The organism is Halobacillus sp. Cin3 (assembly GCF_947311855.1).
In the GTDB taxonomy this organism is placed as follows: domain Bacteria; phylum Bacillota; class Bacilli; order Bacillales; family Halobacillaceae; genus Halobacillus; species Halobacillus kuroshimensis.
In genome coordinates this window covers 173,014-288,356 of the sequence record NZ_CAMZMV010000004.1, presented here as the reverse complement: position 1 = coordinate 288,356, position 115,343 = coordinate 173,014, and the positions used below count along the sequence as shown (strand labels likewise).

At 46.3% G+C, this 115,343-nt stretch carries 125 protein-coding genes, 1 pseudogene and 4 riboswitches (1 of these 130 running past the window's edge); of the genes and pseudogenes, 32 read left to right on the top strand and 94 right to left on the bottom strand.

Annotated features, from left to right (window positions below; all coding sequences use genetic code 11):
- Positions 1-40: 40 nt before the first annotated feature.
- On the top strand, positions 41-1,216 hold the full coding sequence (locus QMA39_RS14550; protein ID WP_206933971.1) for a DUF4317 domain-containing protein: 1,176 nt from the start codon (positions 41-43) through the stop codon (positions 1,214-1,216).
- A gap of 38 nt (positions 1,217-1,254) precedes the next feature.
- Here QMA39_RS14550 and galE read toward each other — a convergent pair whose 3' ends face one another.
- Both galE and QMA39_RS14540 read right to left on the bottom strand, forming a co-directional pair.
- Positions 1,255-2,304 (bottom strand): UDP-glucose 4-epimerase GalE, encoded by a 1,050-nt coding sequence (galE, locus tag QMA39_RS14545; RefSeq protein ID WP_206933970.1) that lies wholly within the window; start codon positions 2,302-2,304, stop codon positions 1,255-1,257.
- Positions 2,305-2,480: 176 nt separating this feature from the next.
- Positions 2,481-3,323 carry an endo alpha-1,4 polygalactosaminidase gene (locus tag QMA39_RS14540; protein ID WP_206933968.1) on the bottom strand — a complete coding sequence of 281 codons (843 nt, stop codon included), beginning with the start codon at positions 3,321-3,323 and terminating at the stop codon, positions 2,481-2,483.
- A gap of 35 nt (positions 3,324-3,358) precedes the next feature.
- A riboswitch (cyclic di-GMP riboswitch) is annotated at positions 3,359-3,445 on the bottom strand.
- Between the two features lie 69 nt (positions 3,446-3,514).
- Between QMA39_RS14540 and QMA39_RS14535 the strand changes: the two genes are divergently transcribed.
- Genes QMA39_RS14535 through pelG form a run of 5 tightly spaced genes read left to right on the top strand, consistent with a single transcriptional unit; the run spans position 3,515 to position 10,372 of the window.
- Entirely contained in the window at positions 3,515-4,750 is a 1,236-nt protein-coding gene (locus QMA39_RS14535) for a hypothetical protein (protein ID WP_281659167.1), read from the top strand.
- Positions 4,743-5,669, top strand: a complete 927-nt coding sequence (locus QMA39_RS14530; RefSeq protein ID WP_281659166.1) for a hypothetical protein — start codon at positions 4,743-4,745, stop codon at positions 5,667-5,669. The genes QMA39_RS14535 and QMA39_RS14530 overlap by 8 nt, the downstream gene beginning before the upstream one ends.
- Positions 5,666-7,504: a DUF2194 domain-containing protein gene (locus QMA39_RS14525; protein ID WP_281659165.1), complete on the top strand. Its 1,839-nt coding sequence runs from the start codon at positions 5,666-5,668 to the stop codon at positions 7,502-7,504. The genes QMA39_RS14530 and QMA39_RS14525 overlap by 4 nt, the downstream gene beginning before the upstream one ends.
- Positions 7,501-8,919 carry a GT4 family glycosyltransferase PelF gene (gene pelF, locus QMA39_RS14520; RefSeq protein WP_281659164.1) on the top strand — a complete coding sequence of 473 codons (1,419 nt, stop codon included), beginning with the start codon at positions 7,501-7,503 and terminating at the stop codon, positions 8,917-8,919. The genes QMA39_RS14525 and pelF overlap by 4 nt, the downstream gene beginning before the upstream one ends.
- On the top strand, positions 8,900-10,372 hold the full coding sequence (gene pelG / locus QMA39_RS14515; RefSeq protein ID WP_027955763.1) for an exopolysaccharide Pel transporter PelG: 1,473 nt from the start codon (positions 8,900-8,902) through the stop codon (positions 10,370-10,372). The genes pelF and pelG overlap by 20 nt, the downstream gene beginning before the upstream one ends.
- A gap of 106 nt (positions 10,373-10,478) precedes the next feature.
- On the opposite strand, the gene QMA39_RS14510 is transcribed toward pelG, so the two are convergent.
- Entirely contained in the window at positions 10,479-11,243 is a 765-nt protein-coding gene (locus tag QMA39_RS14510) for a PAS domain S-box protein (RefSeq protein ID WP_051254715.1), read from the bottom strand.
- Between the two features lie 409 nt (positions 11,244-11,652).
- Between QMA39_RS14510 and katG the strand changes: the two genes are divergently transcribed.
- Complete coding sequence (gene katG / locus QMA39_RS14505) at positions 11,653-13,899, top strand: catalase/peroxidase HPI (RefSeq protein WP_281659163.1); 2,247 nt, start codon at positions 11,653-11,655, stop codon at positions 13,897-13,899.
- 188 nt (positions 13,900-14,087) lie between these two features.
- Positions 14,088-14,726: a hypothetical protein gene (locus tag QMA39_RS14500; RefSeq protein ID WP_281659162.1), complete on the top strand. Its 639-nt coding sequence runs from the start codon at positions 14,088-14,090 to the stop codon at positions 14,724-14,726.
- 233 nt (positions 14,727-14,959) lie between these two features.
- Here the strand turns inward: QMA39_RS14500 and QMA39_RS14495 are convergent, their stop codons facing one another.
- Entirely contained in the window at positions 14,960-15,178 is a 219-nt protein-coding gene (locus QMA39_RS14495; RefSeq protein WP_281659161.1) for a hypothetical protein, read from the bottom strand.
- A 188-nt stretch (positions 15,179-15,366) separates the two neighbouring features.
- Between QMA39_RS14495 and QMA39_RS14490 the strand changes: the two genes are divergently transcribed.
- Complete coding sequence (locus QMA39_RS14490) at positions 15,367-16,101, top strand: UDP-galactose-lipid carrier transferase (RefSeq protein ID WP_206933951.1); 735 nt, start codon at positions 15,367-15,369, stop codon at positions 16,099-16,101.
- A gap of 52 nt (positions 16,102-16,153) precedes the next feature.
- Here the strand turns inward: QMA39_RS14490 and QMA39_RS14485 are convergent, their stop codons facing one another.
- The 4 genes from QMA39_RS14485 to QMA39_RS14470 are packed head-to-tail and all read right to left on the bottom strand — an operon-like array spanning position 16,154 to position 18,783.
- Complete coding sequence (locus tag QMA39_RS14485; protein ID WP_281659160.1) at positions 16,154-16,711, bottom strand: class I SAM-dependent methyltransferase; 558 nt, start codon at positions 16,709-16,711, stop codon at positions 16,154-16,156.
- On the bottom strand, positions 16,708-17,652 hold the full coding sequence (locus tag QMA39_RS14480; protein ID WP_281659159.1) for an NAD(P)/FAD-dependent oxidoreductase: 945 nt from the start codon (positions 17,650-17,652) through the stop codon (positions 16,708-16,710). Before QMA39_RS14480 ends, QMA39_RS14485 begins: the two co-directional genes overlap by 4 nt.
- A complete protein-coding gene (locus tag QMA39_RS14475) occupies positions 17,636-18,247 on the bottom strand; it encodes a class I SAM-dependent methyltransferase (protein ID WP_281659158.1) in 612 nt (203 codons plus the stop codon). The genes QMA39_RS14480 and QMA39_RS14475 overlap by 17 nt, the downstream gene beginning before the upstream one ends.
- Complete coding sequence (locus tag QMA39_RS14470) at positions 18,244-18,783, bottom strand: TetR/AcrR family transcriptional regulator (RefSeq protein WP_281659157.1); 540 nt, start codon at positions 18,781-18,783, stop codon at positions 18,244-18,246. Before QMA39_RS14470 ends, QMA39_RS14475 begins: the two co-directional genes overlap by 4 nt.
- Before the next feature lie 307 nt (positions 18,784-19,090).
- On the opposite strand from QMA39_RS14470, the gene QMA39_RS14465 reads away from it, so the two are divergent.
- From QMA39_RS14465 to QMA39_RS14435, 7 genes are all read left to right on the top strand, one after another.
- Positions 19,091-20,122 (top strand): putative 2-aminoethylphosphonate ABC transporter substrate-binding protein, encoded by a 1,032-nt coding sequence (locus QMA39_RS14465; protein ID WP_281659250.1) that lies wholly within the window; start codon positions 19,091-19,093, stop codon positions 20,120-20,122.
- Positions 20,123-20,211: 89 nt separating this feature from the next.
- On the top strand, positions 20,212-21,252 hold the full coding sequence (locus QMA39_RS14460; RefSeq protein ID WP_348646623.1) for an ATP-binding cassette domain-containing protein: 1,041 nt from the start codon (positions 20,212-20,214) through the stop codon (positions 21,250-21,252).
- Positions 21,253-21,262: 10 nt separating this feature from the next.
- On the top strand, positions 21,263-23,029 hold the full coding sequence (locus QMA39_RS14455) for a putative 2-aminoethylphosphonate ABC transporter permease subunit (protein WP_281659156.1): 1,767 nt from the start codon (positions 21,263-21,265) through the stop codon (positions 23,027-23,029).
- Position 23,030: 1 nt separating this feature from the next.
- Positions 23,031-23,840, top strand: a complete 810-nt coding sequence (gene phnX, locus QMA39_RS14450) for a phosphonoacetaldehyde hydrolase (RefSeq protein WP_281659155.1) — start codon at positions 23,031-23,033, stop codon at positions 23,838-23,840.
- Positions 23,833-25,206, top strand: a complete 1,374-nt coding sequence (locus tag QMA39_RS14445) for an aspartate aminotransferase family protein (RefSeq protein WP_281659154.1) — start codon at positions 23,833-23,835, stop codon at positions 25,204-25,206. The genes phnX and QMA39_RS14445 overlap by 8 nt, the downstream gene beginning before the upstream one ends.
- A complete protein-coding gene (locus tag QMA39_RS14440) occupies positions 25,193-26,311 on the top strand; it encodes a 2-aminoethylphosphonate--pyruvate transaminase (protein ID WP_281659153.1) in 1,119 nt (372 codons plus the stop codon). The genes QMA39_RS14445 and QMA39_RS14440 overlap by 14 nt, the downstream gene beginning before the upstream one ends.
- 76 nt (positions 26,312-26,387) lie before the next feature.
- Positions 26,388-27,167 (top strand): DeoR/GlpR family DNA-binding transcription regulator, encoded by a 780-nt coding sequence (locus tag QMA39_RS14435; protein ID WP_281659152.1) that lies wholly within the window; start codon positions 26,388-26,390, stop codon positions 27,165-27,167.
- Between the two features lie 62 nt (positions 27,168-27,229).
- Here QMA39_RS14435 and QMA39_RS14430 read toward each other — a convergent pair whose 3' ends face one another.
- Entirely contained in the window at positions 27,230-27,937 is a 708-nt protein-coding gene (locus QMA39_RS14430; protein ID WP_281659151.1) for a uracil-DNA glycosylase, read from the bottom strand.
- A gap of 203 nt (positions 27,938-28,140) precedes the next feature.
- Between QMA39_RS14430 and QMA39_RS14425 the strand changes: the two genes are divergently transcribed.
- From QMA39_RS14425 to QMA39_RS14405, 5 genes are all read left to right on the top strand, one after another.
- On the top strand, positions 28,141-28,440 hold the full coding sequence (locus QMA39_RS14425; protein ID WP_281659150.1) for a hypothetical protein: 300 nt from the start codon (positions 28,141-28,143) through the stop codon (positions 28,438-28,440).
- A 225-nt stretch (positions 28,441-28,665) separates the two neighbouring features.
- On the top strand, positions 28,666-29,520 hold the full coding sequence (locus tag QMA39_RS14420) for a hypothetical protein (protein WP_206933926.1): 855 nt from the start codon (positions 28,666-28,668) through the stop codon (positions 29,518-29,520).
- 66 nt (positions 29,521-29,586) lie between these two features.
- Positions 29,587-30,708: a toxic anion resistance protein gene (locus tag QMA39_RS14415; RefSeq protein WP_206933924.1), complete on the top strand. Its 1,122-nt coding sequence runs from the start codon at positions 29,587-29,589 to the stop codon at positions 30,706-30,708.
- Positions 30,709-30,924: 216 nt separating this feature from the next.
- On the top strand, positions 30,925-31,269 hold the full coding sequence (locus QMA39_RS14410) for a PadR family transcriptional regulator (RefSeq protein WP_027955754.1): 345 nt from the start codon (positions 30,925-30,927) through the stop codon (positions 31,267-31,269).
- Positions 31,256-32,290 (top strand): hypothetical protein, encoded by a 1,035-nt coding sequence (locus tag QMA39_RS14405; protein ID WP_281659149.1) that lies wholly within the window; start codon positions 31,256-31,258, stop codon positions 32,288-32,290. The genes QMA39_RS14410 and QMA39_RS14405 overlap by 14 nt, the downstream gene beginning before the upstream one ends.
- Before the next feature lie 130 nt (positions 32,291-32,420).
- Here the strand turns inward: QMA39_RS14405 and QMA39_RS14400 are convergent, their stop codons facing one another.
- Positions 32,421-33,647 (bottom strand): DUF819 family protein, encoded by a 1,227-nt coding sequence (locus QMA39_RS14400; RefSeq protein WP_281659148.1) that lies wholly within the window; start codon positions 33,645-33,647, stop codon positions 32,421-32,423.
- 443 nt (positions 33,648-34,090) lie between these two features.
- Between QMA39_RS14400 and QMA39_RS14395 the strand changes: the two genes are divergently transcribed.
- The gene (locus QMA39_RS14395) at positions 34,091-35,674 is read left to right on the top strand and encodes a BCCT family transporter (RefSeq protein ID WP_281659147.1); all 1,584 of its coding nucleotides are present in this window, start codon (positions 34,091-34,093) and stop codon (positions 35,672-35,674) included.
- A gap of 182 nt (positions 35,675-35,856) precedes the next feature.
- Positions 35,857-36,534, top strand: coding sequence for a hypothetical protein (locus tag QMA39_RS14390; protein ID WP_281659146.1), 678 nt, complete (start codon positions 35,857-35,859; stop codon positions 36,532-36,534).
- A gap of 118 nt (positions 36,535-36,652) precedes the next feature.
- Here QMA39_RS14390 and QMA39_RS14385 read toward each other — a convergent pair whose 3' ends face one another.
- The 7 genes from QMA39_RS14385 to QMA39_RS14355 all read right to left on the bottom strand — a co-directional run bounded on the left by QMA39_RS14385 (position 36,653) and on the right by QMA39_RS14355 (position 40,196).
- On the bottom strand, positions 36,653-36,874 hold the full coding sequence (locus QMA39_RS14385; protein ID WP_281659145.1) for a hypothetical protein: 222 nt from the start codon (positions 36,872-36,874) through the stop codon (positions 36,653-36,655).
- Positions 36,875-36,940: 66 nt separating this feature from the next.
- Complete coding sequence (locus tag QMA39_RS14380; protein ID WP_281659144.1) at positions 36,941-37,384, bottom strand: hypothetical protein; 444 nt, start codon at positions 37,382-37,384, stop codon at positions 36,941-36,943.
- A gap of 176 nt (positions 37,385-37,560) precedes the next feature.
- Positions 37,561-37,848 carry a YkvS family protein gene (locus tag QMA39_RS14375; RefSeq protein ID WP_035532250.1) on the bottom strand — a complete coding sequence of 96 codons (288 nt, stop codon included), beginning with the start codon at positions 37,846-37,848 and terminating at the stop codon, positions 37,561-37,563.
- A gap of 501 nt (positions 37,849-38,349) precedes the next feature.
- Positions 38,350-38,655 carry an STAS-like domain-containing protein gene (locus tag QMA39_RS14370; RefSeq protein WP_281659143.1) on the bottom strand — a complete coding sequence of 102 codons (306 nt, stop codon included), beginning with the start codon at positions 38,653-38,655 and terminating at the stop codon, positions 38,350-38,352.
- Positions 38,643-39,533: an ATP-binding protein gene (locus tag QMA39_RS14365; RefSeq protein WP_281659248.1), complete on the bottom strand. Its 891-nt coding sequence runs from the start codon at positions 39,531-39,533 to the stop codon at positions 38,643-38,645. Before QMA39_RS14365 ends, QMA39_RS14370 begins: the two co-directional genes overlap by 13 nt.
- A gap of 104 nt (positions 39,534-39,637) precedes the next feature.
- Positions 39,638-39,979 carry a YolD-like family protein gene (locus QMA39_RS14360; protein WP_281659142.1) on the bottom strand — a complete coding sequence of 114 codons (342 nt, stop codon included), beginning with the start codon at positions 39,977-39,979 and terminating at the stop codon, positions 39,638-39,640.
- Positions 39,972-40,196: a hypothetical protein gene (locus tag QMA39_RS14355; protein ID WP_281659141.1), complete on the bottom strand. Its 225-nt coding sequence runs from the start codon at positions 40,194-40,196 to the stop codon at positions 39,972-39,974. The genes QMA39_RS14360 and QMA39_RS14355 overlap by 8 nt, the downstream gene beginning before the upstream one ends.
- Positions 40,197-40,341: 145 nt before the next feature.
- Here QMA39_RS14355 and QMA39_RS14350 point away from each other — a divergent pair, with 145 nt between their 5' ends.
- The gene (locus QMA39_RS14350; protein ID WP_281659140.1) at positions 40,342-40,566 is read left to right on the top strand and encodes a hypothetical protein; all 225 of its coding nucleotides are present in this window, start codon (positions 40,342-40,344) and stop codon (positions 40,564-40,566) included.
- Between the two features lie 46 nt (positions 40,567-40,612).
- On the opposite strand, the gene QMA39_RS14345 is transcribed toward QMA39_RS14350, so the two are convergent.
- The 21 genes from QMA39_RS14345 to QMA39_RS14245 all read right to left on the bottom strand — a co-directional run bounded on the left by QMA39_RS14345 (position 40,613) and on the right by QMA39_RS14245 (position 56,516).
- Positions 40,613-41,608, bottom strand: a complete 996-nt coding sequence (locus QMA39_RS14345) for an N-acetylmuramoyl-L-alanine amidase (protein WP_281659139.1) — start codon at positions 41,606-41,608, stop codon at positions 40,613-40,615.
- A gap of 2 nt (positions 41,609-41,610) precedes the next feature.
- Positions 41,611-41,883, bottom strand: coding sequence for a holin (locus QMA39_RS14340; protein ID WP_281659247.1), 273 nt, complete (start codon positions 41,881-41,883; stop codon positions 41,611-41,613).
- Between the two features lie 16 nt (positions 41,884-41,899).
- Positions 41,900-42,118 carry a hemolysin XhlA family protein gene (locus tag QMA39_RS14335; protein ID WP_281659138.1) on the bottom strand — a complete coding sequence of 73 codons (219 nt, stop codon included), beginning with the start codon at positions 42,116-42,118 and terminating at the stop codon, positions 41,900-41,902.
- A gap of 69 nt (positions 42,119-42,187) precedes the next feature.
- Positions 42,188-42,616 carry a hypothetical protein gene (locus QMA39_RS14330; protein WP_281659137.1) on the bottom strand — a complete coding sequence of 143 codons (429 nt, stop codon included), beginning with the start codon at positions 42,614-42,616 and terminating at the stop codon, positions 42,188-42,190.
- 144 nt (positions 42,617-42,760) lie between these two features.
- Positions 42,761-43,489, bottom strand: a complete 729-nt coding sequence (locus QMA39_RS14325) for a hypothetical protein (protein ID WP_281659136.1) — start codon at positions 43,487-43,489, stop codon at positions 42,761-42,763.
- Positions 43,490-43,643: 154 nt separating this feature from the next.
- Complete coding sequence (locus QMA39_RS14320; RefSeq protein ID WP_281659135.1) at positions 43,644-43,883, bottom strand: hypothetical protein; 240 nt, start codon at positions 43,881-43,883, stop codon at positions 43,644-43,646.
- Positions 43,880-44,920 (bottom strand): hypothetical protein, encoded by a 1,041-nt coding sequence (locus QMA39_RS14315; protein WP_281659134.1) that lies wholly within the window; start codon positions 44,918-44,920, stop codon positions 43,880-43,882. Before QMA39_RS14315 ends, QMA39_RS14320 begins: the two co-directional genes overlap by 4 nt.
- A gap of 4 nt (positions 44,921-44,924) precedes the next feature.
- Positions 44,925-46,484 (bottom strand): sialidase family protein, encoded by a 1,560-nt coding sequence (locus tag QMA39_RS14310; RefSeq protein ID WP_281659133.1) that lies wholly within the window; start codon positions 46,482-46,484, stop codon positions 44,925-44,927.
- Complete coding sequence (locus tag QMA39_RS14305) at positions 46,484-46,762, bottom strand: hypothetical protein (RefSeq protein ID WP_281659132.1); 279 nt, start codon at positions 46,760-46,762, stop codon at positions 46,484-46,486. Before QMA39_RS14305 ends, QMA39_RS14310 begins: the two co-directional genes overlap by 1 nt.
- 1 nt (position 46,763) lies before the next feature.
- The gene (locus tag QMA39_RS14300) at positions 46,764-48,779 is read right to left on the bottom strand and encodes a hypothetical protein (RefSeq protein ID WP_281659131.1); all 2,016 of its coding nucleotides are present in this window, start codon (positions 48,777-48,779) and stop codon (positions 46,764-46,766) included.
- Between the two features lie 4 nt (positions 48,780-48,783).
- Entirely contained in the window at positions 48,784-51,714 is a 2,931-nt protein-coding gene (locus QMA39_RS14295) for a tail length tape measure protein (RefSeq protein WP_281659130.1), read from the bottom strand.
- A gap of 6 nt (positions 51,715-51,720) precedes the next feature.
- Positions 51,721-52,371 carry a Gp15 family bacteriophage protein gene (locus QMA39_RS14290; RefSeq protein ID WP_281659129.1) on the bottom strand — a complete coding sequence of 217 codons (651 nt, stop codon included), beginning with the start codon at positions 52,369-52,371 and terminating at the stop codon, positions 51,721-51,723.
- Positions 52,368-52,784, bottom strand: coding sequence for a hypothetical protein (locus QMA39_RS14285; RefSeq protein ID WP_281659128.1), 417 nt, complete (start codon positions 52,782-52,784; stop codon positions 52,368-52,370). The genes QMA39_RS14290 and QMA39_RS14285 overlap by 4 nt, the downstream gene beginning before the upstream one ends.
- Before the next feature lie 65 nt (positions 52,785-52,849).
- Positions 52,850-53,296 (bottom strand): capsid protein, encoded by a 447-nt coding sequence (locus QMA39_RS14280; protein WP_281659127.1) that lies wholly within the window; start codon positions 53,294-53,296, stop codon positions 52,850-52,852.
- 2 nt (positions 53,297-53,298) lie between these two features.
- Complete coding sequence (locus tag QMA39_RS14275) at positions 53,299-53,682, bottom strand: minor capsid protein (RefSeq protein ID WP_281659126.1); 384 nt, start codon at positions 53,680-53,682, stop codon at positions 53,299-53,301.
- A gap of 8 nt (positions 53,683-53,690) precedes the next feature.
- The gene (locus QMA39_RS14270; RefSeq protein ID WP_281659125.1) at positions 53,691-54,047 is read right to left on the bottom strand and encodes a minor capsid protein; all 357 of its coding nucleotides are present in this window, start codon (positions 54,045-54,047) and stop codon (positions 53,691-53,693) included.
- Positions 54,047-54,415 (bottom strand): putative minor capsid protein, encoded by a 369-nt coding sequence (locus tag QMA39_RS14265; protein WP_281659124.1) that lies wholly within the window; start codon positions 54,413-54,415, stop codon positions 54,047-54,049. The genes QMA39_RS14270 and QMA39_RS14265 overlap by 1 nt, the downstream gene beginning before the upstream one ends.
- Positions 54,412-54,807, bottom strand: coding sequence for a hypothetical protein (locus QMA39_RS14260; RefSeq protein WP_281659123.1), 396 nt, complete (start codon positions 54,805-54,807; stop codon positions 54,412-54,414). The genes QMA39_RS14265 and QMA39_RS14260 overlap by 4 nt, the downstream gene beginning before the upstream one ends.
- Before the next feature lie 14 nt (positions 54,808-54,821).
- Positions 54,822-54,962, bottom strand: coding sequence for a hypothetical protein (locus QMA39_RS14255; protein WP_281659122.1), 141 nt, complete (start codon positions 54,960-54,962; stop codon positions 54,822-54,824).
- Positions 54,963-54,975: 13 nt separating this feature from the next.
- Positions 54,976-55,863: a hypothetical protein gene (locus QMA39_RS14250; protein WP_281659121.1), complete on the bottom strand. Its 888-nt coding sequence runs from the start codon at positions 55,861-55,863 to the stop codon at positions 54,976-54,978.
- A gap of 14 nt (positions 55,864-55,877) precedes the next feature.
- Complete coding sequence (locus tag QMA39_RS14245) at positions 55,878-56,516, bottom strand: hypothetical protein (protein WP_281659120.1); 639 nt, start codon at positions 56,514-56,516, stop codon at positions 55,878-55,880.
- Positions 56,517-56,649: 133 nt separating this feature from the next.
- Here QMA39_RS14245 and QMA39_RS14240 point away from each other — a divergent pair, with 133 nt between their 5' ends.
- A complete protein-coding gene (locus QMA39_RS14240; protein WP_281659119.1) occupies positions 56,650-56,964 on the top strand; it encodes a hypothetical protein in 315 nt (104 codons plus the stop codon).
- Between the two features lie 26 nt (positions 56,965-56,990).
- Here the strand turns inward: QMA39_RS14240 and QMA39_RS14235 are convergent, their stop codons facing one another.
- The 25 genes and pseudogenes from QMA39_RS14235 to QMA39_RS14115 all read right to left on the bottom strand — a co-directional run bounded on the left by QMA39_RS14235 (position 56,991) and on the right by QMA39_RS14115 (position 72,882).
- Positions 56,991-58,085, bottom strand: a complete 1,095-nt coding sequence (locus QMA39_RS14235) for a phage minor capsid protein (protein ID WP_281659118.1) — start codon at positions 58,083-58,085, stop codon at positions 56,991-56,993.
- Positions 58,082-59,599 (bottom strand): phage portal protein, encoded by a 1,518-nt coding sequence (locus QMA39_RS14230; RefSeq protein ID WP_281659117.1) that lies wholly within the window; start codon positions 59,597-59,599, stop codon positions 58,082-58,084. The genes QMA39_RS14235 and QMA39_RS14230 overlap by 4 nt, the downstream gene beginning before the upstream one ends.
- A 12-nt stretch (positions 59,600-59,611) precedes the next feature.
- Entirely contained in the window at positions 59,612-60,880 is a 1,269-nt protein-coding gene (locus tag QMA39_RS14225) for a PBSX family phage terminase large subunit (protein ID WP_281659116.1), read from the bottom strand.
- A complete protein-coding gene (gene terS, locus QMA39_RS14220) occupies positions 60,873-61,613 on the bottom strand; it encodes a phage terminase small subunit (protein ID WP_281659115.1) in 741 nt (246 codons plus the stop codon). Before terS ends, QMA39_RS14225 begins: the two co-directional genes overlap by 8 nt.
- Positions 61,614-61,686: 73 nt before the next feature.
- On the bottom strand, positions 61,687-62,277 hold the full coding sequence (locus QMA39_RS14215) for a DUF4145 domain-containing protein (RefSeq protein ID WP_281659114.1): 591 nt from the start codon (positions 62,275-62,277) through the stop codon (positions 61,687-61,689).
- A gap of 156 nt (positions 62,278-62,433) precedes the next feature.
- A complete protein-coding gene (locus QMA39_RS14210; RefSeq protein WP_281659113.1) occupies positions 62,434-62,922 on the bottom strand; it encodes a sigma factor-like helix-turn-helix DNA-binding protein in 489 nt (162 codons plus the stop codon).
- Positions 62,923-63,198: 276 nt separating this feature from the next.
- A complete protein-coding gene (locus tag QMA39_RS14205; protein ID WP_281659112.1) occupies positions 63,199-64,065 on the bottom strand; it encodes a hypothetical protein in 867 nt (288 codons plus the stop codon).
- Between the two features lie 68 nt (positions 64,066-64,133).
- Entirely contained in the window at positions 64,134-64,322 is a 189-nt protein-coding gene (locus QMA39_RS14200; RefSeq protein ID WP_348646621.1) for a DUF3954 domain-containing protein, read from the bottom strand.
- A 76-nt stretch (positions 64,323-64,398) separates the two neighbouring features.
- The gene (locus tag QMA39_RS14195) at positions 64,399-64,521 is read right to left on the bottom strand and encodes a hypothetical protein (RefSeq protein ID WP_281659111.1); all 123 of its coding nucleotides are present in this window, start codon (positions 64,519-64,521) and stop codon (positions 64,399-64,401) included.
- The gene (locus tag QMA39_RS14190) at positions 64,518-64,646 is read right to left on the bottom strand and encodes a hypothetical protein (protein WP_281659110.1); all 129 of its coding nucleotides are present in this window, start codon (positions 64,644-64,646) and stop codon (positions 64,518-64,520) included. Before QMA39_RS14190 ends, QMA39_RS14195 begins: the two co-directional genes overlap by 4 nt.
- 73 nt (positions 64,647-64,719) lie before the next feature.
- Positions 64,720-65,135, bottom strand: a pseudogene (locus tag QMA39_RS14185) (RusA family crossover junction endodeoxyribonuclease).
- Positions 65,132-65,260 carry a DUF6011 domain-containing protein gene (locus QMA39_RS14180; RefSeq protein WP_281659109.1) on the bottom strand — a complete coding sequence of 43 codons (129 nt, stop codon included), beginning with the start codon at positions 65,258-65,260 and terminating at the stop codon, positions 65,132-65,134. Before QMA39_RS14180 ends, QMA39_RS14185 begins: the two are co-directional and overlap by 4 nt.
- 134 nt (positions 65,261-65,394) lie before the next feature.
- Positions 65,395-65,928: a dUTP diphosphatase gene (locus QMA39_RS14175; protein WP_281659108.1), complete on the bottom strand. Its 534-nt coding sequence runs from the start codon at positions 65,926-65,928 to the stop codon at positions 65,395-65,397.
- Positions 65,925-66,110, bottom strand: coding sequence for a Fur-regulated basic protein FbpA (locus tag QMA39_RS14170; RefSeq protein ID WP_281659107.1), 186 nt, complete (start codon positions 66,108-66,110; stop codon positions 65,925-65,927). The genes QMA39_RS14175 and QMA39_RS14170 overlap by 4 nt, the downstream gene beginning before the upstream one ends.
- An 11-nt stretch (positions 66,111-66,121) precedes the next feature.
- Complete coding sequence (locus QMA39_RS14165; RefSeq protein WP_281659106.1) at positions 66,122-66,289, bottom strand: hypothetical protein; 168 nt, start codon at positions 66,287-66,289, stop codon at positions 66,122-66,124.
- A gap of 180 nt (positions 66,290-66,469) precedes the next feature.
- On the bottom strand, positions 66,470-67,279 hold the full coding sequence (locus tag QMA39_RS14160) for an ATP-binding protein (protein ID WP_281659105.1): 810 nt from the start codon (positions 67,277-67,279) through the stop codon (positions 66,470-66,472).
- A gap of 10 nt (positions 67,280-67,289) precedes the next feature.
- Positions 67,290-68,063, bottom strand: coding sequence for a DnaD domain protein (locus QMA39_RS14155; RefSeq protein ID WP_281659104.1), 774 nt, complete (start codon positions 68,061-68,063; stop codon positions 67,290-67,292).
- Between the two features lie 189 nt (positions 68,064-68,252).
- Positions 68,253-69,140 carry a recombination protein RecT gene (gene recT / locus QMA39_RS14150; protein ID WP_281659103.1) on the bottom strand — a complete coding sequence of 296 codons (888 nt, stop codon included), beginning with the start codon at positions 69,138-69,140 and terminating at the stop codon, positions 68,253-68,255.
- Positions 69,140-70,090, bottom strand: a complete 951-nt coding sequence (locus tag QMA39_RS14145; protein WP_281659102.1) for a lambda-exonuclease family protein — start codon at positions 70,088-70,090, stop codon at positions 69,140-69,142. The genes recT and QMA39_RS14145 overlap by 1 nt, the downstream gene beginning before the upstream one ends.
- Before the next feature lie 80 nt (positions 70,091-70,170).
- Positions 70,171-70,383, bottom strand: a complete 213-nt coding sequence (locus QMA39_RS14140; protein WP_281659101.1) for a hypothetical protein — start codon at positions 70,381-70,383, stop codon at positions 70,171-70,173.
- Positions 70,384-70,704: 321 nt separating this feature from the next.
- Positions 70,705-70,977, bottom strand: a complete 273-nt coding sequence (locus tag QMA39_RS14135; protein ID WP_281659100.1) for a hypothetical protein — start codon at positions 70,975-70,977, stop codon at positions 70,705-70,707.
- Entirely contained in the window at positions 70,974-71,495 is a 522-nt protein-coding gene (locus tag QMA39_RS14130) for a helix-turn-helix domain-containing protein (protein WP_281659099.1), read from the bottom strand. Before QMA39_RS14130 ends, QMA39_RS14135 begins: the two co-directional genes overlap by 4 nt.
- A 68-nt stretch (positions 71,496-71,563) precedes the next feature.
- Positions 71,564-71,869, bottom strand: coding sequence for a hypothetical protein (locus QMA39_RS14125; RefSeq protein WP_281659098.1), 306 nt, complete (start codon positions 71,867-71,869; stop codon positions 71,564-71,566).
- Positions 71,870-72,643: a BRO family protein gene (locus QMA39_RS14120; protein WP_281659097.1), complete on the bottom strand. Its 774-nt coding sequence runs from the start codon at positions 72,641-72,643 to the stop codon at positions 71,870-71,872. It lies immediately after the preceding gene.
- Entirely contained in the window at positions 72,643-72,882 is a 240-nt protein-coding gene (locus QMA39_RS14115; RefSeq protein WP_281659096.1) for a helix-turn-helix transcriptional regulator, read from the bottom strand. The genes QMA39_RS14120 and QMA39_RS14115 overlap by 1 nt, the downstream gene beginning before the upstream one ends.
- Before the next feature lie 158 nt (positions 72,883-73,040).
- Here QMA39_RS14115 and QMA39_RS14110 point away from each other — a divergent pair, with 158 nt between their 5' ends.
- The 4 genes from QMA39_RS14110 to QMA39_RS14095 all read left to right on the top strand — a co-directional run bounded on the left by QMA39_RS14110 (position 73,041) and on the right by QMA39_RS14095 (position 76,194).
- A complete protein-coding gene (locus QMA39_RS14110; RefSeq protein ID WP_281659095.1) occupies positions 73,041-73,388 on the top strand; it encodes a helix-turn-helix transcriptional regulator in 348 nt (115 codons plus the stop codon).
- Positions 73,389-73,449: 61 nt separating this feature from the next.
- Positions 73,450-74,436: a hypothetical protein gene (locus QMA39_RS19705; protein WP_348646619.1), complete on the top strand. Its 987-nt coding sequence runs from the start codon at positions 73,450-73,452 to the stop codon at positions 74,434-74,436.
- A gap of 64 nt (positions 74,437-74,500) precedes the next feature.
- The gene (locus QMA39_RS14100; RefSeq protein WP_281659094.1) at positions 74,501-75,031 is read left to right on the top strand and encodes an ImmA/IrrE family metallo-endopeptidase; all 531 of its coding nucleotides are present in this window, start codon (positions 74,501-74,503) and stop codon (positions 75,029-75,031) included.
- A 14-nt stretch (positions 75,032-75,045) separates the two neighbouring features.
- Positions 75,046-76,194: a tyrosine-type recombinase/integrase gene (locus tag QMA39_RS14095; protein ID WP_281659093.1), complete on the top strand. Its 1,149-nt coding sequence runs from the start codon at positions 75,046-75,048 to the stop codon at positions 76,192-76,194.
- A 44-nt stretch (positions 76,195-76,238) separates the two neighbouring features.
- On the opposite strand, the gene rlmD is transcribed toward QMA39_RS14095, so the two are convergent.
- The 15 genes from rlmD to QMA39_RS14020 form a co-directional block, all read right to left on the bottom strand.
- Positions 76,239-77,618, bottom strand: coding sequence for a 23S rRNA (uracil(1939)-C(5))-methyltransferase RlmD (gene rlmD / locus QMA39_RS14090; RefSeq protein ID WP_281659092.1), 1,380 nt, complete (start codon positions 77,616-77,618; stop codon positions 76,239-76,241).
- Between the two features lie 423 nt (positions 77,619-78,041).
- Positions 78,042-78,947: a diacylglycerol kinase gene (locus QMA39_RS14085; protein ID WP_206933908.1), complete on the bottom strand. Its 906-nt coding sequence runs from the start codon at positions 78,945-78,947 to the stop codon at positions 78,042-78,044.
- 162 nt (positions 78,948-79,109) lie between these two features.
- Positions 79,110-80,540 carry an Asp-tRNA(Asn)/Glu-tRNA(Gln) amidotransferase subunit GatB gene (gene gatB, locus QMA39_RS14080; RefSeq protein WP_281659091.1) on the bottom strand — a complete coding sequence of 477 codons (1,431 nt, stop codon included), beginning with the start codon at positions 80,538-80,540 and terminating at the stop codon, positions 79,110-79,112.
- A complete protein-coding gene (gene gatA / locus QMA39_RS14075; RefSeq protein WP_027955739.1) occupies positions 80,537-82,009 on the bottom strand; it encodes an Asp-tRNA(Asn)/Glu-tRNA(Gln) amidotransferase subunit GatA in 1,473 nt (490 codons plus the stop codon). Before gatA ends, gatB begins: the two co-directional genes overlap by 4 nt.
- Positions 82,010-82,021: 12 nt before the next feature.
- Positions 82,022-82,312 (bottom strand): Asp-tRNA(Asn)/Glu-tRNA(Gln) amidotransferase subunit GatC, encoded by a 291-nt coding sequence (gene gatC, locus QMA39_RS14070; protein WP_160839217.1) that lies wholly within the window; start codon positions 82,310-82,312, stop codon positions 82,022-82,024.
- 252 nt (positions 82,313-82,564) lie between these two features.
- On the bottom strand, positions 82,565-84,076 hold the full coding sequence (gene putP / locus QMA39_RS14065) for a sodium/proline symporter PutP (RefSeq protein ID WP_027955737.1): 1,512 nt from the start codon (positions 84,074-84,076) through the stop codon (positions 82,565-82,567).
- 496 nt (positions 84,077-84,572) lie between these two features.
- Positions 84,573-86,123, bottom strand: a complete 1,551-nt coding sequence (gene pruA / locus QMA39_RS14060; RefSeq protein WP_206933906.1) for an L-glutamate gamma-semialdehyde dehydrogenase — start codon at positions 86,121-86,123, stop codon at positions 84,573-84,575.
- A 609-nt stretch (positions 86,124-86,732) separates the two neighbouring features.
- Entirely contained in the window at positions 86,733-87,881 is a 1,149-nt protein-coding gene (locus tag QMA39_RS14055) for a CamS family sex pheromone protein (RefSeq protein WP_027955735.1), read from the bottom strand.
- 12 nt (positions 87,882-87,893) lie between these two features.
- On the bottom strand, positions 87,894-89,897 hold the full coding sequence (gene ligA, locus QMA39_RS14050) for an NAD-dependent DNA ligase LigA (RefSeq protein WP_281659090.1): 2,004 nt from the start codon (positions 89,895-89,897) through the stop codon (positions 87,894-87,896).
- Between the two features lie 14 nt (positions 89,898-89,911).
- Complete coding sequence (gene pcrA / locus QMA39_RS14045; protein ID WP_281659089.1) at positions 89,912-92,146, bottom strand: DNA helicase PcrA; 2,235 nt, start codon at positions 92,144-92,146, stop codon at positions 89,912-89,914.
- Complete coding sequence (locus QMA39_RS14040; protein ID WP_206933898.1) at positions 92,143-92,853, bottom strand: heptaprenylglyceryl phosphate synthase; 711 nt, start codon at positions 92,851-92,853, stop codon at positions 92,143-92,145. Before QMA39_RS14040 ends, pcrA begins: the two co-directional genes overlap by 4 nt.
- Before the next feature lie 166 nt (positions 92,854-93,019).
- Positions 93,020-93,610, bottom strand: coding sequence for a YitT family protein (locus tag QMA39_RS14035; RefSeq protein WP_206934329.1), 591 nt, complete (start codon positions 93,608-93,610; stop codon positions 93,020-93,022).
- Positions 93,611-93,955: 345 nt separating this feature from the next.
- On the bottom strand, positions 93,956-94,258 hold the full coding sequence (locus QMA39_RS14030; protein WP_027955730.1) for a YerC/YecD family TrpR-related protein: 303 nt from the start codon (positions 94,256-94,258) through the stop codon (positions 93,956-93,958).
- A 12-nt stretch (positions 94,259-94,270) separates the two neighbouring features.
- Positions 94,271-95,251: a DUF3048 domain-containing protein gene (locus tag QMA39_RS14025; RefSeq protein WP_281659088.1), complete on the bottom strand. Its 981-nt coding sequence runs from the start codon at positions 95,249-95,251 to the stop codon at positions 94,271-94,273.
- A gap of 34 nt (positions 95,252-95,285) precedes the next feature.
- A complete protein-coding gene (locus tag QMA39_RS14020; RefSeq protein ID WP_206933894.1) occupies positions 95,286-97,031 on the bottom strand; it encodes an adenine deaminase C-terminal domain-containing protein in 1,746 nt (581 codons plus the stop codon).
- A 74-nt stretch (positions 97,032-97,105) separates the two neighbouring features.
- Between QMA39_RS14020 and QMA39_RS14015 the strand changes: the two genes are divergently transcribed.
- Both QMA39_RS14015 and QMA39_RS14010 read left to right on the top strand, forming a co-directional pair.
- Entirely contained in the window at positions 97,106-97,360 is a 255-nt protein-coding gene (locus QMA39_RS14015; RefSeq protein ID WP_281659087.1) for a DUF2892 domain-containing protein, read from the top strand.
- Between the two features lie 148 nt (positions 97,361-97,508).
- Positions 97,509-97,619 (top strand): EYxxD motif small membrane protein, encoded by a 111-nt coding sequence (locus QMA39_RS14010; protein WP_169516209.1) that lies wholly within the window; start codon positions 97,509-97,511, stop codon positions 97,617-97,619.
- On the opposite strand, the gene purD is transcribed toward QMA39_RS14010, so the two are convergent.
- From purD to QMA39_RS13940, 14 genes are all read right to left on the bottom strand, one after another.
- Entirely contained in the window at positions 97,578-98,861 is a 1,284-nt protein-coding gene (gene purD / locus QMA39_RS14005) for a phosphoribosylamine--glycine ligase (RefSeq protein ID WP_281659086.1), read from the bottom strand. The genes QMA39_RS14010 and purD overlap by 42 nt on opposite strands.
- Positions 98,862-98,882: 21 nt before the next feature.
- Complete coding sequence (gene purH / locus QMA39_RS14000; RefSeq protein WP_281659085.1) at positions 98,883-100,415, bottom strand: bifunctional phosphoribosylaminoimidazolecarboxamide formyltransferase/IMP cyclohydrolase; 1,533 nt, start codon at positions 100,413-100,415, stop codon at positions 98,883-98,885.
- Positions 100,412-100,990 carry a phosphoribosylglycinamide formyltransferase gene (purN, locus tag QMA39_RS13995; protein ID WP_281659084.1) on the bottom strand — a complete coding sequence of 193 codons (579 nt, stop codon included), beginning with the start codon at positions 100,988-100,990 and terminating at the stop codon, positions 100,412-100,414. The genes purH and purN overlap by 4 nt, the downstream gene beginning before the upstream one ends.
- The gene (gene purM / locus QMA39_RS13990) at positions 100,987-101,991 is read right to left on the bottom strand and encodes a phosphoribosylformylglycinamidine cyclo-ligase (protein WP_281659083.1); all 1,005 of its coding nucleotides are present in this window, start codon (positions 101,989-101,991) and stop codon (positions 100,987-100,989) included. Before purM ends, purN begins: the two co-directional genes overlap by 4 nt.
- A gap of 12 nt (positions 101,992-102,003) precedes the next feature.
- A complete protein-coding gene (gene purF, locus QMA39_RS13985; protein ID WP_027955722.1) occupies positions 102,004-103,416 on the bottom strand; it encodes an amidophosphoribosyltransferase in 1,413 nt (470 codons plus the stop codon).
- A complete protein-coding gene (gene purL / locus QMA39_RS13980; RefSeq protein ID WP_281659082.1) occupies positions 103,392-105,617 on the bottom strand; it encodes a phosphoribosylformylglycinamidine synthase subunit PurL in 2,226 nt (741 codons plus the stop codon). Before purL ends, purF begins: the two co-directional genes overlap by 25 nt.
- A complete protein-coding gene (gene purQ, locus QMA39_RS13975) occupies positions 105,601-106,284 on the bottom strand; it encodes a phosphoribosylformylglycinamidine synthase subunit PurQ (protein WP_027955720.1) in 684 nt (227 codons plus the stop codon). The genes purL and purQ overlap by 17 nt, the downstream gene beginning before the upstream one ends.
- A 1-nt stretch (position 106,285) precedes the next feature.
- A complete protein-coding gene (gene purS / locus QMA39_RS13970; RefSeq protein WP_027955719.1) occupies positions 106,286-106,531 on the bottom strand; it encodes a phosphoribosylformylglycinamidine synthase subunit PurS in 246 nt (81 codons plus the stop codon).
- Positions 106,519-107,238 (bottom strand): phosphoribosylaminoimidazolesuccinocarboxamide synthase, encoded by a 720-nt coding sequence (purC, locus tag QMA39_RS13965; RefSeq protein ID WP_027955718.1) that lies wholly within the window; start codon positions 107,236-107,238, stop codon positions 106,519-106,521. The genes purS and purC overlap by 13 nt, the downstream gene beginning before the upstream one ends.
- Positions 107,239-107,302: 64 nt before the next feature.
- Positions 107,303-108,595, bottom strand: coding sequence for an adenylosuccinate lyase (gene purB / locus QMA39_RS13960; protein WP_281659081.1), 1,293 nt, complete (start codon positions 108,593-108,595; stop codon positions 107,303-107,305).
- Between the two features lie 10 nt (positions 108,596-108,605).
- Positions 108,606-109,733: a 5-(carboxyamino)imidazole ribonucleotide synthase gene (gene purK, locus QMA39_RS13955; RefSeq protein ID WP_281659080.1), complete on the bottom strand. Its 1,128-nt coding sequence runs from the start codon at positions 109,731-109,733 to the stop codon at positions 108,606-108,608.
- The gene (gene purE, locus QMA39_RS13950; RefSeq protein ID WP_027955715.1) at positions 109,723-110,214 is read right to left on the bottom strand and encodes a 5-(carboxyamino)imidazole ribonucleotide mutase; all 492 of its coding nucleotides are present in this window, start codon (positions 110,212-110,214) and stop codon (positions 109,723-109,725) included. Before purE ends, purK begins: the two co-directional genes overlap by 11 nt.
- A 107-nt stretch (positions 110,215-110,321) precedes the next feature.
- Positions 110,322-110,422: riboswitch (purine riboswitch) on the bottom strand.
- A gap of 81 nt (positions 110,423-110,503) precedes the next feature.
- Positions 110,504-110,713: an NETI motif-containing protein gene (locus QMA39_RS13945; RefSeq protein ID WP_027955714.1), complete on the bottom strand. Its 210-nt coding sequence runs from the start codon at positions 110,711-110,713 to the stop codon at positions 110,504-110,506.
- Positions 110,673-111,251, bottom strand: a complete 579-nt coding sequence (locus QMA39_RS13940; RefSeq protein ID WP_027955713.1) for a DUF2179 domain-containing protein — start codon at positions 111,249-111,251, stop codon at positions 110,673-110,675. Before QMA39_RS13940 ends, QMA39_RS13945 begins: the two co-directional genes overlap by 41 nt.
- A 140-nt stretch (positions 111,252-111,391) precedes the next feature.
- On the opposite strand from QMA39_RS13940, the gene QMA39_RS13935 reads away from it, so the two are divergent.
- Positions 111,392-111,817 carry an Hsp20/alpha crystallin family protein gene (locus tag QMA39_RS13935; RefSeq protein WP_027955712.1) on the top strand — a complete coding sequence of 142 codons (426 nt, stop codon included), beginning with the start codon at positions 111,392-111,394 and terminating at the stop codon, positions 111,815-111,817.
- An 87-nt stretch (positions 111,818-111,904) separates the two neighbouring features.
- On the opposite strand, the gene QMA39_RS13930 is transcribed toward QMA39_RS13935, so the two are convergent.
- Complete coding sequence (locus QMA39_RS13930) at positions 111,905-113,239, bottom strand: NCS2 family permease (RefSeq protein WP_027955711.1); 1,335 nt, start codon at positions 113,237-113,239, stop codon at positions 111,905-111,907.
- Positions 113,240-113,394: 155 nt separating this feature from the next.
- Positions 113,395-113,497: riboswitch (purine riboswitch) on the bottom strand.
- 79 nt (positions 113,498-113,576) lie between these two features.
- Complete coding sequence (gene guaA / locus QMA39_RS13925; protein ID WP_027955710.1) at positions 113,577-115,115, bottom strand: glutamine-hydrolyzing GMP synthase; 1,539 nt, start codon at positions 115,113-115,115, stop codon at positions 113,577-113,579.
- Positions 115,116-115,243: 128 nt separating this feature from the next.
- Positions 115,244-115,343: riboswitch (purine riboswitch) on the bottom strand (it continues 2 nt past the right edge of the window).

Here is a 115,343-nt window from a genome sequence, read left to right as displayed (position 1 = left end):
ATGATAAAATGAAAGAATCATAGAGGTAGGAGTGGGATCGATGGATAAAAAAGACATAGCCGGGATCCGGAAACAATTGAAGGTCGACAATGACCTTATGAAGATATCGAATATTTTCAACGTCTATATTATGAAAGAATCAACGGATATCTATCACCATCAGAGCCAGCCGTTCGAGATGCTGGACCGAGATCAGCAGGAGCTCTTTATGACCAACTTCAAAAAAGTGCTCACAGGACAACTCGATGAAAAGCTGTTCGAACTGAAATTCAAACAAGAGGCAGAGGATTCCAGCCAATTCATTCTGCACCGCGGGCTCTTGAGCCGTAACGTAGAAGACTGGAAACAGGAAATGCTCGCCATGACGGAAAAAATGATCAAAGACCACCCGTACGAAAAAGATGTTGTCATCACTTTCATCCGGGCCGAATACTTAAAACCGACAAGACGGCGCAGTGAAGAATCAGAGGAAAGTGACCGGGATGCCGTGTACTCCAACCCGTTTATTCTCTGCAGCGTCAATCAGACAGAAGAGCCGAAAAAAGAAATCCAGTTCGACTATGTTGAAAAGGAATTCAAATACAACATCCAGGTCGACCCGGTCATAGACTTGAAACACCCGCTCACAGGATTCATGTTCCCGAGCATTACGGAAGGAACCTCCGACGTCAACCATGTGCTTTACGCCGCGGGCAAAGCCAACGAACCGGACTACTGGTTTATCGAAGATGTTTTGAATGGTGAAGAGATCATGACCGCGAAGGAAGACAAAGCCGTATTTGAGGAAGTCATCCGCGGTGTCGTCGGGGATCAACTGAGTCCATCCACCCTCGCCAATGTGTATGGGGAAATCAACAAAGTGGTCGAGGAAAATGAGGATGATACCCCGCCAAAGCTTGATTACCGTGACGTGGAACGGGTATTGAACCAGAGCGGCGAGCAGGTCGAAGGCGAAAAAGTCAAACATGCCTTCCAAATGATTACCGACAATGAAGGATACGAGCTGAAAGCGAGCAGTATCGTCCCCAAATATAAAACGAAATCCATCAAGATCAACACGAAAGTGGCCAACATCTCCATCAGTCCCCAGGACCTGGAGTTCGTCAGACAGGTCAACTACAAAGGGAAACGGTGCATCATGATTGAAATTGAAGAAGATGCAGAAATTGACGGATTTAAAATGCTGCCGGAGGCCTTCGGAAACGAACCTTCCTAAAAAAAAGGGAGTGGACGATGATGTCCACTCCCTTTTTTTCACCTTTGTCCGATAAGCTCCTGCTTGGAAGCATTTTTCTCTCCTGTATAGCCTTCCGGATTCTGCTTCCGCCAGTTCCAGGAGTCCACACACATATCATCGATCGTTTTCTCTGCCTGCCACCCCAGCTTCAAATGAGCTTTGGCCGGGTCTGCGAAGCACTCCGCAATATCTCCGGGACGACGGTCCTGAATTTCATAAGGGACTTTCCGGCCGGAAGCTTTTTCAAAAGCCTGGACAAGCTGGAGGACACTGTATCCTTCGCCTGTTCCAAGGTTGTATGTCTCGATCCCGGTTTCCCCGGCCGTCTTTTCCAGTGCATGGACGTGGCCTCTCGCCAGGTCCACGACGTGGATATAGTCCCGGACTCCTGTACCGTCCACAGTCGGATAGTCATCCCCAAACACCTTCAAATCAGGGAAGTGGCCCACAGCCACCTTTGTAATATAAGGCATCAGGTTGTTCGGAATACCAGCCGGATCCTCCCCGATTCTTCCACTGGAGTGGGAACCGATTGGATTGAAATAACGCAGCACGGATATGCTCCATGCTTCATCAGAGACATATACATCCTGAAGGATCTCCTCAAGCATCAGCTTTGTCCGCCCATAAGGATTGGCAGCTCCGACAGACGCGCTTTCCGTAAGAGGAAGAGAGTCCGGTGTACCATAAACAGTCGCCGAGGAAGAAAAGATCAGCTGTTTGACGCCGAATTCCTTCATCACTTCACACAGCATCAGTGTCCCGGTAATGTTGTTATGGTAGTACGTGAGTGGCATAGAGACGGATTCACCGACCGCCTTCAGTCCTGCCAGATGAATGACCGCTGTAATGCCGTAGTCCTCAAAGACCTTTCGTATCAGGTCCTGATCCAGCAGATCCCCTTCAACGAACGTCAGCGTCTTCCCTGTAAGCTCCTGTACACGGAGCAGTGATTCCGGGTGGCTGTTGTATAAGTTATCAATGACGACAACCTCATGGTTCCGCTCCAATAATTCAAGACAGATATGGCTTCCTATGTATCCGGCCCCGCCTGTAACTAAGATCATTGCCTCTCCTCCTCTATCATTATCTTACTTGGAATGTACAGGAAATTTAAGGATATGTCTACTGTAAAAGGAAAGGAGCCCATCTTTAGGCTCCCTTCTAAAAGTCCTTGTTCTGTTCGTTTTTCGACATTTTTACGCCATTCAGCCCATTTTTCAAGAAAATTTTTGTATAATTATTACCAAGCATTATAATGGCTGGATTCATGATAATGGATGAACCCGTGACTTTCTGCCAGCGCCTGACTTTTGGACTTCTGAGAGAAGGAGACGGTTAATATTTCCAGACCTGTTTCCCGGCGAAGCTGCTTCAAATCCTGCATCCGGTCCAGGGCCCATTGGTCTTTCGCTACCGAGGAGTGATTGTAATTCTCCCACATAATGCCGTCTACATAAGGATACGTCGTTGTCGACAACGTGCCGAACCCCCAGTTTTGAATAAGGGACAAAGAAGGGTGTTGGAGCCGGATCTCCTGCAGAAAGACGGCCATACCAGCGCGCTGCTCATCCAGCACATCAGATCCGCAGTGTTCGTTATCGATATTCCCGACAGTATCTAAAAAGACACCGTCCAAGCCTTTATCAGCCACCTGTTTCTCAATCTCAGCAAGAAGCACCTGCTGGTAATGCTCAGAGGTGATATCGGTCAGGTAAGAATCCCATTCCGGATAATAGACACGCTCCCCATCACGGTGGAAAAAGTCGGACTCCTCCAGCTGACTGATCAGCGCAGTATTCCAGTTATCGGCTTCCATCGTGTTGATGTACCCATACACCAGTGTCCCGGACTGCTGAATCGTTTCAATCTGGCTTTTAGTATAGAACACCGGTTCAATCATGACAGCATCATACGCCTGCATCTTATTCAAGATCGCTTCGGTCGGAGAATCATAATAAATTTTATAGGACTGCACATTGGAAAGTGGATGAGAAGATTGTGCAGAAGTAGATAGAGGGGAAAGTACAAGACCAGCGGCTAAAACAGCAAGAAAACCCCATTTCATCTTTGTGAAAACACCCATGATACGCCTCCTGATTTTCCAGAGAGCGGCTGTGGCATTGCAGACTGGCTATCGGCTCCTGGAGGGACCTGAGACCCATGTCTTTGCGCCCTTACCTTTCGATAAGTCTGCCTTTCTCTATTCAATTTTATCCACATTATACCACACGTTTAACATGTTAAAGCACTTTAAATCCATATGGAGGTGATTGGATGTTCTACCAACAATCCAGTTTTATCAGGAAGTTTATTGAACTGATTCTCGTATTTTCAGTATTGGGGTTCCTTGATCAGTCGTTGGAATGGGACATGCTGGAATGGACGCTGAACCCTGTGTTCTTTGCTGTCCTTTTGTTTTCCCTCAGATACGGTCTGAATTTTGCTCTTTTGAGCTTTTTTGCTGCATTAATCTATCATGTGTATGACATTTATCAGCGGGATGGGGACTTATTTCTCTTATTCTATGATCCCGCCAATTATTTATCGCTCCTCTTCCTGCTGCTGGCCGGCGTCATTACAGGGCTGTACAGCACGTCCTTCCGGGAAAGGTATGAAAGTCAGCAGTATGTGCTGAAGGAAACGAAAGATGAAAATGAGGAACTGAAAACATCTTTAACCGCTCTGGAACGGTCTCAACGGGTCATGCAGGCAAAGGTCCTTGATTCCGAGTACACCCTTTCCCGGATTTATGAAGTCGGAAAGACGCTTGATCAGCCTTCTCCAGAACTTGTCCGAAACGAAGCGGTTACAATCATCGGAGACCTGTTTGAAGCGGAAGACTTAGCTGTATATCATGTCGACTCTTCTAAGAAATCGCTGCGCCTCCGCGTTCGAAAAGGAAATACCGAACGACTTCCGCAAACGATTTTCATCGATGATGCGGCCTCGATTTTCTCACGCGGACTGAAAAACAAAACGATTTGTTTAAAGACAGTTGATGATGAAGCCGATGCTCCGGTGCTGATCGGACCGATCGTCTACAATCAGGACGTACGGGAAGTTCTTGTCATTGATCAGCTCGATTTTGCCAAACTGACGAAATATGAAGTTCAAATCCTCTCTCTCGTGCTCGACTGGATGGCCAACCGGATTGAAAGAGCCGGGGAATATCTTCGTAAAGAAGAAGAGCAGAAGATGTATCCAGGCACAAGTATTTATGATAAGGAAGCTTTTGACGAACTCGTTCAGCTTCAGGAAAAACGAGCGGAGAAATACGGTGTGCCTTATAGTGTTGTTTCCATCGATGTCAGCCCTTACAGAGAAATGTCGGCCGTGGAAGCAGAAATCATCCTGCGTGCCTACTTGAGAGAATTGGACATCATGGGGTACGACCAGACGGAGCAGCATTTCCACTTCCTGCTTCCAGGTACGAGCTCCGAAAATGCATCCATCGTCGAAGAGCGTATTTACAAAGCACTTGATACAAAAGGCGGGATTCACATTGGTTAATTTCCAGGAACCCTACTGGCTGATCTTTTTCTATGTTATTCACGGCCTCACCGTTCTGATCGTTTCTCTTCTGCTTCGAAAAAGAATGCATAAAAACAAAAAAGGAACCATCACATGGCTCGCCATTACCAGCCTGTTTCTCCCAATTATCGGAGAACTTCTCGGACTGGCCGCCTGGCTGGCTGCGAAAGCTTTTGGTACCAATCACATGATTGATGATTACGATGATTATGTCACATTCACGCCGTTGAATCTTGAATACCTGCGTTATGAAGCATCGTCAAGCATGGATTTATTGCCAATCAGTGATGCCCTGTTAAGGAACGATGGCGCCAACCAGAAAGAATTGATTGTCAGTCTGATCAATTCCGATATTTCCAATAAAGGCCGGCACTTGAACCTCGGCCTGACCAACAACAATTCAGAAACCGTCCATTATGCAGCAACAACCATGAACGTGCTGTCCAGCCGGTTTGAAAAAGAACTGGAACATGCCAGAAAAGAACTGGCCCCGGAAGCACCGATGTCTTTCGAGCGTTTATGCAGCGTGTACGAACGTTATCTGGGAAGCGGCATTCTCGATGAGAACGGACAGGCGCGGCTCGAGAAACAGTATGAACAGCTGCTTGAAGAAATGGTTCCAAAACTTGAAAAAGAACCATGGATGTACCGCAGCCTCGGCGATAATTACATACGCCGTGGCAAAGAGGAAAAAGCGGTGGAGGCTTTCCATGAGATGGTCAGCCGTTTCCCTGCCCATCCAGGAGGCTACTTGAAATTGATTGAATTTTACTATGCAGGACGCGACTGGACAAACATCAAGCCTGTGCTCTACGACCTTTTCCAACATGTGAAGGAAGAGGACATCCCAGAAAGCCAACGCTTTATTATCCAACAGATGGGAGGAAAAGCGCTGTGAAAAAACAAATCACCATTTATGCATCGATTCTTTTCCTGCTTTTCACTGCTGCCATTATCATTTTGCAATTTATGCGGCTCGATCTGTTTCAACAATGGTTTCCTGCCGAAACAGCACAAGGAACGCCAGTGGAAACGATGAGCACGGAGAAGAATTCCACAGAAGGAGAAGAACTTCAGGTTTATGTACATAAAAATGATACCCCTCTGTCCAAGGACGCAGTGGAAAACCTGGAATACGCGATGGACTACGCTAAGGTTTCCTATCAGGAGATAACAAAAAAGGAAATGGAAGAGCTGACGCCTTCCCCTTATAACGTCCTCGTTCTCGGAGGCGAGCACTCAAAAGAATGGCCTTATGAAGAAATCCGCTCCTTCGTGGAAAAAGGGGGCCGCCTGTATATTGCTTCGCGCTTCATCAATGCTGATTGGAATGAGCTTCTAGGCTTGGAAGATGTAGAGGATTTCCTCGACGATATATACGGGTTGACGTTTGAGAAGGAAGTTTTCCCTGGATATATGGATTTAGGTGAAGATTCCCAGCTGTTTTCCCACAGCATCGCTGATGTTGAACTCGCCGAATCCGCCGAAGTTTACATTTCAGCAGAAGATCACCCGATTTTATGGGCGAACAGCTACGGAGAAGGAAAGGTAATGTTCTGGAACACATCTTCTGTTACAGAAAAAAGTTCAAGAGGGTTAATGCTGCAGGCCTTATCCTTCCTACCTCCAACCTTTGTTTCCTCACAGGCGGGTATTAAGGTCATGCATATCGATGACTTCCCATCTCCCGTTCCCAGTGGAACGACAGATGTAATCCAGCGGGATTACGATTTGACTGTGGAGGACTTTTATTCGGAAGTCTGGTGGGAGGATATGAAGCGGATCGGAGAAGAAGAAGATGTGATTTATACCGGATACTTGATTGGAACCTACCAGGACACGATGGATATGACAGCAGAAGACCTGATTGAAACCAGACGCTTCCCGATGCTTTATTTCGGACGCAAGGTATTGAAGGAGGACGGTGAGATTGGACTGCATGGATATAATCACCAGTCTCTTGTAACAGCAGATGAACCGATCGATCCTGAATACGGCTATCGACCTTGGAAGAATCAAGGCGAGATGGAAGAGTCTTTAAACCGGGTGGACGAACTGTTCGACTACTATTTCAAGGAAAAGGACGTCTACTCCTACGTTCCTCCTTCCAATGTATTAAATAAAACCGGGGTACGTGCTCTCCACGAAGTATTCCCGGAGCTTGAGGCTGTATCCGGCTTATATACGGGTGACAAGGAGACGGGAGCCTTCTTACAGGAATATGAACCGAACAGTGAGTTTCCGTCCATCTACCATTTCCCAAGGATTTCAAGCGGGTATGGGGAGACAGATGAAGAGCGTTTCGTCCAGATTGATGCGATTGCGAACTTCGGGGTATTCGCCCACTTCATCCACCCGGATGATGTCCTCGATCCATACAGGGCCGGAGACAGTGGATGGCCGGAAATGAGGCAGTCCTATGAAGATATGCTCCACTATATTCACGATCACTACACCCACCTGAAGGGAATGCGGCAGACGGACGCCACAAAGAAAATGAAACAGTACCAGGCTTCTGTTATTGATGTAACCTATCAAGACGACCAGGTTGTTGTTCAGGGGGAAAACCTCCTCTCTCCTTCCACAATTCTTGTCAGGGTGAACAGTGGAAGTTTGGAGACTGGATCCTTTGACTATGGTGTTGTCGAATCCCTCGGTGAATCAGGCACACTTTATCAAGTGACACTGAACCAGCCGTATGCTGAAATTAAGAAAAAGGATGAAGCCTTGTGAGAATAGGAATGGTCGTTGAAGGGAGCTACCCCTACGTAAGCGGCGGTGTGGCAAGCTGGGTACAGATGCTTGCTGCACAGATGCCTCAGCATGAGTTCGTCATTATCGCCATTACCCCTGAGGAAATGACTGCTGCCGATTACCGTTATGAGCTTCCTTCCAATATCACGGAAGTCATCAACCTTCCATTGAATCTAAAACCAGCCGCAAAAAAACGGCGCGTCAAGCTGACCGAAGAAGAACAGCACAAACTCACGGATTGGATGATGTTCCGTCGTCTCCCCCCGGATGTGCTTGATATTTTCAAGAATAAAATCGGTTCGACCGAAGCACTCTTTTCAAGCGAACTTTTTTGGAATATGGTTCAGGAAAGCTACCGTGTTGAAAACCAATCCGGGTCCTTCATTGATTACTTCTGGATGTGGCGTGGCATGTTCACGCCTGTGCTGGAGCTGCTGCAGGCGGATTTTCCTGACCTTGACCTGATCCATTCTGCCTCTACCGGCTATGCCGGACTGATTGCGGCCGCCATCAAACAGCGCCAAGGGATTCCATTCCTTCTCACAGAACACGGGATCTATTCCCGTGAGCGCGAGGAAGAAATTCTGCAGGCCGGATGGATTCCGGAATACTATAAAAAACGCTGGGTCCAATTTTTCCATCATTTATCGAAGCAGGCCTATTCAGAAGCGGATGATGTGATTACGCTGTTCGACCGCAACAGCCGGCTTCAACATGAACTGGGAGCTGATGAAGACAAGCTGTCTGTCATTCCGAACGGCATTCACTATGACCGGCTTTCAGGAATTGGAAAGCTGCCTAAAGCAGAAGTTCTGAAAATCGGAGCCATCGTCCGGGTTGTTCCAATCAAGGATATTAAAACGATGATCAATGCGGCCAAGATTCTTGATGATCAAGGTGTTCCATTTGAACTGACGATTATGGGACCTCTTGATGAAGAGGAAGAGTATGCGGAGGAATGCCGGCAGATGATTGAACAGCTGAGTCTCGATCACTGCGTTACCCTCGCTGGTAAAGTTAATATTATAGACTACCTTCCTCACTTTGATGTCTGCCTTTTGACAAGTATTTCAGAAGGACAGCCGCTGGCGGTGCTTGAAGGCATGGCAGCAGGGATTCCCTATGTGGTTACAGACGTCGGGTCCTGCTCAGAGCTGATGTACGGACGCGAAGATGATCCTTACGGTCCGGCAGGCTTTGTCGTTCCTCCCGTGAACCCGAAAGCCATCGCCGAGCACTGCCAATGGTATTATGAGCACCCCAAGGAAGCTGAAAAGTTCGGAAAAAATGGACAGAAACGGGCAGAAACGTATTATCAAGTGCACCAATTCATCGATCAGTATAAAGAGTTGTATGCAGAAAGGGGGATCGCTTATGGCCGGAATCGGGTTTAAGCTGCAGAAATTATTTCAGGAGGACTACTTCTCCTCCCGGATCAAAGCCTATGCTTTCGCAGGGCTGGTCACCTCCGGTCCATGGCTTGTCGTCATTGCCACCATCGCTGTGATCCAGTGGATGACCTCCTTCTTCTCTCTGCTCGACCTGCAGGAGAGGGAATTGTTCAACCTTTCTGTTGCGTACTGCTTCATCTTTTCCCAGGTCCTTTTCGGTGTGCAGCAGTTGGTTGTCACGCGGTACACCGCCGATCTTTTTTATGAAAAACGGACAGAGGCCATTTTTCCGACGTTTATCGGGATGACGAAGGTGACGGTTGGACTAGCCTTTATCGGGTGGTTGATTTTCTTCTGGATTTCACCGCTTCCTTACTACTTTAAATGGCTGATGCTGATTCTATTTGTGACCGTCAACCTCATCTGGGTGCTGTTTTTATTCCTGAGCGCAGCGAAGTTCTACCAGGCCGTGGCCTACAGCTTCCTGGCCGGAGGCGGAGCCGCTCTCCTTCTCGTCTTCCTGTTTGGAAAAAACGTTTCCTGGTTTCCGGTGTTCGAACACTCCAACAGCTTTTTTCTGCTAGCCGGATTTACGTCAGGCATGCTCGTGACGTTGTTCGGGTTATTCATGTCGATGCTCATGACGTTTCCAAACAGGTCAAAGGAAAACCAGTTCAGCTACCTGGATTATTTCGACCGTTTTCCTTCCTTGTTCTGGACGGGATTCTTGTACAATATCGGCATCTGGGTCTGCAACTGGGTGATCTGGTTCGGTGAAGGGAACGGCTTCCTGCTTGACTCCTTTTTGTACCATCGGATTTATGATACGGCGATATTCTGGTCGTATTTAACGATCATCCCTACGCTGATCATTTTCGTCGTTTCCGTTGAAACGCGTTTTTATGAGCGGTACCGTGTCTTTTACGGTTATATCAATGAAGGAGGCACCCTTTCCCAGATCAAGACTGCAAAAACAGCGATGCAGCGCGTACTGAAGCAGGAAATGGAGCGTTTGATCCGCAGTCAGGGGCTTTTCTCTTTATTGATTCTCCTGACGATCGGAAGCATCGCCTCCTTCTTATCCCTGGAACCTGAAATTGCATCGATTTTCCGCTTTACGACCATCGGTGCGTTTGCCAATGCGATGGTTCTTGTGATCACACTGATCCTCCTCTATTTTGAAGACCGGCGGGGAGCCATGTGGACATCCATCATCTTTTTCCTATTGAATCTCGGGTTGTCGGTATTGTTCCTCCCATTCGGCTATGACGGCTATGGGCTGAGTTTCTCGATTGGGTCCACGCTGGCCTTTGTATTCGCATTAGCCCGCTTGATTCTTTTCATTGAGAAGGTCGACTACCATGCTTTCTGTCAGCCGCAGGCACTCACCTATACGCAAAAGCGCAAACCATTTACAAAGCTGGGGGCATGGATGAACAAACGCACCCTCTTCTAGCAGAAAAGGTCCGTCCCCATCATGGGAACGGACCTTTTCATTCTCTATAATGGAACCCGCTTCGTGTTTTGTCAGATATTCAAAGCTACGCACCCTCCTAGATTATTTAGAAGGCTATTTTTTTGAGGGCCGTACTGACCGATGCCATTGTCGGAATCATCCCCCTCCCGTCCTGATTGAGAAACTTCAATGTATTTCTCACCATATCCGGCCGGATTCCTGTACAAATAGGGGAAATACCTAGAAGCTTAAGAACGCCTGTGAGCTCATAGAGTAGTTTTCCGACATGTTCATCAACATCATACAATCCGGAAACGTCGATGATCAGGTAGTTGAGGCGGTGGCGGGGGATTTCTGCGCAAAGCTGCTGCATCATATGCTCGGTCCTTGTTTGATTCATCGTGCCGATCAGGGGAAGAACAGCGATTCCTTCCTTCAGCGGGACGATAGGGGTCATGACTTTGATCAGTTCACGCTCCGCTTCTTTCTGTGTGGTCATATCACGAAGGATGGATTGAATCGCCTTGGTTTCTTCATATTGAATCGGATGACAGAAAAGCTCCACCTCCACAACCGTACCATCAGCCCGGTATACGGTTGTTTCCACCAATTCCCCGATCCTTCCCTTCTCTTCCCCTTCCTTAATCCGTTCCCGGATAAAAGACCGAAAGTCTTCTGTAAATACATCCAGGACATTTCCCCCGATAATCTGGTCTTTGGCCACTCCAAAAAACTCGGAAGCTGCTTCATTGATGTGAAGAATTTCATGACCGCAGTGGATGACCGTCGGTTCCATGGAATATTCGGTAATCTCCCTGTGCAGGGTTTCTTTTTCTTCATTAAATAAGGCGCGTCCTGTCGATTCTCTCATCCCGCTCCCTCCCCGTTGAATGGCCCTTTTCAAAGCTGCTTTTCACTATAGTAGCACACATGAACAGAGATATTTGTCACATTATGCCGAAGGGCAAAGAAATATCAATGAGAATGAAAACGCTGTACTTGAAAATGTTTTAACATATTTTTAACCACTTAAAATATACTATATTTTCTGATAGTTTGTTACAATGAAACTAACAGCTATCTAAAACCCCCATTAAACCGCAGAAATCGGCGCTTTTTTCTATCCTGGTCTCCACACATGCCAATCACACACGAACATTTGTTCATAAATATTTCAAAATATTTACGGGTTAACTCTTTCAATCTATGTTCTTTTTTATTATAATTATAATCTGAGATGGGTTATAAAATAACATAAATTCTGAAGGGAGAATTGTTATATGCATAAAGATGATCTTCACGGAAGCCAGGGCGGTCAGTGCCCGTTCACTGGTCAAACGACTGGCAGCACGGAGGAAGAAACAGCCATTACAACACAAAAAGTAGGGACGACCAATAAAGACTGGTGGCCGAATATGCTGAACTTGAGTATTCTTCACCAGCACGACAGAAAAACAACGCCGATGGGCGATGACTTTGATTACGAGGAAGAGTTCAGCAAGATTGACTATGACCAATTGAAGCAGGACCTTCATGACCTGATGACGGACAGCCAGGACTGGTGGCCGGCGGACTACGGTCATTACGGCCCCCTTTTCATCCGTATGTCCTGGCACGCAGCCGGAACATACCGGACTGGAGACGGACGCGGAGGTGGAGCCACAGGAAACCAGCGTTTCGCTCCACTGAACAGCTGGCCGGATAATGCCAACATTGATAAAGCCCGCCGCCTCCTCTGGCCGATCAAACAGAAGTACGGCAATAAACTATCCTGGGCCGACCTGCTCGTTATGACAGGTAACGTTGCTCTTGAATCCATGGGTCTGAAAACGTTCGGCTTCGGCGCCGGCCGTGAAGACATCTATCACCCGGAAGAGGATGTCTACTGGGGTACAGAAAAAGAATGGCTCGCCGACAACCGTTATTCCGGCGACCGCGACCTTGAAAATCCACTGGCTGCTGTTCAAATGGGCTTGATTTACGTCAACCCTGAAGGACCGAACGGCAACCCGGATCCACTTGGAAGTGCCCGTGATATCCGCGATACATTCGGACGTATGGGGATGAACGATGAAGAAACTGTAGCGCTGATTGCCGGTGGACACACCTTCGGTAAAGCACACGGTGCAGGAGATGCAGAGGCCCACGTCGGTCCGGATCCAGAAGCAGCACCGATGGAAAACCAAGGACTCGGCTGGCAGAGTACGCACGGCAGCGGAAAAGGCCGCGACACTATCACAAGTGGTGTGGAAGGGGCATGGACAGCGAACCCGACAACATGGGACAACGGCTTCTTCGATCTTCTATTCGGCTACGAGTGGGAACTTTCCAAGAGCCCGGCCGGTGCCAACCAATGGGCTCCTGTCAACCAGAAGGAAGAACATATGGCCCCTGATGCCGAAGATGCATCCATGAAAGTACCAACCTTCATGACGACAGCGGATATGGCCCTTCGCATGGATCCGGATTATGAGAAGATTTCCCGCCGTTATCATGAAAATCCGGACGAATTCGCAGATGCATTCGCCCGCGCATGGTTCAAGCTTCTTCACCGTGATATGGGACCAAAAGCAAGATATCTGGGACCAGAAGTTCCTGAAGAAGATTTGATCTGGCAGGATCCTGTACCAGAAGGGAACTCTGATCTATCTGATGCAGATATAGAAGACATCAAGTCCCACATTCTTGATTCAGAACTGACAATCAGTGAGCTTGTCAAAACGGCCTGGGCTTCTGCGAGTACATTCCGCGGCTCAGACAACCGAGGTGGGGCTAACGGAGCACGTATCCGTCTGGAACCACAGAAAAACTGGGAAGTCAATGAACCTCAGCAGCTGGCCAAAGCTCTTGACGTGTACGAGCGCATCCAGAATGAGCTCGATTATGAAGTCAGCCTGGCTGACTTGATCGTCCTTGGTGGATCTGCTGCTATCGAACAGGCAGCAAAGGATGCCGGTGTTCATATCACTGTACCATTCGCACCTGGACGCGGAGATGCCACAGAAGAACAAACCGACGCTGAAAGCTTTGATGTATTAGAGCCGATGGCTGACGGTTTCCGTAACTACGAGAAGAAAAAATACACACTCAGCCCAGAAGAACTGCTTGTCGACAAAGCACAGCTTCTCGGATTGACGGCTCCTGAAATGACCGTTCTTATCGGCGGTATGCGTGTTCTTGGAGCGAACTATGAGGATACGGATCTTGGTGTATTCACGAACCGTGTCGGCTCGTTGACCAACGACTTCTTCGTCAACCTGCTTGATATGGGCATCGAGTGGAAGCCGGTCGATTACAACCGCTACGAAGGCCGTGACCGCCAGAGTGGCGAGCTTGTCCGCACTGCTTCCCGCGTAGACCTTGTCTTCGGTTCAAACTCTGTGCTTCGTTCCATTGCAGAGGTGTATGCAACAGAGGACAACAAAGAGAAATTCGTGCATGATTTTGTATCCGCATGGGTGAAAATCATGAACGCCGATCGTTTTGACCTGAAAAAGAACAAAAACCTGGCTTATAACCAGGCGTAACTATTAATCATCAACGACCCCGACCCTAAAAACCCTGGAAGCGGCACTGCTGCTTCCAGGGTTTTTTATATTCATCCTAAGACAAAGATGCAGTCCGCAGTAAGATTGGTTATACTTACCAGACGGGCAGGGCAAAAACCAGACTAGTAGAATAGTCGTTCTGCCACCTATGTTAAAAGGAGAGAGATATGGATCCATTCAGAAAGAAAGTCGTAAGATACAGCATGATCGTCGGGATATGCGTGATCCTCCAAATGGTGGTCATCGGTGCGCTGCTCTATTTTTTCCTGCAGACTTCTTCAAAAGCGGAACGATATGAAAACTACATCCAGGAAACCGCTGCTGAACATTTACAACCTTTGGATACAGCTGTTTCTCACGTGGACCAGACCTTGGATGATGTGAGAGATGCCGGCACCATGACTTCTGACCAAAATAAGGAATTGATTGAACAGTTCCATCAGATTACGATGGAGGCTCAAAAGAACGAGAAAGCTTTGGAAATGATGCTTGGTGACAACGGGGATGTTCCGACCCTGGAACAGACCGCTCGTCAGGCTAAAAAATACTGCAATCACTTTAATACGCAGATGGAAAACGAAAACGGGGAAATCGATTATTCGGTAACGAAAGAGGCTGAGGATTTCGCGAATCACATCGCTGATGTTGCTGACATGGAAATGAATGAGAGAGACGCCTTCTATTTCTGGGAAGACAAAGTTCAATCCTATGAAGAAGCCACGTATGAATTTCGTGATGACTACCACTTCCTGGACGGCACTGGTTTCTTCGAGGAAAGCAATGAGGTGTGCGGAGAACAAATTTAACTCTTCATGAATAATAGAAAAAGATACAGTGAAAAATCATCGTGCCCTTCCCTGTTCCTCTACCATTAGAGTCTAGGACCAAAAGAAGCCCCGGCACATGTTGTACCGGGGCAAATCTAAACAACTTAGGTGACCCAACCATGTAAGAATCATCCTTGATTCTATACATATCGATTGATTTTTTAAGACTTTCCCGAAGGACAATTCTACCAGGCATTCGTTTCCTTATCCCTTTAAGTCCCGTTTTTATTCCAGCCCAGAAAGGAGAAAGCAGCAGCTATGGAAGCGGCCAATGTTTCCTTGTTCCGCTGGACCATCCAGCTTTGTAAAGAAACCTTCCCTGTCATCCTTCTGCGGCCGGCTGGATCACAGACCCGGTGTCCTCCCTTTTTAAACGGAAGAACATTCTCTCCATGGCTGTGATTGTCGTTCGCTCGGAAACGAACCCGCAATGGTTGAGCCACCTAAGTCGTTTATGTTTGTTACTCATCTTCTTTACACCTTTATTATAACACCCTATGTGGGTGGGAACGGTGGAAGTTGTGTCTATTTTGTAAACGTTCACAAAAGGGTTCAGACGGATTTTTGATGAATAGGTAAGGAAGAATAATCCATCTATTACTCCAAAGGAGAGGAAATCATGCTGGAATCTGTAGACTTATCCTTGAGCATAGACAAACAGCAGTACAAAAAAGAACTGAAGGAGACACAACTTCAGTTACTTCAGCTTCAGCGCCCCATCTACGATCAGCAGTTAGGGGTGATCATCGTTTTTGAAGGCTGGGACGCTTCCGGTAAAGGAGGGGTCATCAAGCGGATTACGAGTGGACTCGATCCCCGAGGCTTCGAGGTCCATGCCATCGGCGCACCTTCTACTAATGAAAAACGTCACCATTACCTTAAAAGGTTCTGGAATAAGCTCCCTCCCTATGGGAAAATAGCCATCTTTGACCGGTCGTGGTATGGACGGGTGCTTGTGGAGAGGGTCGAAAATTTCGCATCGGGACAGGAATGGAACCGGGCCTACGGTGAGATTACTCAATTTGAACAGCTTCTTTCCCAAGACCGCTATGTGTTGATTAAGATATGGATGCACATATCAAAAGAAGAACAGCTCAGACGATTTCAAGAACGACAATCCGACCCATTGAAAAAATGGAAAATCACAGACGAAGACTGGCGAAACCGGTCCAAATGGAACATGTATGAAGAAGCGGTGGAAGATATGTTCCACTATACTTCTCCTCCTGAATGTAAGTGGCACATTGTCGAAGGCGAAAATAAGCATTTTGCCCGGGTGAAGACCAATCGGATCATTATCCAGGCCATTGAGAAAAGGCTGCAGCACGTCCCTTCACACCAAATTCATAAGTGAGGCTGGTAAGAAAACAACCCCTGACACAAATGTCAGGGATTGTTTTTTGAGGTCATTCCCCTTTTTTCTTCACGATGTACATATGATAAGAGGCATGAAAGGCAGGGTACTCTGTATAATCATCACAAAGGATTTCCCAGTCGAAATCCATCTCATTCAGCACGCGCTTCAGATGACCCTCCCTCTCCTCTCCCTGAATCATGAAAGTGGCAAGGATGCCGCCGCCCCGCAGCTCGGATGCGACACGTTGAATCAGCTTTGTTTCTTTTTCCCGGTCCCTTTTATAAAAATGCAGGATGGAATCAAGCAGGACAATGTCGTGGTCCCGGGATACCGGGTACGCATACAGATTTCCTGCCACCCCTTCGACGGCCAGCTGCTCATCACGGGCGGAATGGTTCATCTGCTCAAGGCCGACCGTTGATATGTCCACCCCTGTCACTGTATAGCCTAACCTTCCTAAACAAAGGGCGTCCCTCCCCTGCCCGCATCCTAAATCCAGCACGTGTCCTTTCGGTTCATAGGACTTAAAGAACTTGATGAGTCCCGGATAAGGGTCACCGAAATATTGCGGTTCTTCATAATAATGGTCGTAGGTGGGTTTGGTCATCCTTGTCCTCCTGGTTTAGTAATGTGATTTGTGAGCTGCCAATCCTCCAAAGCCATTTCATGATTCATTACTGCTGCCAATTCATATCCTTCGCTCGCTGCTTTAAGGAGACCTGAAAAAGCATTTTTAGCATCACCGATGACATACAAGCCCTTCACAGACGTCTCCCCTCCTTCTTTTGTTTCCACCCCTCCCATCGTTGTGTATGGGATTTTGAAATCTTCCGGTAGAGGAAACGCCTGCGATTCTCCTGTATCCATAATAAACCCGCCTGAACGGTTGTAAGCGGCACCAGAATGCGTCACCACCTGTTGGAGCTGTCCTCCTTCTGAAATGAGTTCAGCAATGGGCTCTTCCACAACGGCTACCCCATGCTCTCGTAAATCCGTCCGATCAGCTGCTGGCAGATCCACGGCACCATTTGTAAAAACAATGAGATCACGGCTCCAGTTATAGATCAACTTGACGTACTGGATGAGCCAAGGTTCACTGCCGAAGATCGCCAAAGGCTCATCTCTCCACTCCCAGCCATCACAATACGGGCACGGAAAAACAGAAGAGCCATACACGTCCTGTAAGCCTTTGATCTCCGGCAGCTCCTCCTTCATACCCGCTGCCACGACCACTCTCCCACTGACGAAGGAATCTCCTGTTTCCGTCTGCACATGAAATCTACTGCCTTCCTTGTGAAGGGATGTTACTTTGGTCTCCATATAGCTGACTGTCGGGTACGCTGTAATTTCACTCAGCCCGACTGCCTTGAATTCTTCAGGCTTCACACCGTCTCGTGACAGATATCCGTGTGAGGCATGCGTCACACGGTTTCTTGCATCGTTCGCATCCAGCACGAGCACCTTCCGTTTAGACCGTCCCATTATAAGAGCCGTGCTCAATCCAGCTGGACCTCCTCCTACGATAATCACCTCAAAGTATTCGCTCATCATCTCTCCCCTTTCTTCCTATTAAACCAACTGTCCGGGCTTGATACATTCCTTGAGCCACACCAATCGGGACCTCCCGTATGTCGTCCACCTGCTCTACGATGTCCAGGGACGTGTGGACTTTCCATTCTTCTGCAATCTCATCAGAAGGAGGAAATTCCTGCAATCTCCCTCCTGGCGGCAGCTCGTCCTCTGTTTTCACCAGACCAAGGTACACCATCACACCATCCTCCGCGAGCTGCTTTTCCAAACGGGCAAACAAATTCTCCCGGTCCTTTTTGGAAAAATGCACGAAAGAAAGAAGGATTAAATCAAAAGGAGCATTGCCCGTATACGTCCGTGCATCTGCCACTTCCGACTGGATTGCATATTCTTTCGCTTTTGCATAATCGGTTATGAATTCCACGGCAGAAGGCGCTGCATCGACACTCGTCACGTCCCACCCCTGCTGAGCCAGCCAGAAGCTGTTCCCGCCTTCTCCTGCTCCAAGATCGAGGGCACGCCCCGCCGGAACAGCGGCAAGCCATTTTACAACCTGCTCGTCCGGTTCAATCCAACGAACTTTGTTGTGTTGATATTCCTGTTCAAAGCTCACGACAACACCCCTCTCTCGAATGTCTTCCACGTAAGTTCCGGAATGTCTTTCGGAGCGACAGATCCGTTATGCATCGTTTCCCAGGCCGTTAACAGCACTCCATCATACACGTGGAACACCCAGGCATTGGGAATAGAATCTTCGATGACCCCTTCCTCTCTCAACCTTTCAATCAACTGATGCAGCACCTTATTCACTTTCGAAAACTGGCACGTTTCCGGATCGTGTTCTTCATGATGACTCTGCTCGCGGAATAAGAGATGGAACCCCTGCTCTCCTGCATTGGTTTTCAGAATATATTCCATCTGTTTACGCGGATGCTCATATTTTTCCAATCCTTCTTGAAAAATGGAGAGCGTGCGCTGAATCAATACTTCATGGATGGAAGAAAATAACCGCTCCCTGCTTTTGAAATAACGGTGAATCGTCATACGGCTCACGCCGGCCTGCTCAGCTATCACCTCCATCGAGGCACCTTCATCCCTGGAAAGGACATCGATGGCTACATTTACAATAGTGGTTTGTGTTTTATTCAACTCTCTCACCTCATAACGTTACAACTATGTAACATATTGTACGCATAAGTAACGAAAAACGTCAATCATAGTCCTCCTCAGACGTCATGCTTCCACCTTTGAGACTTTCAGATCGAAAAACAACAACAAACAACACAAAAACACAAAAAAGCACAGTTTTTAACACATGATTAATATTGGATTTACAAACAAGTTTTATAGTGAAGATGCCGAAGACATAGGAGGGGTTAATCGGGAACATGACAGGGATAGGAAGATGTCGGTCAATCTCATAGATTTTGGTAACTAAAGGAGGAATTAAACAATGATGAAAAAATGGATGTTGATTTCCGCCACACTACTGTTGATTTTTGTGGCAGCCTGTTCAGATGGAAATGCCGAGCAGAAAGAAGAAATTACGGTGTATACCGCCCTTGAAGACGACATGATTGAAACATACTTAACCTCTTTCCATGATCAGTACCCGGACATTGACGTCAATATTGTACGGGACTCCACGGGTGTCATCACGTCCAAGCTTCTGGCTGAGAAAGATGCTCCCGTCGCTGATGTTGTTTGGGGAACAGCCGCTACGAGCCTTCTCGTCGCCGATCAACAAGGTATGCTGGAAGGATACGCTCCTGAAGGTATCGACCGGGTAGCCGCCCCTTACAAAGACTCCAAAGAAGAGCCGCACTGGGTCGGAATCAACGCATGGATGACTGGATTCGCTGTCAATACCGTAGAAATGGAAGACATGGGCCTGGATATTCCTCAAAGCTATGAAGACCTGCTGGACCCTCAATACAAAGACTTGATTGTAATGCCGAATCCTGCTTCTTCGGGCACAGGCTTTTTGACGGTATCCGCCTTCATGCAGCAGATGGGTGAAGAAGAAGCGTGGGATTACATGGACAAGCTTCACGAAAATATCGGCATGTACACGCACTCTGGTTCAAAACCAGCGAAACTGGCCGGTCAGGGCGAATATCCGATTGGGATTTCCTTCGGTTACCGCGGCATCACCCAGGCGGAAAAAGGAGAGCCGATCAAGACGATCTTCCCGGAAGAAGGTTCTGGTTGGGATTTAGAAGCGAACGCATTGGTGAAGAAAGAAGAAATCAAACCGGCAGCGAAGACCTTCCTCGACTGGGCGATTTCGGATGAAGCGATGAAAGAATACAGCGAGAACTTTGCGATTACGTCTGTACCGACTGACAAGCCGGTGCCGGAAGGGTTCCCGGAAAACCCTGAAGAACAGCTGATTGAGAACGACTTCAACTGGGCAGCGGAAAACCACGGCACCATCCTTGATCAATGGACAAAAAAATATGACGGAAAGAGCGCCCCTGAAGAGTAAGGTACAAGCGAGCCGGCAAACTTTTTGTACCAAAAGGGGCGGGTCTCTCCGCCTTATGTTTTTCATTACACCAAAAAGGAGCGAGTCCAATGATGAAGCATCTCGCTGTCGAACAGATCACCAAGACATTCCAAGACTTTACCGCTTTGAAAGATATATCGTTCTCGATTGAAAAAGGGGAATTCATCTGCCTGCTTGGACCGAGTGGGTGCGGCAAGACGACCCTGCTGCGGATTCTGGCCGGACTTGAAAGGCCGAACAAAGGAAGCGTCTTAATGAACGGAAGAGATATGACCCACCTCCCTCCGGCCGAGCGGAATTTCGGCATCGTTTTTCAGTCGTATGCCCTGTTCCCGAACTTAACAGCGGCACAGAACGTCGCCTATGGATTAAACCCGAAGCAGTTTTCCAAAAGGGAACGAAAAGAGAAGGCTTTGAACAACCTTACGCTCGTCAACTTGGAAAACATGGCGGACCGCTACCCGGCCCAGTTGTCAGGAGGGCAGCAGCAGCGTGTCGCCTTAGCCCGTGCACTGGCAATGAATCCCGAATTCCTCCTGCTGGATGAGCCGCTGTCTGCCCTGGATGCCCAGGTCCGGATCCAGTTAAGAAATGAAATCAAGCGCCTGCAGAAGCAAGTGGGCATCACGACCGTTATGGTCACACACGATCAGGAAGAAGCCCTGTCGATGGCCGATCGGATGATTGTCATGAACAACGCCAAAGTCGAGCAGGCCGGGACACCTCAGGACATTTATGACCGCCCGTCCTCTCCATTCGTGGCTGATTTCATCGGAACGATCAATTTCGTCGGAGATCAACTGATTCCAAACGGGGCGAAAGAAGATATCGCCGTCCGGCCGGAGCATGTGACCGTTCATCCTCTCCCTGCCGACTCGACGCTTCCGACCCGTGTGGAAAGCTTGGAGTATAGAGGCAGCTCTTACCGCGTCGTGCTGAAGCAGACGACAAGAGATCATGTCCTCTATTCGGATATCGACACGGATACATTCAAAAAACAACCAATCACTGTCGGTGAAGTCGTCTATGCCGAACTGCAGGAAGACAAGGTCATCTTTTTCCACGGTCGTCCGGAGCCGATAACAACCAAGCAGCCGGTGCTCACTTAGGAGGTTCATCATGATTTCAGCTCTACAATCGATCTTCACCCGCCAGCCCGTGGTGAGACAATCATTAAATAAAGACGCGCACATCCAGCGGATTCTCCTGCTTCTGATGCTCATTGGATTGGGAACGGCCATCATTCTCCCTGTGATCGAATTGCTGAAGCGTGCCATGCAGAACACACAGGGCGAGTATATCGGATTCGAGAATTTCATCACCTACTTCTCGTCTCCCAGCTTATTTCAATCCGCTATCCATACACTGTCTGTGGCATCGGTAACGATGATCCTCTCTGTCAGTGCCGCCTTTCTCTTCGCCTATGCGGTCGAGCGCACAGAGATGAAGGGGAAAACGTTCTTTACGTACATCGCACTGCTGCCCTTATTCGCCCCCACGATGATGTACGGAATCGCTCTCGTTTATCTCCTCGGAAACAACGGGGTGTTTACGACCGGATTTTTCGGACTGTTTGAGCAGTGGTTCGGATGGCAGGCGTCCGATTTCGATATTTATGGATTCAAAGGCATCGTGCTTTCCGAGGTGATTTTCACGTTCCCACAGGCGTTCCTGATCCTGAAGGTTTCCTTATCAACAGCCGATCAACGGTTATATGAAGCCGCCGATACGATGGGCGCGGGTACATGGAAAAAGTTGTTCACGGTCACTCTCCCAAGCATCAAATACGGCCTTGTGAGCGCCTTTTTCGTCAGCTTCACTCTCAGCTTCACGGATTTCGGGGCACCGAAAGTGATCGGTGGTCAGTACAATGTCCTCGCCACCGATGTCTACAAGCAGGTCATCGGTCAGCAGAACTTTTCGATGGGCGCAACGGTCGGCATTATCTTAACCATTCCGGCAGTCATCGCGTTTATCGTCGATCAGCGGATTCAGCGCAGGCAGTCGGGGATCAGCTCCAAAGCGACGCCTTACCAAACGCCGGTCAACGCTCTCCGGGACCGTTTGTTTACGACGTACTGCACAATCATCACAATCGGCATTCTTATTTTGTTCCTTGCGATCACAGCCGCCGCTTTTGTGAAGGTATGGCCGTATGATTTCTCGCTCACCTTCCGTCACTTCGGATTTGGATCGGTCGCGGGAGATGGCCTGCAGCCCTTTTACAACAGCTTGATCGTCTCAGCGGTGACAGCAGTCATCGGAACAGCGGTCATCTTTATCGGTGCCTACCTGATTGAAAAGTCTCGTCACTTGAATTGGGTCCGAAACGTCTCGTACTTCCTGTCGATTCTGCCGATTGCCCTGCCAGGGCTGGTCATCGGACTTGCGTTCATTTTCTTCTTTAACCAGTCCGCCATCAGCCTTCCGTTTACGTCGATGGAAGTCGCCAACCCACTGCAGTGGCTGTACGGAACGATGATCATTCTCGTGCTTGCGAACATCATCCACTTTTATTCGGTCTCATTCATTACAGCGACGACATCGCTGAAAAAACAAGATGCTGAATACGAAGCCATTTCAGAAACGATGAAGGTCCCGTTTTACAAAACATTCACCAGAGTCACCGTCCCCTTATCGTGGCCGGCCATTCTGGAAATGATGATGTACTTGTTCGTCAACTCGATGACGACGATCAGTGCGGTCGTGTTCCTTTATTCGTCCGAATGGAAGCTCGCCTCTATCGCCATCGTTAATATGAATGATGCCGGAGACATCGCACCCGCAGCAGCCATGTCGCTGTTGATCATCGTCACCAACATCCTTGTGCGTGTTATCTATGAAGCACTCGTAACATCCATTAAAAAAAGGAAAGTAGGAATCTAATATGAAAAACATTGAAGCGATCATTTTTGACTGGGCCGGAACAACGGTCGACTACGGGTGCTTTGCCCCTGTTCAGGTATTCATTGAGATTTTCCATAAGCGCGACGTCCAGATTTCGTTTGAGGAAGCACGAAAGCCGATGGGCCTGCTGAAAATCGATCACATCCGTGCCATTACCGAAATGGACCGCGTGCGCACCGCATGGCTGCATACCCATGGTAGTGAGCCGACAGAAGCGGACGTTGAAGCGATGTACAAGGACTTCGAAGACTTGTTGTTCCGCAGTCTTCACCTATTTGCCACTCCTCTTCCACATGTGACGGATGTCATGGAACAGCTGCGAGCGCGCGGCATCAAGATCGGATCCACGACTGGGTACACGGAAGAAATGATCGACATCGTCGCAGGCGAAGCGAAGAAGCAGGGATATGCTCCGGACACGATTGTCTCCTCCACCGAGGTTCCAGCCGGCCGCCCTTATCCATGGATGGTCTATGAAAATGCCAAGCAGCTGAACGTCTTCCCGACCAGCCGGATGATTAAAGTCGGGGATACCGAAACAGATATGCAGGAAGGGCAGAACGCAGGCATGTGGACGATCGGTGTCGTCAAAGGCAGCAGCACCCTCGGTCTCTCCCAACAGGAGGTCGAAGAAATGGATAGCGCACTGCTGGAGACGAAAGTCGAAGCCGCTGAAAAAACGCTGCTTGAAGCCGGCGCTGATTATGTGATGACAGACATGAGTGAGCTGCCTGCCCTGGTGGAAGCTATCGAAAAACAGATGAATGAGGATGTCGAGGCGCATGTCTAAAGTCTTCCGCGGCGAAGGGGATATCAATCAGTCCCCTCTCCGCCAAGCCTGGAACGAACAGCTATCCGACGAAACGACACAGATGTTACATGAAGACGCCTGCTTCTTTCTGCATCAATCCTTATCGACACCTTGTCTGGATATCATTGAACGAGCAGATGGGGCCGCCTTTTACAATGTAGAAGGAAAACGGTACCTGGACTTTCACGGCAATGCCGTACATCACGTCGGCTATCAGCACCCGAGAGTGATTGAAGCGATGAAACAGCAGCTCGATACCCTCAGCTTTTCACCAAGAAGATATACGAACAAGCCCGCCATCGATCTTGCCAGGCGGCTGGCTGAACTGGCACCAGATCCGCTGAACAAATCGCTGTTTGCTCCAGGAGCCACCTCCGCCATCGGAATGGCGCTGAAGCTTGCACGGATCACGACCGGGAAACATAAAACCGTTTCGATGTGGGAGTCGTTCCACGGAGCTTCGATGGATGCCTTATCTGTCGGAGGTGAAGCCCATTTCCGTCGCCAAATAGGTCCGCTCCTTCCCGGTGCGATCCACGTTCCCCCTATTCAGAACTACCGGCCGAACTGGGAGGGGGCGGGCCTTGATGATCGACAGCTCGCCTCTTACATCGAATACTTATTTGAACAGGACGCAGACATCGGCGCGTTCGTGATGGAAACCGTCCGCAATACAGACGTACAGCTCCCTTCACAAGCGTTCATGAAAAAAATCAGAACGCTGTGTACCGAATATGATGTGAAACTTATTTTTGATGAGACCACCATCGGTATGGGACGGACGGGCCGCTGGTTCGCCTTCGAACACTACGATATCGTCCCGGACATGGTCGTTCTCGGAAAAGGACTGGGCGGAGCCGTTTATCCGATGGCCGCCCTGCTCGTCGATGAATCCCTGGATGCTGCGAAAAGCACATCTCTCGGTCATTACACCCATGAAAAAAGCCCGCTCGGTGCCACCGCAGCCATGACGATGATTGATGTCATCCATGAGGAACGACTTTTGGAGCGACTGCCGGTGATGGAAACCAAAATGAAGGCCCGGCTGGAAGCTTGGAAGCAGCGTTTCTCCTTGATCGGAGATGTCCGCCACATCGGTTTCCTTTTTGCCATTGAACTCGTCACTGACCGGACGACAAAAGAAAAAGCCGCCGGCGCTGCCGAAGCCGTCCTGTACCACTGCTTAGATCACGGACTCAGCTTCAAGATTTCCAAACGGAACGTCCTGCAGCTCTGTCCGCCATTGAACATATCTGACGAAGATTTAGACGAAGCGCTGAACGTATTGGAAGCAGCGCTCGTAACCGTACAGCAACGAGAGGAGAATACCTATGCACAATCCTGATCACTATCTACTGCTCACTCCCGGTCCGTTAACCACGACCGCTTCGGTGAGAGAATCCATGCTGAAAGACTGGTGCACATGGGATGATGATTACAAGTCCCTCGTCCAGTCGATCCGCTCCGACCTTTTAACGTTTGCCGGAGTATCGGCAGAAGATTATTCGAGTGTTCTCATGCAGGGAAGCGGCACGTTCAGCGTGGAGTCTGTCATCTCCACCGCAGTCCCTGACGATGGAAAACTGCTCGTCCTCGTCAACGGTGCTTACGGAAAACGAATCGCTGAGATTGCCGAACGTCTCAAGCTGAACGTCCGCACCATCGAATATGCAGAAACCGACAAGCCTGATGTCGAAAAAGCGGATACCGTGCTGGCCGAAGATGCAGCCATCACTCATGTGGCCGTCGTCCACTGCGAAACGACGACGGGGCTGTTGAACCCGATCCACGATATCGCAGCGATTGTAAAACGCCACAATAAGACGTTCATCGTCGATGCTATGAGCAGCTTTGGCGGGATTGACATGTCCATCACGGATATGGACGCTGATTATGTCATCAGCAGTGCCAACAAATGCATCCAGGGTGTCCCCGGCTTCGGCTTTGTAATTGCCAAACTAACGACGCTTCAGTCATGCGAAGGACGTGCCCGCTCCTTGTCGCTTGATTTATACGATCAATGGAAAACGATGGAGGACCAAAATGGCAAATGGCGCTTTACATCTCCGACCCATACGGTACGCGCGTTCAAGCAGGCCTTGGAGGAATTGAAACAGGAAGGCGGCGTTCTGAAAAGGCAGGAACGTTACGTTGAAAATCAGCGCCTGTTAGTCGAAGGTATGCGCACGCTCGGCTTCTCCCCCCTTCTCCCGGATGCGTGGCAGTCGCCGATTATCACTCCGTTTTATTATCCGGAACATGACGCGTTCCAATTTGAACGTTTCTATGAGGAATTGAAGGCGCGCGGCTTTGTCATCTATCCGGGGAAAGTCACTGATTTGAAGACGTTCCGTATCGGGAATATCGGAGACATTCATCCATCAGATATTACAGCACTTCTTGAAGCCGTCAGGGAAAGTTCCTACTGGATCGAGCCTGCAGCTATCTAAGAAAGCACAGAAAGAACAGCCTTTTCATGTATAATGGAAAGCAGAAAAGGCCTTTGTTACGTTAGGAGGAACGGCATTGTCACTCGTCGCAGAAGAACGGAAACAGAAAATCCTGCACATGCTTGAAAACCAGGGCAAAGTCCGTGTCAGTGAACTTGCTGAGCAGCTGGATGTATCAACAGAGACTATCCGGCGCCACCTGGATGATTTAGAACATCAGCAGAAGCTGAAAAAAGTGTACGGCGGTGCCGTGCGGAACGAAACGCACAACGAACTGCCCCACTATGAACGGGAATCCTTGCACATCGATGAAAAGAAAAGCATTGGACAAGCAGCCGCTGACCAGGTGGATGACCACGACACCATCGTCATCGACGAAGGAAGCACCCCGCTGCAGATGATCCCTTATCTAAAAGGAAAGAAAAACTTAACAATCATGACCAGCTCCATCCCTGCCTTGAACCGGCTGATGGAATACACGAAACGCCGCGAACTCGAAGCCCGCGTCATTTTCATCGGCGGCGAAGTGAGCGTCGATCACCTGCGCACATCCGGACCGATCGCTGAGAAGATGATGGAGGATTTCTACGTCAATAAAGCGTTCATCGCTACAGACGGTGTCGACATCAATCACGGCATCACCAGCTTCGACCCGAACAAAGCGCTCTTTACGAGAAAGCTGATTGAGCAGTCCGGGAAATCCTACATTATGGCAGACTCTTCCAAGATTGGAACACGGACGTATGTGAAGATGTCTACTTTAGAGGATGTCTATGCTGTGGTGAGTGATGTGCCCGCGCCTGAGGACTGGGCTGCGAACTTACAGCGGATGGAGACGCAGTGGATCTCTTTATAGAAATGAAAAGGGTTGTTGTACTTGGGTGCCCCCTGTACACCAACCCTTTTCGTTTACCAGCTTCAAACAAGTTTATTTGAAAATAACTTCCTACACCCTTCTTTAAACTCCGGCACACCTCCATAGGAGGGGTGCCGGATAGGAACGTTTTTCATTCCATACTGATTCAGTTTTTCTTTCGCATATTTTCCAATACAAACTACCTTACTATTGGGTGGACAGTAGTCTAACAAGCATTTCAAATACTCTACGCCTGTTCGTATTTCATCCGCACTTGGAGGCCGGTTGGAAAGCAGCCCTTTTTGTTCTTGATAAGGATGGAAGGGAAAGACATTCCAAAAAATCACCTTGTAAGAATCTATGTTATTTTCAAGGAGTGTTTTCCATACAATAGAAGCTGTGGGCTCACTGAAACCTGCCTTTCTCCAAGAATTTCTGAAGCCTGGATAATCTGATTCTGGATGGCTGGTCCGCTGCCCCGCTTTTCCTCTGAAAACACCTTGATGCCCTATGTCAGGATGAGTACCAGTAATGATTCTTTCCGATGTCATTGGAATCCCTGAAAAACGTCCACCCTGATACCCTAATGCTTCTGCTACAAAGATATACTCTGCTGTTGTTTTTCTCTGTTCTAAATACCTGGTGAGATGTTCTGTTCTGATTAATGGCGCATCAGGGTCGATATCGAGGTGTTCCGAGTAATCCTTCCATGGGTTAAACACTCCAGCATCCGTACGGTGTGACTTCATCTCGTCAATGAAATTCAGCATACCCTCACCCTTCCTTCTGCTCTTATGGCCAAATACCCTGACGACCTTGTTAACGATTTCAACAAAATGGAAGGATTTCCTTTTCTTTTATTGAAAATCGAATATGTGAACATAGGCACATCACCTCTGTTCATGGTATGGTGAAGAAAATAAACGCATACAAAACACAGCCCCCTTCCCCACCCACAAAGGAGGAATGCTCCGTGGAACATAACCGCGAAGAAGAAGTGATTCGTAACTATCAAAAAGGCGAAAAAATGATGATCCTGGTTTTTGCCCAGTGGTGCATCAACCATGATCTCGATCCCATCGCCATTTATACAGAAGCCTATCCCTACCAGGAGAAGAATAAAGAGTTGATTGAAGCGTTGGATCTGACTGTTCCAAAGAAGGAATCCGATCTCATTGATTCGGAAACGATTGTGGAGGTCCTTTCCCTTTATGGAAATGACGACCTTGCTTTTGTCGTCTCTGATTACATCCATCGTAAACATCTAAAATAACATTTAAAAAAACGGTACCTTCCCCAGCGGATTCGGGTACCGTTTTTACATTTCAAGGCGGCCACATAGGAAGTTGATATAAATTCATGAAACATTCGCCCATGTTCTTACGTATATTCATAGTAAGAGATTCATAGATCCCCCGGAATATATGGTATTCTTGAAGTAATATATAAACTTAAAGCCACGGAAATTAGGAAAGATGAAAAAAGGGGCTGACAATGCATGGACAACCTCTACTCTTCTACGCTGGAGTATTTGGAAAGAGCATTCATGCCGCATACATCCGAATATCAGCGCTATATCGATTTTCAAACGATGAGAGATATGAAGCAGGTCATCAAAGAGAAACGGCCGGTTTATTTCGATCTGGAGATCAAAGAGCTGGCGGAAATGAACAAAAGATACATTCTGGATGGGTTTTGGAACGGCATATTTTTCACCGCCGTCCTTCCAACCTCCAATACATTCAAAGGGACGATCGAGTATTACGGCAAGCCGCCAAAAATGTTGATCGGCCGGTTTGAAATGGACGAAGAACGCAGACACTTTTCCCCCACGTTTCTAAAGGAAGAGTTCAGCAGGAAAAAAGTGCTCGGAGACACATTACGAGATTTTTCAGGGATTTTGTTTACCTATTTGAATACGTACGTCAACGATATGGACGTATCCATAGAAACTACAACCTTTGAAGATTTTGAAAACCCCATATTTGAGGAGTGGGAATTTCCATTTCTCGAAAAGCATCACGATCTTCAGAAGGAATGGGCTTCTTTAAAGGAGCGGACAGCAAACCAATTCAAACGCCTGGACGAACTAGACGTCGAAGACCAATACGCTCTCGAGACGATGATGGATAAAGACGTTCCTGACTTTATCGCATCGTTCCATCGATTGTCTGATGAGAATAAGGAAAACCGGAAGCATGAACTAGTGGAGACGATGTATGATTTGAGTCGGTTCATCGAAACGCTGGAACGGAAAGAAGAAGAAAGTTACGCGCAGAACTTCGCCAGAAGCAAAGGAATTATCGCTTCCAAGTACAACAAAGAGGATGAAAACTTCCTCTCCAGGAAGTGATCGTTTTGAGCAGCCGGCTGTATTGTTTTTCTTGAGAAGACAGAATCGCATACAGGAGGTAGGACTATGAGCAACCATTCCACCTATAGGGACAAAGAAGCGGAACTGAACCATCAGGACCTGCGGGAAGCCATGACGCTGATAAAAAAAGAAGATCTCGATCGATTGAATGAGGAAGCAGAAACCTATGCCGGAAGATTCGATGCATCCAGGGACGACTCCCTGTCCGATGTGATGAGAGAACTCGGAGACCTCGGAGAAAAAGAACAGCGCGTCGCCGGCGAGACGATGGAAACGTTGAAGCGCCCGGTCAACGACCTTATGACCAAGGGCAATAACGACATTCCCCAGACACTGCAGGAACTGGAAACGATCGTATCGGACCTTGATCCGAAGCGTACGGAAGGAAACGGCGTCCAGCGGTTTTTTTATAAACTAAGTAAAAAGAAACCGATCGACCGCTACATGAAAAAGTACGAAACCGTCGATTCGAAAATTGATACCGTCGTCCGCAGCCTGCTTGCAGGGAAAGACCGTCTTGAAGAAGACAGTGTCGAATTGCAGCTCATCAAAGAAAACGCCCAGAAGCGTATTTATGACCTGGACAAGCAGATCTATCTAGGAAAAAAATTGTTCGAGCTGTTGAAGGAAAAAGAAGCGACGGGTGAGTACGACCTTGCGCTGATCACCGAAGGCAAAGAGAAAATCATTACGCGTACGAGAAACATGACGCAGATGAAGAGTGTGCTGCATCAAAGTGTTTCCTCTGTTGATATCATTAAGAAAAACAATGAAAAGCTGAAGGAATCCATCCGCAATGCGGTAACGCTGACGAAAAATATCATTACCGTCTCCGCCTCCATCCAGCTCGCCTTGAGCAATCAGCGGAAAGTGATCGATACAGTGAACGGCGTGAATAAAGCGACCGAAGAAATGCTGCTCTCAAACTCCAGGAACCTGAAAGAAAATGCGGAAGAGACGACACAGATGATGGAGAATCCAGCCATCAGTATGGAAGCTCTTCAAGAATCCTTCGATAACGTATTTGAAGCACTGAAGACGACCGAGCAGTCGTCGGAGCGGATTATCGCTTCAAGTGAGCAGTTTATTGAAGAGATGGACGCCTTGAATGAAAATGTGCGGAAGAAATTATCACAGACCACCACTCAAAGAGCGCTTCGTGACTGAAGCGCTCTTTTTCTAAGTACGAGTTCATCGCCTTCAAGCAAAACAGGGATCAGCAAGGTCCTGCTCGAAATATCTTGAATTCGTAAGCACCTTTTTCTGAAAGGTGTTTTTTTATGGGATTCTTCGTTATGAAAATACAGTTGCACATCCAATACTGTATGACATATACTATGAGTAGATAGTGTTTGTCGTACAGTATACAGAGGAGTGAAGATTTTGAGTCAACTATTGAACTCACTGCTGACCGAACAACGGAGGGGAAATCTGACGTTAGCGGTTTTGAGCCAGCTGCGTACGCCGCAATATGGATACTCTCTCGTAAAACGATTAGAAGGCTCGGGCATCACCATCGAACAAAGCACGCTTTATCCTCTACTGCGCCGGTTGGAAAAAAAAGACCTCGTTACGAGCAGCTGGGATACGTCAGAATCCCGTCCACGGAAGTATTATGTACTGAGTGATTACGGGGAAGATATTTTTCAAACCTTGAAGGAAGAATGGAAAAAAGCGACGAACGAATTGTTCCAACTACTGGAGGAGGAGAACAATGAAATGGATTGAGGTCTACTTACAAGAAGTTGAGCGCCGGCTTCCAGAAAAGAACCGGGAGGACATCCTGCTTGAGATCCAATCGACCATCCAGGATATGCTTCCAGAAAACCCTTCCGAAAATGACGTTAAAAACGTCCTTCAGGAACTGGGCGACCCTGTAAAGCTCGCCCAAGGATATAGTGAAAAGCCGATGCATCTGATCGGTCCCCGTTATTATGATCTTTATATTTCCCTCATCAAATTGATTCTGCCGATTGCGATTACCGTCTCATTAATCACTCTACTCGCTGAAAATATTATAGGGAATGTTGAGGAAACGAGCTTGATTGCGATGATCCTCTCCATTGTTGGTAAAGGTCTATGGCTGATCCTTTCGGTCGGCATGCAGGTCTTTTTCTGGATCACGGTCATATTCGCCCTGATCGAGCGTGTGGATTTCAGCTCAGAAGACGAAGAACCGACGTCTTCCCGTAAAGAATGGACACCGGAAAAGCTGAAAAAAGTCTCTCACACCACGAAGAAACGTGCGATATCCCAATGGGAAGTTTATGGAGCCATTATTTGGACAGCAGTTTGGTCAACTGTCTACTTCCATGCCGACCAATTGTTAGGGATCTATGAAAACCAGGGAGAAGGAATGAGCTTCATCACCCCGGCTTTGAACCAGGATGTCCTGCTCAGCTATTGGCCAGGGATTGTCCTTGTCATCGGTTTAGAAATTGCATTAGCTCTTTATAAGCTGTTGAAGAAAGAATGGAGCAAAGATGTCGTTTGGTTCAACACGATTCAGGAACTCCTGTCTATAGGCATTTTCGTTTGGATCATTACGGATGAACGGCTCTTTCAATCAACTTTCATCAACTACATCTCTGACCTCTTCCAATGGAATTCCGCTCAAGTCGCGGATGGTCTGGCTTGGAGAATCGCCGCCATTTTTATCATTTTTGCAGTATGGAACATCATTGACGGCTTCATCAAGTACAAAAAAGGCGTGAAGAAGGATAAGTTAAAGCATGAATTCGGTAAATAGGACAAGAAAAAGGTGACCCCGGGAAGCATGGGTCACCTTTTTTGTCTAAACTAAACTATTTATGCTGATCATTACAAAAAGAGAATTCAATCTTTTAGGAGTTTCCTAATTCATCCCCTCTTCACCGAAATTACATCAAATTTTGAAACCAGAACCCAAGGCCCGTGCCTATGTAGTTTCCAATGATGTACCCGAGCGTACCAACAAGAAGAATCGGCACGATCAGTTTATGCCAGCCTTTGGCAATCGCCATGGCTGCAGCTGTTGTCGGACCTCCCATGTTTGCATTACTTGCAAGAAGAGTCTCTTCTAAACTAAATTTAAATAGTTTACCCAAAACCAGAGAGACTATCACATTCATTAGAACGATGATTAAAACAAATACCAATAATAATGGTGATGTTGTGACTACGATAGCGATGGAAGCCGGTACCCCGATGACGACAAAAAATAAATAAATCAAGAACGTCCCAATTTCCTGTGTTCCTTTGATGCTTTCGAATTGTCTGGGGAACAACGAAACAGCCAGCACTGTCAGTGTCGTAAGCACCAGATAACGATCTCCAATGATCCCGCCCAGCACCTGATAAATGATGGTTACATCCTCCCCGCCAGGAAGGACTCCCGCAAAAAAGTCAGCGAGATTAAAGGATACTGTAACAAGGGCGAATGCACTCGCCACGCTGATCGCAATATCTTTTAAGGATATTTCTTTTCCTTTCCAGAAAGAAGCGGCCTGCGTTTCACTCTCATCTCCAGCAACGCCCGATTCCACCTCATCAATATGAGGGGTTCTGAATATGTCACGGAAGAATGAAAATGTTGGGATAGCCATCAAAACAAAGAAGAAGGTGGCCATCATCATATTGTCTGCAACCACGGTAGCCGAAACAAGTTCACTTGGCGTCTCGAATTTTGCTGCCATGGCGGCAAAGTTTACGCCACCACCTGTATAAGACCCTGCCATCATGGCACCGATTTTATCCAAATGGGGAATCACATCTCTTAAAAGCATAAACGAGATGATCGTACCTGCGACTGTACCGATCGAACTTAACAGGAAAATCGTCAGCATCCGTCCGCTTTCCTGCCAAACTTTCTTGATATTCGCCTGAAACAATAGTAACGGTATCGCCAGTGGTACGACATAATTCCATACAGCATCATACACACCCGACTCAAGCGGGATCACATTTAAATTGGCTAATACCATAGCCCCGATCAAGGCTATAATGGCTCCGGAAACTTTCGATGCCCATTTGTACTTTTGCTCCAGATAAATACTGATGGCCGCCCATCCTGTCAGAAACGACCAGAGCGCCCACGTATTGTCTGACGATATGAACGTATGATCCAATTGATTCACCTCTTTGTTTTGGTTTCAAATAAGACTACATCAATCATTTTTCCTTATTTTGGTTAACTATCATTATACATGAAGCGGGAAACAGTATTAAGGCATTCTATTATTCAACTCTTCTATGAGAAGTTGTGGATTTACATAAACGAAGGTGCTTTTCTACTAAAAACTGGAGGAGACATCTGTTTCTTCATAGATTTTATGCTCTCCGTCAACTACATCCACTCAGCTGTTAAAAGCTTTAACATCCTATCAATCCTTGCCTTCCTTCCTTTTTGACGAGTTGTCCGAACATCTCTATAATTAATCCCTATGTGCCATAAACGTCTTATAACCAGAGGAGCATTCGTTTTCTGAACGTCTAAAGAACAAAGCCATTATCCATCAACGTCTTCACAATATATTAACTATCACAGGTTAAAAAACCTAGGGGGAAAATAATGAACGAAAAAACGGACAGGAAAACAAGAATTGACTGGATTACATTCAGCATCAGCGGAGGCTTTCTCGTCTTATTTTTACTGATGTCTCTTTTAAACAAAGACCTTACGGGAGAATGGATCTCAAGCTCATTCGACTTTTCTGTTACATTCTTTGGTGTCTTCTGGCAGCTGCTGCTGCTTGCTACCTTCGTAGTAGGCGTTGCGCTTGCCTTGTCGAAATATGGAAAAGTGAAATTAGGAAAAAAGGATACACCTGAAAACGGATGGTTCCGCTGGGTCTCGATGATTCTTTGTACACTGCTTGCCAGTGGCGGAGTCTTCTGGGCTGCCGGAGAACCGATCTATCACTTTTTAACAACCCCACCACTGTTTGCTGATGAGGGAATGACAAGGGCACAAGCCGTCGTCCCAGGCTTAGCGCAGAGCTTTTTCCACTGGGGCTTTACCGCATGGGCTTGTTTAGGAACTGTCGCTACCATCGTTCTGATGTATGCGCACTACCATAAAGGGTACCCGCTAAAACCACGTGCGATCTTGTATCCGATGATCGGCGAGAAAATTTTCAACAAGAAAAGTGTTGTCGGGGCAGCTGCTGACATCGTCTCTGTCATTGCTGTTGCCGCTGGAACCATTGGACCGATCGGCTTTTTAGGCCTACAAGTCGGTTATGCCCTCAACTATTTATTCAATATCCCGGACACTCTGTTTACGCAGTCCCTCGTCATTATTTTTCTCGTGACGATCGCTGCCGTTTCAGCGGCTTCCGGTGTAGATAAAGGGATTCAACTGCTCAGTCGTCTCAACGTAGGATTTGCTGTTGTTCTGATGATCGGCATGCTTATTCTCGGGCCGACGATGTTCATCATCGATTCATTCGTCGCCGCCGAAGCTTTCCAGATCCAGAACTTCCTGCGGATGAGTCTTTACCGCGGAGATAGCGGCTGGCTCGGTTATTGGACCGTCTTCTTCTGGGGCTGGTTCCTCGGTTTCGGACCGGCAATGGCGATGTTCATCAGCCGTATTTCCAGAGGCCGTACCATTCGCCAGCTGATCCTTGCCGTAGCGATCCTTGCTCCGATCGTAAGTAACTTCTGGTTTGCCGTTGTCGGAGGCTCCGGTCTGTTTTACGAACTGGAATCACCAGGAGCCGTTTCAACCGCTCTCAATGAAACAGGCATGCCTGCCGCTGTTATGGCGATTATGGAGCAAGTACCATTCGGGATGATCATGGCTGCAGGCTTCTTGATTGTAACGATCATTTTCGTCGCAACAACCGCCGACTCCATGTCTTATTCCGTCGCCGTCACACTTACAGGCGATACCCACCCGCCACGTGTCCTGCGCGTGTTCTGGGCCTTGTTGTTTGGAGGCATTGCCGCAGCACTTCTAGGTATTGGGGAAAGCAGTATCCAAACGCTGCAGAACTTCATCGTTGTCACCGCTGTTCCCGTTTCACTGTTGTTGCTGCCACCTGTCTGGCTCGCACCGAAAGTGGCGAAACAGATGGCGAAGGAGCAGGGATTGATTGCTGAACAAAGTGCCCCTGTATCGGTTGAAGAAAAAGAACGTAAAACATCATAAATGCATTCAAAGCCGCTATTCTTATCTATACGATAGAGTAGCGGCTTTTTTGGAAATCCTGCCGAATCGCCGATTCAACTTTATTAATAAATCATTGACTTATATGGAAGAAAATATAAAATTACTAATAAGATGTCCGTATTGCCTGTATGTTGCTTCACTACTTTTTAAGGGGGAAACTTATGAACCGTTCACTCTTCATCCTGTTTGTCAGTGTCTTCTTGATGGCTTTAAGCGCCTGTGGTACAGAAGAAAGTTCAGGATCAGATACCACCGCTGATGATGCTTCAAGTACAGAAGAAACAGAACAAGGTACAGATACTGAAAGCAAAGAGACCGATGCTCCTGAAACCATGACGGCAGAAGAAAACGAGAATAAGGATGCCAAGGTTGGGGATACAGTCACATCTGAAGCCGGTGAACAAACGATGGTCAGCCGCACCGACGATGTCGGAATATTTGAAAGCGGCCCTATTAGCCTTACTATTGAAAAGGTCAATGGAGTCTCCGGCACCTTAAAAGGTGAAGCCGCAGCTCTTATGGATAAGGAAGAAATCGAATACATCCAAGTCGATATGAAAACAAGCAATTCCTCCGAGGATCATATTACCTTTTATGCTTCCCAGGCTGTGATGACTACGAATACGGGAGAACAGTTGGAGCCTGACATGCTTATGAGTGACCATATTGACGGGGAGTATTTAGGGCAAGTGAACAAAGAGGGCACATCATTCTACTTCCTGAAAAATTCAAAAGCTGAAGATGTGGATTCGATTACGCTGTACTACAGCGCAGCCCTGAATGAGAACTTCGAGGATATCGGAGAAGAAATTGAAGTGGACGTAAACCTGAATAAATAATACATTCCATTACGAAAAAGCTCCCTTGATCACCGTTCAAGGGAGCTTTTGTATTTACTATCTTTTTTCGGAACAATCGTTTATACGTTTTTAAAGGACAACGTATCCGATTTAAATATCAGGAGAAGTCTCCCCCGCCTCCCATGGGCGGATTGTCTCTTGGTCCTGTGTGCCTTGTATTCTCTTCATAGACCTTTTCTCTTCCTCTTTTTTGATGCTTATTCAGTTCATCGCCGTAAAATCGATTGGTATTCCTTCCGAATTTGTCCCGGATCATTCCCCATAAAATAGGCAGACCGAGCAAACTCAGAATGATCAGCAGAAACGCGCCTCCACTCATGTCCTTCCACCTACTTTCGCTTTGTTACTTATCTATACGAACAGATGGAGGATCAGGTTTCATCCTCTATTGGATCATCACAGGAAGAGTGTACGAGCCGGTTCCATTTTCCCATTCAGCAAAAACTTCGATAATATATCGGCCTTCTGATTCGGGAAGAGTCACCTGCTCATTTTCAATCGCAAGCTCCTCCTGCCTTCCTTCATCATCCCAGATAAATGCGGAGAGTTCCGGTGTTTTTCCACTGCTGAATGTGATCACTGCTGTCTTGTCATCGCCTGAAGGTGCCGCTTCGACATTTTCAGCAATCTCGTAAGGTGTTCCCGCATCCGCTGTCACTTGGCTGTCCGAGAACAACCCTTCATTGGTCCATTCATACGTGCCTTTCGCCATCTCCGTCACTTCTTTATTCATAGTCATAAAACCGTCCGGCGGTTCTGCGGTTCCGGAGCAGGCTGTAAGCAGCACCCCTGTTAAAATTATCAGCCATAAAGCTGTTATCTTTTTCATTTCTCTCACCCCTGAAGTTTACTCTACCTATAAAGAGTACACCATTTTGCGGAGGTATGGATAGTTCAAAACACATATCATCCATTCGTTCTTATATGAGAAGCTATTCTACGTGTAAAAAAGCACCACACTCTTCGAGTGCGGTGCTTCTTATCCGTATACAGCAGAGGCCGGACTTACTTTTTGCTGCGTTTTTTAATGGTGTAGTTCTTATGAGCAACCACGGTCTTTTCGAAGTCAAAATTGCGCTCGTGGAAATCTTCCATAATGGTCAGGTCACAGACCACGGAGTTTGCCGGATTCGTAGAAGTAACGACAGCTTCAAGCTGCTGGCCGTCCCTTTTGAAGGTAATGATATCCCCTTCGTTTGCTTTATTTTCTTCTTTTATTTTCTCTGCTTCTTCTGCTTCTTTCTTGTTAAAGGCAGCATCTACAAGGCCTTTACTTAGGTTTTCATCAGCCATAAGAAATTCCCCTTCCTATTGAGTGTAGTTTCGGTTTCGCTTATGCCATGATTCAGGCACAGGTTTCCTTTATCCATACCCTTAATCACGGTCTCTCATTCGCTCTGCTGATTTTAACAAACATGTTTTTTCATAATGTCTGATTTTCAGCACCGTTCACACTGTACAATAATTCAGGCCGGGTACGAAAGTCATCAGTTTTAATGAAGACTATATACCTTCTCGATTTGCTTGATCGTTGTTTTATCTTCGAAAGTGTCTTAACGTCTTACTTTTCTTTCTTCTCCAACCATGTTACACACTCCACGTGACTCGTCTGCGGTGCTTATTTTAACAGCATTTCGCTACTTTTAATTGCATTTAAAATCAACCATTGTTAATAGACAAGAACTAGTTTTTACACTCTAGCTTTTATTGCTTATTTTCCGTTTAGTGATCATTTGTGTGACCACGTGATCACTATTCACTTCATTAAAAAAAGCTCTCAATTAAGAGAGCCTTTTATATGTGAATTAACTTTTTTCTTTCTTCGACTTCAAACTTGAAGCGTCTTTTTATCATATCATTAATCTGTTTAGTGGTTTTAGTAAATTTCAAATGACTCTTTATATAAGAAAAATCAAACTCTTCTAACAAGTCAATTAAAGCAGTATTTACAAATGAAGACGTTACCCATTCGATGTCTTCAAATGAAAGAGTGACTTTTTCATCAGATTTTAATTCAGATAACAGTAAGGCGTGTATAACTGCCCCATCTTCATTGGAGTAACAACGTTCTACATGATTCAAGACTTTTAGAAGTCCCATTCGAACTCCTCCTCATCAATATTTTCAAAATTGTTAGTATCGAGAACGATTTCGATAAATGTCCCCGGATACCTATTACTTTGCTGTTTAGAGTTTACCACATAACCGTTAGTTTTATTCCTATGGGCTGTAATTGTACCATAAAAGGACCTAATATGCAGTTCTCCGCCATTATTCACGACTACATTTTGAAGGAGCGTTTGGAGCCCCGCACCTCTATTTTTAGGTGTAGACTTAGATGAGAACCCTTCTTCTAAAGCAGACACAATTGCTTCTTCATCAGTTAAAGAAGGGTAAACTGTTCTTATTGCGTATGGTATTCCTACACCAAAGTCTGAGATAGCAATCATTAACTGATTCTTGTTTGGATAACATTGAGCAAAAATACACCCTATATTTTCTTCAGCGTGATCACGTATATTGTTAAATATCTCACCGAAACTAATTGAGATATTTGCCAAGGACTCTTTGTTGATACCTAACTGGCGAGATAACCATGGGGTGAAATCATTTTCAAGCCACTTATAACTAGAACTGTACGCCACAGACTGTATAGGGATAGTTGTAGACCTAACAGCAGGTGAATCACTCAATGTACTCCCTATATATTTTTTAAAAAGCATTGAATCATCAAGATACTTTAAACAGTGCTTTGGATTGTTAGGGAAATTATCGGGGTTTTCAATAGCAACAGAAACGTCCCGTCTCAATAACCACTCAAAGAGATTACTTAAAATTGTTACACCCGCCGGTTCTATAAAATTCAGCGTTCTAAAATTAAAAGTTATTTCTTTACTTGCAGGCTGCATATCAGAGGTGATCACTTTGTTTATTAAATGGTGCATAGTACTTCTCTTAAAACTTGTTGGCAAGTTCACTTTCAACAATACCTTCACATCCTAACTACATATTAGGATTATTTTAACATGTTATTCATATTTTGAGACAAGTTTCATTATATTCCATTAAATAACCTTCCTCTTCAAGCAATTACTACATTACTTATATCATCAAAATGTATGGTTATATCATCTTTATTTTTCTGATCATACATTTTTATCCTTCGTGTACTTACATCCATCTTTATAACCTTTGCTAATAAGTAAGTAAAGTCAAACCCGTTATGATAACGAACCTCTACAGGTAGCCCGTCCTTTAAAGCTATTTGTAGCTTTAGCCCTATTTCTTCTAACTGTTGATCATCCAGAATAGGTTTTTCGATGCGTTCGTCCTCTTTCCAAACTTGCTTTATCATTTCAACATGTTCAGGTAGCATTAATGAAGTCCATTTAATGGTCCCTCGATCACGATTCCGATTATCCATTGATAACACCTTTCCCTTCCATATAAGGATGTACTGAAAGAAAGTTGGCAAGCTTAAATGACCGAACAGTCTTGCGTGTGTAACAGTAAGCCAGAATTGTTCCCTCTTTAATCGATACTACACGAATAACTCTCTGAGAAATATTCCCTTCGTTAGCTATGTAAATGAGTTCGAGCTTTTGTTTATTATCTAATGCTCTCTTTAGAATGCCATCCACTTCCATCACTCCTTCATACATCATATACGAACATTTGTTCTTATTTTACCATTTATTAAACAAAAGTAAATTTACAATTTTTGTGAAGGTGTTTGGAGTTTTTTGTCGTAAGGTAATAAGTGCAATAAAAATTAGGAGGTATCTTATGAAGAATACACGCGAAGAATTAAAAGCCTGGCATGTAGCATTGGCTTCAGAGAAATTAAATGAAAAAACCCAGCAAATTATGGATGAAATGATGATACATATATCCGGCCAACCTTTTGAGTTGGACAAAACCAAGCAGAAGGTATACGCATATGAGGCTCTGTTATATGAAGTAGGAAAAGAAAAGTTCATTATTGAGGATGAAGACTATACAATTCAATAAATGACAAAGCCCCAGCAATAGCCAGAGCTGTTGTCATACATGATATTTAAATCAATTTAAAATGCTTGTCCAATTTGGCAGATGTTTCTTCCGCTGTATCACCTGAAAGATCCACCACCTTACCATGGCCAACTTTAATTCCGTCAGCTCCACCGCCGACCACGTATATGTTTTCTTCTGCAAATACTTCCTCTTTCTCAGCATTAGAACGAAACTTAATAGCTCCGCCGGAACGGACTACTGCTTTATACGCGTTCAAAGCATCAACTTTATCATTTGCTACAAAGATATGTTTTTCCATTTGTGTTTCCTCCTTGGGTTTTGACTCTATGCGTTCAACAGCCTCCTGCAAAGCCTTTTGAGTAGCCGGCCCATAATAGCCGTCTACCATAAGATTATTGACCTTCTGAAAGTTTTTAACTGCTTTTTCAACAAGTGGACCAAAGCTTCCATCAACCTTTAGTTGGTCCCCCACCTTATTTAGGTCACGCTGCAGTTGTTTAACGGCATCTCCCACATCCCCTTTCATGAGATATCCTTTATCCTGTGCTTGTCCAGTTAACTTACCTGACAAAACAGCTTCATAGTCAAAGCAAGGGCACTGCTTTCGAGAATAGCCAGGGAATTTATTATGCCCACGCGTGCGCTTGTAGGCTGGGAGATCCTTAACCAACGCAGCGTGTAGTTCGCGCAAGGAGTTCTGTTGAGCTTCTGTCGGTTCTTGAGTGCGGAAATCACCTACTAAGCAAATTCCTACAGCTTGCTTATTACTGTTTCCGACATGATAACTAAGGACCCCTAACTGATGATTATATTCGATGGTGCCCTCACGCAAAATCACAAAATGGTATGCGACTTCCGGCCATTCAAGTGTATGAACGTGATACATAGCAAATGCTCTTGAATCACCAGTCTCTGTTAAAGAGTGGTGAATAGCAATGTCCGTCTTATAATTCTCTGAATAAACGTTGTACCAACCATCATGAGGGAGTTTCCCTCTTAGATTAACTACCTGGGGAAGCTGCTCAAAAAAGTAAGTCATAATTAATCCTCCTCAATTTTTGTAGTATGACCTTCACGTTTCTGAACCAATTCAAAAAGACCGGTCGCTGAAAGTCCTGCCCCAGCTCCGGCCCATAAGCGCAACGCAATATTCATTTCAGTGAAAGGATAAGATACAGCGCCTAATGCCACTCCAATCATTAAAGCAATCAGAGGAATGTAATTCTTCGGCAGTGCAGCCAACCTTTTCACAATTTCAAGCACTCCAGCTACAAAAGGACTGATTACCGTGGCAAACATCAATACCTGAGTCATCATTTCATTTTCCATGCTAAAACCCTCCTAAGGAAATATTGGTTTCTGGCGATTTCAAAATAAAAGCTAATATAGCTAAAATTATTGCGCCCAAAATCAGACGGAGAATCCAAGTTGTATTGCTCTTAATGTCTGAGATGTCCTGTTTCATATCTCTGATGTTAGACTCTGCTACTGCCAATCGTGACTTCATATCACCTACATCTTCTTCTAACTTTTTTACTCGTTCTTCCATAATTGCCCCCCTATTTAGACAAAATAAAAAGAGCCTTCCTGAATGGAAGAGCTCAATACTATATATTATTTATTTTTCAAAAAATCCGCTGAAAGTTTGTTGAAGGTAAATGTCCATTAATTCTTCATCCAAACTAACACCATACTTTTCACTTACAAACTCATTACCAATTATTTTTAAAGTGTCATTATCTTCCCTTCCCCTAATTCTTATCGCTACATTTATTTCATCAGGGACACTAATTTTTTCATGCATAAAACGGGGAATGGATAAAATGTAATCGTCACCGAGTTTAATTTTGTAATACTTTATCTCAATTTCAAAACTAAACCAGTCAGAAGCGCTGATTTCATCTTCTAGATTCTTTCTTAAATTATTAAAATAGCTTTCAAGAAAATCCTTAGCATGCATTTTGGCAGCTCTTTTATTCTTTAGTATGTCTGTTTCTGCTGAACTAAGATTTTTTATCTGTTGGATGAAAATTACTTTATAGCCCATTTTCATCGTCCCTTCTATGAAAACTAAATTCACCAAAACTGGTTACCTTCATATTCCATATATAACTAACGACATTGATTAGTGTCAATTAACACCTTCTTTTAAGCTTACGAAGTTACTCTTTTGTTAAGGCGAGCAATAATTTCATTTTGTATAAGGACCTATATTTTCACTAAGGCTTTTGAGGGAACCTTCAAATGTTCTTTCCTGAAATACTTTATTTTCTAAAGAAAGACCAATCATTCTAGATATTGCAGCTACTGCTAGTGGTTCTTTCATATTCTGATTTTCTTTGATATTAGCTTGTCTTTTAAAAAACAGTTTCCGGATACTATCTGAATAGTTTTTCTTAATAAGTACTAACAAGCCTTGGATGTAATTGAAAACCTGCTCCCCAAACTCATAAGTTTCTGTGTAGTCAGGTATATAACCTTTGTGTATAACATTATTTCTGAAACCTACCATTTTTTGCGGGAATATTGGAGGTGAATCATTAAATTCATTTAAGTAAAGGAAATAAAATGCGCCTAGTTGTCTTTCTGACATGTTTTTGACACTCTTCCAAGTTGTATTGAAATTTTCCTTATCAATATTATTGTTATCAAGTATTATTTGAATGAAATATTCATAAAATCTCTCTAAAGATGAAACAAAACTTGAAACAGCTTCACGGGTATAACCATCAATCAATGCTAGTGCACCAAGATCAAATAATACTTCGAACTTTTCATCTTGAAGGACCATGTGAGTATAGTGTCCTTCAGAACATGTAAACTCATAAAGTCCCGAGTCATTAATCTCAATTTTATTAAAGTTGAGGTTTGGTTCATTTAATTCAGAAATACACTTCACGCACGGAGTGGCAAGTTTCATCTATAAGTACCTCCATCAATATCCATTACATTATTTGTAACTGATAACACTTATAATTGTCAAATAATTTTAAGAGTTGTATTTATTCTTAAAAGTTATTTTTTAATTTCTTTTAGTTATACTTTCACGTCTTTTACTCTTTCTTATCTGAACCTTACTTTTGTATCTTCCCTAAAATGACGTAGCTGCCTTTTACTCTGGCCAACAATACTCGGTCTCCTATTGAAGGGGTGTAGTTAGATAATCGCTTGTATTTTTTGAGCCCCGCAGACTGTTCTCCATCAAAATTAACCCTTCCATCTGTGGATGCTACCTTCCCAAGCCTGAATGGTTCCGGCTGCCTCTCTTGATGAATGATATCCTTGATAATATTGATCAAATATTGTGGCTTCACAACTTAACCACCCGCCTCACTTCATGGCTCATGGAACCTCCAGATTCTAAGGGAATCGACCAATCTGTCTCAGAATACTTTTCATCGATACCTAAAGTCTGGTTGCGGACCCGAAGTATATTGCTGTATCCGTGAAAAGGCATAATCGCTGTATCAAACATGACCTTGCCGAATATCTGAGAAGATTCAAGAGCAATTCTTTCTACGTAATTATCTAGAACTTCCTGATCTGCAATATCTTCTTTTTCCTCATATCTGACTATCCGCCGTCCTAAGTTTGGTATGGATCTAGGGTGGTCACGGTTGTTATTCTCATAGGTAGCTGTCAATACTTCATCTTTATCAGGGTTTGACACTGTTACATGAAAAACGTTAGGGAGATCATACACATCGAGCTCTTCCTCCATCCCTTGCATGATGATTGAAAGCTCGTCATCTTTATATTCATAGTCCAAACCTTTTTCAGAAGGAGATACATATCGCTCACTTCTGAAATAGCCATACTCATCCACCCATAGCTGAGTGAAATTCAGTTCAGAAGCTAAATCGTTTAACACCTTAAGTTTTTCCTCTCCCGGCTCATATTCTTTATCTGTAGCCAGCTTCTTCCCATCGTTTTCAATGGTGTACTTAGTGACCCCCGCGCTCTCCAACACTTTAGTCATACAGTCGTAATAGGTGGTGCCAGCCTGAAAGGTAAGTCTTTCAACAAGCTTGTCTTCCTTTACAATAAGCAACTTGTCATATCCTTCTATAACCCTTGAGATGCTGCTCCCTTCCTCTTTCTTTTTAGGGGTAGCAACTAAAAAAACACCCAACGGGTATCCAATCCACCCATTCGATGTTATCTCTGTTTCGCTTTTCTTCACGTCATACGAGTTTGCCATGTTGTTTTGTACGAAGAAAGTCTCTTCTTCATAAAATTCCATCTGTTTAAATTCGTCAGGAACTTTAAACTCAACTCTCGGCCGGATCCTATTTTTAGTCCAATCAATAGGCTGGTTATCCAGTTTGTATAAGTCGCCCCATCCTGTCATTCAATCACTCCGTTCTGAATGAAATCCCGTCGAAGCACACATATCTTTCAATGAAATCATACAGCTGCACTTCTCCATCTGCTTTCACATAAACATCCCCAAACCTTTGACGATACATCATGTCCTGGACAGGCCTGTACCCTTCCGGAATGATGAATAGGACAGTACCATTCGCTGTATTTCCAGGAAGCGCACGCCCAACAATATGAACTTCATCAAACCCGTTTTTATAAAAACGGAGATCCATACCTGAATTTATTGTCCATCCGTTTTGTAGGCTGGCTTTGACCCAAGGAGCCTTACCCCCATTGATCGCCTGCCCTCCCACAGTAATTTTCCCAAATGTACCTGTTCTTGCGTGAACGCTTGGGACACCGATGCTTGCTGTGAAAATATATTTCTTATCAGAAGGGGATAAGGGGTATAGTTTATTGTTTATTCTTATAGCATTCATGTAAGCAACTTGGTAGGCGTTACTTTCTCCGAGGGCAGAATACCATATCTCATAGATGTTCGGATTATCATATGTGGGCCTCATGGATGCCCTGTAGAACCTTTGAGTTTCATTGTCATAGAGTTGGTCTACAAATGGCTCACCTGTCTGCCACGTAAATCCGTCATCTGTTGAGTATCCGTAATGCAACCATCCGGTTGATCCAGAAACCGGGTAAGAAGCAAAAATCATATCTAATCTATCTACATTAGGTGTTACTTGAATATGCCAATAAACACGACCTGGCGGCATACCTCCTGTTGAACATGTCTGTGGTGAGCTCCAGGAAAGCCCATCTGCGCTTGTTCTTCTCCTCAGACTATTACTTTCCTTGCCGCTCACATAAAACATAACAAACTGATTATTAAGTCTGACGACAGAAGGGCTCATTAAGCCTTCAGGGTTACCGCTACCATCGATTAACACCTCTACTGGGTTGCTCCAATGAACTCCGTCAGCAGTTTTTATATGGTAAATTCTTTGTTCCCGCGGACTCGCACTTTTTCGCGTCTCGCGATAATACATAATTAATTCACCATTATGATAAACCAAGCAGGGATCGCTATTGTGATCACCGGAACCGGTAGTCGGAACCGGTATAATTGGATTCACGTTCTGGCCAGGCTCCACCCAAACAGCTCCATCGTGAGAAGCAAGAATTGAAGGGTTTTCTGTCTGATCACTCCGGCCTGTAAGAGGAGTCATCGCCTGCCAATAACGCCATTTTTCACTTCCAAACCCTTCATGGATATATTCGATATCCGGGTGAACGACTTCGCCTGATCCGTCATACGTTGGTGTATCCAGCAGCATAGGATAATGACGGCGCGTGTTGGTAATTCTTTCTATATCATTAACAGTTAACTTGGAGTTATCTGCGAATTTTTCCACATCCACCACTTTAGTATTTAGTGCTTCAACATTCTCCCTTTGTTCTGTTACCGACTGCTCCATTTCCCCATGAGCATTATCGATGTTCTGGAAGTTTTGCGCTAAAGTTACATCAACCTCTAATCCTGAATCTAAACGGCTCGGTTTGTATAAATTTAGTTTCTCTGTGTATTGTGCCATTAGACTTCACTCCACTTCTTATCGCCAATATCTCCCCAACTCATATAAGCTTCCTGCAGGTATGTTTCTTCCCTAAGATGGATTTTTGCAGTCCTTTTGATATCGGAAAAAGCTGAGAATTCGATATTTCCACCTTCGACAGTATCAAGCTCAGCTATAAAATTATCATCATTATCAAGGAGGTCATATCTAAAGCGAACCTCCCTTGAACCGTGAGCCATGTGAAGCATCTGACGAATTTGTTCATGGGAGTAACCATCGCGGGATAAATCAATCATGTTAGACCTCCTCTTTATAATCTACATCATTGAGAGGTAAAGTGATTTTATAATGATTTATATGTTCATCGACAACGCTCACCGAAGGAGCTGTTACAAACTTTTTCCGCCCTCTTTTGTCCCTGAAAAGTAACGTTTCCCTCTGCTTTAGGATACGAATTAAGTATTCATATTCTTGGTGTGTGAGTCGATATTCAGTAGCACTTTCCTCTTCGATGGTTTCTCCGAACTCTGTTACCGGGTAAGTCCTTCCTGAAAAATTCATAGTATTTGCGTTGAAGTCCATTTTGAACCCTTTAGATAAGATCTTTGATAAATGAATACTTTCAGTCGCGATTGTAGCAATACTTAAGATTATGTCGTTAATCTCAACTGATCCAATAACAGGTACACTTTGTATTACCGCGGCGTTGGCCCCTTTAGTTTCAGCATAATATTCATAAACCGTATTCCCGGCAGGTGTGTAGTCCATAAAACCAGTGTTTGGAGGGACTCCCTCGGCCACTCTTATCCAGGCCTCTCCTTTTCTTCTGCGATAAAGGTCATTTCCAATTACTGCAGGTTGGTCAGTAGTAGGTGCTGGGTTATCAATATACACATATATGGCCGCTTGACCTCTTTTCTCCTCAATTTCCAATTCGGGCTGAGCCGGTGGAGTAAAGGATGTCGCTACAGAAATGCTGGCCCATTCCGACCAAAAACCACCTTTGGAACGGACTCGGACTCTAATGGTGTAAGAAGCATCATTTTCTAAAGGTTCACCAATAGTTACCCCTTTGTTTCCAGATACCCTGGCTACACTCCAATAGACATCAGATCCTTCAAGGACTTCCACTTGATATTCATTTTGATTAACACTAGACCACCGAATGGTTGCTACTGGATCGCTGATAATGTCTGTGTTTGTAGGTTCTAATATCTCAGGAGCATCCGTTTGGTCTGTGGCATAAAAGATAGCTGAAGGCGAATATTCACTTCGCAATCCTGCTTGGTCAAACATTCTTACCTGCCATTCAATTTCGCCGGCCGGGAATGTACTTCCTAAAATATAAGTACGAGTCTCCGTTGTTTCTTCTGACAAGTAGTTCCATTCATCCGCGCCTTTCAGGCGCCACCTTATATACCAAAGGCTTTGCTCACTATCGTCATTGTTCCTCCAGTTGAAAAACTTACTTTTAGACCGGTCCACTTTTACGCCACCAACAGGCTCTAATGGTGTAGGTGTTAGTGGCTTTGTATTACGTTTAATGGTAAATACGCTCGAGTAATCCCATCCTCCGTAAGATTGACCGTCGTAAGCCCTACATGCAATTTTTGCAACAGATGTTTCATTGTAATCATCTAAGTTGACTGCCCTGGATAATGAACTTTGCCTCTGAAAGTAATTCCAACTTCCATCGTATAGAGCGAACTGATAGGTCAAAGAGTCACCTTCTGGATCTGATGCCCCTGTAGCTCTCATCGTTATATTACCGTTCAATGTTTCGCTTCCTGTCGGGTAAGTGACATTCGGTTTGCTTGGTGATTCGTTCCAAGTTCCTTCTATTGCAATATATATCTGATTTGAACCACCGCTGCCGTCCGCCTCACCATAAGCTCCACCTGTACCTCCATATAAAACAGGACCGTGATAACCATTGTTTAACGCTCCTGCAAATGTATTATCAGAACCAGAGATACTCCTATTAAACTTAGTAATGTCATAAGACGCCCAGCCAGTCGAAGGGTTGACCGAGCGTCCTGTCCATACATAGAAAGGAATACCATCAGCTGCACGATTACTTGTTGATTTGTGCATACCAAAATCGAAAGTACCTGGATTTCGAACATAAAAATGCAATCGAATCACCGGTTCAACCTTCGATGAGTCGATTGCTTCTTTAATAGCAACAGAGTTGAATCCAATTAATGAGTCGAATCCGTCCCCGCCACCGACTAATATATTTCCACCGCCATAATAGCTGCCATTTGCACGCCATACTCCAGTCCATTGTCCATAAAACTTCTTATAGGCCACTCGCTCACCCCTTTCTCACAGCTTGCTGAAGACCTCCAAAGAAGTCTGTAAGTTTACTAATCTCGTCTAGATTTTTTGCATCAAGCGTAATTGTCCATTGTCGGTTATCGTTAGTCTCATGGTGTACGGTTTTCTGTGTGTTGTTAACTGACCCTGATCCATTTGAAGCGTTGGCTGCCAGTTCCCCAGAGGTGTTCACTTTCACACTACGTCCCATATTTTCAACCGCCTTGTCTAATTCAGAAGTGTTGCCTTCGATTCCAACGGCGACCCCCGCAGGAATCATTTTACCGATTTTATCCCTCATCCAGCGCGATGGTGAATGAGTGTCCATTTCTCCGGTAATTCGAGCTTTAATATTGCCTGCAACTTCACCGATTTTTTTAGTGACTGCACCAATCATTGAACCAATACCGTTTATCAACCCTTTGATGATGTCTTTACCAACTTGGAACAAATCAATGTTTGTTAAGAAAGACTTGGCCGAGTTCCACCCAGAAACAATTTTATCCTTAACAGAAGTCATAGAACTACGTACGGAATTAACAAATCCATTAAACAAACGGTCTATGATTCCACCTATGCGGCTGAGAACCGAGCTGATAAAGGACTTTATAGAATTAAGGATTGTAGTGATCACCGTGCGCCACCCATGGACCGCCACACGTATAACAGTAGTTATGGTTCGGAAAATACGGGAAAAGATGTTCATAATTCCGTTTGTTACACTACTCGTGAAATTACGCACAAAATTTAAGGCTCCAGTATAAACGGCACGTATGCCATTAAGAGAGCTTGTAAATAACCCCTTCAAGAAAGACCACATGGCTTGAAGAATACTCTTAGCAGATGAGGCGAAACCTCTAAGTGGTCCGAGGAATTTTCCAATGAAATATAAATTAATCCATCCCCACAAGACCTGTAGGGCCCCCATAAATATTTGCTTGACCCCTTGCCACAATAAAGAAAAATCACCAGTGAAAAGTCCAGTAAATACCTGAATCACTCCACGGATGATTTTTAAAGCTCCATCTATTATATTTTTTATAGCCTGCCAGGCACTGACCACTATCATTTTCGCCAACTCAAAACCCACACGTAAAACCGGCATAATAACAGAAAGCCCTGCCTGTATGACTGTAGAAATGATCGACCACACATTTTGTAAAGCTTGAATGACTTGGGCACCGTGTTGATCCCAGAATGCTTTCATTTCAGAAAGTTTCTGACTGATATATAAAGCCACCGCATTGTAGGCCTGCATTACATATGGAGTAAAAAATTCAATGACTGCCATAACAGCACTTTGAATGGCCTGCCACCCAGCAATCACAGCGCTACGGAAGGTCTCTGACCTTGTCCATAACAAATAAAATCCAGCAGACAGGCCAACAATAGCTGCTGTGACCAAGAGAACTGTCCCCATCATTGAAGCAAGTCCGGTGACCAATGGACCAATAAGCATCCATGTAGAAGCAAATGCAGCTTTCATCCCTGCAAATAACCCTACACCTATAGCAAGGGGAGCCAATAGCATCGTTACTGCGGGGACGAGGGATAAGAATCCAAAAATCATTTTACTTAGAATTGGATTATTTTCTGCAATCTTACCAAAGAAATTCCCTATGGCCGTCCCTACGTCCACAATTTTGGCTAAAATGATACTCATCATATCAATAAACGGTCCTAAAGCGACCGCCCAGGCTTGACCAAACTCGTACATAGCAATACCTAAAGGCTTCAGACTTTCTTGCATGAGCTGAACTTCTCGGAGAGTGGCTTCTTTTAACTGCTGCAATTCCCTCTCGGCAGCAGTAGATGCTAAATTGTGTTTCTCTCTCCAAAGTTCAACATATTTTTCGAGCTCAGCATCACTCATTTGGTTTAAAGAGGCAATCTGACCGGCCGCTTCCGGGCCGAGCTCCCTCAGATTCTGAATGAAACCGTCGTAGTATCCCTTTTTCGATAACTCATCCAAGTTGGACTGCCAATTGCTCAACGCCGTTACCTGCTCCTGCAAGTTTTTCATAAGCTTGTCAGGACTGGTGGAGTCCAATTGAATGTTTTCAAACAGGCCCCATGTCGTAGCAATTTCATCTGTACGCTCTTTCAGCCTCTGGTGGTATTCATCCAGGGCTTCATTCTGTTTCTCAAGCACTTCAGCGACGTTTGGACCCTTAGCCGCCTTCGCTATAGAAGCGAAAACTAAAGCTGAAGTAATCCCTGCAGCTATAAGCACAGACTGATATCTCATAAGTCCCCTTGTAATCAGCTGCGTCATATCTCTAAGTTCTTTCATGTTCGCTGTCGGCCCCAACATTTGAAGGGCAAGTGCTGCAGGCTGGCCGGCCTTGGCCACTCTCTCCATCCCATCAGTTACATTCAACAATCCTTTGTTGACTTTATACAAAGGATTGTTCATACGATCAAAGTTCTTAGCGATTTTTTCAGACTGAGTAGACTTGGCAAGCATAGAGCCGACATTCTGATAAAATTTCATCCGAAGCATCGTGTTGTCTCTTATCATGCTGTCTGTCACTTTTTTATGTTGCTTTCCCATATCGTATATCTCATCCATGAAATCCGCTGTTGAACCCTTATATTGATCTGCAGACTTCGCCATTTGGTAATAGCCGTACTGGACCTTGATCATTTCGTCGCGCACACCACGCATGGACTCCCGTTGCATTGCATAAGCAGAACGCATTTCAGCACTCATTCTTTGCGCTTCTGCTGAGGTCCCTTTGTAAAATTGTCTTGAGGACCGCCCCATACGATCAAAGGTATAATCCATTTCGTTGTACATGTTCCTGCCAATCCGATCCATATCTGATCCGATATAACCAAGTTCTCTGTTTACCTTCCGGACGTCTCTCTCAATATCCCCTGTTTCAAGCCGCGTATCTATATTGATGCGACCATCTGACCCTGCCATTTAGTTTCACCGCCCTTTCTGGTTTGCAATTGATGCGGCGAAAGCCAAAGCATGTTGATGGGCAGCTTCTGCTTGAGCTTGCATTGCTTTTTCTGATTTCAGAGCGTGCTTACGCTTCATCTTGAGAATGTGATCCCGTTCCTCTTTGTTATGAGAATCAGGCTTCGGTACATCACAAGTACGATAGTGAACAGCAATTCCAAAAGGAGACTTATCACTGAGATTCTTGAATAAAGCCAGGAACCTGCTCCAATGAAGGGACCCCTGCGCTTCATAAAGGTCAATATTGTAATCAAACAAAAAAGACGCATAGATCAACTCTGCGTCTTCATTCCAGTCATATACTGGTGTATTTATGGAGTTCTCATCACTCTCAGCCTCTTTATCTTCTCCTCCGCGTAAGTCTCTGTCTAAGCAGTCTCTGAACAAATCAAGTGCAAGTTGAATAAGCTCCTGATCTCCATAATCAGATAGCTCCTCATCATCGAGCACTAGCAATTCCACCGCCAAAAGAAGCTTGTCAATCGTCCCGAGATATCGGTCTTCCAACATTTCATATACCAACAATATGTTGTCAAAAGACATATCCAAGGTTAATTTCAACCCACCCCATTCGTAATCCCCATCGAATCTATGAGTGAGCGATACCCCCATCATTTTCGCTTCTTAACTGTTTTATTCGCTAAATATTTATCCTTGTGCTTTTGAACCCTTTCCTGTTGCTCTTGATGGAAAAGGTCGGATAAAAATCGAGCAAGGTCCATGAGGTTCACCGTAGAGCGTCCGGCCTTTTCATAAAGTTCTTCAAAAGAACCTTCTCCAAGGTAACCTTCAAGCGTCCGCTTAACGACGCCCTTCTGTGCCGCTTGGATTTGTTTAATATCCTCGCTGGTCAGCTCATCAGTTTGATCAAGCTTTTCCTGCTGCTTTTCATACTCTTGCTTGGCATCCTCGGCCATTTCTGTATAGCGCTGGATAGCCTCATCAGAAAAATCAATTTCATAGTTTTTACCTGCAACTTCAATTTCCTTTTTCGCGCTCTGAAACTCAAACTTATGGACTTGTGCCATTTGTACATTCTCCTTTCATAATAAAAAGGCATCCCATATAGGAATGCCTTTAATCTCTTATATTTTTAGGTGGATGGTGCAGCAGTGACTTCAGGCAACCCCTCAAAGTGAATCTCAAAAGAGATTTCCCCTTTTGAATTCGCATCACCGCCTGGGTCCTTAATGTTTACAATGGTAACTGGGCCTTTGATCAATTGACCATCTGGGAATTCCCATTCAAAATCCGTCTTCCGATCCGGTCCAGTCTTGTTTGTTAATCCAAAGATGAAATCCTGCGCGGCATCCCCGTATTTGCGGTGTCCCTCAAAGGTGATAACTTTCTTAATGCCGGTAACATCCGTGGATCCACCACCGTCACCATCGTAGTAAAATGATTCATCGGTTTCTTCGTTATTGTTTGGGTCGATGGATGTAATCCCTGCAGCAATAGGAGTAAGGGTGCCCGGGTCTGTCCCAGGAGCTGTGTTAATACGAAACTTATGATTATATTGCAGCAAAAAAGCTTCTGGCATGTTTATTCCTCCTCGTATTCAGCACTGAATATGGCCGAATAGATATATTCGTACTTACTTGTAATATCAATGTGATGAGGCTGAGTATAGACCTCACACTTGCTCAAATAGACCCCTGAAAGCTTGGTATCCCTAAGATTATCCAAGCTATTTTTAATGTCATCGATGGTTTGAAGAGCCTTCATTTGATTTTGGCTCTTAGTAGAAAACTGAAACTGAACCGCTTGAGTTTCTCCTTTAAAGTACTTTGTGCCCGGCCTGGATGGAACAAGCTTAATAGCAATAGCCTCTGGCGGTTCTGTAAGCAGACCCACATCTATAGGCGCGTAGAGTGAAACGTTGTTTTGCAGATAGTTGTTAATGCTCTCAATGAAAATTACACTCATACGTCACCTCACAGATTTTTATTTACTTCATCATTAGCCAGTCGCACCCAATCGTCGTAATAAATGGACTTTGCGAACTCAAACCACAAGCCACCGGCCGATGGGTTTTTATCCTTATCGAAGTTGAATTGAGGATTATAATAAAGCCTCCGTGCATAAGGAGTATCCCATGTCAGTTGGCCGCCCCCAATATCAGAGGCCCTAAGGCTTGAATCCCTTAATATCCATTGATCCGCTGGGATAAAGAAGTTACTATCCTTCAAAACTTGGTCATCAAAAACATATTGAGCTTTTTTGGTAGCTCTATTGACCTTTCGAGTGACAGCGCTCGAATTAAAATCGATATTCACGTTTGTATTAAGCATTAAATCAACCTCAGTTCATAATGGTGAGGTTCATCACCAAGAGCATAGAGGGGATCCACCTGCTCGATGAAATGCGTCTGTCCTTGGAATATGACCTTTGACTTCCTGACAAAATTCACATGTTTAGGTGCTGAATGAGTCGTATCATAATAGAGAATCGCCTTTTCCTGTAGCTGCTGGCTTGAAGCACCAATGATGACTTTACTAGAAGGCTCAATCCTTACAAGCTTTATAGTGACCGGCTCTTCAAAACTTCCCTCGGACCCGCTTCCCCAGTTTGTTCCACTGTTCGATGAGTCAGCGGGCTTATATTGATGGTACTCTACAGTATGAATGAGCAATTTACGCGGTATTGGCCTAATTCTCATTCGACATCAACTCCCGCATAGATAAGGCCCGTAGGTACGAGGTATTGAATAACTGCCGGACTTGTACGCTTTGGATTTCGGCCAATTAGCTGGCTATCCCGATTTCCTTCTGAAATGCTGAATTTACCTATGCTCATGGAAGTTGTACTATCCCCGTGGTTCACCTCTTCACCATTCAGGGCCAAGAATTCAGTTTGTGCAGCCGTCGCCTTTTTCACTTGCTCCTGGATAAACTCGGCCATTCGAGTGAATTCATAATTCTTGATGGTATAGTTCGTCATCTGATCAATAATCTCACTCGCCCTTTTGGATAGACGCTTGAATTCTTCTATATCTGGAATAGGAAGACCCATATATTCGTCATCATAGAACGACTTATCAATGTAGGGCATTATAAAAGCACCTCCTATTTCGAAGGTGCTTTCTTAGTATCTTTCTTCGCTTTTAAATCTTCTTCGGTTACTTTTTTATAACCTTGAAGCTCCAACTCTTTCGCTTCTCCATCGTTCTTAGCTTTCAAAATTACATTATCCTTTTTATACAACAATTAAAGCCCCTCCTTATGCTTGAGCCGTAGTGCCGTGAGATACGACAAGGCCATCAGCTTTATTTTTCATAACAAACAGATCGTGATACATACGGTTTTGATACAAGTAACCGTCTCCTTGCGTATGCTGTCCAGGCTGGAACAAGTAAATAGAATTAAGCTTCGCTTTAGCGACAATTGCCCCACGATGAACAATGACCCAGTTCAATGGATATGATCCAGTTGCGCTTGCGAAACCATCTGTGAAGTCAAAGCTTGAGTGGAAACAATCCACATCAAATACCTCAATCAAACGAACTCCATCAAGAACAGTTACACGAGTTTCGATGGTTGTTCCTTGGTTTTCGAGTTGGAATGTTCCTTTGCCCTCTTTGTATTCTTCAATCGCATTCATTACTTCACTGGATACATAAGCGACAAGGTTTGCCGTCCCATATTTACGGACCTTCAAGATATCACGCTTAAGTTTGGTTACCACATCAGAAGCTGTAACCGCCTCCGCTGTCGCTCGGTTGTTATCAATGGCATTCGTAGCCATCTTAGAAAAGCGGTACGCATCAAGTTCAGGTCCTGCATTCTCTGTCAGGAATACACGAGAAACGTTGGCAGCACTCGCGGCTTGATTGGACTCATCCACATCCATTTGATCCACGAAGAATTCAACATCACGGTCAAAGCCTAGTGTGTATGGCTCGTGAGTCGCTGTTACGTTCCCACGATTAAACCCACCGTTTCGACTGTGATTTTTATATCCACTTACAGAAAGACTTGGTACGTGGAACGTTTTAGCACCCATCCACTGGACGTTAGGTGTTTCCAATACATTGGTAAGGATGCTTTGCTTGATGACTTGATCAAGCTCCGTTTGATACTTCTCAGCATAGTTAATAGCGTTCGGCATATTAAGTCACTCTCCTATTTCCCTAATAATGTTTTAGCAAAGGCATCACCGCTGCCCTGCTTTTGATGTTGTCCTGTGGTGAAAGAGGGTTTCTCTTCACCATCATCTGAATTCTTAAAGCTTGGATACTTTTCGACTACTTGCTTGATTGCTTCTTCCATGGAAGTGTCTTCAGTCACTTGTCGCTCAGCTAAAGCGACCACATCTTCAATCGATTCATCCTTGACCCCTGATCTGACAGCAGATAACTGAGCTTTCAGGGAATTATTCTCTTTGGAAAGAGTCCCTTTATCCCTCTCAAGGTTGTTTAAAGCTTCCTCTTTCTTCTCAGCCTCGGTTTTCTGAGAGTCCTGCCACTCTCTGAATTTCTTCATGCCTTCTTTGGCATTGTCGAAGTCTTCAATGCCCAACTGTTTAAGAAGTTTTTCTTGCGCTTTCTTTGCTTCTTTGGCAGAAATCTTGCTCACATCATCTTGCGTAAAGGTATTTTCCACTGCTTGTTGGTCGGTAGCAGTACCCGTTTGTTGGTCTTGTTGCTGGTTTTGCTGTTGTTGGTCTTGTCCTCCAGATGTATCAGCAGTCTGGTCTGCTTGATCTCCGCTTTCATAAGCGAAGAATTGTAGATTTAATGGGAGTAAGTGCTTTTTAATCATGTGTAGCCCTCCATTACTGGTAAAAAGTCCTTCTGTTTTGTTTATTACGCCCACTACAGATAACGGGCAAAATTTTGCATGTCTATTCCTGTCTATTAATCTCCTTTATACTGGAATAAAGGAGGTGAAAAAAATGGAAGAATTAGAAGTAATTATTACATTATCTAATGGTGATAAATTTACTGTTAATAAAAATACAGTTATTTTTCCGATCAAACTAATTGAAGATAACGGCGAGGAATTTTCCTCTCAAGCTAAACCAGTAGTTCTTGAAAAGAACCTAGATATCCACGACGGTTATATCCCAGTATTAACCTCAACCTTTGCAAAGAGTGAATTTTTCTATATAGATGGTGAAGGTTATGAATATACTGTCTATCAATCTAGTTCTATAGTTTCTTTAAAACAAAGAAAGAGAACAGAAAGCAGGATTTCTATCTTGGACTAAAATAAAGAAGCCCTCTCCGGGCTTCTTTAACTTATTTGTTCTCGATCATAACGACGCTTACGTCCAGTCTCATCAATGAATGACCTCAACTTCTTCTGTCTTCCTCTGAGCTTCTTCTTCGCCATCTCTACGCCTTGTTTATCCTTTAACTCTTGCATTGAGATAACGTTTCGCTTGGCTTTGCGAATCTTACGTTCGAGATTACGCTGTCGTTGACTATTCTCATATGCCTTTTCATTTCTTTTCTTGTCGTATGGTTCAAAACGCTTCACCGACTTCCCATGAACATAAGGCATGATGAAGTGGCCACAATTCACACCAAGCAATCCTGCTGCTTCTCCATAACTTGTAGAAGACCAGGCAGGAAAAAGCTTACTTTTTCCACTCCTACTAAAAATACGCCCCTGAAAAGGCGCGCATCGTGGTCTTGCTCCTAAGTGACTAGAGACTTCTACCAAATCGACATTGTAATCATCCATCCGTGCAAATTGCATTTCATTCGATACCGTGTTGCTCATGCTTCGGGTCACCATGTTCACATAAGCTTCTGCTGACATCTTGCTACCGTCTTTCCTAACCAAAGCAGGAACACCGTGCTCTGCCCATTCACTGACGGTCTGACGTAATGCCTGTCTAGGAGTGGAAACGCCTGTCAGGACCTTCGCTGTCGTTTTGTTGATGATGTCCAGGTAAAGTTGTTTGGATTCATCAAGTATCGTTGTATTGATGTTATTGAATAACTGTTTAGAACGTTTCTCGTAAAAAAGTAGCGTATCTAAAATAGCTGAACTCTCTGCAATAGGAACAACAGTCGAAGATGCGGCTACACTAGCAATCTGTGCATTTTGAGCATCAGCAGCTTGATACCCTACGGTCTTCAATAACTGCTTAACTTCCTCCTGGCCTTTACCTGCATACTTGGAAATGATTTTGATATGCTCCTGCTCCAGGCGGCCGAGCTGTTGTAATTTTTCAAACTGCCAAGTATTGATGTCCTCAGGTTCAATACGATCATTCATTACAAGCTTTTTTGCTACGTTCTTAAGAATCTGCATCTCAATATCACTATAGATGTCGACAACAGGTAGGCTCAGTTGCTGTATTTTCTCTCGATGGATCATTGTCCAACACCGAACATATCTACATCTTCGTCTGAATTAGAAGCTCGCTCTTCATTGATTTCTTTGATAAGCTCTTCCGCCTCTTCCTCAGTAATCTTATGGACCTTCATCAAAGCTCGTTTCTTACTATTCAATCCATTGTTTACTAGCTGCACCTGCTTATTGATCTCGGCCGTCTGATCTTCAGCAATTGAATCATCAAAACCGACTGTGATTTCGTTATCTTTCGAAGGTCCTGTGAAGATACCATATAGATCAGCAATTTCAGCTACGACCGCTACAAGCTCCTGAATGCTGCCCTCGATTGTTGTTTCATGACTTTGTTTGGTCCGGAACGTCTTGGAGTTTTCACTCACTACTTCCGTGGCTGTTTTAACGACCTGACCATCAAAACTAAAGGCGCCCGAACTGAAGCCTGTCTGAGCAGCTAATAGATTGAGCAAACTGTTGATTGCGGCCACGTGTTCTTCAACCCTGAGTTCAACCGATATATCTGTGATTTCGCTTGAGTCATCACCGTACTTGAAGGCTTGATAAACCTCATCATCAGCATCAAAGTATTGTTTTCGTTCACCAGTATCAGGGTCAATGACAACTTTTAATGCTGAGGCCGGCACAATAATCCGCTTTTTCCCTAATCGGAATTCACGTTGCAAACTATCAAATGCAGTATCAAGTGATTCAAGCGTATCTAATACATTTGCAAATACTGATATACCCAATGGGCTCGATGTATCAAAGTTGTTAGCGATATTCGGCTTAGAATATACGAATAAATGCCGCCTAGCATTCCGTACGACGACCTCTTCTTCTAAATCAGGGAAGAAGTCCTGCAAAGACACTTTAACGCCCAGGTCGGTGCCTTGTGTGCTCTCATACACTTCATTTTTGATTACATAAACACTCTTGGACTCTGCTTGGCCGCTCTTTTGATTTGGAACATCCCTAACATCCCAGAAGTGCCACTCCAAATGCGTGTAATATTTGTCGCCGCGCTTGAACTCATGAACGAATATACCGCCATGAACCCCTTTGTTATCCCACTGGATTGGTACGAAGCAATCAGCTGTTACGTATGATAGTTTAATTTGTCCATCTACAACGTAAGCTTTAATTACGCGGCCCCCCATTGCAAATTCGTATTCAAGGTACCGCTGGAACTCCTTATAGAAGTTGTTTTCCTTGAAGACGTTCTTAACATTTTCACTAAAAGCTTCGTCGGAAATGCTAATTTCACATTTCTCATTGAAAACAAGACTCGCAAGCTCCTGTGAGAGTACCTTAGGCATATTGAGCGTCGCCCGGCGCCTTTTCTTCTTACCGTTGATCGTGTGCTCCATGACATCATGAATATCACTCAGATAGCCCTTATAAAGAGCCTTCCACTTTTCGATAAATTCATAGAGCTCTTCGTTGACCTCAACGTTAGGTTTCGAGTTTAGGTTCTTTAGCCCTTTAATCAATCCCATCCTGTACATCACCTGCCTCACTTTGGTGATGAGCTTCTTAAACATTGCATCACCTTCTTAAATCACATAGTTACGATAAAAATAATTGCCTCCATACCTGTTTTCATCCATCGCGTGGTTCCATTCATCTAATGGCTTGCTTGTGTTTTCGTCACGCGTGTACATCCCAATTTCTTTGATGAAATGGTAATGATCGTACTCCGGATTATCAATCAGGAAGAATTGCTTGTTGCTCATGAGATTCTGCATGCGTTCAATTCCAACCTCAATACCTTTCACACTGCCTTTGATGTCCTTGGCGTTGTTATCCGCTGGCATCGTGTCGATTCGAACCAAGTGCAGCTCTTCTCTCAAAGATTTACAAGCCGGATCCACAAACACATCGGTGAATCTCATCTCAAATTTTTCAACACAGTAGTCGATAAACTTCTTGATTTCTTTCGCATATGTGCTCATGGCTTTTGTCTGGCCTGTGTCTGCTCCACTGTGATAGTAGTGAGCGACCCGATTCAGCCTGAACTCGCCCTCATATCGGGTGACAATGTAGCAAGCACAGCTGGTAGCATCGGATTGACCACCATCAGCCGTGAAGTACATTTCATAAGGCTCACCAAGAATGGCCGGCTTCACATGCTTGTCCATATCGAACATAGAATAAACGACACCTTCAGGCATGACTCTTTCGCCCTTCCAGTCTCGTTTCAGTAGATACGGATTCTTTTGTAAAGTTTCATAGATTTCTTGCTTACGTTCAATAGAGATAATCGGGTTATCCTGAATGGTCCAATGCTTCCAGCGCGTCTTTTGAACATCAAAGACCTTCTCGATTACGGGATGGTTCGGCGCCGGTGGGTTTAAATCTGCCAGATGGTAGCGCATTTGAGCGGCAAAGGTACGCCGGAAACACTCTTGAATCATGTCCATGTGTAGCAGATTAATTTCACAGAACACGACCGACCCGAGCGACATACCCGTAATGGCTTTCACGCTGTCTACCTTTCCACCGCCTTTATAATAAATCTTCTTAATGCCTTTAGGTGTGTGGACCTCCAAATAATCTCCAAGATCATCATGCTTGGTTTTGCTGAGATTACCGAAAATGTGTTTTAAACCGGTTCCGTCACCATCGATGAAAAGACGGTAAGCTTGCTCTTGATTATAGGCCGTTACCAGGTGGTTTTCATCTGGAGTTTGAGATAAGTAGTACGCATAGCGGAAATGACCGGCTGTGGTCTTTCCAGAACGGGGTGTCCCCTCATTGGCTTCAAGTGTGTAATCAAAAGGAGCCTTGATGATTTCTTTTTGTTTAGGAGAAAACTCAATCATCTTCGTTCACAGTCTTAATAAGCGCATCAAGAAGCGAAGTATCTTTCTTCTCGCCTTTGATAAGTTTCGTGCGCTCTTCAATAAATTCGATTTCTTTCTTGGTCTTACTCATAGACAGCTGCATTTTCTCAGCTTCCATCACTCGTTCATCATCCTTACCAGCCATTTCAGTGAATTGCTTCAACATGCTTAGCAGGGAGCTCATGGCTCGACTCTGAGCATTTAAAAAGTTCGCCTGTTTATCCCAAGCGAACTGAATTTCCCATTCTTCTTTTTCAGTTGAGTAAGCTTCGCCATCAGAGGTTTCTGTTTTCCTAAGCTCTTTAGTCATGTCATCCCGATCAAACACATGCATAATCTGTTGGGACCTCATGATCTGAGCAAACTGCATGCGGATATTCATCCAGAGGATATCTAAGGGGGAGAGGCTTTCAACCTGTTCGGCAATCTCTCTTGTCTCATCTGGTAAGTATTTTGCAAATAACCCATGAGTAACCGCATTGCTATTAGCAGCAGGAGCACCGTGCCCTTTTGCGTTCTGATTGCCAGCCTGACCACCCTTTCGTTTTGTGTGCACACTCTTTTGTTTGGGTGCACCCTTTCCTCGTGACCATTCATGACGTCGCTTCCAGGACTTAATCGTATTGATTGAGACTTCATGTTTCTCAGCGATCTCTTTATACTTCATTCCATTCATGTAATCTTTTTCGGCTAATTTATGTTTGCCTGCCACTTCACATCACCGCCACCTCCGTTAGTATTTGTTTGTTTTGCGAGTATGAAACAAGCACCCCATAATGGAGTGCTTAGCTTTCAATGTATTTATTCATCTTTCCAGGTAACTCATAAATGAACCGTAATAACATCTCAGTAAACTCTAATAATTCTATAGCATCCGTTTTTGTTATACTTGGTATTTCATGCGTCGCTTCATTTCCTTTTTTTCTTATCATATCTACCCAGGCTCTACTATCTGGAGGCATGTATCCCCTTTCTTCCAAATAATTTACATAGGTAATAAACTTTTCACCTTCTTTGGCTCCTTTTGTTACAGATACGTTCATTAGAATTTTTCTGCATATTAATACTGCAGAGGTATAACTATTTATTGAGATACAATTTCTGGCTTCTTCATAAATCGATTTTATCTCGTCCGGTAAATGCTCTACTCCATTACCTACTCTTGGCCCCGGGACTTGCTCTTTTTTATCTGATGTCATAAATGTAGGCTTATTACAGGAAGGACATATATATATATCCCCTCCTAACATTACAGTATCAAGTGTCTTTGTGGAGTACTTTTTTGAGGGGCCTGCATTAGATCCGCAATAACCGCATAAATATGATTCACCTGTAACACTCACCATACTAGAATACCACTCGCCTGGTAATTTCAATTTTATCGCCTCCCATCGAACTAATTCGACAAAAGGAAGTTATTACCTTCTCTACTTTCCAACATATATAGACTAAATATCTTATAGACCTCTCGGTCTTTAAAACATATAAAGCCTCACTATAATCAGTACTCTATATAAAAACCCCTTCACTAATTAAGAACATTGCACGACACTTGCACGACAAGAAATTTTATTTTTCGCGCGTTCGACGTATTTTTGAACACTACTTCGACCAATTTCCAATTCCTCAGAGATCTGCGCGAACGTCAGGAAATAAACCTTATGCAACAGGAAGCATTGCCTCTCTCGTGGAGATAAATCAATAAGTACATCATAAATGGATTGCTTTTCAACTTCGCTTAATTCTCTTTCTTTAGGAGTAATATCAAGTGACGGAAACATGTCCATTTCAGTCATTGCTTTACGCTGATAAATTCCTCTTTTATCGGCACCTCGACGTTTACCAGGTTCGCGACCTTTCGTCATCCATTCTATCGATTCAGACATTCCATTCATCATGCTATTAATTTGCGATTTATCCTGACAATCCATAACAGAATCATTAAGTTCCTTCTTCTTTGCAGAAAGGTCTTTACGACCCATTTCATATTCATAAATAAGATTATCAGCCCAATTCTCCATAAAACCCCTCCTATTTCTTTTAAAAGCCCCTCACGCACCCTCGTTTGCATGTAGGAAGATTCATAACCCATTAAACCTTTTAAATCATTGTAGATATCTTCTCCGTTTTTCTCCTATAATTATTGGGTTTCGGTTTCATGCCGTTGTTCTTGCCCCTGTTTTAATTGATTTCTGAAATGAACGCTCATTTCATTCTCTCCTTTTCCAATGAAAAAAGAGCACCAACTACAGCTGCATGTGCAACGTGAAATCAGTGCTCTCGGTTTTTCCGATAAGCTATTTTTTATTTTTATAATTAGAAATAAGGATCTTTTTAACCCTTTCATTTATCAAAAAATATAATTCATTTATGTCATTCATAAGAGAGTTATATTCTATTTCCACATTTTCAAAATCAGTATTGCTTTTGAAACGCTCCAAAATTTTAATATCTATTTTCTTGTTATCGATAAACATATCTAAGGGATCCCAAGGTTGATTGTCGGGGTAGTTACTACTATCAGTAGTTTTATATAAATATCCCCTTAACGGGATACTTTGTAAATCTCGTGTAACCTCTACTACTTCATCACAATCATTATAATCTTTATCTTCTGCAGTCACCTGACAATAAACAGTAAGTCTAAGTGTTATTAGTTCTTCCTCAATTGTTTTATTAATAACGAAGTAATAGTAGTCTTGATTTTCATACTGAACTAAAACATCTTTTAGAGTATACCCTTTAACGTTATATTCTGGTAATTCGTCAAATAGAACCTCTTTAATAGCTTCTTCAGCCTTGTTATCGGCTTCTTGTTTAAACAAATTAATGTAATAGGACTTCTCTATTATTGAGTCTATTTTCCTTCTTTCTTTTTTTTCAAATGCTTCGAATACATAACTCTCTTTTAAATCCTGTATGAATGTGCGATGGAAGAGTGACCTATTACCTAGGGCAACCAACCTGTTTTTCTTCAACTCCGTAAGCAGAGGGTCAAAGCTGTCTTTGACAATAACTGATCTTTTATTAAAATCCAGTGTTTGTATTGCAATATATACGGCAAGCGCTGAAAAAATCACGGCGAGAATCGCAATAAAATTGTCTAGAATGCCACTAGCAAATGAACTTATACCTTTTTCAAGAATATCGGACCAACTCTTCACTTTTTCCCACCTTTTGTTAATTAATCTAATATTAAAGATAATATAACATAGAAAGGTTATTATTTTATCTACAATTTAAAACTCTCTTCCATCTTCCCGTGACAAGGCTTTCCGCCTTGCCAGTTAATCGTCAAAGCTCCGTATCCTTCTTTAGGAGCTGGAGCCTTGACCACCTGTCCGTCTTTCACCATGTACACCGCATTTTCCATCAAATCTATTTCCGCTGTCGTTTCTATTTTTTTTGGCGGTTCTGCCAATGTATAACCCCCCTTGGATTATGCTATAATATGATTGTCAGATTCATAAATAGCTGGGGCTAACGCTCCGGCTTTTTTATTTTCTTTGACTCTGTGGTTCATACACATAACGTTTGCCTTCAATCACCAGAACTGTCGGAACATCCTTCTTAACCTTCTGGACTGTCGCTTCGACTTGAAGGTGATTGCCCTTCTTCATATCTTCCTCACCTTCCAACCGAGTTTTTGCATTTCCTGTACTGCCTCAGTAGTCAGAGGCTCATACACATAAACGTTATGACCTTCATCAACCTTGAAAAGGTAATACCATTTCAGCTCCTTCATACGCTCACTCTCCTCCAAAGAGATCCAGCAGCACCCATACACTAACGACGAAAAATCAATTGGAGTACTTCCATCAAGCTCCCACCTCGCTGATTTCAATCTCGATTCGCGGTTTTGCGCTATACCATTTACTAATGGTGAATTCGACCACCTGGCATCGTTCCAAATCACTTTGTTTAAAGCATCCTTGATTCCCTTTGCGTAATTATCAACGTCAGGCCTCGTCACTGGACGGTACAATCCTGCCTCAACTTCTGCTGTACGCTTCTTTGAGAAATTCTTGAGCAATGGATTATAAACTTTCACTCGGACATTCAGCGGTCCTTCTAATAGTTCTGAGGGAGCATGTTGAGAAGCAACTAGGCTTACATACTGTTTAAACTCCTTGGATTTCTTAGGATCGTAGAGGACTGTTTTCCCTCTCTTGGTTTTGCCGGCCCTTGGTCTTTCTTGAGCGACCGGCTCCCCTAAAACTGTGAATTGGGTCATTGGTCATCCTCTTCTCTTTCTTTCTGGACCTTCTCCCAGCAAACCGGACCATATCCGCGTTCACCACTCTTTCCATCAATCAGCTTCCTTCCGCACCGACCACATTCAAGCAGCTCATTATCCATGTAAAACCTCCTAAGGTCTGGCGTTATCATTCTTCTCCTGCACATAAGGGGCAAGGCGGTTCTTCTGCGTGGCACCCCTTTCCATTACATGAGGGGCATATGACTAAATGATCGTATAAGACCATGCCTTCACCTCAATATCCAGTAAGCTGACGCTGATGGTTGATTTCGTTTTTCTTGAGATATGAATTTTCAATCTGCTGCAGAGTAAAGCCGAGCATCTCTCCTAAACCAACAAACAGTTCCAAGGCAAGATAATAATTTCCTTTCGTTCTGTGCTTAGAGAAGTTTCCGACCCTATCAAACAGAGCTAAAAACTGTTCTGTTAAACTTTCATCTTTAGCAGTGGTGTCACAAATTAAAGGTGTCCACCCTTTTTCTAGACCAATGCTTAAAATGAAGTGGAGACAATCGACATACTCTTCAAGGAGTGGATTGCTATATTCGTAATCACTTTTAAGAATGTCGCCTCCTGAGAGCTTCCGTATCCTCGGTTCCTGATTCTTACTCCAAAACTTAAACCCTCGCCATTCGTTAGCCAGCTCTCCTAGCTCAACTTGAAGAGCTAGAATCTTCCAAGGTAAGAGGTCTTGCCCTTCCAGACCTTTCTCTTTCACGATATGAGCATCCAATCCACCCTGTATTTCAAACAGCTTTTCTAAGTTCAATTCATTTCCCTCGCTTTCTGACACTTCAAATTGATATTAATCTGTTCCAGCTCCGTGAGCGTCATATCCTCTGTCTTCTTACCGACACGATCTTCGGTATATCCCATGATCCAAAGCTTGTGAATGAGATGATTTCTACGTTCTTCTACACCGCTAGACAACCGGGTTGGTGATAGATTCATAGTTTAGCCTCCTAGAACCATTTATTTTGACCACTCGTAACATCCACTTCCATCACCCGGGCCATTGCTAGTTTGCTCACGAGCTCTTTATAAGTGAGCCCTTCTGTATCTTTAAATCCCATAACACTCAGCTGCTCCACCACATGTTTTGTTTTAAGATCCAGTTCACTAATTTTCATGCAGAAGCACCCCTTTGCTTGGCTAATTCTGCCTTGATCCGCTTAATAGATTTTTCAGTCCGTTGCCGCGCATCCGTTTGACAGTCATCATTCGGACACGGGATGAACGCGGCACCCAACCGCCCTTTCTTACCGAGTTGGTGCACAACGCGTCCTGTTCCGTTACAAACCCTGCACATATTAAAACCCCTTCCGACGGTAATCAGGACCGTCCATTTTAATGACACCCGTTCCATCCATAAGCCTGGAGAAGTTACGTTCATTCAACTTCTGAACAAGTTGGTCGCTTTTTAAATTGGTTGTAAATATAGTGGGTTTCCCTGCTCGATCATCCAGCACTTCGAAAAGCTTGGTGTGCCCCCAGCTGTTTTGGCCTTCTTTCGCGTTGGTGTGCTCGGTTCCCAAGTCATCTAAGACTAACAAGTCCATATCTTGAATGAGTTCTAAGATTTGATTCTCACTGAATTCGCTGTTTTCGTTATAGGTCTGCTTAATCTTGGTGAACAACTTAGGCACGGATAAAAACAAGCAGCGTTTCCCTTTTTCCATGAGCCGTTTCGTCACAGAGACGGCCAAGTGGCTCTTTCCTGTACCATAAGGCCCCACAAGTAAGAGATTTCCTGAGTCCTCTGTGAAGGTCTCCGTATAATCCTCAAGAGCATCTTTTGCGTGGCTTAATGTTTGGGAAGTAGGTTGATAGTTATCAAATGTAGCCTTCTGCAGCGACTTGTTCATTAGGGAGTGCTGATCAAACACTTTGAATGTCTTATGGATTCTCGCTTCTTCTCGTTGTCGAAGAGCTTGTTTTCCAAGGGCGATATCTTCGCATTTGCATCCACTCTCAACGTTTGTCCATTTCCCCTTATGTGGACCAACCGGGATTTTCATCTGACTGCGCTCTACTTGTTGATGGCAGCCATCGCATGTATAGGAGTCGAGCACCCTTTTTTCAGGCTTTAATATCCGACCGTCTTTCACTAACCCCTGCATCATTAGCCTCCTAGAATCCGTAGTTGTATTGTCTCTCCGGTTTTCTTATGGGTGTAACATTAGAGTGACTTGTCTGTTGAGTATTTCTTGGTAATGACCTGGCATCTTCAATTGTCCGAACCCCTTTGGATTCCCAGTCTTTCAAAATCGCTTCACAGTACCCAAAATGGGATTTATTATTCTTAATCGCCAGCTTCATCGAAGCAACCACGAGTTCATCAGACATTTCGGTACACCAATCAGAAATGTTCTCGGCAACAAAAGGTTTCAGAATTCCAAAATTTTGCTCGTAGAATGTGTGCGGGTTATTGTTATCACCTAATTCTTCTCTTACATTCTTTTCATTCTTTACATTCTTGTTTGTGGTTAAGCCTTGGTTAACCCTTGGTTGACCCTTGGTTAAGCCTTGGTTATTCTGTTGGTTATCTTGGTTGTCCTCAGACTGATAATTACTGTATTTATCAATGGTTATGAGCGTATATCTGTTGGTTGATTCCTTGGTTAAAAAATTGAGTTTTTCCAATTTGTCTAATGTAGTCCTCACAACCTGCTCCGAAATATCTTTATCTTTTTTGAACCATTCGTGAGCTATTTTCTTCCTAGAAGTAATGAGTTGTCCTCTTTTCACTTCAACTTCAGTACCGTTGTAAACGTCATACCAAAATCCATCTTTATGATTCGCGTTCAAAATTAGATAAATAGCTATAATCTGTTGTTTAGCATTGAGGGTAGAGAAAGTTCTACTCTCCATAATCTGTCTATGAAGTTTGACCCAACCTTGCACAACCAATCCCTCCCCTCGTTGTTTATTTCTTGCGACAAATAGCTTTCATCTTCTCAATCTTAACCAGCTCCCATCCAGGGCAGGTATTTCGCACGTAACCTTGCACATAACGCTTGAATAGTTGCCCTGGTGAGTCGGTCCCTTCAACCATCCAGACAAAATGGTGTGGGATGGTTATCCTCTGAATCATTACTTAAGATCCATAGCTGCTTGTTCTGCTGAGAGGTCTGCCCTTTTATCTGTCCCTTCCCCCTGATTCTCCCCCTCGTGTTTAGGTTCCTCATCACTTACAGGGATATCGATGTATTCTTGATCGTAGACAGATTCTGCGTTCTCTGTGACGTCCTTTCGGATAGTTTCATCATTTGTTGCTTGATTTTGAATCTCTACACTTATAGGCAAATATTTGAACATTCGACGGATAACAGTTTTCTTCGCCATTTCTTCGTAATCTGTCTGCCAAGGACCGAACTTCCCAGCCTTTGATCGTTCTTTCACCTTGTCTACATCGTTTTGACTGAAGACTTCGAACTGATACCCACCATCTTTAAAGTGAGCAACCGAATAAACGAATGTCATTTCTCCTCTATCGCCTGTAGAAGGCTTGTGAATGAGTTTGGGATGTAACCCTAACTCATACTCAAATTCATCATTCTCATGAACTGTGTGTGCATAAATGCTTTCTATATGACCAGATCTCCGAGCAAGGTCAATCATTCCTTTGTAGCCGATGATGAATTGAACATCTGTTTCTTTCATCTTGCCGTTGTAGAATGGCACCAGATAACAGTGACCAATCAGCCCTGGCTCAAGCCCGAGTTGTGCTGCTTGCATGACCGCTCCCATCAGAGAGGGAATAGAGCATTCAAGTAACTTTGGATTTTGGCGGATAGTGGTCATAGCTATACGCCCTAGGCGATCCGCGTCCATGTGCTTTGGAAGGGCCCGTTCAAACTCTGGACCCATTTTCTTCAGATAAGCTTGGATAGTATTCACTTGGTTATTCGATTGTTGTGGAGCAGTGTTTTTGTTCTTCTTATTAGCTAGTTGGTTCTTTGCCGTACTATTTGTGGCCATTATTTAGCCTCCTTGAATTTCAATGGTCTAGACGAGCTTATTTTTGAATATTCTTCATATAGATCAGGTTTTTCAGCCTTCAATCGTTTGGAATCAACCGTACGGCGTTCTTGATTTTTGAAAGTCACTACATATTGATTGGTGAAACCTTTTTCAAAAGTTGCTAGCTTTTGCTTCAAGCGATTTTCATATTCATTCTTCTTAGTCTTTAAATCTTTTTCTTCCAGCTTAATTTGCTTCAGTGCTTCAAGGAGCTTATCTGATTCGGAATCCATTTCTGTTTCCGTGTCAGGATCCGCATCTGGATACATCGCTTTAATGAAATCAACAGATGCATCTGATCCATCGATCTCCGGTGGGACACGCTTCAAGACATTCTCTTCCCAGAAGTCTTTTTCTAATGCGATGAGGTTTTCAATCAAATCTTCATCACGTTCAATTTTCTTATGAACGAATTTGTTTCCGCCTATTAGAACGGCTATCCACCAAGCATCAGCTCCTGTAACAGCCATATAATGCTGACATTGAAGGAGATAAGCCATAGGGATTTCCTCGTCATCCCATTCATCCTTGAGGTACTCGCTGGCCGTCTTACATTCAAGCCCTTCGTTTTTGCCGACAATAAGGCGGTCAACATTGGCGAGCATCCATTCATGTTCAGGATGTTGAAGAATCGCATTACGTTTTCGCACTTTAAGGCCTGTCCGTTTACTGAATTCCTGAGCGACAGTAGATTCCATGACGTTGCCCCAATAAGCAGCTTCTCCACTAGATGATTCTGACTTCACTTCACCTATTTTCTCCATATATACAACGACCGGGGATTTCCATTTATTGAACCCTGCTATAGAGGCTGCATCAGAACCTCCGATCCCTTTCCTTCTAGATTCCAACCATTCTTGTTCTTCCATTTCTGCTGTACTTTGCAAAACTTGAGCTTTAACTCCCATATTGGACCTCCTCAGGATTTCTGATATAATGTTGTCAAAGAACTTTTCCAAAGAGACTCACGTGCCAGCGTGGTCTTTTTTTATGCCTTTCTTTCTTCAGCACCCAGAACTTCAAGAGCTTCTCTCGTTTCCGCCAGGAGAGTTTCTTTAAGAAAAAACTCCTCATTTAATATATAAATCTGGTCTCCTTCGAACACTTCATTACCCATAGCATCCAAACCAATATGCTCCGGCTCAGTTACCCCTTTTGGAAAACCCGTCCTTTCGACCTGTTTAATCACTGGATGATTCATTATTTCACCTACTTTCTGATGCCAGCGCATCGTTGAAGCCAGGAACGTGGGAAGGACGTTTATTAGGAAAGGAGGATTCGTTCCTGACCTCAACGACAGGCTGACCTGTCGCCCTCCATACCTTGCTAGTCAACTAACATGCATGGTATATTGGATTTACCAATTCAATTCACCTATAGTCATCTGGACGGCCATCCAGGTGGCTATTTTTATGTCTTAACTTCATAAACTCACTCCTAAAGTTCAGCTGCGAATGTGAGATAGCAAATCAGAAAACTTACTATGAACAGAAGCAGAATCGTCACGTCCAAACCTGTAAGCTTATTCATAGGCATGCTTCACAATCGCTACTGTGATGACTTGAGATTCTAAATCAACGGATAACTTTCTTAAGCGATCTATGTTTTGCTTCCGCTCTTGGAGCCACTCCAACTCATTTACAATTGTTATCATTCTTGTAGAAGTCGCCCTTGCACCGTGATAACTCTTAATCGTAAAAGGTTCTTCAAGTTCGTCCGTTAGCCTCCAAAACTCTTTGGTTAAACGGACTGCCCTTCCGATATCCTCCGGTAGATAATTGTCCAAGTTATTCATGACATGACATACCCCCTTGATTGCAGTTTTCTGTAGTGATTCTCCCAAAGCTGATTCCAATTAAGACCGTACTCTTCACAGAGAGTAGCTACATATGCTGTGGAAGCTCCAATGACATCAATCACCTCTTCAGCTGACTTCTCTATGTCCTGAAGTTCGAATGACTGTGTAAAAGAGGGCTGCTTCGTCAATGTGACTTTCTGCATCGCTTCTATAGCTTCTTGAAGTTCTTCGATGGCCTTTTCTCTAACAGAAGACCTGTGAAGGTCAACAGCAGGACCATCCAACTTCGTTACTCCCCACCCGGTATATTCTTTTGCGGCTTCCAAAGCCAACCAAGGATTGTTGTATGTCTTTGTGAAGTGCTGCAGGGTTGATGGTGGAATCTTCCGCTCCCCATTCTCCTGCTTGGTTATATACTCCCTGGACTGGAAAATATCCATGGACAATTGCTGCTGTGTTTTTCCACTTTGCACCCGGGTAGCTTTCATCATCCGAGCCGCTTTACTGTTCTTCATTGCAACCTCTCCTTTGTACCGCTGTAGGTACCATTATTTGGTGGTTATGGTGTTATTCTTAAGTTGAGTTAAACAACAGAAAACACTTTTGCATCTTTACCAGCGTTCTTTTCAACCCATTCTGTGTTTTCATTGATCCACTCAAGGAATGACTTAGAGGGAATCTTAGGATGAGAAAATCCTTTGATTTTCGGTAATATGCTCATTAACTCCGAAGTCTTGTTTTGTCCAATATCTAAAATCTCTTTGACATCATCACGAGAAAGAATTAGTGGAAGTGTTGGCTCGCTGGTTCGTTCCATTTTGGTTGCTAATTTTTCAGCCACTTTTTCAGCAATGATTTCATAGAACTGATTGTCGAATTCAACTTTCAATTAAACAACCTCCTCAAATTTAAAGTCGTTAATATTAATTTTGAATTGAATAGCCATTTCTTTGACTACTTGAATATAAATTTCAACTAGTCGCTTTTCTTCAGCGATGACGTCCAGCTTGTTGATTTTTTGAACGTAGGATTTAGACATTCCTTGAGCAGCTGCCCTTTCTTTTCGATTGGTCAATCGAATATCTAACCGGCAACCAGCTCTCTTTTCCAACCGGTCATAACTGAGTTGGATAACACTCCGGTATGGATCAACGCCTGTCCAATTTTTGGCGATTTTTTTCAAAATGACTTTTACTTTGTCACGCCATGCAATGTTGTCCATCGAAACGATATTAGAAATGGTATTAACTTCACCCTCCAATTGAGTGACACGCTTCTCTTGTTTCACCATTTGGTTTACAGCGCCTTGGAGAATTTCAAGTTGTGTGCTAGGTGGATTCAATTGATACGACCCATTCTTTCTAATAGAAGGAAGAATTTCTGAGGTGATCCATTTCCGGAAACTCTTCGCTTCTGGTTTTCGACTGTCGAGAATCACATCGTAAAGACCATCTTCATTAACGAAGGTTGCTTGTTGGGTTCTCCCTAGCGTGTCTTGGATGGGGTGATTTGAAATCACGTCATCATCTAATCGTCTTCTTACACCTGCAACCTGTCCCAGTTCTAAAATTTCGCAAACATCTCTTAATAGAAACAAAGGTTCTTGATCATGCTCCATGATTCTGAGTTGGTGACCATTGAACATTTCAGATAGTTGCTCCATTAAATGACCTCCCGTGAATTGTTTTTACGCTTAACGCTTAATGAATCTTCAAAAAAAATTCGAACATCTACATCTAATGCTTTAGCTATTTCTTGAAGACTCTCAACGTTCGGTTGCCTTTTACCTTTTGATATACCGTAGTACCAGGCAACAGTTTTTCCGCACCTCTTAGCGATGTGTGTCTTAGTAACACCTTTGCTTTTACGAATATCTTCTATCTTTTCATAAACAGGTTTCATTGTTTCAACTCCTTTAATTAAGCGTTTCGCTTAACTTGTTCCCATTATAAATTAAGCGAAACGCTAAAGTCAACAATATTTATTGAAAAAATACGCTTATCGCTTAAATAGTTAAACGTATCGCATAAAAATGGTATCTTTTAGATGAGGTGATTCGAGTGTCCGTTTTAAGCAATAGGTTAAAAGAAGCTAGGAATAGAGCTGGCTACAAACAAATAGAAGCAGCTAAAAGGATAGGGATCTCGAACGGGACACTCTCCGGATACGAAAGAGAATATAGAGATCCGGATACAGAGACGTTAGAGAAAATGGCGGAAGTGTACGATGTTTCAATTGATTGGTTACTAGGAAGATCGAATAAGCCCGGTCTGTCTGAAGATGAGGAATTCCAAGCTTTTGCTAACAACCCCGAACTACAGAGGTTCTATGAGGAGCTCCCTAAATCTGATGAAGAAGATTTAGAGAAGCTGCGTGCTATGTGGGAAATTATTAAAAAGAAAAAGTGAAAATATGGGATATCAATCCTCATTGATATAGAGATATCTATTAAAAAGGGGAGTATTATAAGTGAAAAGATTTGGACCTATGCTAATTGTTTTTTTAACGTTGTTTTTAGTTGCGTGTAGTAGCACCGAATCTTCTGGTAACCAGGGAGAAGAAAGTAATAAAGAAGACAGTGGATCTACAGAAGTAACAGTGGACTCAGTACTAGAAGCGTTCCAAGAAGCTAACTTAGAAGCAGAAAAACCTACTGAAATGAAAGCTGACGACTTCGGAATGGCTCCTATGAAATCAGACGAAGCAAAAAGATTTCTAATACCCTCACTAGGAGCGGACTCTGGTGGGAGAATTTTCAGCTTCGAAAATAAAGATGACCTTGAAGAAATGAAATCATATTATGATGATTTAGGGAAAGAAAGTGCGATGCTTTATTCTCATACTGCTGCAAGAGAAGATATTCTAATTCAAGTTAATGGTGAGCTTGAAGGTGAGGAATTTAATAAGTATAAAGAAGTTTTAAATGCAGTTGGTTCTGGTAGTATTCCTAAGTTTGAAAAGCAAATAGAAATTACTTTCCAAGAGGCACAAGAAAATGATGCCGTTAAAGATGATTACGGAACTTATGAAATTGTAAACACATCCAAACCAGAACAAAGTGAATTTAAGAGCGGTCCTTTAAAATTCACGGTTAATAAAGTCCTGTTAGCGAGGTTTAAGCCAAATCAAGATAGTAAGTCTTTTTTTGATCAAGAAAACCTTAACTTGGCAATTGCTTTAATTAACTCAGAGAACACCTCTGAAGACACAGTTAGTTTCCATCCATTCTCTGCAAAAGTAACTACTAACACCAAAGGTCAATATGGGGCACAAGATATGCTAAATAAAGGTGAATCTGAGCATATTGGGCAAGTAAAACAAGAATTTATAATCCCGTATAATCTAGAAGATGAGGATTTATCACAGATAGAAGACCTCACTTTTTACTTTGATGGAATTGCAAAAGATGCATCGACGGTTGGAGAAGACGTTGAAGTACCAGTTACATTTGAGTAAGCGTGTATTACACGCTTTTCTTTTTACCACAAAACCGAACATACGTTCCGAAAGGCGGTTTTTTATGAATTACACATCGTTAGAGAGTTATGTACATAAGCTGCTCCACTCCATCCAGATTACGACTCCAGACGAAATAAATATCAACAAGATCGCTCACAATCTGGAAATTGAATTGAATTATTGGAACAACCCAAGCGAAGCTCTGATTGTAGGTAATGAAAAATACATCTTTCTGGATAAGAGAGCCTCACGTAAAGAACAGGTCTTTAAGTTCGGGCATGAACTCTCACATGTCCTAATGGACTGCGGCCAACAGTATGGCATGCCCGAATTATTCAGGGAATACCAGGAATGGAAGGCTGATAATTTCGCCTACCACCTTTGTGTGCCTACCTTCATGTTGGAAAATATGGATATTCCATTCAACATATACAAGGCTACCGATCTTGTTTGCAAAAATTTCAATGTGACTATAGAGGTGGCAGTGAAACGATTAAAGCAATTCGAAACTAAGAAGCAAGAAGATTATTTTCAAAGCATAGCAAAGAAAAATTGTACCGAAAAAGACCGCATTCTTAATTTATGGTACTAACAGGAGGTGTACTTATGGCGTCCTTTAAAAAAGTAAAAGCAAAAAACAAGAAAGGTTATACGTGGAAAGTGACTGTTGAAGCTGGTCGAGATCCGCGTACTGGGAAACGGAAGCAAATCGTCCGAAGAGGGTTCACCACAAAAACTGAAGCTGAAGCTGCAGTCACACAAATTCAACACGAATTGAATAATAAACAGTTCATTAATGATTCAAAACTTACTCTCAGTGAGTACATGGATCAATGGCTGGACCTTTACGGCAAACGGAAATTGAGGGAAACCACATTCGATAGTTATAAGAGAGCTATTGACTATCGATTGCTGCCACAAATGGGGGATGTTCAACTATCCCTCATTACAGCTCCACTCTGCCAAAAGTATATTAATGAATTGCTGGACGAGGGTTTGTCTGAAAGGTATGTAGAATATATATCAGTCATTCTTCATGGTGCATTGAAAAAAGCGGTGGAATGGGAGCTGCTCACAAGGAATCCTATGGAGAAGGTTGATATCCCTAGAGGGAGAAGAAGGAAACACGTTACTTGGTCAACTGATGAGATTGAGCGATTCCTTCATTTTGCTAAGTATGAAAATCTAAATTATTATGCGGTATTTTTAACGTTTATCTACACTGGACTTCGTAGAGGTGAGTTATTGGGGTTGCAGTGGGGAGATATCGATTTGGATGATGAGTGTATTAATGTGAACCGAAACCTCATCTATGATCAGAAAGGATTCCGATTTGGAGAATTAAAAAATGAATCTTCTTACCGGACAATAAAGATTGATGATTATGTAACCAATGAAATACGGCAGCATAAAACAAAACAAAGCGAATTCAAGTTGATCTTAGGTAAAGAATACGATAAAAACTATAATTTGGTCTTCTGTCGAGAAGATGGCCGTCCGATTTACCCTAGAACTTTGACCACTATATTCAATCGACTAATCAAAAAGGCTGACGTAACCAAAATACGGCTTCATGATTTGAGACATACTCATGCCTCCCTCATGCTTGAAGCTGGCAACTCATTAAAAGAGGTCCAGGATCGTCTTGGTCACAGAAGTATAAAAACGACTGGAGATATTTATGCTCATGTAACTGATAACATGAAGAATGAATCTGCTCAAAAGTTTGGAAATTACCTCAGAAAAAACATATGAGTGGTCAAAATGTGACCACTCATGTGTTTCCCTCTTTAAAAACACTATCGCTTAGGCGTTAAATACGTAACGCACTCCACATGACTCGTCTGTGGGAACATATCCACCGGCTGGACTTCCTTCGTCTCATAGCCGCCATCTTCCAGCACCTTAAGATCTCTCGCAAGCGTCGATGGATTACAGGACACATAAACAATACGCTCCGGTTCCATATCAAGCATCGCCTTCAACAGCTCTTCGTCACAGCCTTTACGCGGTGGATCGACAACGATCACATCTGGACGAAGCCCCTGGTTGCGCCACCATGGCATCAGTTTTTCTGCTTCACCAACGAAGAAGTCTGCGTTGTCCATCTTGTTGAGACTCGCATTCTTTTTCGCATCGGTGACGGCTTCCGGTACGATTTCAACGCCATACACCTTTTTAGCTTTCTGGGCGAGGAAAAGAGAGATCGTTCCGATACCGCAGTAAGCGTCAATAACGGTTTCGCCGCCTCTAAGATCCGCATATTCCAACGCTTTATCATACAACGTTTTCGTCTGAGTCGGATTGACCTGATAGAACGATTTTGGCGAGATCATGAATTTGATGTCACCGATTGTATCGTAAATGTACTCATCGCCCCAGAGGACGCTCGTTTCTTTTCCTAAAATGACATTCGTTCTCGCGCTGTTCACGTTATGAACGATGGATTTCACATTTGGAAATGCATCACGGATTTCATTGATCATTTCATCTTTATGAGGCAGTTTTTTCGTTTTCGTTACGATAACGATCATAATGTCATTCGTGTTCTGTCCAGTACGCACCATGATGTGACGCAGCACACCGCGGTGGGTCTGTTCGTCATAGGCATCCAGGCCGTGCTTGGATGCGATACGGCGTACGGTTTCCACCATGCGGTCGTTCACTTCGTCCTGAATCAGACACGTATCCATATCAATGATGTTGTGGCTGCGCTTTTGATAGAAGCCGGTCATCAACTCACCGTCTTCCTTCTGGCCGACCGGGATCTGCACTTTATTGCGGTAGCGCCACGGATCTTCCATCCCCATCGTCGGGTGGACAGGCACATGCTCCATGTGTCCGATTTTCTTCATGTTGTCTTTGACCTGCTTCTGCTTCATATCGAGCTGCATCTGGTAGCTCATATGCTGAAGCTGACAGCCTCCGCACTGATAAAATACATCACACGGCGGCTCCACACGGTGTTCACTTTCCTCCCTCACCTCCAGGAGCTTCCCGAATCCGAAGTTCTTTTTCACTTTCACGACCTTCACATCAGCCGTTTCGCCGGGAAGGCCATACGGTACGAAAAGCGGATAGCCATCAACTTTCCCTACCCCATTGCCTTCATGGGTCAAATCCTCAAACGTCACTTGTATCGTCTCATTCTTCTGTACAGGCGGCTTCACCTTCGCCATCATTCATCCGTCCTTTATCTATATACTCTAACCGTAGTTTATCATATCTTTTAGTGCGGAGTCGCCCCGATAAGCTGCGACAAGCATAAGAACGCCGATTATGAAAAGTGATCTTCCTTTTCACAATCGGTGGACTTATGACCTCGAGCAGCTGGGCGACGCAGCCGGATAACACTAAGTGCGGAGTCGCCCTGATAGCTGCGACAAGCATAAGAACAGCGGAACTGAAAAGCGTTCTTCCTTTTCAGAGCCGATGGACTTATGACCTCGAGCAGCTGGGCAGCGCAGCCGGATAACCCTAAGTGCGAAGTCGCCCTCGCAGGCTGTTTATAGAGACCTGCCGACTTCCACCTCAAGCATTCTCCACACGAGCACTTAAAACAAAAGAAAAGAACGCCACTGTTCCAACAGCAGCGCTCCCCCTTATTCTTCTTCCTTGAACTTATCTTCCGGGACAAAAAACTCCAGATGCCTGTATAAATTGACAAATTCCCCGGGCAATAATCCACCGAATTCCCCGTCAATATTCAGCTGCATCTTTTCATCCGTCTTCACTTTTACACGGCTGGCCGTAGTATGAATGAACTTCGGATGGTTCAGGTGGTTCCCCTGAATCGCGAGTGTGGCCAGACGGGCAAACTCGGCGACGTTCATTTTTTCAATGATCATCAGGTCAAACAGGCCGTCGTCCATACGTGCGGACGGAGCCAGCTTTTCGAGTCCGCCGACCGAGTTCGTGTTACTGACGAGAAACAGCATGATTTCTCCTTCATACCATTTGCCGTCGTATTCGATCTCGACACGGGTCGGGCGGATCGATGGCAGCATCTCGATGCCTTTCAAGTAATAGGCAAGCTGACCGATCATCGTCTTCAGTTTACTTGGCACTTCATAGGAAACTTCGGTGATCTTTCCTCCACCGGATATGTTCATAAAATACTGGTCGTTCACGCGTCCGATATCGAGAGGGTGGCTGTAATCCTCAAGGATGATATCGACGGCTTTATGGATGTTTCTTGGGATGTGCAAGGCACGGGCAAAATCGTTGGTAGTCCCGACTGGAATGACGCCGAGCTTCGGTTTATGGTCCTGTTCGGCAAGTCCGTTGATCACTTCGTTAATGGTTCCGTCGCCTCCTGCGGCTACAACGACGTCGAACTCCTGCTCGACGGCATAACGGGCGGCCTTGACGGCATCACCGGCACACGTTGTGGCATGCGCGGAGGTTTCATAGCCGGACTGTTCGAATCTCTGTAAAATGTCCGGGAGAACCTTGCGAATGAGTTCTCGTCCAGAGGTCGGGTTATATATAATTCGGGCACGTTTCATCATATGACCCCCTTTATCCAAGCTTGTTCCATCATACATCATATCTTTTTTTCCTGTTTTTGCAAACTTTATTTAGTATATGACCGTTCGTCCTAAACCATACGAAAGCACGCACCCGGGAGTGCGTGCTTCGTCCCTCTATAATTCAGTCCAGGCTTCGGCTCAGCGCTTATCCATTTCTGCCAGAATGATTTTGTTTACCATCGGCGGGTTGGCCTGGCCTTTGGTTTCCTTCATGACCTGGCCGACGAGGAACCCGAGGGCGCGGTCTTTACCATTTTTGTAGTCTTCGATGGACTGCGGGTTGTTGTCCATGATTTTCACGATGATTTCCGTCAGCTGGCCTTCATCGGAAATTTGGACAAGTCCTTTATCCTTAACGATTTTCTCTGGATCGCCGCCGTTTTCCACAAGTTCTGTGAAGACTTTCTTGGCGATTTTAGAAGAAATCGTACCGTCTTCGATCAGCTGAATCATTCTAGCCAGAGATTCAGGTGTCAAAGCAAGGTCAGACAATTCTTTATAGTGCTTGTTCATGTAGGCAGATACTTCACCCATCATCCAGTTGGATGCCTGTTTCACATCAGCACCCTGGCCAATCGCTTCTTCGAAGAAATCGGACAGTTCCTTGCTGTTTGTGAGAACCATCGCGTCATAGGCCGGCAGCTCAAGCTCCTCTATGTAACGCTTCTTACGGGCATCCGGAAGCTCAGGGATTTCCGCGCGGATGCGTTCTTTCCACGCCTCATCAATGTAAAGCGGGACAAGATCCGGCTCTGGGAAGTAACGGTAGTCATCAGAACCTTCCTTCACACGCATCAGGATCGTTTCCTTCGTCTGCTCGTCATAACGACGGGTTTCCTGAAGGATTTCGCCGCCTTTCAGCAGTTCCTGCTCCTGACGCTTCTCTTCGAATTCCAAACCTTTTTGAACGAAGGAGAAGGAGTTCAAGTTTTTCAGCTCGGTTTTTGTACCGAATTCTTCCTGACCGATCGGACGGATGGAAAGGTTGGCGTCACAGCGTAGGGAACCTTCTTCCATCTTACAATCAGAAACGCCTGTGTACTGGATGATGTTTTTCAGCGCTTCCAGATAGGCGTACGCTTCTTTCGGAGAACGGATATCCGGCTCGGATACGATCTCAACAAGCGGGGTGCCCTGACGGTTGTAGTCGACAAGGGAGTAGCCGTCGTCACTGTGCGTCAGTTTACCGGCATCTTCTTCCATGTGAAGACGGGTGATACCGATGCGCTTTTTCTTTCCATCGACCTCGATGTCGATGTAGCCGTTCTCTCCGATCGGCTTATCAAACTGGGAAATCTGATAAGCTTTCGGGTTGTCCGGGTAGAAGTAGTTTTTACGGTCGAACTTCGTGTCTTCCGCAATGTCACAGTTCAGGGCCATGGCAGCTTTCATAGCGAAATTTACCGCTTCTTCGTTCAGCACCGGAAGAACGCCCGGGTACCCGAGATCAATCGGGTTGACGTTCGTATTCGGGTCATCTCCGAACATGTTCGGAGACGGACTGAAGATTTTGGATTCGGTTTTCAGTTCTACGTGGACTTCAAGTCCAATGATAGTTTCAAAATTCATGAGCGCGCACCTCCAAGGGACGGGCGTTGGGTATGGTAATCGGTAGCCTGCTCGAAGGCGTGAGCGGCACGGTAGACAGTACCTTCATCAAAGTGTTTCCCGATGATCTGCAGTCCGATCGGCAGTCCTTCACTGGAGAAACCGCAAGGAATGGAGATACCAGGAACACCGGCAAGGTTGACGGGTATCGTCAAAATGTCATTGGCATACATGGTCATTGGATCGTCCACTTTGTCGCCGACTTTGAAGGCTGGTGTCGGCGTTGTCGGTCCAACGATGACATCGTAGTCTTCGAACACTTTTTCGAAATCGTTCTTAATAAGGGTACGTACCTGCTGGGCTTTCTTGTAATACGCATCGTAGTATCCGGAGCTCAGTGCGAATGTTCCAAGCATGATCCGGCGTTTCACTTCGTCACCGAAGCCTTCTGCGCGGGAACGCTTGAACATATCCAGCATAGACTCCGCATCTTCGGCACGCTTGCCGTAACGGACACCGTCAAAGCGGGCCAGGTTGGCAGACGCTTCTGAAGAAGAAAGCAGATAGTACGTGGAAAGCGCATATTTGGAGTGCGGCAGGGAAACTTCTTCCCATGTCGCGCCCATTTTTTCGTATTCTTTCAGGGCTGACTGAACCGCTTCTTTCACCTCAGGAGCGACACCTTCGGCAAGGTATTCCTTCGGTACAGCGATTTTCAAGCCTTTCACATCACCTGTAAGAGACTCTGTGTAGCTTGGCACTTCTACATTGGCAGATGTAGAGTCCATTTTGTCATGGCCGGCAATCGTTTCCAGAAGGAACGCGTTATCTTCGACATTGCGTGTAATCGGCCCGATCTGATCAAGCGAGGATGCAAAAGCGACCAAGCCGAAACGGGACACACGGCCGTATGTCGGCTTCAATCCGACCACACCACAGTAAGCGGCCGGCTGACGGATGGAACCACCGGTATCGGAGCCAAGGGAATAAGGGACTTCGCCTGCAGCAACAGCAGCTGCAGAACCACCACTGGATCCACCTGGGACATAATCCGTGTTCCACGGGTTACGCACAGCAGCGTAGCTGGAGTTTTCGTTGGAAGAACCCATTGCGAATTCGTCCATATTCAATTTACCAATCGTGACGGACTTCGCGTCGTTCAGCTTGTTCACAACGGTTGCGTCATACAATGGATCGTTCAGGTTGGACAAAATCTGGCTTCCTGCTGTCGTGCGAAGCCCTTTCGTTACGATGTTGTCCTTCACGCCGATGGGCAGACCGAACAGCTTCTCCGCTGCTGTTCCACGCTCAGCATCCAGTTCTGCTGCTTTCGTCATGGCAGCTTCTTTATTCAGTGTGATGAAAGCCTGGATCTCTTCATCCACTTCGTCAATGCGCTTGTAGGATTCCTCTACAAGGTCAGTGACGGAGATTTCTTTATTATGTAGCTTCTCCTGAAGCTCTTTTAACGTGTACTCAAATAAAGACATCGTTGAACCTCCTTATTCCAAAATGGATGGGACTTTGAATTGTCCGTCCTGTTTGTCTGGTGCATTTTTCAGTGCATCATCCTGGGTGATCCACTTCTTCGGCTCGTCCTTACGCATGACGTTTTTAAGGTCAAGGACGTGGGTTGTCGGCTCAACGCCTGTTGTATCAAGCTCATTCAGCTGCTCAGCGTAGGTAATAATGTCATCAAGCTGCTTTGTGAATGTTGCTGCTTCTTCATCCGTGATCGCAAGACGCGCAAGATTCGCGACGTGCTTCACTTCATCTTTACTGATTCTGGACATAATGCGACCTCCATTTCGATCTCACATAATATATGATCATACCAAATTTAAGAATCCATTTTCAACGTACGTAACACACCTTTTCTATCTTAACATATCCACCGCCCCCTGTCTTTTTCCGTGCGGATGGAAATTACCTGCCGTTTCTGACAGAAAATTGAACAAGAGGACAGGCGGCTTTTCCTTTGATGGAAGCCTCCTCTAACGTAAAAAATCCCCGGTCCAGCGACCGGGGATTTTACTCAAAGCGGTTTAGCGTTTCGCCGCTTCATTGAATTCTTCAATGATTTCTTTCGGCGGTGTACCCATCAGACTGACGATCACTGTGGCAAGGGTGCTCAACAGGAATCCTGGTACGATTTCATAAAGATCGAAGATACCGCCGCTCAGGAAGTCACCCCAGATGACAACAGTGACGGCACCGACGATAATACCGGCGAGCGCCCCGTTACGGGTGATGCCTTTCCAGAACAAGGACAGGATGATGATCGGACCGAAAGCGGCACCGAATCCAGCCCATGCATAGGATACAAGTCCAAGAACGGTGCTGTCCGGGTTACCGGCAAGAAGCACGGCAATCAGAGCGATACCGGCTACGGCAACACGTCCGACCCATACCAATTCTTTTTCTGTAGCGTTCTTACGGAACAACGCTTTGTAGAAGTCCTCTGCCAGTGCAGAAGAAGATACAAGAAGCTGAGAGTCAATCGTACTCATGATCGCAGACAAGATGGCTGCCAATAGAATACCCGCAATGATCGGGTGGAACAGAATTTGAGAGAACGTAATGAAGATCTTCTCAGAGTCGGCAAGCATCTGGATGCCGCCTTCTGTAATGACTTCCGCATTAAACGTGGACAAGTCCGCTACATCAGCTGTATTGATGTAGGCAAGTCCGAACAAGCCGGTGAAAATGGCACCGTATAGGCCAAGCACCATCCATCCGATACCAATCAGACGGGCTTTCGGTACATCCTTAGGTGAACGAAGCGCCATAAAACGAACAAGAATGTGCGGCTGACCGAAGTAACCAAGTCCCCAGGCCAGTGAGGAAATGATAGCCAGAGCACCGACACCCTGCACCATGTTCAAGTGGGATGGATCAATTTGGGCAACAGCGTCTGTCGCTGCGTTCCATCCACCAAGCTCAGATACAGCCACAATCGGCACAGCGATAAGAGCAAGGAACATCAGAATTCCCTGTACGAAGTCTGTCCAGCTTACAGCCAGGAAGCCTCCAAGGAACGTATAAGAAATAGTTACGATCGCGCCGAGCCATAAAGCCTGTGTATAGCTTAAGGCAAATGAAGCTTCAAACAGCTTCGCACCGGCGACCATACCGGAGGAAGTATAGAAGGTGAAAAATAATAGAATGACAAATGCAGATATAACACGTAGCACGTGGGAGTTGTCACGGAAGCGGTTCTCAAGATAGTCAGGAACTGTAATCGAGTCATTCGCAACCTCTGTAAATACACGAAGACGACGCGCGACAAACTGCCAGTTTAAGTAGGCACCGATTGCAAGACCGACACCGATCCACGCTTCAGACAATCCGGAAGCATAAATCGCACCCGGCAGGCCTAACAGCAGCCAGCCACTCATATCAGAGGCACCGGCGGATAGTGCGGCTACTCCTGGTCCTAAACGACGACCGCCTAAGACATAATCGGATAAATCAGATGTCAGACGATATGCGGCAAATCCGATACCCAGCATACCGATTAAATAAATAATAAACGTTATTAACGTTGCAGTACTCATGGTTTGTTATTCGCTCCTCTCAGTGAATAGGGAAATAAGTGATAGAATGATTAGTATTGGCATTGGGACAAACAACCAGAACCAGGTCGCCCCGGCGATGGATGCTGATGCTGCAGTCGCGAGCTCAAACAAGTGATTCACCTCCTTCAAGGCTTGTCATATACAATGTTATGCATTTGTACCGACTTATGGTTCTTGAGTCACAGAGACTCAGGGAAACCAAACACGGATACAACTATATCATATAACTTTTGACTGAACATTGCAAAAATTTACATATTTTGACCTATTTGAATAAATATCCGCTAATCACGCATAAAAATGCGTATATACGATGTTTTAATGATATTCATTCACAAAATTTCTTCAAAAAAATTTCATCACTTTGGTTAAAATAGGGAATTATCCCCCTTTTCTCTGCCTCTTTAGTATGTACCTCTGCCTTATAAAAAAACCCTTCTCTTATGTTGGATAAAAGAAGGGTGCGCCCTGTGCTTTACAGCATCTCAGACGACGTTTTGCCCTGCATGTGCTGCAGCAGGTAGTCCGGCCCACCCGCTTTGGAGTCGGTTCCGGACATATTGAATCCGCCAAACGGATGATACCCTACAATAGCTGCTGTGCACCCGCGGTTGAAATACAGGTTCCCAACATGGAAGTCTTCCCGTGCTTTTTCAATATGGTCACGGTTGTTCGTAATGACCGCCCCCGTCAGGCCATAGTCTGTATTGTTCGCGAATCGGACAGCTTCATCAAAGTCCTTGGCTTTCGTAAAACCGACGACAGGACCGAAGATTTCTTCCTGCATGATTCGTGCATCTGGAGCAAGATCGGCAAAAACCGTCGGCGCGACAAACCAACCTGTACTGTCATTCCCTTTTCCGCCGCACATTAAACTCCCTTCTTCTTTCCCAATGTCGATGTAGCTTAAAATCTTGTCGTACGCCCCCTGGTCGATGACCGGACCCATATAACGGCTGTTATCAGAAGGGTCCCCGTAGCTGATGCCCTCCTTCGTCTTCTGGACGACACGGTCAAGAAGGTCATCGTAAATAGCCTCATGCGCAACGACACGGGAACAGGCGGAGCATTTCTGACCGGAAAAACCAAAAGCAGAATACGTAATGGCATCCGCAGCCAGTTCAAGGTCGGCATCTTCATCTACGATAATGGTATCCTTTCCGCCCATCTCAATAATCGTCCGCTTCAGCCATTTCTGTCCCTCATGAACCTTCGCTGCCCGTTCGAATAAACGGGTACCGACTTCACGAGATCCCGTGAAGCTGATGAAGCGTGTGCGCGGATGATCCACAAGGTAATCCCCGACTTCCTTCCCGCTTCCTGGAATGTAATTGATAACACCTGCAGGAAGACCGGCTTCCTCAAGCACCTCCATCATTTTATAGGCAATGATAGGAGTGGCACTGGCCGGTTTCAATAGGACGGTGTTACCGGACACCATGGCGGCGACTGTTGTCCCACACATGATGGCAAACAGGAAGTTCCAAGGAGAAATGACGACACCGACGCCGAGTGGTATGTAGTGGAACCGGTTGTTTTCAATCGGACGGGAGTTCACTTCGACTCCTTTATCTATTTCAAGCATTTGACGCCCATAGTACTCCAGGAAATCAATCGCCTCGGCTGTATCTGCATCAGCTTCCTTCCACGGCTTTCCGGCTTCCTTCACGAGATGGGCCGTGAATTCGTGCTTCCGGCGGCGGACAATGGCCGCCGCCCGGAAAAGAATATCTGCGCGGTACGACGCCTTCGTCTTCCGCCACCAGTCAAACGTCTCATCAGCCACCTGGTGGGCTTTCTCAGCCAGGTCCTGATTCGCTTTCGACACTCGGCCGATTACTTCTTTTTTATTGGCGGGATTGACGACTTCGATCTTCTCGTCAGTCATGATCCGCTCCCCGCCGATGATTAACGGATAATCTTTTCCAAGGTCTGCCTCCACCTGCTTCAATGCAGCCTGCATGGCTTTTCGATTTTCTTCTAACGCGAAATCTGTGAATGGTTCATGTTTGTAAGGGACCACCATAAAAAAACGCCTCCTTGAAAATAGATGGATGTACGCTTTGTAATTTTAAGAAAATTACAACAATTAACGTTTCCACAATTATTCTACCGCACCTGTGTGCCTTATTCAAACGGAATAAACCGTTCTAACAGGCTCTCAAGGCTGTGTCACTCAACTGTTACACTCATGCTTCGAATTCCTAAAACATCTTGCTTCATGCTTGCCTTTCCTCTCGATGACATTCCCATTTCTTTCGTTTGTTTATGAGGTACGGTTTCAGCTTGTTGAGAAACTCCATGTTTTTTCTGGCTCTTCAGGACTGCAGACCATTTTCTTTCCGATTCGGAATCTTGGTCATGACCCGTAAAGCACGCTTTCCAGTGACACAGGTGCCATTAGGGTGGACCCCTCCCTTCCCCTTTTTCAAATCACCATTCAGCGAAGCCGCGAGGAGCGTTCGGTGGTGACGCCAGCAGGACACATCGAGGGACGAAGATCCACTTGGTCAGATGGTTTTCCTGCCGAAGTTAGCTGAGCCCGGGCCCGCAGCAAGCATTCAATGAGCGGAACGTGGCCGTCAGCACTTCATAGAAAAAAGCCGCACCCTGAAAATCAGGGTGCGGCTTTCGTTTATTTATAGACATGTACAAAAGGTTCTTCTTCCCCTGCGTTTTTAACGATCAGGCTTTCCGGGTCGTCCATGCTGTGAATGTTCACTTGAACACCATAATGGTCCGGGAACATTTCAACGACAAGACTGTACACATACTGGGTAAACCCGACAACCTCGGACTGCGACTGGAATTCGATCGGAATTTCAATCGTAACCTCCCGCAGATCGTTGTTCACGTAAAAACCGTTGCCGATCATACCGACAAAGTTCGGGAAATAGTCGGATACTTCTTTTCTGAAGTCCGAAAATACCTGAGAATCATCGAAGTGATCGGTTTCCGCTTCATTGGATGGGAAAAGCACATGCTTCTCATCAATGCTGTCCCAGCCACCGATGGACGCGGAGGAACCTTTCACATAAGCCTTGCTCAGGAAGCTGCCCGGTACTTTTGAGCTCGCCTCTTCTTCTTCATACAAAGCAAATACGACAGGAACGTCCTTCAGCTCCTCATCTTCGCGGATACGCTTCAGGATTTCCTCGGCGTACTGCTGCCCTTTTGTCAAAAGCTCCTCGGTCGAATGGTTTTCAGAGTAATTCTTTCCGTCCGGTGTCTGGAAATTGTACACCGTACGCAGGGAGATTCCGATCGTGACCCCTTTCAGTTCCACGACGTTTTCTTCCTTCTTCACTAAGTAATCCTGTTCGACGATATTGGAAATGTATTTCGGACTGTCACGGAACTCTTCTTCTGATGCTTCATCCTCGTCGAGTTCAGGGTTGAGCCCTCCTTCATTTCCTTCGCTTTCACGGGAAAGCCAGCTGATCAGCGTATCGTCCGTCAAATACTGACCCGACTGGAAAAAGTAATCCTCAGGATCATAGTATTCCTTGGAATGCCGGCGCAGACCGCTTTCAAATTCATCGATATCCAGCCGGTTGCCCATCTGGTTCGTCGTGACCCCGCGGGCGGAGGACACCGTCGGACTGCTTTCGGTCAGGATCATCCGGTAATCTTCTTCAGACATCGTATAGTTGGGGACGATCGCCGACTGGTTATTGTTCTCATCGGTCGTTTCCTGTATAACTTCTTCTCTATTATCAAAAACGGGCGTACACGCGCTCACGAAAAGCACCGAACTAAGTAACAGTGCGTGCATCTTCCTCATGCTTTCCACTCCCTAATCGTTTAAAGCTTCTCTAAACTGCTCTTCATCCCAGATTTCAACGCCTAGGTCTGCTGCCTTCGTATATTTCGAACCGGCATCCTCCCCGGCGATGAGAAGGTCGGTTTTGGCACTGACACTCCCCGTCACTTTGCCGCCGAGTCCTTCAACGATTTTCTTCGCTTCAGAACGGCTGAAATGTTCCATCTTTCCGGTCAGGACAATTGTTTTATCCTTGAACGGAGAATTCTCCGGCTGGTCGCTTTTCTTCGCGCCGAGGTACTCCATATTTAAGCCGAGCGACTGGAGTTCGTCCAACAGCTCGATGACCTGCGGCTTGTCAAAATAGCTGGCGATCGAATCCGCCATCTTGCTGCCGATTTCGGGAACCGCCTCCAGCGTTTCCGTATCTGCTTCCTTCAGCGCCTCCATATGCTCAAAGTGCTGGGCGAGCGTACTGGCTGCCTTGGAGCCGACGTAACGGACGCCAAGACCAAAAAGCAGGCGTTCCAGAGAGTTTTCCTTGGAGGCTTCTATCGCATGCAGCAGGTTTTCGACCGACTTTTCCCCCATGCGGTCCAGCTGCAGCAGCTCTTCACGGTCCAGCTTGTACAGGTCGGCAATGTTATGGATCAGGTTTTCCTGGAAAAGCTGGGCGATGACTTTTTCACCGAGCCCTTCGATATCCATGGCATTTCTGGATACGAAGTGGATCAATCCTTCCCGAAGCTGAGCCGGGCAGTTCGGGTTGATGCACCTTAGTGCGACTTCTTCTTCAATCCGGACAAGCTCGCTATCGCATTCCGGGCAGGTTTCCGGCATGTAGTAAGGCTCTTCGTCCCCTGTCCGCTGATCCGTAAGTACACGTACCACTTCAGGGATGATGTCGCCGGCTTTTTTAATGACGACCGTATCTCCGATGCGGATGTCCTTTTCCCGGATCAAATCTTCATTGTGAAGAGAAGCCCGCTGCACGGTCGTTCCCGCGACTTTGACCGGTTCCAGAATGGCGGTCGGGGTCACAGCCCCTGTCCGGCCGACACTTAATTCGATATCCGTAAGCGTAGTGACCGCTTCTTCAGCAGGGAATTTGTAAGCGGTCGCCCAACGTGGACTTTTGGCCGTAAAGCCGAGCGATTCCTGTTGATCCAGACGGTCTACTTTAATGACGATCCCGTCAATTTCATAGTCGAGATCCGGTCGCCGTTCGACCCAGCTGTTCACATAGTCGATGACTTCTTCGATGTTGGTACACTTTTTCCATTCCGGGTTGGTTTTCAGCCCCAGTTCCTTCATCCGCTCCAGCCGTTCACTGTGGGCGTCTGTCGGATCATCCTCCCAGACACCGATGCCGTAAAGAAAGATATCAAGGTTCCGTTTGGCGGCGATTTTCGGGTCCAGCTGACGCAGCGATCCGGCCGCGGCGTTCCGGGGATTGGCAAACGGCTCTTCGCCATTCGCTTCCTTCGCTTCGTTTAAACCGACAAACGAGCGCTTAGGCATATACGCCTCCCCACGCACCTCAAGGGTGACAGGCTCTTTCAAACGGAGCGGGATGTTGCGGATGGTCCGCAGGTTTTTCGTAATGTCTTCGCCTGTCGTTCCGTCTCCCCGTGTCGCTCCCCGGACAAACACCCCATCCTCATATTTCAATGAGACGGCGAGTCCATCGATTTTCAGTTCGCATACATAGCTGACTTCTTCGTCTGTACCGTTCTTGACACGTCGGTCGAAATCACGGAGCTCTTCTTCGTTAAAAGCGTTGCCGAGGCTGAGCATCGGGATCTCATGCTGCACCTTTACAAAAGCATCCAGAGGCTTTCCGCCGACACGCTGGGAAGGGGAATCCGGGGTCTGCAGCTCCGGAAATTCCTCCTCCAGGTTGATCAGCTCCTGCATTTTTTTATCATATTCGTAGTCAGAGACCGACGGATCATCGAGCGTATGATATTGATAGCTGTACTGCTCCAGTTCCTGTCGCAGCGCCTCGATCCTCTGCTGCGCTTCAGTTGCGTTCATACTCATTCACTTCCTTACGCTTTCGTAATCGGAGCATAACGGGCAAGCAGCCGCTTAATGCCTGTCGGTGCCGGGAACGCGATATCAAGCTCAAGCGCATCTCCCTCACCCTGCACTTTGACGACGGTGCCGGTTCCCCATTTTTTGTGTGTCGCTTTATCACCAGGCTGCCAGCCGATCTTCTCGCCGCCGGTCGATTCCTTCTTCTTCGGCTTTTTGGCTGAACGCTTCGGCGGCTCCTGGGTCTGCCTCCCAAACGGGCTTGCTTCACGCTTCTTATTGAAAAACGGCAGCTCTTCCTTCTGTTCACGTCCGTCGACCAGCTCTTCGGGAATTTCATGGATGAAGCGGCTGATCGGGTTCATATTCGTACGTCCATACAACGTACGCATTTTCGCATGGGTCAAAAACAGCTGCTTCTCAGCACGGGTAATCCCTACATAAGCGAGGCGCCGTTCTTCTTCCATCTCTTCCTCATCCATCAATGCACGGCTGTGCGGGAAGACATTCTCCTCCATCCCGATGAGAAAGACGACCGGAAACTCAAGACCCTTCGCGGAGTGAAGCGTCATAAGCGTGACAGTGTCATCACTACTAGGGTCCTCATTCATGGAATCGATATCCGCAATCAGCGCAAGATCCGTCAAGAACGCCACCAATGTTTTATCTTCGGCGTTTTCTTCAAAGTTCTTCGTTACGGATTTGAATTCCTCAATGTTTTCCAGACGGCTCTGAGCTTCAATGCTTTTTTCGTTCATCAGCATCTCTTCATAGCCAGTTTTATCGATCACCTGCTGCACCATATCGGTTGCTGACAGGAACTCCTGCTGCTCACTCCAGTTCTGGACCATTTTGCGGAAGCTCATAATCGCCTTGGCTGCTTTGGCGCTGACCCCGACGAAATCGACCTCCGCCGCTGCTTCATACAGCGAAATATCGTGATCTGCTGCATAGGCCATCATCTTATCCATACTCGTTTTTCCAACCCCGCGCTTCGGTTCGTTGATCACACGCTGGAAGCTCAGATCATCGTTCGGGTTGGCAATGAGACGCAGGTAGGCAAGAAGGTCCTTGATTTCCTTACGATCGTAGAACTTCGTACCGCCGATCATCTGGTACGGGATGCCCGCTTTGACGAAGGTTTCCTCAATCGTACGCGACTGGGCGTTTGTCCGGTACAGGATCGCCGTATCCTGATAGCGGAACTTTCCCTGTCTTACGAGGTCGCCGATTTTATCGGTGACGAAAAGGGCTTCCTCACGCTCTGTGCCGGCCTGATGATAGTGAATCTTTTCGCCGCCTTTATTGTCGGTCCAGAGGCGCTTCGGCTTCCGCCCGGAGTTTTTATCAATCACGTTGTTGGCCGCATCGAGAATCAATTCTGTGGAACGGTAATTCTGCTCCAACAGGATGGTCCGTGCTTTCGGGTAGTCACTTTCAAAGTTGAGGATGTTTTGAATATCCGCTCCGCGCCAGGCATAAATCGACTGGTCGGAATCCCCTACAACACACAGGTTCTGATACCGGCTCGCCAGATGCTTGACGAGCTGGTACTGCGCGTGGTTCGTATCCTGGTACTCATCGACATGGATATATTGGAAGCGGCGCTGATACGTTTCCAGCACTTCCGGGACTTCATCAAACAAACTGAGCGTCTGCATGATCAGGTCGTCGAAATCGAGCGACTGGTTTTTTCGCAGTTTTTTCTGATAGCCTTTATACACTTCCGCCACCTGTTCCTCATGGGTACTGCCGGCCTGCTTGGCATAATCTTCCGCTGTCATGAGTTCGTTTTTCGAATTACTGATCGCTCCCAGCATCGCCCGTGGGTCCCACTTTTTCGGATCCAGGTTCAGTTCCTTCAGCACCTGTTTGATGACAGAAAGCTGGTCACTGGAATCGAGAATCGAGAAGTTGCGGTCATAACCGATCCGGTCGATGTCCCGTCGTAAAATCCGGACACACATCGAGTGGAACGTCGACATCCATATTTTTTCGCCGTCATTCCCGACAAGGGATTCTACACGCTCTTTCATTTCGCGCGCGGCCTTGTTTGTAAACGTAATCGCCAGAATGTTGCGCGGCGCTACATCTTTTTCACTGAGTAAGTAGGCAATCCGATGGGTCAGCACCCTTGTCTTACCACTTCCGGCACCTGCCATAATGAGCAGCGGGCCTTCTGTATGGATTACCGCATTGCGTTGTTCTGTATTCAAACCTTGAATCAAAGCATTCAACGCCTGAGTCATGAACGTCCACCATCCTTCTTCTTTGTTGATTTGACTGCTTCCACCGTTTGAAGCGCCACTTGTATATCTTCATAGATGACATTTCCAATGACGACGACGTCTGCCTTGGCTGCCATTTCTACTGCCTGCTGCACCGTCCGGATACCGCCGCCGTATACGAGCGTCGTTTCCTCCAGCACATCCGCCACTTCTTTTACAAGAGTCGGATCACCATAGGTCCCGCTGTATTCCATATAAAAAACCGGGAGGCGGAAAAGATGCTCGGCCATCCGGGCATATGCCAGCACGTCCGCTTGATCCGGCAGAGAACAGGACGTTTTTTGAAAAACTTTCGCTTCGGGGTTCAGGACACAGTAGCCTTCCGTCAGCATATCCGTCCAGTTGATCATATCGCTGTATTCTTTGACTGCTTGATGCTGCACATCAAGCATCCACTTTTTATCTTCGCTGTTCAGCACCATCGGAATGAAATAAGCGTCAAAATCCGGAGCAACGGCTTCCATATCGGACACTTCCAACACACAGGTGACGTTGTACGCCTCCACCCGTTCCTGGAGATCGGTAACATTTTCAAACGTTACACCATCGGTACCGCCGATCATGACCGCGTCCGTACCGGATGTGCAGATGTCCTTCAAGTCTTTTTCCGAAATCGTTTTATTTGGATCCAGTTTGAACACATGATCCCACTTGCTTATATTGTACATTTCCGGCCTCCAAAACAACAGTTATCCATTAGTCGATTATAACAAAATTTCGGCACCGGGTTGAGGGTTTCCCTCAGAGTGTAAATATTCTGTGAAAGAACGACCGTGAAAATCCGTTTACCAAACCAAAAAAGCGGCCGAGAATGTTCTCGACCGCCTTACTATATTAAGATGCAGGATGTTCAGGGAGGAGACGGGAAGAGGTGAACGTCATCGTAACAAGACCGACACTCAAAATCGTGATGGCGGAAAGAAGCAGAGTTTCCATCGAAAACAGCAGCCCACCAGCCCCGATGATGACCGCATCGATGGCCAGAATAACGAATCCGACGTTTACCTTCATCCAGTCAGCGATCATCTGAGCAAGGAGGTCTGTCCCTCCGGTGCTCGTATGGTGCCGGAGCATCAAACCAATCCCCCCGCCGACAAGGGCTCCTCCAATGATGGAGCTGACAGCAGGATCGAGTGGCAGATGATAGGCACGCAGTCCCTGAAGCACATCAATTGAAAACGAGGAAACCAACAGGCCGTGCAGGCTGTTGTAAAAGTACATGCGGAAATAAAACCAGGCAAGGGTGAAAATCGGGATGCTGAAGCAGATGATCGTCAGCCCCACCTTCATCCCCCATATGTAGTTGGCGATCATACCGATGCCGATGATGCCGCCGTCGAGGACATGGTCGGGAATAAGAAAAAAGTTGATGCCAAGCGAAAGAATCAAGCTTCCGGCTACGATCATGATTCCTTTCTTCACCATCTCTCTCACAGGCCCGTCCCCCCTCACCCTATTCTATGCGGGTCGAGTGTTTTTAGAAGACGAAAAAAAGATGCCTTAACAGATTTCTTCAAATGTCCTATGACTGGCCACGTTCCGCTTATCGGTGGATGCTTGCCGCGGGCACGGCCTCAGCTAAATTGGTCAAGAAGATCGCTTGACCAATTGGATCTTCGGCTCGTGCTGTTCCCGCAGGCGTCACCACCGAACGCTCCACGTGACAGCCACATAATGAACACAAAGAAAGGACCATTTCTATGAAACAAAAATCCGTTCCTCCATGTTGAAAAACCACTAAAAAAGACTGCCGGTATGGCAGTCTTTTCTCTATTCTGTACGCTTTTCGTGGACACGGTCGAGCGCTTTGGTATAGGCGTCGTTTCCGTAGTTCAAGCAGCGCTTCACACGGGAAATCGTCGCTGTGGAAGCTCCGGTTTCCGTTTCAATTTTATGATAGGTGTACCCGTCTCTCAGCATGCGGGCGACCTCCAGACGCTGAGCCAGCGACTGCACCTCGTTCATCGTTGCCAGATCATCAAAAAATTCATAGCACTCTTCAATGTCCTGTAGTGAAAGAATCGCTTCAAAAAGCTGATCCAGCGTTTTTCCGCGCAATTTATCGATTTGCATTCGGATTCCTCCTCAAAATTGAACCGCTCCGGATTCAGGTATAATGTTTATCCATGTATTTCCCGGGACGAACGGCACCTGCTCTTCCCCTTCATAAGGAAGCAGCCGTCCATCTGTATTCCGCCACTCCACTTCTTTCATCGTCCCTTTCTGAAAAAGAAAACCGCGTCCGCCTGAGGTCAAATCAACCTCCCGGCGGCCGGCCTCATCGATGATTTGGTAGCGGGCCTCTATAATCCATACATTATCGGCAGAAATCTGTTCCATCGTCGAACGATCCACAGACGGTTCTCCGTCGTTGAAACGAAGAAACCCCTGATCGGAATACTGCCATCGGACTTGTGTCCTGCTGCCATAGGTGATTTCCACCTCTTCAGCAGGACGACCGTCCGGACTTTCATCTGTAAAATACAAAGCCTCCGGCGGGTCGCCCTCCGTTAACCCTTTTTCAACGACCACACGGTCCAGCCCTTCTGTCCAAAGGTAGGAATTGTGCGGCGCAGAACGGTCACCGGAACGGCGGAACAGCCAGCCATTATTGTCATACACAGCACCATCGACAGCGTCCATGCTGGTGCCGGCAAGCTGCTGATATATGGAATGGGAAGCTCCGTGATAGGCGTAAAGAGCGTCATATCCATAGGCCAGCTCAAAATAATAGGGACGGGCGCTGCGTACCGGCCCGATTGTATCAGGAATATCACTATGGAACAAAGCGAGAAAACGGGTGATCTGTCCTTCGGCAAGGGCTTCATAGACGAGATCTGCCTGACTGAGACCGGACTGCGCCCGTGCTTTCGGATGGTTGTTGACCATCACACCAAGGACACGCCCGGATTTATCCCCTGCACCGGGTTCTCCTGTTAAAGGAAAGACATCACCAGCAGGGACAGGATCAGGAGTTTCTGCTGCTTTTTCTCCAGGAGTCCCTCCCGTTGATTGGCAGGCAGTAAGACCGGCGGTAAGCAGACCGATGAGCAGCAGCTTTTTCATAGATGCACGTCCTTTAGATCATCCCACTTATATTTTAACGCATTATTGAAGGAAAGAGTACCTCTTTCTTTTTCACATCGATGATTCCAAGTGGTGTGATCCGGATAAATGGAAGATGCGTCGAAGACAGGAATAAAAGCGTATAAACAGGATCGGAAAAGGCGAATCCATAAGCTTTTAAATGGTTTTTCAACGATTCTTCTTCTTCCATCAGTGTATTCATCGGCTTGTCGGACATGACTCCTCCAAGCGGAAGAGCCAGCTCAAAGATGACCTCCCCTTTGTCGACGAGTACGATGCCGCCGCCGATTTCTTTCATCCGGGCAAATGCCGTCCTCATATCCGCTTTTGACTTCCCGGTCAGAACAAGATCGCCCGTACTGCTGTATGAACTGACAAGGGCACCGAGTGAGGTTGTGAATCCTTTGATCAACGTGTTGACTTTCCATTCACCTTCACGGTCCATCAGCATGAGAAATCCTTCGGAATGATCCTCCGGCAGACGTTCCACACCTGTATCCGTATCCACCGCATAAGGCTTCATGATGACGTCATTGACCATTTCAAGGCCGACCGGCATGGAAAACTGCAGATCCTGTTCAGTGAGATCCCAGTCCAGGTTCAGCTTATCGATTCCGTTTTTCTTCCATTTCACAGGAGATGGGGTTTCTACAGCCTTTCCATCCTTTTTCACCCATTCGCCTTTCGCAAGAACAGCATGGGGCGTCGGATTATCCGGGCTGGATAAAAAGTTCAAATGAGCGACCCGTCCAGCGTTCAGGCTGCCGACGCGGTTCTCGATCGTAAAATGACGGGCGGAATTGTACGTCGCCATCATATAGGCGTCAATTTCCGGAATACCGGCATCGAGAGCGATCTGAATACATTGATTGATCAGTCCTTCACGATAAAAGCCAGGCGTCGACCCGTCCGTCGTGTACATCATGTGGTCGAACTGCTGATGTCCTTTTTCCATAAGTCCCTGTAGAATATCCGGCAGATCGGGACGGATGGAAGAATAGCGCAGTCCTGTCTGGTAACCGATAGCGAGACGATTCAGCACATCATCAGCCGTCATCGACTCGTGCTCGGAATCCATGCCGAGCAGCCGCATCTTCACCAGTGTTTTCTCTGATGCGCCGGGCAGATGGGCTTCAAGCGGCTTGCGGGCCCGCTTCGTTTCCTGCATCCAGTGGAGGATCTGCTCGTCTCCGTTATACAAAACATCCGGCCAGGCCGTCAGCTCTCCGCCCTGAATGACAGCGTCGTGCTCAATCCACGATTCGATCTGCTCATCAAACGCTTCTCTGTCCTCATCCTTTAATACGGACTGAGGATCAAAGCGCGCCCACCAGTACATGGAAGCAGGCAGGTTCATAAATTCTTCAAGCAGAGAAAACGCTTTCTCTTTGTCCGTTAAAAAAAGCCACATCAAGTTGTCATTAATGAGCGTTGTCGTTCCCGTGGCGGCTGCATATTCTCCAAGGCTCTGGGGATTATATAACTGGAATGGATGGGCATGTGGTTCAATGTAACCCGGGACGATCCAGCTGTCCCTGCCATCAATCACTTCCGTTCCTTCTGTATGGGCAGGAAGCTCCTGTCCCGTATATATGATACGGTCTTCATAAATCCAGATATGACCGGTCATCCACTGTTTCAAATACACGTTCAAGTATGTCGTATGGGTAATCAGTTTCGTCGGCGCCACTTTACCGTCCATGACAGCTGCATGTTCCCGCAGCTGACGGTTGCGCCAGCGAAAGCGTGTTTCGTTCATGGAGCGTACCTCCCTGATTTCATTATGTTCTATCGTAACACAGGATATTCCAATCTGCTAAGGAGGAACCTGTTATGAAACCGAATATCGGCCTGATCAACAGCATGATCCGGATCACAGCAGGCTTCAGCATGCTGACGTACTTGACGATCCGCGGAGCGCGCAAGGAAGGATCTTCCTCCCACCCGCTGCTGATCATGATGGCTTCCCTGAAGATCGCTGAAGGCATCGTACGTTTCTGTCCTCTCACTGCTTTATATGAATCAGCAGCCCTAGAGACAGATGGAAAAGAAGAACCCTGGGCACAGAACCTGCCGGATGACGCTTGAAAAGGTGGGAATGATCGATGATGTTTCTGCCTCTCCTCTATCTTTTCAGCCGTTATAAGAAGAAGAAGGACGAACAGAAAGAGGAACCAGCAGGATAATAAAAAGAGCGGGGACATGCCCCGCTCTTGCTTATAAAGGATGAATGAACGTGTACTTTTTAGAATATGTGACCGATGTCGGATTCGTCATTCTCACGATCATCGGGACGATTGCCGCTTTAGGTGCGGTGTTTCTCCGTTCCCGCAGAAAAAAGAGTTGACCTTCCGATATCCCGGCGGTAGAAAAAGTCATCAAACGTATCGAATACTTGAAGAGAGCGGTAGGCCTTGTCCAGCGCTTCTTCGGTATTTCCGCCGAGACTGCCGGCAAGCAGAACCCGTCCGCCGTTTGATACATATCCTTTTTCATCGAGTGCGGTTCCGGCGTGGACAAAAAACGTGGACTTGTCTGTTTTCAGCTCCGGAAGCAGACGACCTTTATCATAGGACCCCGGATAACCTTTGGAAGCAACCACCACACCAGCACAGAACTGCTTTTTCCAGGTAAGTTCCGGATCCTTTCCGTCAAGAACATCAAGAAGGACCTGGACGAGGTCGTTTTCCAACAGGGGCAGGACCACTTGTGTTTCCGGGTCACCGAATCGGGCATTGAATTCAATGACCTTCGGGCCTTCCTTCGTTTCAATCAATCCGGCATAGAGAATCCCCGTAAAGGATCGATCTTCCTGGACCATCGCATTGGCGGCTGGGCGGACAATCATTTCAAGCGCTGTCTCATAGGATTCTCTGGACAGTGTCGGAACGGGAGCATATGCGCCCATTCCACCGGTATTTGGTCCTTGGTCCCCTTCTAAGGCACGCTTATGATCTCTTGCTGGAACCATAGGGTAAACGTTTCCCCCACGGACGAAGGCCATTAAGGAAAATTCATCTCCATCCAGGAATTCCTCAATAACCACTTCACGGCCTGCTTCCCCGAAGCGGCCGGCCCCGAGCATTTCTTCAACGGCCTGCTCTGCTTCTTTGGCGGATTCTGCTACAACGACCCCTTTGCCGGCGGCCAGACCGTCCGCCTTGACGACGATCGGCGCGCCTTTTTCAGCGATATACGCTTTCGCTTTATCCGCATCGGTGAACGCTTGATAATCCGCTGTCGGGATGTCGTATTTTTTCATAAGCTGCTTGGCAAAATGCTTGCTTCCTTCAATGAGAGCCGCACGACCGCTCGGGGCAAATACAGGAAGGCCGGCCTTTGTGAACGCATCAGCCAGACCGGCGGCAAGTGGATCTTCCGGGCCGATAATCGTCAGACGAATATCCTTTTCCTTCGCAAACGCCACAAGCGCTTCCTGGTTTCCTTCATCAATGGTGATGCACTCGGCCTGTTCGGTCATGCCGGCGTTTCCGGGAGCCGCATATAACCGCTCCACCCGGTCACTTTCCGCAAGCTTCTGGATCAGACTGTGCTCCCGGCCGCCGCGTCCAATTACTAAAACGTTCATCGTCCTTCATCCTTTCTGTATTTAATGCTTAAAGTGACGCATTTTCGTAAAGACCATGGAGATGCCGTGCTTGTTGCAGGCATCGATGGAATCCTGGTCACGCTTCGATCCACCCGGCTGGATGATGGCTGTGACACCGGCAGCTGCTGCCGTTTCCACCGTATCCGGCATCGGGAAAAAGGCGTCGGAGGCAAGAATGCTTCCCTCTGCTTTTTCTCCCGCCTGCTCAAGAGCAATCTTGGCAGCACCTACCCGGTTCATCTGACCGGCCCCGACGCCAAGCGTTCGGTCGCCTTTGGCTACGATGATGGCGTTGGATTTGACGTGCTTCACGACTTTCCAGCCAAGCTTCAAATCTTCCATTTCCTGCTGAGACGGCGCGCGTTCGGTCGCCACCTCCAGATCAATCTGATCCAGCGATCCTTCATCCGTATCCTGGACAAGCAGGCCGCCGTTCACGGTCGTCAGCTTATGGGACGGGCGGTCGGATTTCTTCATATCCACCTGGAGTAAACGCAGATTCTTTTTCTTTGTAAGAATGTCGAGCGCTTCCTGGCTGAAGGATGGAGCGATGATGATTTCAAGGAAAATCTCCTTCAGCTTGGCGGCTGTCTCTCCATCGACTTCCCTGTTCAGCGCGACGATTCCTCCGAAGATGGAAACGGGGTCTCCTTCATATGCTTTCACATAGGCTTCATACAGATTCTCACCAACACCGACGCCGCACGGATTCATGTGCTTCACAGCGACAGCTGCAGGCTCATTGAATTCAAGGACGACTTCAAGCGCCGCATTGGCATCCTGGATATTATTATAGGAAAGCTCCTTGCCGTTCAGCTGTTCCGCTTCTGCAAGGGACGTTCCCTCCACCGCTGCTTTCTTATAAAAAGCAGCACTCTGATGCGGGTTTTCTCCGTAACGGAGGGACTGGACTTTTTCATATGTAACGGTATACGTCTCTGGATAAGCCTCTTCCGTCAAATCAGAGAAGTATCCAGCAATCATGCTGTCATAATTTGCGGTATGACGGAACACCTTGGCTGCCAGGCGGCGGCGTTCTTCATAGGGAAGTTCTCCCTGATTAAGGCCTTCAACGACCGTTTCGTAATCAGATGGATCGACGACCACCGCGACATCTTCAAAGCTTTTCGCCGCTGCCCGCAGCATTGTCGGACCGCCGATATCGACGTTTTCAATCGCTTCTGCTTCGGTCACACCTTCTTTGGCGATTGTTTCTTTGAATGGATACAGGTTTACAGCCACAAGATCAATGGTCTGGATATTCAGTTCATCCAGCTGCTCCATATGCTCTGTGTTGGAACGCTTGGCCAGCAGTCCGCCATGGACGGATGGGTGCAGCGTTTTGACACGGCCATCCATAATTTCCGGGAAGTCGGTCACTTCAGAAATGGACAGCACCGGAATGCCGGCTTCTTCAATAGTCCGCTTCGTTCCGCCTGTGGAGACGAGTTCATAGCCCAGGTCATTCAGGCGGGCGGCGAAATCTGTTAATCCCTGTTTATCGGATACGCTTAAAAGGGCGCGTTTTTTCATTTGTATTCCTCCTTGGGTAGTAAAGACTGGATGACTTCTGGATAAAGGCGGTGCTCTACGGTCTGGATGCGGCGGTGGACGTCTTCCCTGCTGTCATGATCATAGATAGGGACAGGCTCCTGGGCAATGATCGGGCCGGTATCCATTCCGTCGTCGACAAAATGAACCGTCACGCCTGTCACCTTCACCTGTTTGTCGAGCGCCTGTCTGATCGCATCTTTTCCTGGAAAGGCCGGAAGAAGAGACGGATGTATGTTCATAATCCTTCCTTCGTAAGGGGCCAGCAGCGTCGGTCCGATCAGGCGCATATAACCGGCAAGGACAATCCATTCCACCTGCCTTGAGCGCAAATCATGCAGAATCGCTTCTTCGTAGGCGGATTTATCTGGAAACAGTTTCGGCGTGTAGACGACGGTATCGATTTCATGGTTCTGCGCTTTTTCAATCACTGCTGCCCCGACCCGGTCACAGACAAGCAGAGCGACGCGAGCATCAAGCTTTCCTTCTTCAATGGCTTTCACGATGGCATCAAAGTTGGAGCCGGTACCAGAAGCAAAAATCGCCAGCTGCTTCATATCAGCTCCACCCCCCGCCCCTTAGTCACGCGTCCAATGACCTTGGCTTCAGGACAGGCTGCCAACGCCTGTTCCACTTCCTCTTTGCTGATGACCGCTGCCATACCGATGCCCATATTGAAGACCCCGTACATTTCATCTTCCGCGATGGAACCCTGCTCCTGTAAAAAACGGAACACAGGCGGTACGTCCCAGCTCCCCTGCTCCACAGCAGCTCCGAAACCTTCCGGAAGCATGCGGGGAAGATTTTCATAAAAGCCGCCGCCGGTAATGTGAGCCAGTCCTTTCACATCGACCGTTCCACGAAGTTTCTTGACCGAATCAACGTAAATGACGGTCGGAGTCAACAGCACCTCACCAAGCGGCTGTTCCATCCCCGGATACACCTGCTCCAAATCAAGCTCTTTCACGAGTTTTCTTACAAGCGAAAAGCCGTTGGAGTGGATGCCTGAGGAAGGCAGGCCGATGACGACATCCCCTTCCCGGACCGACGCCCCTGTAACCAGCTTGTCCTTATCAGCCATACCGACGACAAAACCGGCCAGGTCGTATTCCTCCGCGTCGTACATGCCCGGCATTTCCGCCGTTTCTCCACCCACAAGGGCAGCACCTGATTGTTCACAGCCGTCCGCAATGCCTTTGACAATCTGTTCGATACGGGCGGGGTCATTTTTGCCACAGGCGATATAATCGAGAAAGAGCAGGGGATCCGCTCCCTGCGCCGCAATATCATTGACACACATCGCTACGACATCCACTCCTATCGTATCATGACGATCGAGTTCGAAGGCGAGTTTGAGCTTTGTCCCCACCCCATCCGTTCCTGTCACAAGCACCGGATGATTGTAGGACATCCCGCTGATATCAAATAACCCGGCGAAGGCTCCAAGCCCGCCGATGACTTCCTTGCGCATCGTCCGGCTGACATGCTTTTTCATCCGCTCCACCGCTTCATAACCGGCTTCGACATCGACGCCGGCCTGTTTATAGGATTGACTCATCTGTATACCTCCCTACGCTTTCTCATATGGATGCATCGTATTCGGATAGATTTCGGTCGGATAATTCCCCGTAAAGCAGGCCATGCACCCACCGTGCCTCAAGGATTCCTCTCCCTGATAGATGCTCTCGTTCAAGCCTTCCGTCGATAAAAAGGCGAGGCTGTCCGCACCGATCTGTTCTTCCATCTCCTGAAGCGAATGGTTTGCGGCGATCAGTTCCCCGCTGTTGGACGTATCGATTCCGTAATAGCACGGGTTCTTGATCGGCGGTGAGGCAATTCTGACGTGGACTTCTGCGGCCCCTGCTTCTTTCAGCATCTTCACAATCCGTCGGCTGGTCGTTCCACGTACAATCGAATCATCGACCATGACAACCTTTTTCCCTTCAACGATCCCCCGGACAGCGGAAAGCTTCATCTTCACGCCCTGCTCTCTCAGCTCCTGGGACGGCTGGATAAACGTCCGGCCGACGTAACGGTTTTTGATGAGCCCGAGCTCATAGGGAATTCCTGAAGCCTCGGCATATCCGATGGCGGCTGAAATACTGGAATCCGGCACCCCTGTTACGACATCAGCATCAACAGGCGCTTCTTCAGCCAGTGTTTTGCCCATCCGTTTGCGGGATGCGTGGACATTCTTTCCATCCACATTGCTGTCAGGCCGGGAAAAATACACATATTCCATCGAGCAGAGCGTCCGCTGGATCGGTGCTGAAAACCGTATTGAATCAATGCCGTCATCAGAAATGACGAGCATTTCACCAGGATCGATTTCCCTTTCATACGTCGCACCGACAATATCGAAGGCGCACGTTTCTGAAGAAACCACCCAGCTCCCCCCTAAATGGCCGAGGCTGAGGGGACGGAGGCCGCGTGGATCGTTAGCGACGAACATCCGGTCTTCGGTCATTAACAAAAAGGCATACGCTCCCTTGATCATGGAAAGGGCTTCTGTAATGGCCTGCTCCAACGGCAGATGACGCGCACGCTTGATCAGGTGGGCGACGACTTCTGTATCCGACGTCGTCTGCAGAATGCTGCCCTGTCCTTCCAGCTGGTTTTTCAATGCCTGGGCATTCACAAGGTTGCCATTGTGGGCAAGGGCAAGTCCGCCGGTCTGCGACCGGAACAGGAGCGGCTGGATATTTTCATAGCCGCCATCTCCAGCTGTCGCATAGCGCACGTGACCGATGGACGCATGCCCCTGCAAATCTTCCAGCTGGTTTTCAGAGAATACTTCATTGATCAGCCCGTGTCCCTTGGCAAGCTTCAACTGCCCGCCATCTGTCGTTACAATGCCCGCGCCTTCCTGTCCGCGGTGCTGGAGAGCGTGGAGACCATAGTATGTCAGCTGGGCAGAATCCGGATGACCCCAGACACCAAAAATCCCACATTCTTCATTTAAGCCTTTGATTTCACCAAGCATGAAAGAGCTCCTTTCCAAGCTGTTTTCAGCACAGATGTCTTTTCCTCCATTACAACGTCTTTCTGCTTCACTGTATACATGCCATCGTCCGTCACTGTACCGATCTGCTGCGCTCCAGGTGCGGCCTGCTCAAACGCGTCTTTGTTTTCCGGATGGATGGTCACAAGGAATCGGGACTGGGTTTCTGCGAAAAGGGCTGTCGTGATATCAGCTTCGATCGTGACATCACAGCCAAGCTCCTGATCGAATAACGTTTCCGCAAGAGCTACAGCCAGTCCACCTTCGGAAAGGTCATGAGCAGATTCGACAAGACCAGAGCGGATCGCTGTCAGCAGCTGGTTCTGACGCAGCGCTTCGACTTCTAAATCCAATTCTGGTGCTTTTCCAAAATGCCGGCCTTCCAACAACCCCTGCAGCTCGCTTCCTCCGAATTCCGGTTTCGTTTCCCCGATCACATAAATGAGGTCGCCGGCGGCTTTCGCGTGGGAGCGTGTGATATGGCTGACATCCTCAATTAAACCGACCATACCGACAATCGGTGTCGGATAGATGGCCTGTCCGCCAAACGATTCATTATAAAGACTGACGTTCCCGCTGATGACTGGAGTGCCGAGCATACGACAGGCTTCACTCATCCCATCGACGCTTTTTTCCATCTGCCAGAAAATTTCCGGGTTTTCCGGAGATCCGTAGTTCAGACCGTCCGTAATTCCAAGCGGACGGCCGCCGGAGCAGACAATATTACGCGCCGCTTCTGCCACGGCAATCTGTCCGCCCACTTCCGGGTCGAGATAAATGTAGCGGGAGTTACAATCCGTCGTCATGGCCAGCGCCTTGTTCGTACCACGAACACGAAGCACCGCGGCATCAGACCCCGGTGAGACGACTGTGTTCGTCTGGACCATGTAGTCGTACTGGTCATACACCCACTCTTTACTCGCAATTGTCGGCTGCTGCAGAAGCTCAAGCAGTGTTTTCGTATAATCCGTCACGACCGGCTTGAAATCTTCCATACGTTGAAACTCTTCATAATACTCCGGTATTTTGGACGGCTGGTGATAGACCAGGGCATCCTCTGCAAGGGAATCCACTGGAACATCCGCAGCCACTTCCCCGTGATGTTCAAGGCGGAAGCGTTTCGTATCGGTCACCTCACCGACCGCAACGGCTTCAAGATCATACTTCCGGAAGACAGCAGCAATTTCCTCTTCCCGGCCCTTCTCAACGACTAAAAGCATCCGTTCCTGCGATTCTGAGAGCATCATCTCATAAGCCGTCATGTTCTTCTCACGCTGCGGAATGTGATCAAGATTAATTGTCATGCCGGTTCCCGCTTTACTCGCCATCTCACTGGCAGAGGAGGTTAGACCAGCGGCGCCCATATCCTGAATGCCGACAAGGGCATCATGATGAATGACCTCCAAACAGGCTTCAATCAGCAGCTTTTCCATAAATGGATCGCCGACCTGGACCGATGGACGCTTCTCTTCAGACTCTTCCGATAATTCTTCAGAAGCGAAGGTCGCTCCGTGGATCCCGTCCCGGCCGGTTTTAGCCCCGACATACATGACCGTATTTCCGATACCGGCTGCAATCCCTTTTTGGATATCCTTATGATCAATCAAACCGACACACATCGCATTGACGAGCGGATTGCCGTTGTAGGCGTCGTCAAACTGGACTTCCCCGCCCACTGTCGGCACACCGACACAGTTGCCGTATCCGGCGATGCCACGTACGACTTCTTCAAACAAATATTTCACCCGTGGACGCTCAAGCGATCCAAACCGGAGAGAGTTCAGTAACGCTACAGGACGGGCGCCCATGGAAAATACATCACGCAGAATACCACCGACCCCTGTGGCTGCTCCCTGATAGGGTTCAACAGCAGACGGGTGGTTGTGGCTTTCGATTTTGAAAACCACGGCCTGGTCATCTCCGATATCGATGATTCCGGCTCCTTCCCCGGGGCCCTGAAGGACATGGGGACCTTCTGTCGGAAATTTCTTCAACAGCGGTTTGGAGTTTTTGTAGCTGCAGTGCTCCGACCACATGACCGAAAACAAACCGGTCTCTGTATAGTTCGGACGGCGGCCGAGAATCTTCACAACCGAGGTGTATTCTTCATCAGTCAGACCCATGTCTGCATATAAGCGGTTCTGTTCAATCGTTTCCGGACTGATCTCAAGCGTTGATGGCATAGTGTTCCCTCCAATAGGTCAAAATCGATTGAAAAAGCCGAAGGCCGTCATCGGTGCCGAGCAGGGCATCGACCGCCCGCTCCGGGTGCGGCATCATACCGAGGACATTGCCTCTTTCATTGACGATACCAGCAATATCACCGGCCGATCCGTTCGGGTTCGTCTGATAAGTGAAAACCACCTGCTTGTTCTCACGGAGGCGCTCAAGCGTTGTCTGGTCACAAAAGTAATTGCCGTCACCATGGGCAATCGGAATCTGGATTTCTTCCTTCTCTTTATACTGCTGCGTAAACGGTGTATCGGCATTTTCTACGATCAGCGTTTCAGTATGACACATGAACTTCAGTTTTTTGTTCGGCAGCATCGCTCCCGGCAGGAGGCCGGATTCCAATAAAATTTGAAACCCGTTGCATACGCCAAGCACCGGTTTCCCGGCTTCTGCGGCAGCACGGATCTGCTCAACGATGGGAGAAGTCGCTGCCATCGCTCCGGAACGCAGGTAATCTCCGTAAGAAAAGCCACCCGGCAGAAGAACGGCATCATAGTCTGCTAGATTCGCTTCCTGATACCAGACAAGATCTGCGTCTGCACCAAGTTCATCTTTGACGGCATGGTACATATCACGGTCACAGTTCGATCCTGGAAAGACGACGACGGCACATTTCACGTCAGCCAGCCTCCTCTATCGTATACGTATAGTTCTCAATGACCGGATTGGCGAGAAGCTGATCACACATCTTGTCGATTTCGGCTTCCAAATCTTCCTTATCATCAACGAGAACCTCCATATATTTACCGACACGGACGTCGTGAACGTTATTGTACTCCAGTGATTTCAAGGAATGCTGAACGGCCTTGCCCTGCGGGTCCAGGACCCCTTCTTTCAACGTAATGTGAATCTTTACTTTGCGCATACGCTCTCCTCCAGTCGTTGTAAAATCCGTTCATACGTATCTGTCAAACTGCCAATTCCTTCACGAAAGACGTCCTTATCCATTTTTGTGCCTGTTTCCAAGTCCCAGAGCCTGCACGTATCCGGGGAAATTTCATCAGAGAGGACGAGACGGCCATCAGAGAGAAAACCGAATTCCAGTTTAAAATCGATCAGCTCAAGACCAGCTTTCTGAAAAATGCTGCTCAGATGCTCATTAATGAGAAGCGCCTGTTCCTTGATCAAGGTGAGGTCCTGTTCACGAATCCCCGTCAAATGATAGGCGTGGACATCATTGATCAGCGGATCATTCAGTTCATCATTTTTATAAAAGAGTTCAAGAATGGGTGGTTGAAAGAGTGTCTGTTCAGAGATACCGAGGCGGCGGGTGATGCTGCCTGCGGCTTTATTGCGGACAACGACTTCGAGCGGAACGATGTCTGTCTTGTAGACGAGCTGCTCGGTTTCGTTTAAAGCTTGAATGAAGTGGGTCTTGATGTGTTGTTGATGTAAGGATTGAAAGACTTTTGAGGTAATCAGGTTGTTCAGACGGCCTTTGCCGGGGAACGACTCCTTTTTCTTTCCATTAAAGGCGGTCGCATCATCTTTATAGGATAAAATCAACTGTTCAGGATCGTCGGTATGGTACACACGCTTCGCTTTTCCTTCATATAAAAGGGAACCTTTCATAAAAGCAGCACCTCACTTGTTTAGGATTGTTAGGGAAGGACCTGCATCCGCAGGTCCTTTATGATTACAAACCAATACGATCGAAAATACGGTCCACCTGTTTGAGATGGTGCTTATAGTCAAAGCAGGCATCCAGCTGCTCTGAGGAAAGCGTCGACGTGATCTTCTCATCCGCTTCGATCAGCTCACGGAACGGAATGCCCTCTTCCCAGGCTTCCATCGCCTTCGGCTGCACAAGATCGTAAGCCTCCTCACGCACCATGCCTTCGTCAATAAGGGTAAGCAGCACACGCTGGGAGAAAATCAACCCGTAGGTTTTCTCCATATTCTCCTGCATACGCTCCGGGAAGACCGTCAAGTTTTTCACGAGCCTGCCAAAACGGTTCAGCATATAGTTCAGGGCAATGGTCGCATCCGGAAGAATGATCCGTTCGGCAGAAGAGTGGGAGATATCCCGTTCATGCCAGAGCGGCACATTTTCAAACGCGGTCATCATTTCTCCACGCAGTACGCGGGCCATCCCTGTCATGTTTTCCGAACCGATCGGGTTCCGTTTGTGGGGCATCGCAGAGGAACCTTTCTGTCCTTTCGCGAAATACTCTTCCACTTCGCGCGTTTCCGTCTTCTGAAGGCCGCGGATTTCTACAGCGATTTTTTCCATAGATGTAGAAATCAAAGCCAGGGTGGACACGTAATGGGCGTGGCGGTCCCGCTGCAGTGTCTGCGTGGAGACAGGAGCAGCAGCCAGTCCAAGCTTTTCACAGACGTACTCTTCGACAAAAGGATCGATGTTGGCATACGTACCGACCGCACCGGAGAGCTTTCCGACTTCGATCTGTTTGATCGCCAGGTCGAGACGCTCAAGGTTACGCTTCATTTCTTCATAATAAAGCGCCATCTTCAAGCCGAATGTCGTCGGCTCTGCATGGACCCCGTGTGTACGGCCCATCATGACGGTGTGTTTATGTTCCTGTGCTTTTTCACCAAGAATATCAATGAAGTTGACCAAGTCACGGCGGATGATTTCGTTCGCCTGCTTCAGTTGATAGGACAATGCGGTGTCGACAACGTCCGTAGAGGTCAGTCCGTAATGGACCCATTTGCGTTCTTCTCCGACCGTTTCGGAAACGGCACGCGTAAAGGCTACAACATCATGTCGCGTTTCCTGTTCGATTTCATGTATGCGGTCGATGGAGAAGGATGCTTTTTCGCGCAGCTTTTCGACATCTCCCTTGGGAATGATGCCAAGCTCACTCCATGCTTCACAAGCCAGCAGTTCAACTTCAAGCCAGGCCTGATAACGATTTTCTTCCGTCCAGATGGCTCCCATTTCCGGGCGTGTATAACGTTCTATCATAGTCTTCCTCCTACCAATAATGGATCTGATTTTGTTCGATGCGTTCATCGATCTCTTCGAGTGTGTCACCGATGAAGGTCAGGTGCCCCATCTTGCGTGTGGTCCGGGCTTCTTTTTTCCCGTAGTCATGAAGGTGGCAGCCTGTATAGTATTCAATCCGGTCATTGAGAATGCCGCGGTGTTTTCCGAGGACATTGATCATCACGGCTGCGCCGAAGGTATGTACCGGCAGCAGCGGCAGTCCACAGATGGCACGGATATGCTGTTCGAATTGCGAGACACTGCACGCTTCAATCGTGTAGTGTCCGGAGTTATGCGGACGCGGCGCCATTTCGTTGATATAGATATCATCGCCGCTGACGAACATTTCCACAGCAAACGTCCCGACAACGCCGATACGTTCGGCCAGGGCCTCAACGGCTGCTTTCGCTTTATCAAGGACAACGTCCGACACCTGTGCCGGAACCCGGGTTTCATGGAGAATCTGCTGTCTATGGATATTTTCTGCAAGAGGGAAATAAACGATACTTCCATCCTGTCCGCGGGTGAAAACCTGGGAGATTTCAAGATCGAAAGGAATCCACTGTTCCACGATATACGTGCCGCCTTCTTTCAGAAAAGAAGAGAGATTCTCAAGATCTGACTCCTGTTCGAGTTTCAGCTGACCTCTGCCGTCATAGCCGCCGCTGATCGTTTTCATAACTGCCGGATATCCAATCTCTTCGACGGCCTGACCGGCTTCTTCCGACGTATGGACGATACGGTATTCCGGTACAGCAAGGCCGGCGTCTACAGCAAAGGCCTTCTCTTTCTCACGATTCTGTGTCACCTCGAGGGCAAGCGTGCCCTGGGGAAGCTTGTCTGCTTCAGCAAAAAAACGGGAAACACCAGCGTCCACATTTTCAAATTCGTAGGTGACCACCTGGCTGATTGTATTCAACCGCTCTGCTGCTTCAAAGTCATCATAGGCAGCTACAATATGATGGTCGGCCACCGGTGCACATGGGCAGTCTTCGGATGGATCAAGCACAGCAATCCGGTACCCCATATGCCTGGCAGCGAGCGCCATCATTTTTCCAAGCTGGCCGCCTCCGAGGATTCCGATCGTCTGACCTGGACGGATGACATTAATATTCATCGAGCTCCCTCCTCATATTTCCGACTTTCTCCTTCATCCGGCTGCGGTACTCCTCCAGCCGTCCAGCTGTTTCTTTATCAAAAGCGCCGAGCATTTGAGCGGCGAGAAGCCCGGCGTTCTTAGCCCCGGCCTTTCCAATCGAGACGGTGGCTACTGGAACGCCGCCGGGCATCTGGACAATGGAAAGAAGTGAATCCATGCCTTGAAGCGATTTGGATTCAACCGGTACCCCGATGACAGGGAGCGTCGTTTTAGAAGCGACCATTCCAGGCAGATGGGCGGCTCCCCCTGCGCCGGCAATAATGACCTTCAGCCCTTTCTGCCGGGCGGTTTCACTGTATTCAAACATATCTTCTGGTGTCCGGTGGGCAGATATGATTTCCTTTTCGTAATCAACGGCCAGTTCATCCAGGACGCTGCAGGCTTCCTGCATCGTATCCCAGTCCGAAATACTTCCCATAATGATCCCAACTTCAGCCATGCGCTCTCCCTCGTTTCTTTGTGAAGTAACATAAAAAAAGCCTGCCCGACCGCTCAATCAATGAGAGGAGTCGAACAGGCATACGTCGGCCAAGGCCGGCCGGGCGCCGCTGACATAACTCCCCTCATAGTCCGGGACTTTACGGTTCCCAGGTAGAGACGTGCGGGCCATATCCCCGCCTTATATGAGGTCGTCTATGCAATTCTGTCTTTATCATATCAAGAATCACTTTTGGCTGTCAACGCCATTGTCGAACAATGACATTTTATAATCAACAAATCGTTCGGTTTTACTGTTTAACCGCTTGAAATACGATCGTTTTTCCTACAGGCTCCATGACTTTTTCCCCGTTTCGGATTTCTTCACGGAAAACCGGCTCTTCCATGCGGCGGACAGGCATATAGCCTTGTTTCTTCATGCGGTCAAGACAATCATCGATCGTTTCATTTTCCTGCACTTCAAAACGCATTTTGCTGTTCCTGCTGTTCTTTTTGGGCATCGCGGATCTTTCCTCTCTTTACAGACTTCACCCAGAAGCCCCCGTGAATCTGCTTTGGTTCATACGCAACAATGAAGGCTTTTGGGTCAATCGTACGGATGGTTTCATATAAACTGAGTTCATACTTTCGCGGAGTCAGAATCTGCATCGCCAGACGGTCTCCCTCCATGCCGTACGCGTACCAGCTCGTCACCCCGTACCCTTTATCACGGAGCTGACGGGTAAATTCGATATCCGGGTTCGAGGAGATGACGTTAACTGTAATATACCCGAGGGCGAGCTTCTCTTCAATCTTCATACCGACAATCACCCCTGTACCGTAACCGACAGCATAGGCAATAACGTTTTCAATCTGGTCCAGGCGGTCAAGCACGATGCCCAGTCCGTAAATGTACGTGACGATTTCAAACATTCCGATAAACGCTGCGAAATACCGCTGTCCTTTTAATGTGAAAATCATACGAAGGGTAAAAAAGGATACATAAACGATGTTCACCGCTAATATGATGGCGATGAGTACAAGTGGGTTTTCAAACAATACAGACAGCCTCCTTTGCCGGGATAAAGTAAAAATCTGTCACCCGGACCGCTTCTCTTGCATACACTATAAACCATGAGAATAAAAGGGCACAACCGCTTTTCACCGCAATTACAGACAAATCTTGGAGGTGCAGGCTGATGGACCAGTTCAAGGATTGGAAAGGAAACTTCGACCGTTTCTTCGGCCAGGAATTCTGGGGCGGATTTGAAGGGATGATGAAGCCTGCCATACCGGCTGTCAACATTTATCAATACGATAATGAGCTGCTTTGTTTCGTCAACATTCCCGGCATGGACCACCCGAAAAATGTCGATGTTCTCGTCGACCACGCCACGTTGACATTGAAAGGAAAAATTGAAATCAATAACCGGGGCGGTCATCAGATCAAAGCAGAAATTGCCGACGGTACATTTGAACGTTCCATCGACCTCCCCTACCCCGTCCGGCATGACAAGATAGAAGCCACCTACAGGCACGGACTGCTGGTCGTCCAGCTTCACCGCTACATCCCTGATTCATCAAGACAGAAACCGATCACCATCCGCCACCTGGAGGATGAATAAAACCGGCGCCTGACAGAAGGCAGCCGGTTTTTTTATACCTTGACGGGGAAGTCATCCAAGAGTGCAGCACTCTTTTCATAGACATCCTTATGCAAGGAAAATGAAATATAAGACGAAAATGACAAAAAGGAAATACATGATCGGATGAATTTCTTTGGATCGTCCTTTTAAGATCATCGTAATCGGATAGAAGATAAAGCCGATGGCAATCCCAGTGGCAATGCTGTACGTCAATGGCATAGCTGCAATCGTAAAGAAAGCAGGGACGGCAATTTCAAACTCATCCCAGTCAATGCTCTTCAAGGTGGACGCCATCAGCACTCCGACAATGATCAAAGCAGGTGCGGTAACTTCAGCAGTTACAACAGCGAGAAGCGGAGAGAAGAACAGGGCAAGCAGGAAAAATCCTGCCGTCACGACAGAAGCAAAGCCTGTTCGTCCACCTGCTCCGACACCCGCGGTGGATTCAATGTAGGACGTCGTCGTCGAAGTCCCGACGACTGCTCCGACGACCGTAGCGGCGGAATCGGAGAACAGCGCACGGTTGGCCCGCGGCAGTTTGTTATCCTTCATAAACCCGGCCTGGGTGGCTACAGCGACAAGTGTACCGGCCGTATCAAAGAAATCGACGAAAAGGAACGTCAGGATGACTACGAGCATCTGGATCGTGAAAATATCCCCAAAGTGTGTCAACGCTGCACCAAACGTCGGTGCCACACTCGGCGCTGGACTGACAATGCCACCAAGACCAGACGGTGGATCAATCAAGCCCGTGAGAATCCCCATCAATGACGTCAGCACCATCCCATAGAAAATGCCGCCCTTCAATCCGACAGCAAGCAGGATGACACTGACAATGATTCCGAAAACAGCGAGAAGCGTCGGTCCGGCGGTCAAATCGCCCAGCTGAACCAGTGTCGCGTCACTGTTCTGTACGATCCCGGCGTTTTGAAAGCCGATAAACGCGATGAACAGCCCGATCCCCGCTCCGACAGCGAGCTTAAGGTTTCCCGGGATGGCATCAATGATCATCGTCCGCAGGCCGGTTACCGTTAACACAATAAAAATAAGTCCAGAAGCAAGTACGCCGGCGAGCGCTGTTTCCCATGGAATACCAAAGCCGAGCACAACCGTATACGCAAAGAATGCGTTCAGTCCCATACCGGGTGCAAGAGCAATCGGATACTTCGCAAACAATCCCATAATCAATGTACCCACCGCGGCTGCTACGGCTGTAGCGGTGAATACGGCTCCCTTATCAATACGAGTGACCCCTTCAGGCAGAGCCTCAATGCCGTCCAGTGCAAGCGTGGACGGGTTGACGAACAAAATGTAGGCCATAGCGAGAAACGTTGTCAGACCCGCCATGAATTCAATCCGATAGCTCGTTCCCATTTCCTTAAACTTAAAAAACTTACTCATTTGTAAATCCTCCCCTTTTTGTCTTCCGTCGCCTTTCTTATCGGGTCTCTTTATTTTTATGTTGACCCGTCTCCCACAAAAAAAGACACCCCTGGATAAAATCCAGGAGTGTCTGTAGATACGAGGATAAACGGACGTCTGCAAATGCGTACAGGCAGGCGCCCATTCACCAGCGTAGTCAGACCAATTTACGGCGGTCTGGTAGAAACTCATGGGCCTTATCCCCAAAATTATACGAAGGTGATGCGTTATTGAATTGTCTTTATCTTACATCGTTCGACAAGAACTGTCAACACTATTTCCGAACAATAATCAACAGAAACCCTTTAATGTTCGATTATTCCCATTCAATCGTTGCAGGCGGCTTACTTGTCACGTCATACACGACGCGGTTGATGTGATCGACTTCATTCACGATACGTGTCGATATTTTCTCCAGCACGTCCCATGGTATGCGGGCCCAGTCTGATGTCATGCCATCAATGGACGTAACAGCACGGATCCCGATCGTATAGTCGTAGGTGCGCTCATCTCCCATGACTCCGACCGATCGGATATCAGGCAGCACAGTGAAATACTGCCAGATGTCACGGTCCAGCCCGGCCTTTTTAATTTCATCACGAAGGACGAAGTCAGATTCACGAACGATTTCCAGTTTTTCCTCTGTCACTTCTCCTAGAACCCGGATAGCAAGACCCGGGCCGGGGAACGGCTGACGCCAGACGATATGTTCAGGTACACCAAGCTCCGTGCCCAGCGCACGTACTTCATCCTTGAACAGCGTATTCAAAGGTTCGATCAACTGGAATTCCATATCCTCCGGAAGACCGCCGACATTATGGTGGGATTTGATCGTCTGAGCGGTTTCTGTTCCACTTTCAATAATGTCGGTATACAGTGTACCCTGGGCAAGGAAGTCAATGTCCTTAAGCTTTTCTGCTTCATCATCAAACACATAAATGAACTCATTGCCGATGATCTTCCGCTTTCTTTCCGGATCGGATACACCGTCAAGTTTGCTCATGAACCGCTCTTTGGCATCAATTTTAATAATGTTCATGTTGAATCCGTCGCCAAGCGTGCGCATGACGTCATCGGCTTCGTTCTTACGCAGCAGTCCGTGGTCGACGAAAATACACGTCAGCTGATCTCCGATCGCCTTATGGATCAACGCAGCTACAACAGAAGAGTCAACACCACCGCTCAACGCGCAGAGTACTTTACGGTCACCTACCTGCTCACGGATTTTTTCCACTTCCATTTCAACGACGTGTTCCATCGTCCAGTCGTCCTTCGCATCGCAGACGTCGAAAACGAAGCTGCGAAGAAGATCATTCCCATATTCTGAATGGCGGACCTCCGGGTGGAATTGGACGCCGTACATTTTTGCATCCTCGTGGCTGATGGCAGCTACAGGACAGGAACGGCTCGTCGCATCCACACGGAAACCTTCAGGAGCTTCGATTACTTTGTCACTGTGACTCATCCATACGGCCTGTTCTTTTGGTGTCTTGCGGAACAAGACCGGGTCCTCTGTAATGTGAATATCGGCTTTGCCGTATTCGCGTTCCTTGGCCCGTTCCACTTTCCCATTAAAATGGTGGGTCATCAACTGCATGCCGTAACAGATGCCGAGCACCGGAATACCCAGTTCAAAAATCTGCTCATCACAGCGGAAGCTGTTTTCTCCATATACGCTGTTCGGCCCACCGGAAAGGATAATGCCGCTCGGATTCAGCTCCTTGATTTTCTCTATGCTCATCTTGTGTGAATGAAGCTCGCTGTACACACCGAATTCGCGGATTCTTCGTGTGATCAACTGGTTGTACTGACTTCCAAAGTCGAGTACGAGAATCATCCCTTGTACGTTTTCCATATACGTTCCACTCCCTGTACCAAGATTGGTCCTGCCTGTTTCTCTCTTCCCGTTCCATAAAAAAATGGACTCCTGCCTCTTGTATACAGCATACAACGAAGGCAGAAATCCATCCATGTCAAGACATGTCATGTGACTCCCACCTTCATAGTCAGGGCATTTACGGTGCCCCGGTAGAGACTTTCGGGCCTTATTCCCGAGGATATACGAAGGAAGAATTCTATCTGA

Bases quoted from the DNA above. Each gene is read 5' to 3' on its own strand.
- QMA39_RS14240 (WP_281659119.1), top strand. From the start codon at position 56,650: ATGGAAGAATTAGAAGTAATTATTACATTATCTAATGGTGATAAATTT.
- QMA39_RS14250 (WP_281659121.1), bottom strand. From the start codon at position 55,863: ATGCCGAACGCTATTAACTATGCTGAGAAGTATCAAACGGAGCTTGAT.
- QMA39_RS14370 (WP_281659143.1), bottom strand. From the start codon at position 38,655: ATGGGACTTCTAAAAGTCTTGAATCATGTAGAACGTTGTTACTCCAAT.
- QMA39_RS14460 (WP_348646623.1), top strand. From the start codon at position 20,212: ATGATGAAGCATCTCGCTGTCGAACAGATCACCAAGACATTCCAAGAC.
- rlmD (WP_281659092.1), bottom strand. From the start codon at position 77,618: ATGGCGAAGGTGAAGCCGCCTGTACAGAAGAATGAGACGATACAAGTG.
- QMA39_RS14360 (WP_281659142.1), bottom strand. From the start codon at position 39,979: ATGGATAATCGGAATCGTGATCGAGGGACCATTAAATGGACTTCATTA.
- QMA39_RS13930 (WP_027955711.1), bottom strand. From the start codon at position 113,239: ATGAGTAAGTTTTTTAAGTTTAAGGAAATGGGAACGAGCTATCGGATT.
- QMA39_RS14230 (WP_281659117.1), bottom strand. From the start codon at position 59,599: ATGTTTAAGAAGCTCATCACCAAAGTGAGGCAGGTGATGTACAGGATG.
- QMA39_RS14115 (WP_281659096.1), bottom strand. From the start codon at position 72,882: ATGAAACCTGTTTATGAAAAGATAGAAGATATTCGTAAAAGCAAAGGT.
- QMA39_RS14130 (WP_281659099.1), bottom strand. From the start codon at position 71,495: ATGAAGAACAGTAAAGCGGCTCGGATGATGAAAGCTACCCGGGTGCAA.
- QMA39_RS14420 (WP_206933926.1), top strand. From the start codon at position 28,666: ATGGACAACCTCTACTCTTCTACGCTGGAGTATTTGGAAAGAGCATTC.
- QMA39_RS14190 (WP_281659110.1), bottom strand. From the start codon at position 64,646: ATGAAGGAGCTGAAATGGTATTACCTTTTCAAGGTTGATGAAGGTCAT.
- gatB (WP_281659091.1), bottom strand. From the start codon at position 80,540: ATGAATTTTGAAACTATCATTGGACTTGAAGTCCACGTAGAACTGAAA.
- QMA39_RS14315 (WP_281659134.1), bottom strand. From the start codon at position 44,920: ATGACAGGATGGGGCGACTTATACAAACTGGATAACCAGCCTATTGAT.
- QMA39_RS14380 (WP_281659144.1), bottom strand. From the start codon at position 37,384: ATGAAAAAGATAACAGCTTTATGGCTGATAATTTTAACAGGGGTGCTG.
- QMA39_RS14140 (WP_281659101.1), bottom strand. From the start codon at position 70,383: ATGAATCATCCAGTGATTAAACAGGTCGAAAGGACGGGTTTTCCAAAA.
- QMA39_RS14165 (WP_281659106.1), bottom strand. From the start codon at position 66,289: ATGAAAATTAGTGAACTGGATCTTAAAACAAAACATGTGGTGGAGCAG.
- purN (WP_281659084.1), bottom strand. From the start codon at position 100,990: ATGAAGCAGCTGGCGATTTTTGCTTCTGGTACCGGCTCCAACTTTGAT.
- QMA39_RS14500 (WP_281659162.1), top strand. From the start codon at position 14,088: ATGGATCCATTCAGAAAGAAAGTCGTAAGATACAGCATGATCGTCGGG.
- QMA39_RS14210 (WP_281659113.1), bottom strand. From the start codon at position 62,922: ATGGAGAATTGGGCTGATAATCTTATTTATGAATATGAAATGGGTCGT.
- purL (WP_281659082.1), bottom strand. From the start codon at position 105,617: ATGCCATCAACGCTTGAGATCAGTCCGGAAACGATTGAACAGAACCGC.
- guaA (WP_027955710.1), bottom strand. From the start codon at position 115,115: ATGGAAAACGTACAAGGGATGATTCTCGTACTCGACTTTGGAAGTCAG.
- QMA39_RS14330 (WP_281659137.1), bottom strand. From the start codon at position 42,616: ATGGGCTATAAAGTAATTTTCATCCAACAGATAAAAAATCTTAGTTCA.
- QMA39_RS14260 (WP_281659123.1), bottom strand. From the start codon at position 54,807: ATGCCCTACATTGATAAGTCGTTCTATGATGACGAATATATGGGTCTT.
- QMA39_RS13945 (WP_027955714.1), bottom strand. From the start codon at position 110,713: ATGCCCAAAAAGAACAGCAGGAACAGCAAAATGCGTTTTGAAGTGCAG.
- purS (WP_027955719.1), bottom strand. From the start codon at position 106,531: ATGCGCAAAGTAAAGATTCACATTACGTTGAAAGAAGGGGTCCTGGAC.
- QMA39_RS14025 (WP_281659088.1), bottom strand. From the start codon at position 95,251: ATGAAAAAGCTGCTGCTCATCGGTCTGCTTACCGCCGGTCTTACTGCC.
- QMA39_RS14305 (WP_281659132.1), bottom strand. From the start codon at position 46,762: ATGATTGATTTATCCCGCGATGGTTACTCCCATGAACAAATTCGTCAG.
- galE (WP_206933970.1), bottom strand. From the start codon at position 2,304: ATGATCTTAGTTACAGGCGGGGCCGGATACATAGGAAGCCATATCTGT.
- purK (WP_281659080.1), bottom strand. From the start codon at position 109,733: ATGAATATTAATGTCATCCGTCCAGGTCAGACGATCGGAATCCTCGGA.
- QMA39_RS14035 (WP_206934329.1), bottom strand. From the start codon at position 93,610: ATGGTGAAGAAAGGAATCATGATCGTAGCCGGAAGCTTGATTCTTTCG.
- QMA39_RS14550 (WP_206933971.1), top strand. From the start codon at position 41: ATGGATAAAAAAGACATAGCCGGGATCCGGAAACAATTGAAGGTCGAC.
- QMA39_RS14095 (WP_281659093.1), top strand. From the start codon at position 75,046: ATGGCGTCCTTTAAAAAAGTAAAAGCAAAAAACAAGAAAGGTTATACG.
- QMA39_RS14100 (WP_281659094.1), top strand. From the start codon at position 74,501: ATGAATTACACATCGTTAGAGAGTTATGTACATAAGCTGCTCCACTCC.
- QMA39_RS14345 (WP_281659139.1), bottom strand. From the start codon at position 41,608: ATGACTTACTTTTTTGAGCAGCTTCCCCAGGTAGTTAATCTAAGAGGG.
- QMA39_RS14335 (WP_281659138.1), bottom strand. From the start codon at position 42,118: ATGGAAGAACGAGTAAAAAAGTTAGAAGAAGATGTAGGTGATATGAAG.
- recT (WP_281659103.1), bottom strand. From the start codon at position 69,140: ATGGCCACAAATAGTACGGCAAAGAACCAACTAGCTAATAAGAAGAAC.
- purB (WP_281659081.1), bottom strand. From the start codon at position 108,595: ATGATAGAACGTTATACACGCCCGGAAATGGGAGCCATCTGGACGGAA.
- QMA39_RS14040 (WP_206933898.1), bottom strand. From the start codon at position 92,853: ATGTACAATATAAGCAAGTGGGATCATGTGTTCAAACTGGATCCAAAT.
- pruA (WP_206933906.1), bottom strand. From the start codon at position 86,123: ATGGTGGTCCCTTACAAACATGAACCATTCACAGATTTCGCGTTAGAA.
- QMA39_RS14415 (WP_206933924.1), top strand. From the start codon at position 29,587: ATGAGCAACCATTCCACCTATAGGGACAAAGAAGCGGAACTGAACCAT.
- purH (WP_281659085.1), bottom strand. From the start codon at position 100,415: ATGAAAAAACGCGCCCTTTTAAGCGTATCCGATAAACAGGGATTAACA.
- QMA39_RS14350 (WP_281659140.1), top strand. From the start codon at position 40,342: ATGAAGAATACACGCGAAGAATTAAAAGCCTGGCATGTAGCATTGGCT.
- gatA (WP_027955739.1), bottom strand. From the start codon at position 82,009: ATGTCTTTATTTGAGTACACGTTAAAAGAGCTTCAGGAGAAGCTACAT.
- gatC (WP_160839217.1), bottom strand. From the start codon at position 82,312: ATGTCCAGAATCAGTAAAGATGAAGTGAAGCACGTCGCGAATCTTGCG.
- QMA39_RS14195 (WP_281659111.1), bottom strand. From the start codon at position 64,521: ATGAAGAAGGGCAATCACCTTCAAGTCGAAGCGACAGTCCAGAAGGTT.
- QMA39_RS14265 (WP_281659124.1), bottom strand. From the start codon at position 54,415: ATGAGAATTAGGCCAATACCGCGTAAATTGCTCATTCATACTGTAGAG.
- QMA39_RS14390 (WP_281659146.1), top strand. From the start codon at position 35,857: ATGAACCGTTCACTCTTCATCCTGTTTGTCAGTGTCTTCTTGATGGCT.
- purF (WP_027955722.1), bottom strand. From the start codon at position 103,416: ATGCTTGGTGAAATCAAAGGCTTAAATGAAGAATGTGGGATTTTTGGT.
- phnX (WP_281659155.1), top strand. From the start codon at position 23,031: ATGAAAAACATTGAAGCGATCATTTTTGACTGGGCCGGAACAACGGTC.
- purE (WP_027955715.1), bottom strand. From the start codon at position 110,214: ATGGCTGAAGTTGGGATCATTATGGGAAGTATTTCGGACTGGGATACG.
- QMA39_RS14145 (WP_281659102.1), bottom strand. From the start codon at position 70,090: ATGGGAGTTAAAGCTCAAGTTTTGCAAAGTACAGCAGAAATGGAAGAA.
- QMA39_RS14015 (WP_281659087.1), top strand. From the start codon at position 97,106: ATGAAACCGAATATCGGCCTGATCAACAGCATGATCCGGATCACAGCA.
- QMA39_RS14225 (WP_281659116.1), bottom strand. From the start codon at position 60,880: ATGATTGAGTTTTCTCCTAAACAAAAAGAAATCATCAAGGCTCCTTTT.
- QMA39_RS14285 (WP_281659128.1), bottom strand. From the start codon at position 52,784: ATGGCACAAGTCCATAAGTTTGAGTTTCAGAGCGCGAAAAAGGAAATT.
- QMA39_RS14245 (WP_281659120.1), bottom strand. From the start codon at position 56,516: ATGATTAAAAAGCACTTACTCCCATTAAATCTACAATTCTTCGCTTAT.
- QMA39_RS14295 (WP_281659130.1), bottom strand. From the start codon at position 51,714: ATGGCAGGGTCAGATGGTCGCATCAATATAGATACGCGGCTTGAAACA.
- purD (WP_281659086.1), bottom strand. From the start codon at position 98,861: ATGAACGTTTTAGTAATTGGACGCGGCGGCCGGGAGCACAGTCTGATC.
- QMA39_RS14455 (WP_281659156.1), top strand. From the start codon at position 21,263: ATGATTTCAGCTCTACAATCGATCTTCACCCGCCAGCCCGTGGTGAGA.
- QMA39_RS14465 (WP_281659250.1), top strand. From the start codon at position 19,091: ATGAAAAAATGGATGTTGATTTCCGCCACACTACTGTTGATTTTTGTG.
- QMA39_RS14310 (WP_281659133.1), bottom strand. From the start codon at position 46,484: ATGGCACAATACACAGAGAAACTAAATTTATACAAACCGAGCCGTTTA.
- QMA39_RS14375 (WP_035532250.1), bottom strand. From the start codon at position 37,848: ATGGCTGATGAAAACCTAAGTAAAGGCCTTGTAGATGCTGCCTTTAAC.
- pelG (WP_027955763.1), top strand. From the start codon at position 8,900: ATGGCCGGAATCGGGTTTAAGCTGCAGAAATTATTTCAGGAGGACTAC.
- QMA39_RS14385 (WP_281659145.1), bottom strand. From the start codon at position 36,874: ATGAGTGGAGGCGCGTTTCTGCTGATCATTCTGAGTTTGCTCGGTCTG.
- QMA39_RS14170 (WP_281659107.1), bottom strand. From the start codon at position 66,110: ATGAATCTATCACCAACCCGGTTGTCTAGCGGTGTAGAAGAACGTAGA.
- QMA39_RS13935 (WP_027955712.1), top strand. From the start codon at position 111,392: ATGGACCAGTTCAAGGATTGGAAAGGAAACTTCGACCGTTTCTTCGGC.
- QMA39_RS14020 (WP_206933894.1), bottom strand. From the start codon at position 97,031: ATGAACGAAACACGCTTTCGCTGGCGCAACCGTCAGCTGCGGGAACAT.
- QMA39_RS14510 (WP_051254715.1), bottom strand. From the start codon at position 11,243: ATGAGAGAATCGACAGGACGCGCCTTATTTAATGAAGAAAAAGAAACC.
- QMA39_RS14325 (WP_281659136.1), bottom strand. From the start codon at position 43,489: ATGAAACTTGCCACTCCGTGCGTGAAGTGTATTTCTGAATTAAATGAA.
- purC (WP_027955718.1), bottom strand. From the start codon at position 107,238: ATGAAAGGTTCCCTTTTATATGAAGGAAAAGCGAAGCGTGTGTACCAT.
- QMA39_RS14120 (WP_281659097.1), bottom strand. From the start codon at position 72,643: ATGGAGCAACTATCTGAAATGTTCAATGGTCACCAACTCAGAATCATG.
- QMA39_RS14290 (WP_281659129.1), bottom strand. From the start codon at position 52,371: ATGATGGGGGTATCGCTCACTCATAGATTCGATGGGGATTACGAATGG.
- QMA39_RS14535 (WP_281659167.1), top strand. From the start codon at position 3,515: ATGTTCTACCAACAATCCAGTTTTATCAGGAAGTTTATTGAACTGATT.
- QMA39_RS14055 (WP_027955735.1), bottom strand. From the start codon at position 87,881: ATGAGGAAGATGCACGCACTGTTACTTAGTTCGGTGCTTTTCGTGAGC.
- QMA39_RS14275 (WP_281659126.1), bottom strand. From the start codon at position 53,682: ATGAGTGTAATTTTCATTGAGAGCATTAACAACTATCTGCAAAACAAC.
- QMA39_RS14395 (WP_281659147.1), top strand. From the start codon at position 34,091: ATGAACGAAAAAACGGACAGGAAAACAAGAATTGACTGGATTACATTC.
- QMA39_RS14340 (WP_281659247.1), bottom strand. From the start codon at position 41,883: ATGACTCAGGTATTGATGTTTGCCACGGTAATCAGTCCTTTTGTAGCT.
- QMA39_RS14485 (WP_281659160.1), bottom strand. From the start codon at position 16,711: ATGACCAAACCCACCTACGACCATTATTATGAAGAACCGCAATATTTC.
- QMA39_RS14430 (WP_281659151.1), bottom strand. From the start codon at position 27,937: ATGCTGAATTTCATTGACGAGATGAAGTCACACCGTACGGATGCTGGA.
- QMA39_RS14235 (WP_281659118.1), bottom strand. From the start codon at position 58,085: ATGATCCATCGAGAGAAAATACAGCAACTGAGCCTACCTGTTGTCGAC.
- QMA39_RS14085 (WP_206933908.1), bottom strand. From the start codon at position 78,947: ATGAAACGTGCCCGAATTATATATAACCCGACCTCTGGACGAGAACTC.
- QMA39_RS14160 (WP_281659105.1), bottom strand. From the start codon at position 67,279: ATGCAGGGGTTAGTGAAAGACGGTCGGATATTAAAGCCTGAAAAAAGG.
- QMA39_RS14280 (WP_281659127.1), bottom strand. From the start codon at position 53,296: ATGCCAGAAGCTTTTTTGCTGCAATATAATCATAAGTTTCGTATTAAC.
- QMA39_RS14405 (WP_281659149.1), top strand. From the start codon at position 31,256: ATGAAATGGATTGAGGTCTACTTACAAGAAGTTGAGCGCCGGCTTCCA.
- putP (WP_027955737.1), bottom strand. From the start codon at position 84,076: ATGAGTACTGCAACGTTAATAACGTTTATTATTTATTTAATCGGTATG.
- QMA39_RS14445 (WP_281659154.1), top strand. From the start codon at position 23,833: ATGTCTAAAGTCTTCCGCGGCGAAGGGGATATCAATCAGTCCCCTCTC.
- ligA (WP_281659090.1), bottom strand. From the start codon at position 89,897: ATGAACGCAACTGAAGCGCAGCAGAGGATCGAGGCGCTGCGACAGGAA.
- QMA39_RS14180 (WP_281659109.1), bottom strand. From the start codon at position 65,260: ATGGATAATGAGCTGCTTGAATGTGGTCGGTGCGGAAGGAAGCTGATT.
- QMA39_RS14270 (WP_281659125.1), bottom strand. From the start codon at position 54,047: ATGCTTAATACAAACGTGAATATCGATTTTAATTCGAGCGCTGTCACT.
- QMA39_RS14135 (WP_281659100.1), bottom strand. From the start codon at position 70,977: ATGAATAACTTGGACAATTATCTACCGGAGGATATCGGAAGGGCAGTC.
- QMA39_RS14480 (WP_281659159.1), bottom strand. From the start codon at position 17,652: ATGAGCGAATACTTTGAGGTGATTATCGTAGGAGGAGGTCCAGCTGGA.
- pcrA (WP_281659089.1), bottom strand. From the start codon at position 92,146: ATGACTCAGGCGTTGAATGCTTTGATTCAAGGTTTGAATACAGAACAA.
- QMA39_RS14440 (WP_281659153.1), top strand. From the start codon at position 25,193: ATGCACAATCCTGATCACTATCTACTGCTCACTCCCGGTCCGTTAACC.
- QMA39_RS14030 (WP_027955730.1), bottom strand. From the start codon at position 94,258: ATGCAAATCGATAAATTGCGCGGAAAAACGCTGGATCAGCTTTTTGAA.
- katG (WP_281659163.1), top strand. From the start codon at position 11,653: ATGCATAAAGATGATCTTCACGGAAGCCAGGGCGGTCAGTGCCCGTTC.
- QMA39_RS14490 (WP_206933951.1), top strand. From the start codon at position 15,367: ATGCTGGAATCTGTAGACTTATCCTTGAGCATAGACAAACAGCAGTAC.
- QMA39_RS14540 (WP_206933968.1), bottom strand. From the start codon at position 3,323: ATGGGTGTTTTCACAAAGATGAAATGGGGTTTTCTTGCTGTTTTAGCC.
- purM (WP_281659083.1), bottom strand. From the start codon at position 101,991: ATGAGTCAATCCTATAAACAGGCCGGCGTCGATGTCGAAGCCGGTTAT.